The 83,463-nt window shown below is 70.6% G+C and carries 76 protein-coding genes, 4 tRNA genes, 1 other RNA gene and 6 pseudogenes; 40 read left to right on the top strand and 47 right to left on the bottom strand.

The genetic code is table 11. From position 1 onward, the window contains the following. The 4 genes from ACZ562_RS07020 to ffs all read right to left on the bottom strand — a co-directional run. Positions 1 to 1,714 (bottom strand): M48 family metalloprotease (locus ACZ562_RS07020; protein WP_471174669.1); only part of this gene is annotated, 1,714 nt, incomplete at its 3' end. A gap of 291 nt (positions 1,715 to 2,005) precedes the next feature. Next, a complete protein-coding gene (purD, locus tag ACZ562_RS07015; RefSeq protein ID WP_471174666.1) occupies positions 2,006 to 3,259 on the bottom strand; it encodes a phosphoribosylamine--glycine ligase in 1,254 nt (417 codons plus the stop codon). 102 nt (positions 3,260 to 3,361) lie between these two features. Beyond that, positions 3,362 to 5,719, bottom strand: coding sequence for a DNA polymerase III subunit gamma and tau (locus ACZ562_RS07010; protein ID WP_471174664.1), 2,358 nt, complete (start codon positions 5,717 to 5,719; stop codon positions 3,362 to 3,364). A 62-nt stretch (positions 5,720 to 5,781) separates the two neighbouring features. Then, an RNA gene (ffs, locus tag ACZ562_RS07005) (signal recognition particle sRNA small type) lies at positions 5,782 to 5,876 on the bottom strand. Between the two features lie 72 nt (positions 5,877 to 5,948). On the opposite strand from ffs, the gene ACZ562_RS07000 reads away from it, so the two are divergent. The 5 genes and pseudogenes from ACZ562_RS07000 to ACZ562_RS06980 all read left to right on the top strand — a co-directional run. After that, positions 5,949 to 6,036: transfer RNA gene (locus ACZ562_RS07000), tRNA-Ser, on the top strand. 211 nt (positions 6,037 to 6,247) lie between these two features. Next, positions 6,248 to 6,631, top strand: coding sequence for a three-helix bundle dimerization domain-containing protein (locus ACZ562_RS06995; RefSeq protein WP_471174662.1), 384 nt, complete (start codon positions 6,248 to 6,250; stop codon positions 6,629 to 6,631). Between the two features lie 5 nt (positions 6,632 to 6,636). Next, positions 6,637 to 7,281, top strand: a pseudogene (locus tag ACZ562_RS06990) (PPK2 family polyphosphate kinase); the annotation flags it as partial. Between the two features lie 847 nt (positions 7,282 to 8,128). Then, positions 8,129 to 8,350, top strand: a complete 222-nt coding sequence (locus tag ACZ562_RS06985; RefSeq protein ID WP_471174660.1) for a hypothetical protein — start codon at positions 8,129 to 8,131, stop codon at positions 8,348 to 8,350. 544 nt (positions 8,351 to 8,894) lie between these two features. Continuing rightward, positions 8,895 to 9,422 (top strand): annotated as a pseudogene (locus ACZ562_RS06980) (DUF234 domain-containing protein); the annotation flags it as partial. A 168-nt stretch (positions 9,423 to 9,590) separates the two neighbouring features. On the opposite strand, the gene ACZ562_RS06975 reads toward ACZ562_RS06980, so the two are convergent. The 5 genes from ACZ562_RS06975 to ACZ562_RS06955 form a co-directional block, all read right to left on the bottom strand. Beyond that, complete coding sequence (locus ACZ562_RS06975; protein WP_471174658.1) at positions 9,591 to 11,387, bottom strand: copper resistance CopC/CopD family protein; 1,797 nt, start codon at positions 11,385 to 11,387, stop codon at positions 9,591 to 9,593. Between the two features lie 192 nt (positions 11,388 to 11,579). Continuing rightward, complete coding sequence (locus ACZ562_RS06970; RefSeq protein ID WP_471174656.1) at positions 11,580 to 12,356, bottom strand: SDR family NAD(P)-dependent oxidoreductase; 777 nt, start codon at positions 12,354 to 12,356, stop codon at positions 11,580 to 11,582. Then, entirely contained in the window at positions 12,353 to 12,832 is a 480-nt protein-coding gene (locus tag ACZ562_RS06965) for a cupin domain-containing protein (protein WP_471174654.1), read from the bottom strand. Before ACZ562_RS06965 ends, ACZ562_RS06970 begins: the two co-directional genes overlap by 4 nt. Next, positions 12,829 to 13,446 (bottom strand): GNAT family N-acetyltransferase, encoded by a 618-nt coding sequence (locus ACZ562_RS06960; RefSeq protein ID WP_471174652.1) that lies wholly within the window; start codon positions 13,444 to 13,446, stop codon positions 12,829 to 12,831. The genes ACZ562_RS06965 and ACZ562_RS06960 overlap by 4 nt, the downstream gene beginning before the upstream one ends. Further along, positions 13,439 to 15,511, bottom strand: a complete 2,073-nt coding sequence (locus tag ACZ562_RS06955) for a penicillin acylase family protein (protein ID WP_471174650.1) — start codon at positions 15,509 to 15,511, stop codon at positions 13,439 to 13,441. The genes ACZ562_RS06960 and ACZ562_RS06955 overlap by 8 nt, the downstream gene beginning before the upstream one ends. 132 nt (positions 15,512 to 15,643) lie before the next feature. Here ACZ562_RS06955 and ACZ562_RS06950 point away from each other — a divergent pair. From ACZ562_RS06950 to ACZ562_RS06925, 6 genes and pseudogenes are all read left to right on the top strand, one after another. Next, a pseudogene (locus tag ACZ562_RS06950) lies at positions 15,644 to 15,760 on the top strand (SIP domain-containing protein); the annotation flags it as partial. A gap of 203 nt (positions 15,761 to 15,963) precedes the next feature. Further along, positions 15,964 to 16,557, top strand: a complete 594-nt coding sequence (locus ACZ562_RS06945; protein WP_471174648.1) for an HhH-GPD-type base excision DNA repair protein — start codon at positions 15,964 to 15,966, stop codon at positions 16,555 to 16,557. 214 nt (positions 16,558 to 16,771) lie between these two features. Then, the gene (locus ACZ562_RS06940; RefSeq protein ID WP_471174646.1) at positions 16,772 to 17,095 is read left to right on the top strand and encodes a hypothetical protein; all 324 of its coding nucleotides are present in this window, start codon (positions 16,772 to 16,774) and stop codon (positions 17,093 to 17,095) included. A 66-nt stretch (positions 17,096 to 17,161) separates the two neighbouring features. After that, the gene (locus ACZ562_RS06935; protein WP_471174644.1) at positions 17,162 to 17,293 is read left to right on the top strand and encodes a hypothetical protein; all 132 of its coding nucleotides are present in this window, start codon (positions 17,162 to 17,164) and stop codon (positions 17,291 to 17,293) included. Between the two features lie 133 nt (positions 17,294 to 17,426). Next, positions 17,427 to 17,723, top strand: coding sequence for a type II toxin-antitoxin system VapB family antitoxin (locus ACZ562_RS06930; RefSeq protein ID WP_003999914.1), 297 nt, complete (start codon positions 17,427 to 17,429; stop codon positions 17,721 to 17,723). A 100-nt stretch (positions 17,724 to 17,823) separates the two neighbouring features. Beyond that, the gene (locus ACZ562_RS06925; protein ID WP_471174642.1) at positions 17,824 to 18,465 is read left to right on the top strand and encodes a LytR C-terminal domain-containing protein; all 642 of its coding nucleotides are present in this window, start codon (positions 17,824 to 17,826) and stop codon (positions 18,463 to 18,465) included. A 22-nt stretch (positions 18,466 to 18,487) separates the two neighbouring features. Here the strand turns inward: ACZ562_RS06925 and upp are convergent, their stop codons facing one another. Further along, the gene (gene upp / locus ACZ562_RS06920) at positions 18,488 to 19,123 is read right to left on the bottom strand and encodes a uracil phosphoribosyltransferase (RefSeq protein WP_471174640.1); all 636 of its coding nucleotides are present in this window, start codon (positions 19,121 to 19,123) and stop codon (positions 18,488 to 18,490) included. Between the two features lie 138 nt (positions 19,124 to 19,261). Here upp and ACZ562_RS06915 point away from each other — a divergent pair, with 138 nt between their 5' ends. The 4 genes from ACZ562_RS06915 to ACZ562_RS06900 all read left to right on the top strand — a co-directional run bounded on the left by ACZ562_RS06915 (position 19,262) and on the right by ACZ562_RS06900 (position 20,866). Continuing rightward, positions 19,262 to 19,447: a hypothetical protein gene (locus ACZ562_RS06915; protein ID WP_471174638.1), complete on the top strand. Its 186-nt coding sequence runs from the start codon at positions 19,262 to 19,264 to the stop codon at positions 19,445 to 19,447. A 264-nt stretch (positions 19,448 to 19,711) separates the two neighbouring features. After that, entirely contained in the window at positions 19,712 to 20,248 is a 537-nt protein-coding gene (locus ACZ562_RS06910) for a tRNA adenosine deaminase-associated protein (protein ID WP_471174817.1), read from the top strand. Positions 20,249 to 20,304: 56 nt separating this feature from the next. After that, positions 20,305 to 20,736: a tRNA adenosine(34) deaminase TadA gene (gene tadA, locus ACZ562_RS06905; RefSeq protein ID WP_471174636.1), complete on the top strand. Its 432-nt coding sequence runs from the start codon at positions 20,305 to 20,307 to the stop codon at positions 20,734 to 20,736. A 45-nt stretch (positions 20,737 to 20,781) separates the two neighbouring features. Next, a tRNA-Ser gene (locus ACZ562_RS06900) sits at positions 20,782 to 20,866 on the top strand. Between the two features lie 65 nt (positions 20,867 to 20,931). Here ACZ562_RS06900 and ACZ562_RS06895 read toward each other — a convergent pair. The 12 genes from ACZ562_RS06895 to ACZ562_RS06840 form a co-directional block, all read right to left on the bottom strand. Next, positions 20,932 to 22,209, bottom strand: coding sequence for a tyrosine-type recombinase/integrase (locus tag ACZ562_RS06895; RefSeq protein ID WP_471174634.1), 1,278 nt, complete (start codon positions 22,207 to 22,209; stop codon positions 20,932 to 20,934). A gap of 86 nt (positions 22,210 to 22,295) precedes the next feature. Next, the gene (locus ACZ562_RS06890) at positions 22,296 to 22,529 is read right to left on the bottom strand and encodes a helix-turn-helix domain-containing protein (RefSeq protein ID WP_196461662.1); all 234 of its coding nucleotides are present in this window, start codon (positions 22,527 to 22,529) and stop codon (positions 22,296 to 22,298) included. Positions 22,530 to 22,984: 455 nt separating this feature from the next. After that, positions 22,985 to 24,463: an ATP-binding protein gene (locus ACZ562_RS06885; RefSeq protein ID WP_471174815.1), complete on the bottom strand. Its 1,479-nt coding sequence runs from the start codon at positions 24,461 to 24,463 to the stop codon at positions 22,985 to 22,987. Between the two features lie 2 nt (positions 24,464 to 24,465). Continuing rightward, positions 24,466 to 25,314, bottom strand: a complete 849-nt coding sequence (locus tag ACZ562_RS06880) for a bifunctional DNA primase/polymerase (RefSeq protein WP_471174632.1) — start codon at positions 25,312 to 25,314, stop codon at positions 24,466 to 24,468. Between the two features lie 89 nt (positions 25,315 to 25,403). Next, entirely contained in the window at positions 25,404 to 25,868 is a 465-nt protein-coding gene (locus ACZ562_RS06875; RefSeq protein ID WP_471174630.1) for a hypothetical protein, read from the bottom strand. A gap of 204 nt (positions 25,869 to 26,072) precedes the next feature. After that, entirely contained in the window at positions 26,073 to 28,199 is a 2,127-nt protein-coding gene (locus ACZ562_RS06870) for an FtsK/SpoIIIE domain-containing protein (protein WP_471174628.1), read from the bottom strand. A gap of 106 nt (positions 28,200 to 28,305) precedes the next feature. Beyond that, complete coding sequence (locus tag ACZ562_RS06865) at positions 28,306 to 28,623, bottom strand: hypothetical protein (protein WP_471174626.1); 318 nt, start codon at positions 28,621 to 28,623, stop codon at positions 28,306 to 28,308. Between the two features lie 40 nt (positions 28,624 to 28,663). Further along, positions 28,664 to 29,488 (bottom strand): phosphoadenosine phosphosulfate reductase, encoded by an 825-nt coding sequence (locus ACZ562_RS06860; protein WP_471174624.1) that lies wholly within the window; start codon positions 29,486 to 29,488, stop codon positions 28,664 to 28,666. Continuing rightward, positions 29,485 to 30,384, bottom strand: coding sequence for a DUF2637 domain-containing protein (locus ACZ562_RS06855; protein WP_471174622.1), 900 nt, complete (start codon positions 30,382 to 30,384; stop codon positions 29,485 to 29,487). Before ACZ562_RS06855 ends, ACZ562_RS06860 begins: the two co-directional genes overlap by 4 nt. After that, positions 30,381 to 30,572 (bottom strand): hypothetical protein, encoded by a 192-nt coding sequence (locus tag ACZ562_RS06850; RefSeq protein ID WP_471174621.1) that lies wholly within the window; start codon positions 30,570 to 30,572, stop codon positions 30,381 to 30,383. Before ACZ562_RS06850 ends, ACZ562_RS06855 begins: the two co-directional genes overlap by 4 nt. Continuing rightward, positions 30,569 to 30,835 (bottom strand): hypothetical protein, encoded by a 267-nt coding sequence (locus ACZ562_RS06845; RefSeq protein WP_471174619.1) that lies wholly within the window; start codon positions 30,833 to 30,835, stop codon positions 30,569 to 30,571. Before ACZ562_RS06845 ends, ACZ562_RS06850 begins: the two co-directional genes overlap by 4 nt. Then, entirely contained in the window at positions 30,832 to 31,098 is a 267-nt protein-coding gene (locus ACZ562_RS06840; RefSeq protein WP_471174617.1) for a DUF6284 family protein, read from the bottom strand. The genes ACZ562_RS06845 and ACZ562_RS06840 overlap by 4 nt, the downstream gene beginning before the upstream one ends. 491 nt (positions 31,099 to 31,589) lie before the next feature. On the opposite strand from ACZ562_RS06840, the gene ACZ562_RS06835 reads away from it, so the two are divergent. The 7 genes from ACZ562_RS06835 (at position 31,590) to ACZ562_RS06805 (ending at position 37,043) form a co-directional block, all read left to right on the top strand. Continuing rightward, positions 31,590 to 32,348, top strand: a complete 759-nt coding sequence (locus tag ACZ562_RS06835; RefSeq protein ID WP_471174615.1) for a GntR family transcriptional regulator — start codon at positions 31,590 to 31,592, stop codon at positions 32,346 to 32,348. A 134-nt stretch (positions 32,349 to 32,482) separates the two neighbouring features. Further along, on the top strand, positions 32,483 to 33,022 hold the full coding sequence (locus tag ACZ562_RS06830; RefSeq protein ID WP_471174613.1) for a P-loop nucleotide/nucleoside kinase family protein: 540 nt from the start codon (positions 32,483 to 32,485) through the stop codon (positions 33,020 to 33,022). Between the two features lie 374 nt (positions 33,023 to 33,396). After that, complete coding sequence (locus tag ACZ562_RS06825) at positions 33,397 to 33,576, top strand: hypothetical protein (RefSeq protein WP_471174611.1); 180 nt, start codon at positions 33,397 to 33,399, stop codon at positions 33,574 to 33,576. Between the two features lie 49 nt (positions 33,577 to 33,625). Continuing rightward, positions 33,626 to 33,919 (top strand): Dabb family protein, encoded by a 294-nt coding sequence (locus ACZ562_RS06820; RefSeq protein ID WP_471174609.1) that lies wholly within the window; start codon positions 33,626 to 33,628, stop codon positions 33,917 to 33,919. A gap of 189 nt (positions 33,920 to 34,108) precedes the next feature. After that, positions 34,109 to 35,071, top strand: coding sequence for an RNA polymerase sigma factor SigF (locus ACZ562_RS06815; protein ID WP_471174607.1), 963 nt, complete (start codon positions 34,109 to 34,111; stop codon positions 35,069 to 35,071). Positions 35,072 to 35,340: 269 nt separating this feature from the next. Beyond that, complete coding sequence (locus ACZ562_RS06810; RefSeq protein ID WP_471174605.1) at positions 35,341 to 36,288, top strand: RNA polymerase sigma factor SigF; 948 nt, start codon at positions 35,341 to 35,343, stop codon at positions 36,286 to 36,288. Between the two features lie 563 nt (positions 36,289 to 36,851). Beyond that, positions 36,852 to 37,043: a hypothetical protein gene (locus ACZ562_RS06805; protein ID WP_471174603.1), complete on the top strand. Its 192-nt coding sequence runs from the start codon at positions 36,852 to 36,854 to the stop codon at positions 37,041 to 37,043. A 30-nt stretch (positions 37,044 to 37,073) separates the two neighbouring features. Here the strand turns inward: ACZ562_RS06805 and ACZ562_RS06800 are convergent, their stop codons facing one another. Beyond that, a complete protein-coding gene (locus ACZ562_RS06800; RefSeq protein ID WP_471174601.1) occupies positions 37,074 to 37,268 on the bottom strand; it encodes a hypothetical protein in 195 nt (64 codons plus the stop codon). Between the two features lie 199 nt (positions 37,269 to 37,467). Between ACZ562_RS06800 and ACZ562_RS06795 the strand changes: the two genes are divergently transcribed. The 3 genes from ACZ562_RS06795 (at position 37,468) to ACZ562_RS06785 (ending at position 41,444) form a co-directional block, all read left to right on the top strand. Continuing rightward, positions 37,468 to 37,962: a MarR family winged helix-turn-helix transcriptional regulator gene (locus ACZ562_RS06795; RefSeq protein WP_471174599.1), complete on the top strand. Its 495-nt coding sequence runs from the start codon at positions 37,468 to 37,470 to the stop codon at positions 37,960 to 37,962. Positions 37,963 to 38,056: 94 nt separating this feature from the next. Beyond that, entirely contained in the window at positions 38,057 to 40,522 is a 2,466-nt protein-coding gene (locus tag ACZ562_RS06790; RefSeq protein WP_471174813.1) for an MFS transporter, read from the top strand. A 103-nt stretch (positions 40,523 to 40,625) separates the two neighbouring features. After that, positions 40,626 to 41,444 (top strand): YceI family protein, encoded by an 819-nt coding sequence (locus ACZ562_RS06785; protein WP_471174597.1) that lies wholly within the window; start codon positions 40,626 to 40,628, stop codon positions 41,442 to 41,444. Positions 41,445 to 41,456: 12 nt separating this feature from the next. Here the strand turns inward: ACZ562_RS06785 and ACZ562_RS06780 are convergent, their stop codons facing one another. Genes ACZ562_RS06780 through ACZ562_RS06770 form a run of 3 tightly spaced genes read right to left on the bottom strand, consistent with a single transcriptional unit; the run spans position 41,457 to position 43,367 of the window. Then, positions 41,457 to 41,843 (bottom strand): hypothetical protein, encoded by a 387-nt coding sequence (locus ACZ562_RS06780; RefSeq protein WP_471174595.1) that lies wholly within the window; start codon positions 41,841 to 41,843, stop codon positions 41,457 to 41,459. A gap of 51 nt (positions 41,844 to 41,894) precedes the next feature. Further along, on the bottom strand, positions 41,895 to 42,608 hold the full coding sequence (locus tag ACZ562_RS06775) for an ANTAR domain-containing protein (RefSeq protein WP_471174593.1): 714 nt from the start codon (positions 42,606 to 42,608) through the stop codon (positions 41,895 to 41,897). Positions 42,609 to 42,650: 42 nt separating this feature from the next. After that, a complete protein-coding gene (locus ACZ562_RS06770) occupies positions 42,651 to 43,367 on the bottom strand; it encodes an ANTAR domain-containing protein (protein ID WP_471174811.1) in 717 nt (238 codons plus the stop codon). Positions 43,368 to 43,543: 176 nt separating this feature from the next. On the opposite strand from ACZ562_RS06770, the gene ACZ562_RS06765 reads away from it, so the two are divergent. Next, positions 43,544 to 43,888, top strand: coding sequence for an STAS domain-containing protein (locus tag ACZ562_RS06765; protein ID WP_471174591.1), 345 nt, complete (start codon positions 43,544 to 43,546; stop codon positions 43,886 to 43,888). A gap of 296 nt (positions 43,889 to 44,184) precedes the next feature. Here ACZ562_RS06765 and ACZ562_RS06760 read toward each other — a convergent pair whose 3' ends face one another. The 5 genes from ACZ562_RS06760 to ACZ562_RS06740 form a co-directional block, all read right to left on the bottom strand. Beyond that, the gene (locus ACZ562_RS06760; RefSeq protein WP_471174589.1) at positions 44,185 to 48,036 is read right to left on the bottom strand and encodes a mannosyltransferase YkcB-related protein; all 3,852 of its coding nucleotides are present in this window, start codon (positions 48,034 to 48,036) and stop codon (positions 44,185 to 44,187) included. 14 nt (positions 48,037 to 48,050) lie between these two features. Continuing rightward, positions 48,051 to 49,643: a sensor histidine kinase gene (locus tag ACZ562_RS06755; protein ID WP_471174587.1), complete on the bottom strand. Its 1,593-nt coding sequence runs from the start codon at positions 49,641 to 49,643 to the stop codon at positions 48,051 to 48,053. After that, positions 49,640 to 50,380 (bottom strand): response regulator transcription factor, encoded by a 741-nt coding sequence (locus tag ACZ562_RS06750; RefSeq protein WP_471174585.1) that lies wholly within the window; start codon positions 50,378 to 50,380, stop codon positions 49,640 to 49,642. Before ACZ562_RS06750 ends, ACZ562_RS06755 begins: the two co-directional genes overlap by 4 nt. A gap of 366 nt (positions 50,381 to 50,746) precedes the next feature. Continuing rightward, positions 50,747 to 51,622, bottom strand: a complete 876-nt coding sequence (locus tag ACZ562_RS06745; protein WP_471174583.1) for a DUF2797 domain-containing protein — start codon at positions 51,620 to 51,622, stop codon at positions 50,747 to 50,749. A 49-nt stretch (positions 51,623 to 51,671) separates the two neighbouring features. Continuing rightward, positions 51,672 to 52,037 (bottom strand): HGxxPAAW family protein, encoded by a 366-nt coding sequence (locus ACZ562_RS06740; RefSeq protein WP_471174581.1) that lies wholly within the window; start codon positions 52,035 to 52,037, stop codon positions 51,672 to 51,674. Positions 52,038 to 52,156: 119 nt separating this feature from the next. Here ACZ562_RS06740 and ACZ562_RS06735 point away from each other — a divergent pair, with 119 nt between their 5' ends. Further along, a complete protein-coding gene (locus ACZ562_RS06735; protein ID WP_471174579.1) occupies positions 52,157 to 52,648 on the top strand; it encodes a MarR family winged helix-turn-helix transcriptional regulator in 492 nt (163 codons plus the stop codon). 593 nt (positions 52,649 to 53,241) lie between these two features. On the opposite strand, the gene arsM is transcribed toward ACZ562_RS06735, so the two are convergent. After that, positions 53,242 to 54,132, bottom strand: a complete 891-nt coding sequence (gene arsM, locus ACZ562_RS06730) for an arsenite methyltransferase (RefSeq protein ID WP_471174577.1) — start codon at positions 54,130 to 54,132, stop codon at positions 53,242 to 53,244. A gap of 107 nt (positions 54,133 to 54,239) precedes the next feature. On the opposite strand from arsM, the gene ACZ562_RS06725 reads away from it, so the two are divergent. Genes ACZ562_RS06725 through ACZ562_RS06715 form a run of 3 tightly spaced genes read left to right on the top strand, consistent with a single transcriptional unit; the run spans position 54,240 to position 55,800 of the window. Next, the gene (locus tag ACZ562_RS06725) at positions 54,240 to 54,614 is read left to right on the top strand and encodes an ArsR/SmtB family transcription factor (RefSeq protein ID WP_471174575.1); all 375 of its coding nucleotides are present in this window, start codon (positions 54,240 to 54,242) and stop codon (positions 54,612 to 54,614) included. Further along, positions 54,611 to 55,345, top strand: coding sequence for an aquaporin (locus ACZ562_RS06720; RefSeq protein ID WP_471174573.1), 735 nt, complete (start codon positions 54,611 to 54,613; stop codon positions 55,343 to 55,345). The genes ACZ562_RS06725 and ACZ562_RS06720 overlap by 4 nt, the downstream gene beginning before the upstream one ends. A gap of 32 nt (positions 55,346 to 55,377) precedes the next feature. After that, positions 55,378 to 55,800 (top strand): arsenate reductase ArsC, encoded by a 423-nt coding sequence (locus ACZ562_RS06715; protein WP_471174571.1) that lies wholly within the window; start codon positions 55,378 to 55,380, stop codon positions 55,798 to 55,800. 98 nt (positions 55,801 to 55,898) lie between these two features. Here the strand turns inward: ACZ562_RS06715 and ACZ562_RS06710 are convergent, their stop codons facing one another. After that, positions 55,899 to 58,118: a tetratricopeptide repeat protein gene (locus ACZ562_RS06710; RefSeq protein ID WP_471174569.1), complete on the bottom strand. Its 2,220-nt coding sequence runs from the start codon at positions 58,116 to 58,118 to the stop codon at positions 55,899 to 55,901. Between the two features lie 15 nt (positions 58,119 to 58,133). Beyond that, a complete protein-coding gene (locus ACZ562_RS06705; RefSeq protein ID WP_471174567.1) occupies positions 58,134 to 58,499 on the bottom strand; it encodes a hypothetical protein in 366 nt (121 codons plus the stop codon). 718 nt (positions 58,500 to 59,217) lie between these two features. On the opposite strand from ACZ562_RS06705, the gene ACZ562_RS06700 reads away from it, so the two are divergent. Then, positions 59,218 to 59,772: a DUF4760 domain-containing protein gene (locus ACZ562_RS06700; protein WP_471174565.1), complete on the top strand. Its 555-nt coding sequence runs from the start codon at positions 59,218 to 59,220 to the stop codon at positions 59,770 to 59,772. Positions 59,773 to 59,801: 29 nt separating this feature from the next. On the opposite strand, the gene ACZ562_RS06695 is transcribed toward ACZ562_RS06700, so the two are convergent. Both ACZ562_RS06695 and ACZ562_RS06690 read right to left on the bottom strand, forming a co-directional pair. Next, a complete protein-coding gene (locus tag ACZ562_RS06695; RefSeq protein ID WP_471174563.1) occupies positions 59,802 to 60,368 on the bottom strand; it encodes a GNAT family N-acetyltransferase in 567 nt (188 codons plus the stop codon). After that, positions 60,365 to 61,074 (bottom strand): annotated as a pseudogene (locus ACZ562_RS06690) (GntR family transcriptional regulator). Before ACZ562_RS06690 ends, ACZ562_RS06695 begins: the two are co-directional and overlap by 4 nt. Before the next feature lie 135 nt (positions 61,075 to 61,209). Here ACZ562_RS06690 and ACZ562_RS06685 point away from each other — a divergent pair. Next, entirely contained in the window at positions 61,210 to 61,512 is a 303-nt protein-coding gene (locus tag ACZ562_RS06685) for a tyrosine-type recombinase/integrase (protein ID WP_471174561.1), read from the top strand. 131 nt (positions 61,513 to 61,643) lie between these two features. On the opposite strand, the gene ACZ562_RS06680 is transcribed toward ACZ562_RS06685, so the two are convergent. From ACZ562_RS06680 to ACZ562_RS06660, 5 genes and pseudogenes are all read right to left on the bottom strand, one after another. Further along, a complete protein-coding gene (locus ACZ562_RS06680) occupies positions 61,644 to 61,859 on the bottom strand; it encodes a hypothetical protein (RefSeq protein WP_471174559.1) in 216 nt (71 codons plus the stop codon). 544 nt (positions 61,860 to 62,403) lie between these two features. Next, positions 62,404 to 63,644 (bottom strand): annotated as a pseudogene (locus tag ACZ562_RS06675) (ISAs1 family transposase). Between the two features lie 416 nt (positions 63,645 to 64,060). Beyond that, positions 64,061 to 65,146 carry an ice-binding family protein gene (locus tag ACZ562_RS06670; protein WP_471174809.1) on the bottom strand — a complete coding sequence of 362 codons (1,086 nt, stop codon included), beginning with the start codon at positions 65,144 to 65,146 and terminating at the stop codon, positions 64,061 to 64,063. 986 nt (positions 65,147 to 66,132) lie between these two features. After that, the gene (locus tag ACZ562_RS06665) at positions 66,133 to 66,357 is read right to left on the bottom strand and encodes a hypothetical protein (protein ID WP_471174557.1); all 225 of its coding nucleotides are present in this window, start codon (positions 66,355 to 66,357) and stop codon (positions 66,133 to 66,135) included. A 44-nt stretch (positions 66,358 to 66,401) separates the two neighbouring features. Next, the gene (locus ACZ562_RS06660; protein WP_471174555.1) at positions 66,402 to 66,635 is read right to left on the bottom strand and encodes a hypothetical protein; all 234 of its coding nucleotides are present in this window, start codon (positions 66,633 to 66,635) and stop codon (positions 66,402 to 66,404) included. Positions 66,636 to 67,460: 825 nt separating this feature from the next. Between ACZ562_RS06660 and ACZ562_RS06655 the strand changes: the two genes are divergently transcribed. Then, complete coding sequence (locus ACZ562_RS06655) at positions 67,461 to 67,625, top strand: hypothetical protein (RefSeq protein WP_471174553.1); 165 nt, start codon at positions 67,461 to 67,463, stop codon at positions 67,623 to 67,625. A gap of 208 nt (positions 67,626 to 67,833) precedes the next feature. Here the strand turns inward: ACZ562_RS06655 and ACZ562_RS06650 are convergent. Continuing rightward, positions 67,834 to 68,633, bottom strand: a protein-coding gene (locus ACZ562_RS06650) for an IS5 family transposase (protein WP_471174807.1) whose coding sequence is annotated in 2 segments (ribosomal slippage) — positions 67,834 to 68,295 and positions 68,298 to 68,633 — 798 coding nt in all. Because the reading frame shifts where the segments join, the coding sequence is not laid out codon by codon here. A gap of 342 nt (positions 68,634 to 68,975) precedes the next feature. Here ACZ562_RS06650 and ACZ562_RS06645 point away from each other — a divergent pair. Then, positions 68,976 to 69,509, top strand: coding sequence for an NUDIX hydrolase (locus ACZ562_RS06645; protein WP_471174551.1), 534 nt, complete (start codon positions 68,976 to 68,978; stop codon positions 69,507 to 69,509). Here ACZ562_RS06645 and ACZ562_RS06640 read toward each other — a convergent pair. Continuing rightward, positions 69,487 to 70,830 carry a helix-turn-helix domain-containing protein gene (locus tag ACZ562_RS06640; RefSeq protein ID WP_471174549.1) on the bottom strand — a complete coding sequence of 448 codons (1,344 nt, stop codon included), beginning with the start codon at positions 70,828 to 70,830 and terminating at the stop codon, positions 69,487 to 69,489. The two genes, ACZ562_RS06645 and ACZ562_RS06640, sit on opposite strands and share 23 nt — an antisense overlap. Before the next feature lie 184 nt (positions 70,831 to 71,014). Between ACZ562_RS06640 and ACZ562_RS06635 the strand changes: the two genes are divergently transcribed. From ACZ562_RS06635 to ACZ562_RS06620, 4 genes and pseudogenes are all read left to right on the top strand, one after another. Then, positions 71,015 to 71,359, top strand: a complete 345-nt coding sequence (locus ACZ562_RS06635; RefSeq protein WP_471174832.1) for a hypothetical protein — start codon at positions 71,015 to 71,017, stop codon at positions 71,357 to 71,359. A 148-nt stretch (positions 71,360 to 71,507) separates the two neighbouring features. Further along, a pseudogene (locus tag ACZ562_RS06630) lies at positions 71,508 to 72,966 on the top strand (replication initiator). After that, positions 72,963 to 73,145 carry a helix-turn-helix domain-containing protein gene (locus ACZ562_RS06625; RefSeq protein WP_471174547.1) on the top strand — a complete coding sequence of 61 codons (183 nt, stop codon included), beginning with the start codon at positions 72,963 to 72,965 and terminating at the stop codon, positions 73,143 to 73,145. The pseudogene ACZ562_RS06630 and the gene ACZ562_RS06625 overlap by 4 nt, the downstream one beginning before the upstream one ends. Continuing rightward, positions 73,145 to 74,428, top strand: a complete 1,284-nt coding sequence (locus ACZ562_RS06620) for a site-specific integrase (protein WP_471174545.1) — start codon at positions 73,145 to 73,147, stop codon at positions 74,426 to 74,428. The genes ACZ562_RS06625 and ACZ562_RS06620 overlap by 1 nt, the downstream gene beginning before the upstream one ends. Positions 74,429 to 74,519: 91 nt before the next feature. Here the strand turns inward: ACZ562_RS06620 and ACZ562_RS06615 are convergent. Both ACZ562_RS06615 and ACZ562_RS06610 read right to left on the bottom strand, forming a co-directional pair. Further along, a tRNA-Arg gene (locus ACZ562_RS06615) sits at positions 74,520 to 74,592 on the bottom strand. A 189-nt stretch (positions 74,593 to 74,781) separates the two neighbouring features. Next, positions 74,782 to 74,872, bottom strand: a tRNA-Ser gene (locus ACZ562_RS06610). Between the two features lie 206 nt (positions 74,873 to 75,078). On the opposite strand from ACZ562_RS06610, the gene ACZ562_RS06605 reads away from it, so the two are divergent. Continuing rightward, positions 75,079 to 75,609 (top strand): SSI family serine proteinase inhibitor, encoded by a 531-nt coding sequence (locus ACZ562_RS06605; protein ID WP_471174543.1) that lies wholly within the window; start codon positions 75,079 to 75,081, stop codon positions 75,607 to 75,609. 280 nt (positions 75,610 to 75,889) lie between these two features. After that, positions 75,890 to 80,350, top strand: a complete 4,461-nt coding sequence (locus ACZ562_RS06600) for a PAS domain-containing protein (protein ID WP_471174541.1) — start codon at positions 75,890 to 75,892, stop codon at positions 80,348 to 80,350. Positions 80,351 to 80,518: 168 nt separating this feature from the next. Here ACZ562_RS06600 and ACZ562_RS06595 read toward each other — a convergent pair whose 3' ends face one another. Together ACZ562_RS06595 and ACZ562_RS06590 are read right to left on the bottom strand one after the other, a co-directional pair. Next, a complete protein-coding gene (locus ACZ562_RS06595; protein ID WP_471174539.1) occupies positions 80,519 to 82,195 on the bottom strand; it encodes a long-chain fatty acid--CoA ligase in 1,677 nt (558 codons plus the stop codon). Between the two features lie 285 nt (positions 82,196 to 82,480). Next, entirely contained in the window at positions 82,481 to 83,047 is a 567-nt protein-coding gene (locus ACZ562_RS06590; RefSeq protein ID WP_471174537.1) for a SigE family RNA polymerase sigma factor, read from the bottom strand. Between the last annotated feature and the right edge of the window lie 416 nt (positions 83,048 to 83,463).

Below are 83,463 nucleotides of genomic sequence, written 5' to 3'. Positions count from 1 at the left end.
GCCGGTGGCCGGCGGATACGGAGGGCGGGGCCGTGACACCGGAGGTCGTGGTGGCGGGCGGCTCGGGCCGATGGCCGGTCGGTGCCGTGGGTGCCGTGGACGGCTCGGGGGTGTGTGCGTGGCCGGTGGCTGGGACGGGCGGCTCGGGCCGGTGGCCGGCGGATACGGAGGGCGGGGCCGTGACACCGGAGGTCGTGGTGGCGGGCGGCTCGGGCCGATGGCCGGTCGGTGCCGTGGGTGCCGCGGGCGGCTCGGGCCGATGGCCGGTCGGTGCCGTGGGTGCCGCGGACGGCTCGGGCACATGGCCGGTCGGTGCCGTGGGTGCCGCGGACGGCTCGGGCACATGGCCGGTCGGTGCCGCGAGCGGCTGAGGCTGGTGGGCGGCCGGCGCGGTGCCGGAGGCCGTCTCGCCCGAGGCCGCCGGGTCCGGCGGGGCCGACAGGTGGTCGAGGACGCGGGAGAGGGTGGGGCCCTCGGGACTCGGTGCGCCGGGGTCCGGGGAACGGCGGACGCCCAGGGTGTCGAGGACTCGGTGGAGGCGCGCCGCGTCGGTGCGCCATTTCCGGTCGACGACCTCCTCCGGGTATTCCTGCCAGTCCACCGGCGACCAGTCCGGGCGGGGCTCGGCAGGGCCTCCGTGGAAGAGCCGGGCGGCGAGGAGCGAGGCGGCCTCGTCGACCGCGCCGGGCTCTTCGAGCAGGTCGCAGGCGGGGCGCTCGCCCAGACGGGAGGCGAAGCCCTCGGCCAGGCGGTCCCGGCGGGACAGTTCGGTGAGGGCCGCGACCACGCCCGCGTCCAGCCGGGAGGGCCAGCGGCCCATGCGCCAGGCGGGCAGCGCGACCCTGGTCAGCAGCCGGTCCCAGCCCGCGTACGCCAGGCCCACCTGTTCCTGGGCGACGATCCGCAGACCGTAGTCCACGGCCTGTGCACGCTCGGCGGCCGCGGCGGCGACCCCGCGCTCCATCTCCGCGGCATGGCCGCGGCAGCTGCGCAGCAGCAGGCGGGCCGTCCAGCCCACCCCGGCGAGCACCGTGCGGGAGACCGGGTCGCGGCCGGGCGCCGTGCTCACGGCCACCGCCGCGTCCAGCCCTCGTACGAACCGGCGGGCCGCGGCTATGTCCGGGTGCGCAGAGGGTCCCGTGCCGGCGACCACCGGGGCGAGGACCGCGCGCAGTTCACCGACGCGCATCCACCACAGGAACGGCGAGCCGATGACGAGGACGGGAGCGGCCGTCGTACGACGTGGCCGCGGTGTCCCGAGGCTCCGCACACCCGCTATCTCGTCCCGGGCCTCGGGCGGAGGCGGGCCGTGGGCCGGGTGGGTGCGGTCCTCAAGCCAGCTGTCGCAGTCCGGGGTGAGGGCTATGGCCGAGGGGGCGGGGACGTCGAGGCGTTCGGCGAGGTCGCGCACCATCCGGTACAGGTCGGGAGCCGACTCCTCGGCGATCGCGACCGTCGGGCTGACGGCGGGGCGGGCGCGGGCGACGACCAGCGCGATGCCGGCGGCCGCGAGCAGCACGAGAACGGCGGCCGGGACCATGATCCAGCGGGCCGCGTGCCAGCCCGGACCCACCAGGCGGCCGGTGGAACCGCCGGCGAGCAGCACCACGGCGACCGCCGTCGGCAGCAGGCCGACGGCCAGTGCGCGGCTGCGGATGCGCAGCACGGCTAGCGCCCGCGAACGCGCTGCCTGCGCGCCTGCTTCCACACCCATACCGGTCACGACCGGACGTCACCCCCTCGCTGCTGTCCTGGCTGCCTGGCTCTCCTGGCGTTGCTCACTCCCCCACTGTGGCACCCACGACTGACATCGCAATGCCGGTGGGCCAAGTGCCGGAACACCTGCGCCGCACCATAGTTGGGGCCCCGCCCCCCGTCAGCCGTATAGGGCATCGGTCACTCGATGGAATGGCTCAGGGGAAAGGTGGATGACGGAATGCAAAGATCAGGCCCCGAATCCGAAGACGGATCCGGGGCCTGCCGGGTTCATCGGCGCCCGCGGGCTTCACGCGCCGGCGGCCGCCCTCGCCGCGATGTCCGTACGGTGCTGGGAACCGTCGAGACCGATGCGGGAGACGGCCCGGTAGGCGCGGTCGCGGGCCTCCACCAGGTCCTTGCCGCTCGCCGTGACGGACAGTACGCGGCCACCGGCGCTCACGACGGCGTCGCCGTCGAGCCGGGTGCCCGCATGCAGGACGTACGCGTGCGGGGCGTCCTGGGCGGCCACCTCGTCGAGGCCGGTGATCGGGTCGCCGGTGCGCGGGGTGCCGGGGTAGTTGTGCGAGGCGACGACGACGGTGACCGCCGCGTCGTCGCTCCAGCGCAGGGGCTCCAGGTGGGCGAGGTTACCGGTCGCGGCGGCCATCAGGACACCGGCCAGCGGGGTCTTCAGTCGGGCCAGGACGACCTGGGTCTCGGGGTCCCCGAAGCGGGCGTTGAACTCGATCACGCGGACACCGCGCGAGGTGATCGCGAGCCCGGCGTAGAGCAGGCCGGAGAACGGCGTCCCCCGGCGGCGCATCTCGTCGACCGTCGGCTGGAGGACGGTCTCCAGGACCTCGTCCACCAGCTTCGGGTCTGCCCAGGGCAGCGGGGAGTACGCGCCCATGCCTCCGGTGTTGGGGCCCTCGTCGCCGTCGAGCGCGCGCTTGAAGTCCTGGGCGGGCTGAAGCGGGAGGACGGTCTCGCCGTCCGTGATGGCGAAGAGGGAGACCTCCGGGCCGTCGAGGAACTCCTCGATGACGACCCGCTCGCAGGCGTTCGCGTGGGCTGTCGCAGCCTCGATGTCGCCGGTGACCACGACACCCTTGCCGGCGGCGAGCCCGTCGTCCTTGACGACGTACGGCGCTCCGAAGGCGTCGAGGGCCTCGGCGACCTCCTCGGGCGTCGTACAGACGTACGACCTTGCCGTGGGGACACCCGCTCCCGCCATCACGTCCTTGGCGAAGGCCTTGGAGCCTTCCAGCTGCGCGGCCTCCTTGGAGGGGCCGAAGACCGGGATGCCGGCCTCGCGCACGGCGTCGGCGACCCCGGCGACGAGGGGCGCCTCCGGCCCGACGACGACCAGCTCGGCACCGAGCTCCGCGGCCAGCGCGGCCACGGCGGCGCCGTCCAGGGCGTCGACCTGGTGCAGCTCGGCGACCTCGGCGATACCGGCGTTGCCGGGGGCGCAGTGCAGCGCGGTGACGTCGGGGTCGAGGGACATGGAACGGCACAGGGCGTGTTCGCGGGCGCCGCTGCCGATGACGAGGACCTTCACGGGGGTCAGCCTAACGGGAGGGCGGGCGCTGGGTTTGTGCGGGCTTCTGAAGGAGTGAGGCCGGCGGGTTTGTCAGTTCCCCCTGATCGTGCGCATCGGGGCCTACTCGTTCGAGAACTCCTCCACCACGGTGGCCCCGAGCTCCCGGACGATGAGTTCGCGTCCGGACAGGGCCGACTCGTTGAGGTCGGGGTCGTCGTCCTCGGGGATGTCGTCCTCGGGGGCGACCGGGGGTGGCGGCTCCGGTGCGGAGGGCTGGGGGGCGTGCCTGGGGGCGGCGGCGGGCGCCGGTGCCGACGCGTACGGCGCGGGGGCGGTGGGCGTGGGCTGGGGGGACGCCGGGCGCTGCGCGGTCGTACCGCCGGCGCCATACGTGCTTCCGCCGCCGCCGTGGCCACCGCCCGCGGCGCCGCCTGCGCCGTAACCCCCGGCGCCGCCGCCGTAGCCACCGGAGGAGCCGCCGCCGGTCGCCGGGGGTGCCGAGCCGCCCGACGGGTCGACGATCGCCTCGATCTTCCACTGCACGTTGAACTGCTCGGCCAACGCCTGCCGCAGTACGTCCTCGCTGCCGCTGCTCGCGAAGTTGTCGCGCGCGCCCGCGCTGACGAAGCCGAGTTGGAGGGTCGTGCCGTCGAAGCCGGCGACCTGCGCGTTCTGGCTGAGCAGGATCCAGGTGAAGCGGCGGCGGTTCTTCACCGCCTCCAGGATGTTCGGCCAGAGCATGCGGGGGTCGAGGCCGCCGCTGGGGGGCGTGGAGGCCGGGGCCGGAGTGGGCGCGGCGGCGGTGGGCACCTCGGTGGGCGAGGCAGCAGGGGGTTGCGCGGGCGGAGGCTCCGCGGCCGGACGCTGTCCGCCACCGGCGGGCGCCGCGGTGGGCCAGCCGCCGGGGCGTCGGGCACCGCCCGCGGGGGTGGCGGTGGGCCAGGCGCCGGGCGCGGCGGAGGCCGCGGCGGCCGGGGTGGGCGATGGCTGGGGCTGTTGGGATTTCTGGGGCTGTTGGGGCTGTTGGGATTTCTGGGGCTGTTGGGGCCGTTGGGTCTTCTGGGGCTGGTCGTAGCCCGAAGGTTGGGCGGCGGGACCAGCCGGGGGAGCCGCAGGCGCCGTACCCGGATCGGCAGCCGGCGCATGGGGCTCTCCCTGCCCGGCACCACTCGGTGGCCGCACCGCCGCCCGGGCGGCGGCGGGCCCGCCACCCGGCGGAACGGGCGTGGCCGGGGTCCCTGCCCCGTGCGCCGCTCCCCCATGAGCGTCGGGCCCGGGCACGTACCCCACGGCGGGCATGCCACCGCCCGCGGAGAAGTTCACGCCCCGCTCCAGGCGGTCCAGTCGGGCCATGACGGCCCGCTCGTCCCCGTAAGCGGCGGGCAGCATCACTCGTGCGCAGATCAGCTCGAGCTGGAGGCGGGGGGAGGTCGCGCCCCGCATCTCCGTCAGCCCTTCGTTGACGAGGTCGGCGGCGCGGCTCAGTTCCGCGGCGCCGAAGGTGCCGGCCTGGGCCTGCATGCGCTGGACGACATCGGCGGGGGCGTCGATGAGCCCCTTCTCCGCGGCGTCGGGCACGGCGGCGAGGATCACCAGGTCGCGCAGCCGCTCCAGCAGGTCGGCGACGAACCGCCGTGGGTCGTTTCCGCCCTCGATGACCCGGCCGACGACCTCGAAGGCCGCGGCGCCGTCGCCGGTGGCGAACGCCTCGACCACGGAGTCGAGGAGCGAGCCGTCGGTGTACCCGAGCAGGGAGGTCGCCATGCCATACGTCACACCGTCCGCTCCCGCGCCGGCGAGCAGCTGGTCCATGACGGACATGGAGTCACGCACGGACCCCGCGCCCGCACGCACCACCAGCGGCAGGACGCCGTCCTCGACGGGGATGTCCTCCCGCCCGCACACCTCGGCGAGGTATTCGCGGAGCGTCCCCGGAGGCACGAGCCGGAACGGATAGTGATGGGTGCGCGACCGGATGGTCCCGATGACCTTCTCGGGCTCGGTGGTCGCGAAGATGAACTTGAGATGCTCGGGCGGCTCCTCGACGACCTTGAGCAGCGCGTTGAAGCCGGCCGGCGTGACCATGTGGGCCTCGTCGATGATGTAGATCTTGTACCGGCTGCTCGCGGGCCCGAAGAAGGCCTTCTCGCGCAGCTCACGGGCGTCGTCGACGCCACCGTGCGAAGCGGCGTCGATCTCGATGACGTCGATGGAACCGGGGCCGTTCCGCGCCAGGTCACGACACGACTGGCACTCACCGCAGGGGGTCGGTGTGGGCCCCTGTTCGCAGTTCAGACACCGCGCCAGAATCCGCGCGCTCGTCGTCTTCCCGCACCCGCGCGGTCCGCTGAACAGGTACGCGTGATTGACCCGGTTGTTGCGCAGCGCCTGCTGCAGCGGGTCAGTGACATGCTCCTGCCCGATGACCTCGGCGAACGACTCCGGGCGATAGCGGCGGTACAGCGCGAGAGACGACACGCATACGAGGTTATAGGCGCCCACTGACAACGAGCCCCGCTTGAGGAACCGACCCCTCTCACGCAAGCGCCCCCCACGCACCCGCCAGAGCCGACCTACCCTTGCTGCCTTCCGGCCCTGGGGGAGTTCAGTCAGATAGCGCCGCGTGAGGGGCTTCGCACAGGCTACAGGATCTGAGCGGGAGGAACGAGTTCGCGAGCACTCCTCTCGGTCATGTAATGTTTCCGGCGGAGGATTCGCCTAGAGGCCTAGGGCGCACGCTTGGAAAGCGTGTTGGGGGCAACCCCTCACGAGTTCGAATCTCGTATCCTCCGCCAGTGCCTCACCGGGCACGATGTCGAAGGGCCCCACCGCTCGCGGTGGGGCCCTTCGACGTTGTCCCGTCTCACTTTCCGTCTCAGTTCGTCTTCGGGAGCTCAGCCCCAGGAAGCGATCTTGCCCGGGCGCGAGGACAATGAGCGCGAAGGATCCTGTCGCTTGTGGCGGTTCTGCGGTCCGGAGGTCGTGGGACATGGAATCAGTGCGGCCATGACGATCGACGGGCACGTTCCTCACGTCGTATGCCTTCCCGACGAAGACGAGGGCTTGCATCGGCGCCCCGAGCCCGTGGCACGCGCAGATCCGGCAGCCCCGCCGAACCTCTCGTTCCACGGCTCACCGGACGAATTTGCGTCCATCCGGAATGTGGTGGCGCGGCTGAGTGCCGCCTATCCCTCGGTCGATGCGGGCATCGTCGAGGTGACGGTCATGGGCGCGTACGACGCATTCCGCCAGGCCAGAGTCAGGGCCTACGTCCCGATCCTGGTCGAACGCCGGTCCCGCAGGGAGCTCCGCGCCGCCTCTGGTCAGGCCGTCGACGGCAGGGCGGCCTCCGGGACGCGCCGTGCACACCCCGGACCGGCGAAGGACTGATCGTGATGTCGGACGAGAGAGCCGAACGCGTCGCGGAATTCATTGGGCCGCTCCGGGTGAAACCGGGGTCGAAGGTGCGCCTGGACCGCGACTTCGATCCCCGCTACACGGCCGATGTGAGGAAGCGGGACGGGAAGGAGCTGCTGCGGACCGGGGTGTCGCTGCTGGCCGAGTACCAGGAGCGGCTGGCCGCCCAGGACGCGTACGGCGTCCTGCTCTGCCTGCAGGCACTTGACGCCGGTGGCAAGGACGGGACGATCCGCCACGTGATGAGCGGCGTCAATCCCCAGGGCGTACGGGTCAGCAGCTTCAAGGTGCCCTCCGCTGAGGAACTCGACCACGACTACCTGTGGCGCTACGCCCGGCGGCTGCCCTCGCGCGGCGAGATCGCCATCTTCAACCGCTCGCACTACGAGGAGGTTCTCGTCGTGCGGGTCCACCCCGACAACCTCCTCCGGCAGAGGCTGCCGGACGACTCGCGCGGACCGGGCATATGGGAGCGGCGCTACCGGGAGATCAACCACTGGGAGCGCTACCTCACGGACAACGGGTTCAAGGTGGTGAAGATCTTCCTGAACCTGTCCAAGGAGGAGCAGCGCACCCGCTTCCTGAAACGGATCGACCTGCCGGAGAAGAACTGGAAGTTCTCGCATCATCGAGGCCAGTGCCCTGCAGATCGACGAGTCGGCGCTCACCGGCGAGAGCGTTCCCGCCGCCAAGGACGCGCAGGCACGTTGTCGGGCGCCCGGCCGGCGCCCGGCGACCGGACGAACATGGCGTTCATGAACACCCCGGTCACCCACGGCAGCGGAGTGCTCGTCGTCACCGCGAGCGGTGCCGGAACCGAGGTCGGCAAGATCTCCGGGATGCTGTCGGCCACCGAGAAGGAGGTACCGCCGCTCACCAAGGAGCTCGACACCCTGACGTTGTGGATCACGGGGGCGGCCGTCCTGACCATGATCGTGATGTTCGCCCTGGGACGGCAACGGGACCAGGCGTGGGACGCCCTGTTCGTCAGCGCGGTCTCGCTGGCCATCGCCGCCATCCCCGAGGCTCTGCCGACCGTGACCCAGGCGATCCTGTCCGTCGGCAGCCTCAACCTGGCGAAGCGCAACGCGATCGTCAAGGAGCTGGCATCTGGGTCCGTAGTGATCACGGGTGACGTCGGCAGTATCACCATGAATCGCCTCAATCCTGAGGGCCTTACGCCGGAAGCTCAAGGGGCCATGATCACTCGCGCCAAAGCAGCTCCCCGGCCAAAGCCGCTATGCCCGACCGCGTGGTCAACGTCCGGCCTGCGGATTCTCCGGCGCGGTGAGGGCGGAGGGGGCGAGCACCCATAGCAGGGCTCGGCCGGTGAGCGGTGTCGTGCCACAACCGTGTTAGATGCAGTCACCGGGTCTCGAACACCAGGTCAGTGGCGTGTCGCCGCTGTTCCCGTCCGGATCTGTGCCGACGGCCACAGCGAGCGGGACACACGTAGGCTCATACTGAGCCATGACAAAGCCTGCGGCACAGAAGCATCATTTGCCCACCAGCCCCTTCAAGGCCCCGGTCACACCGGCTCCTAAGCACTTCGCCACGGGCGACCAGGTCACGCATGACGTGTACGGCCTCGGCCGGGTGGTCGGCATCGAGGACGGAATCGCGGCGCTCGTGGATTTCGGCTCGGCGCAAATGCGGATCTTGAGCCCGTACGCCAAGATGACCAAGCTGTAGGACCGCTGTGACCGGTCACGGCACGCCAGGCCCCATCAGGGACCTGTAACGAAAGGCACCTCTCATCGACCCGACTTCGCTGTTCTCCGCTCTGGAATGCCAACCCCGCCGTTCCACCGCGGTTTCGCCGCCTCCGACGACAAAACCCTTCCAGACCCCGGACTTCGGAGAAGACGAGATCTTCTGGTCCGAGGATGCACAGGAGCCCGCCCCGGGCGCGCGTGCGGCGCGGCCCAAGGCTGCCTAGCGGCGGAGCCGTCCGGCACCGGAGGTCAGCCGCCCCCGAACGCAGCTGAACACCCCTGTACACAGGCCAACGCCCCAACAACACAGTGAAAGCGTGTTGGGGGCAACCCCTCACGAGTTCGCATCCCCTATCCTCCGCAGCCGCCTGAACAGGCGAAACGAGGAGCCGAGCCGCACATCGCGGCTCGGCTGCTTGGCGTGCGCTGGTTGCATTTCTGGTTGCGTTGAGAAGTGTTCAGTCAGGCGCGCGGCGAAGGCATCCGCCGCCATCGACCCGAACACCTTGGCGGCCCAGCTGCTGGCCGAACTGCCCCTCTCACTGCGGCCCTCGAAGGAACGCCGCTACCGGGTGGCCGACCCTTACCTGCGCTTCTGGCTTGCGTTTCTGGATCCGCACATGGCGGAGATCGAGCGGATGCGGGGAGATCTCACGCTGAGCCGGATCAAGGAGCGGTGGACGAGTTGGCGGGGCCGCGCGATCGAACCCCTCGTCCGGGAATCCCTCGCCCGACTCCTGCCGGACGAGTTCCTGCCCGTCACCCCGGCGATCGGCGGCTACTGGACCCGCGGCAACGACGTCGAAATCGACTTGGTCGGTGCCGACCGGCAGCCTGTGGCCAGGCGGCTGCTCTTCCTCGGCTCGGTCAAGTGGCTGGAGAGCTCCGCGTTCGACAGCCACGACCTGGCCGCGCTGCAGAAGCACCGGGCGGCGATCACCAACGAGCCCGTACCGCTGGTCGCGGTCTCCCGCAACGGGGTCGGCTGTTCCGGTCTCCAGGCGACGTACGGACCCGAGGAACTGCTCGGCGCCTGGCACGGGGTGTGAGTGCGGGGGCTGGGCTTGTGCGTCTTCCGTCTCGGCGTCAGGCGGTGCCCGTGACGCCGACGACGGGGAGATGATCGTGCTCCGCTCCGGCCTCACCCAGGCGGGCAACGACCGCCAAGTCCTGCGCAGAGGCGGCACGCGCCGACCTCCGTTCGCGGTGGTGCGCACTCAGCGCACCGGCGCCCCGGCTCCCCGACCCACGACCCGCACCGTCTTCGTCACGCTCACCTGGTCGAGTTCCGACACCCTGACCGTCGCCTTCATGGTCCAGATGCCGGCGATGGGGAGGGTGAAGGTGTTCGCGCCCCAGTAGCCGCCCTTGTCGGTCAGCTTCGCGTCCAGGGGGCCGATGTTCTGGGCGGGGAGGGTGAAGGAGAGGCGGAGTTCGGGGACACCGGCCAGGCCGCCGTCGGGGCCGAAGACCACGGCCTGCACCGAGTTGTCGCCCACCCGGCCAGGATCGAGGGTGATCTGCACCTTGCCGTGCGCGCCCGCGGTGCCGAGGTCGAAGGGGATGGTGGTGACGGACGCCGGGGGCAGCCCGGCCGCCGGAGCCGCCCGGGCCGCCTCCGCGGCTGCCCGGCCGGGCAGCGTGCCGGTGAGCACCGTGGTGATCACCAGCACCACGACTCCGACGGCGACTTCGGCCAGGACGGACCGGCGCAGGCGCAGGCGGTGGCTGTCCGACGCGGGCAGCGGAGCGGCCGTTCCAGGCTCCGGCGGCAGCGGTGGGCCGCCGGCCGGCTCCGGCACCCGCTCCCGCTCCCGCTCCCGCGCGTCCGACTCCGCCTCCGCGTCCGCCGTCACCAGCCGCGCCGTCCACCGACGCGACACTCCGGCCGCGGCCAGCAGGAGCACCACCACGGCCAGCTTGGCGGTCAGCAGCCTCCCGTACGACGTGCCGGTGAGCGCGTTCCAGGAGCCGAGGCCCCGCCAGGACTGGTAGACGCCGGTGACGACCAGGACGGTCACCGAGACGAAGGCCAGGCGGGAGAAGCGGGTGACCGTGCAGGCCGATGTGGCCGAGGACCGGTGGAGCGTCGTCAGCAGGGCCGTCAGGCCGCCCAGCCACACCGCCATCGCCAGGACGTGCAGCACCGAGGAGGTCATGGCCAGCGGAACCTGGATCCCGGCGGAGGCGTGTTCCCCGGCCGCCCAGGTCAGTGCCAGGCCGACGGCCAGGGCGGCGCCCGCCGCGAGCAGCAGGCCGGGCCGGCGCATCTGCGCACGGCGCCGGGACAGCCGTACGAGGAAGACGGCCGCCACGGGCAGCAGCGCCAGCCGGGCCAGCAGGACCGCGCCCGGGCGGCTGGTCAGGGTGCGGCTCAGGGCGGAGGCGTCGAAGGCCGTCGCCGGGCCGGTGCCCGACTCGAACGGCGCGCGCAGGACGAGCAGGGCCAGCGTGGCGGCGAGCAGGGTCCACCAGCCCGCCACCAGCGGCCTCCGCAGCGGGTCCGGGTCTGCCGGGCGGCAGAGCACCACGAACGACGCCGTGCCGATGAGCAGGGCCGCGGCGAGGTACGCCAGATAGCGGGCGATGTCATAGAGGCGGGCCGTCGCCGGGTCCTCGACCGGGCCGGGGTCGATGGCCGCCGCCGTGGCGGAGGGCTTGCCTATCGAGAAGGTGAAGGCACCGGAGACCGGGTGGCTGTCCGCGGACACCACGCGCCAGGCCACCACGTACGTGCCCTCGGCGAGTTCGGCGGGCAGGGTCACCCGGGCGGTCTCGGAACGGCCGTCCGCATGGTGCGCCTCGCCGGTCCGCAGGCGCCGGTTGCCGGGGTCGAGGACGCGGAAGGAGTCGTCGAGCAGGCCGACGGACTCGGTGAACGTCAGAGTGAGCTGACGGGGGGCCGGCTTGAGGACGGATCCGTCGTCGGGGTCGGTGTCGCGGAGGGCGGCGTGGGCAGACGCGGGCGCGGCGCCGCCGAGGACGAGGAGGACCAGCACGGCTCCCAGCAGCACCAGCCCCTGAAGGCCGCGCCGGCCGCGTCCCCCCGGGCTTCCTCGTCGCGCATCGTCCCGCCCCCCGGTCCGCCGTCGGTCCACGTCACATCTCCGTCTTCGGACTTGCCGCTCCGGGATACGTACGGACCCGAGCGCCCCCGCGCTCACCGCGATGGCGCGCACCACGGCGCCGGCCGGCTTCCGCCGCGCTCACCATCCCGGCCGGACCGAGACCCCGCCGTCGACCACCAGGTCGTGCCCGGTGATCCAGCCGGCCAGCGGTGACGCCAGGAACACACACGCGTCGCCCACGTCCTCGGGGCGGCCGAGCCGTCCCGTCGGCGCCGCCTCCCGCCACCGCCGTACCCCTTCCGGCCATGCGTCGCTCAGGCCCTCGCGGTCGATCAGGCCGGGGGAGACGGTGTTGACGCGGATGCCGTACGGGCCGTACTCCAGGGCAGCCGAGCGGGCGTGCATCACGACGGCGGCCTTGGAAACGGAGTAGTGGGCGTGCAGCGGGGCCGGGCGGCTCGCCTCGATGGAGGCGATGTGGGTGATCGTGCCTCCGCCCTGCTCCCGCATGATCTCCGCCGCCGCCTGTGTACAGGCGAAGACGCTCGCCAGGTTGGGGTCGACGACCGCCCGCCAGTCCGCCGCCGTCATCCCGGCGAGCTCCTGTGCCGGCTGCACACCCGCGTTGTTGACCAGCGCCGTCAGCCGGCCGCCGCCCCAGCCGGCCGCCTCGGCGACCAGCCGCCGGCAGGCGTCCTCGTCGGTCAGGTCCGCGGCCTGGAGTACGACGGCCCGGGCGCCCAGGCCATGCACGCTGGCGGCGACCTCCCGTGCGGCCGCGGTGCCCGTACGGCAGTGGAGCGCGACCGCCGCGCCCTCCTCGGCGAACCGCAGCGCGATCCCGCGGCCGAGGCCGCCGCTCGCGCCCGTGACCAGGGCGACCTGTCCTTCGAGTAGTCGTGCCGGCTGCCTCATGGGCGGCACAGTGGCACGATCCTGGCCGCCTCGGACGGATAGCGCGCCGTCAGTTCCGCCGCGTTGCCGTGCTCGTAGCCCTCGTACGTGAAGCCGGGTGCCATCGTGCAGCCGAAGAACGTCCACGCGCCGCCCGCCGCGACCCGTGCGCCCATCCAGGTCCCGGCGGGAATGGTGAGCTGCGGGTGCTGGCCGCCCAGGACGTCCTGGCCCAGCACGGGCGTGCCCGACGTGCCGTCCGGGGCGAGGAGCAGGAGGTCCAGCGGGTCGCCCAGGTAGAAGTGCCAGATCTCGTCGGTGGGCAGGCGGTGCAGGGCCGAGAAGTCGTCCGGTGCGGAGGTGAGCAGGGCGACCATGGCGGAGCCCTCCGGGCGTCCGTCCGGCCGCGGTGGGCCTGCCCAGGTGCGCCGGAAGCGGCCGCCCTCGCGCGGGATCGGCTTCATGTCGTAGTGCGCCACGAGGTCTTCTGGGGTCACGCGGGGAAGGCTACCTCCCGGCGGAGGAAGGCCAGTTGGGCGTGTTTCTCGGGCAGACGGACGCCCGGGATGTCGATTTCCGGCAGGACCACCCGCTCGCCCGCGTCGAAGCCCTGCTTGAGGAAGCGGGTGACCGCCTTCTCGTTGCGCACGTCGGGGTCGACCACTACCCGGCTCCGGCCCAGGCCCAGCAGCACATACGAGGCGATGGCGGTCAGCAGCGCCGACGACCAGCCGGTCCGCGCGCCGCCCGCCCCGGCGGGGGCGAGCAGCAGGTGGAGGCCGATGTCGCCGGGCCGGACCTCGTAGACCTCGCTGACGCGGTCGGCCTCCGGCTCGTAGGTCTGCAGGAGGGCGACCGGTTCGTCGTCCTTCGTCACCAGGAAGGCGTGGTGGGTGTCCAGCGTGTCCAGGTGGGCGTAGATCTCCGTGACCTGTTCCTCGGTGAGGCCGCTCATGCCCCAGAACGAGGCCCGTTCCGCGCTCACCCACGCGTGGACCACCGCGGCGTCGGCGTGCGGGTCGAGGGGCAGGATGCGGACGGTGCCGAAGCCGTCGACGAGCCTCTCGTGGACGGGCTCCCGGGCGGGTGAGTTCGGGCGGCGGTCAGACATCGGTCTCCTTCTTCAGCCGGTTCCAGTCGGTGACCACCGGGACGAGATCTCCCCCGAGCCACAGGGGGAGCTGGTCACGGTGGTGGGGCGAACCGGGGACGCCCGAGGCGCCGAAGGGGACGACCCAGAGGCTGTCCTCGCGGCGGGCCAGGTCCCAGACGTAGCGGGCGGCGGGGCCGCGCGCGCTCAGGTCGGTCAGGCCGGGCACGGCGGAGGTGCACAGCACGCAGTCGTGGTCGCCGGACAGGCCCGGTTCGTCGTGGGAGTCGTCCGTGAGCGCCCGCCAGGGCGCCAGACGGTGGGTGTCGCCCCAGGTGCCGGCGGGGGGCCGGGCGGCCACTTCCTCCAAGGCCGCGCGGACGGCGGCGGCGCGGTCGACGCCGTACAGCTCCTCGGCCCGCAGCAGGTGTTCGAGGGCGTGGCCGAGCCGCGGGGTGAGGGCGAGCCAGGGGAGGAGGACCTCAGGGTAGGCGGGCGGGGCGGTCAGCGCGGCGAACGCCGGGTGCGCGGCGAGGTGTCGTACGACCGCGCTGCGCACCGCCGCGTACAGCGCCGCGTCCATGCTGGTCGCGTCCATACGGCGGTCCCAGCGCAGGAGGGTCTCCCGGATGCGGGCGGCCTCGGGGGACAGGCCGTCGAGGGCGGCCAGGTGGTCCAGCAGGGGGACGGCGGAGGCGAGATGGGTGTCCGTGTGGATCGCCGGCATGTCGCCGGGCGACCACTGGTCCTTCTCCCTGAGCAGGGCGGTGATGCGGTCGGCGCGGTGGGGCGGGGCGAACTCGACGCCGAGTGGGGCCGCCGGGCCGCGCTGGTTGGCCATCACGGCGATGCCGTCGGTCAGTCCGGCGCGCGGCATCGTGTGCCAGCCGTCCCACTCGTGGCCGGGCTCCCAGGCGGGCACCGGCCGGACGCGGTTGGCCTCGGCGCGCAGCGGCACCCGGCCCGCGACACGGTGCAGCAGGCCGCCCCCGGTGTCGGCGGCCTGGACGACGTTGACGGGCTCGGCCCACACGTCGAAGGCGCGGTCCACATCGGCGACCCGGCGGGCCCGCAGCAGCGGCAGGAGAGCGGAGAACCCGAGGTCGGCGGTGACGCGGGGCGGGTGGCGGAGGCTGAGCGCGACCGGCGTGCCGTCGTCGAGTCCCTCGGGTCCGCCGGCGATCACCGGGCCGCGGTCCGTCTCGATCACCTCGACCTCGACGGGCTCCTCCCCCGCCACGTCCACGGTCTCCGTGTGCCTGGCGGCGCGCCGCCAGGTGCCGTCCGGGCCGAGGGCCTCGACGCCCGCGCCCGTGCGCCGCAGCCGTTCCCGGTAGAGGTCCTGGTAGTCGGCCATCGCGTTGGTGATGGCCCAGGCGACGGTGCCGGTGTGGCCGAAGTGGGCGATGCCGGGGATGCCGGGTACGGCGAGGCCGACGACGTCGAACTCGGGGCAGGACAGCCGGATCTGCTGGTAGACGCCCGGATCCTCGATGAAACGGTGCGGGTCGCCCGCGATGAGGGCGTGGCCGGTCGTGGTCCGTCCGCCGCTCACCAGCCAGCCGTTGCTGCCGGAGGTACCGGGTCCGTCGGCGGCGAACAGGCCGACGGCCTCCTCGCCCAGGTGCCGTACGGCCTGCTCGCGCCAGAGCTTGGCGGGAAAACCGGCGAAGAGGATGTGGGTGGAGAGCCAGACACCGAGCGGGACCCAGGGCGCCCAGCGACCGGGGGCGAGGCCGACGCGCGCAAACTCGGGGGCGGCGGCCGCGCTGTCGGCCAGGCCCTCGTTGACTCCGGCGACGTAGGCCCGCACCCAGTGCGCGGTCTCGGGGTCCCGCTCCTCCAGTGCGGCGAAACAGCGTCTGGCCGTGTCCTCCAGGCGGGCGCGTCTCACGAAGCGGTCCCAGGCCAGGGCCTCGGAGCCGAGGAAGGAGGCGGTGGTGCCCTGGACGCGATGGCGCTCGCCCTCCAGCTGCCAGGCCCGGTCGCGGGCGGTGACGCGGCCCTGCGCGCGGGCGAGTTCACCCGCGCTGTCCGCCCGCAGATGCGGGATCCCCCAGGCATCTCGGTAGATCTCGGTCGTCACCCTGCGCCCCCTCGTGCTTTAGGTTAGGCTCACCTAAGTAGTTTGGGGGAATCGTACGCGAGGGGCGCAGACGCGATGGGGCAGGGGCACGGCTGGGAGGGCGCGGTCCTCAGACTGCTGCGCGCCAGGGACTACGTCTGGATCGCCTGCGACACGGCCACCACCCGGGCCCTGTCGTCGTACGTCCGCAAGGAACTGGGCCTCCCCAAGCCGCGGATGCACGCGCTGGGGTACTGGCGCGCGGCCTGACACCCCGGCAGCCGGGGCCGGTCCGGCGGATCATGCCTTGACGCGGAGCTTGCCACGCCCGCGTGCGGCGTCGACCGCCGGTCGCCGGCTCACCCGCTCGCGGCTTCGCTCGAGCGGGGGGCCCGGCCTCCGGCCTGAATCCGCCGGACAGGCCCGGGCCGTACCGGCGCGCGGCCCCGCCCCGCACGCGGGATCATCGACGCATGGACGTCACTCTTCACCTCGCCCAGGACCCCGAGGCCGACGAGCTCCTCGGGCGCTCACCGCTCGCCGCGCTGGTCGGGATGCTGCTGGACCAGCAGGTTCCGATGGAGTGGGCGTTCAAGGGGCCGTCGACCATCGCCAGGCGGACCGGCACGGACGACCTGGACGCGTACGAGATCGCGGCGCAGGACCCGGAGGCGTTCGCCGCGCTGCTGTCGGAGAAGCCCGCGGTGCACCGCTACCCGGGGTCCATGGCCAAGCGGATCCAGCAGCTGTGCCGGTACCTCGTCGAGCACTACGACGGGAACGCCGAGCTCATCTGGAAGGGCGTGGACGACGGGCAGGAACTGCTGCGGCGGCTCCAGGAGCTGCCCGGGTTCGGCAAGCAGAAGGCGCAGATCTTCCTCGCCCTGCTCGGCAAGCAGCTCGGCGTACGCCCCGAGGGGTGGCGGGAGGCCGCCGGAGCCTACGGCGAGCCGAAGTCCTTCCGCTCCGTCGCGGACATCACCGGGCCCGAGTCACTGGCGAAGGTACGGGCGCACAAGCAGGAGATGAAGGCGGCGGCGAAGGCGGCGAAGGCCGCTGGCAAGTAGGGCTCATCCGCGTGGCCCGCTCCGGACGGCAGGGCCCGGCGCGCGGCCCAAGCGCGGACCATGAGCGCGGTACCGCGCTCCGGATCCGGACCAGGGCCCGGCAGCTCCCGCACCCGCTGTGAGCTCCACCGCGGAGCCCCGCCGGTACTCCGAGCGAGCGGTTCTCACTGCGGCCGCGATGAACGCCGTACGCGGACCGGGGATGTGAACCTCCATGAGGACCGCACGAAGCCTCCCGCGCAGCCGTGCCTGGCTGCGGGCGCTCGTGCTGCTGCTCTCCCTGCTGGTGCCTGCCGCCCACGCCGCAGGGCACGCGTCGGCCGGGACGGCCGTGTCGTCCGGCGAGACGGCCGAGTACGACGTCTTCGACACCGCCCTGCGGCCGGCGGGCCGCGCCGCCCACCGTCCCGTCGTACCCCTGCGTCCCGCGCCCGTGCCGTGCCCGGTTCCGGCCGCCCCGCCGGCCGGGCCGCCGACCGCGCCGGCCTCGGCGCCGTACGCCCCGCACACCCTGCGCTCCGTGGTCCTTCGCTGCTGACGCCTTCGGGCTGCCCGGTCAGTCAGCACGTCCGCCGCAAGGAAACGGAACGCGAGGAACACAGCCATGACCACAGACCCGTACGCGGGACTGCGCGCCCTGTTGCGCGCGGAGGCCGCCCGCAACACGCCCAAACCCGAGTCCAGGCCGGAGCCTGGGCAGCGGCAGCAGCCCCCGAAGGAACCAGGACGCGGATAGCCGCGCGCGGCGGAGGCGGAGCCTGCCGGCCGACCGCCTCCGCCGTGTATGACCTGTTTTCCGACGCCTTTTCCGGCGTCGCACTCCGCCGCCAAGGCTGCGCCCGGAACGTCTGGGCCGGTAGGCTTTCCGTGTGATCTTCAAGCGCATCGGAAACGGCCGGCCGTACCCCGACCACGGCCGGGAGAGCACCCGGCAGTGGGCGGACGTCGCACCGCGCCCGGTCCGCCTCGATCAGCTCGTGACGACCAAGGGCCAGCTCGACCTGGAAACCCTTCTGGCCGAGGACTCCACCTTCTACGGCGACCTGTTCGCCCACGTGGTGAAGTGGCAGGGCGACCTGTACCTGGAGGACGGCCTCCACCGCGCGGTACGGGCGGCGCTCCAGCAGCGCCAGGTGCTCCACGCGCGTGTACTCGAGCTGGACTAGCGCCGCCCCCGGACAGCGGGTTGGCCCTTTCGGGTTGGACTGAGCGGCGTCCAATGATCATCTAGTAGGAATCGCCGCCCGGGCGCACTACGCTGCGCCCATGAGCATGCTGACTCCCCCAGGCATGGGCGGCCAGTACCGGATCACGGGGGACAAGTACCCGCGGATGCGCCGTCCCCGGCGACGCGGCAGGCTCGTGGTCGTCATCGTCGCCTGCGGTGCCGTGCTCGGTGTGATCGGCTGGGGCACCCTGCAGCTCGTCGACGTCTTCACCGGCGGCGGCAAGAAGGCCTCCGCGGCCGGCCCGAAGGCCGACTGCGCCACCAAGGTGACCGCCTCACCCAGCGCCGCAAAGGCGCTGCCCAGGCCCCGCCAGATCACCGTCAACGTGTTCAACGCGACGCCCCGCAGCGGCCTCGCCAAGAAGACCGCGGACGAACTGAAGAAGCGCGGCTTCAAGATCGGCGAAGTGGGCAACGCGACGAAGGAGTTCGACAAGAAGGTCGACGGCACCGGGATACTGCTCGGCCCCGCGTCCGCCCTGAACACCTCGCTGCCCGTGGTCGGCACCCAGCTCGGCACCGCCGAGCGCCGCACCGACGCCGCCCGCAAGAGCAGCGACGTCGACCTCATCATCGGCACCGGCTTCAAGAGCCTGACCGCGAAGGCGGAAGCCGAGAGGGCGCTGGCCGAGCTGTCCGCGCCGCGGCCGGCGTCCACCTCCGCCAAGAAGACCTGCTGAGCGGACCGGCCGAGCCGACCTGCTACTCGGCCGCCCCGTACATCCGGTCCCCCGCGTCGCCCAGGCCCGGCACGATGTAGCCGTGGTCGTTGAGGCGCTCGTCGACCGAAGCCGTCACGACCGTCACCGGGGTGCCCGCCAGCTCGCGCTCCATGACCTCGACGCCCTCCGGGGCGGCGAGCAGCACCACGGCGGTCACGTCGTCGGCACCGCGCTTGATCAGCTCCTGGATCGCCGCGACCAGCGTGCCGCCGGTGGCGAGCATCGGGTCGAGGACGTACACCTGGCGCCCCGAGAGGTCCTCCGGCATGCGCGTGGCGTACGTGGACGCCTGCAGCGTCTCCTCGTCGCGGATCATGCCCAGGAAGCCCACCTCGGCGGTCGGCAGCAGCCGGACCATGCCGTCGAGCATGCCGAGGCCGGCCCGCAGGATCGGCACCACCAGCGGGCGCGGGTGGGAGAGCTTGACACCCGTCGTCGAGGCGACCGGCGTCGTGATGTCGACCTGTTCGGTGCGCACGTCCCGGGTGGCCTCGTAGGCGAGCAGGGTGACCAGCTCGTCGGCGAGCCGCCGGAAGGTCGGGGAGTCGGTGCGCCGGTCGCGCAGCGTGGTGAGCTTGTGGGCGACCAGGGGGTGGTCGACGACGTGGAGACGCATGTCCACAACAGTAACCGGGCGGGATGTGCCCGGCGCCCTCGAAGCACGGCAAGCCGGACTGCTCGGCTTCACCCACACGCTGGCATCAAACCGCCCATCGGAGGGAAAGTGGGAGGGACGTACTGGGGTGGTGTGCCGATGGCTGACCGAGAGTCCCACGAGGACGCGTCACAGCAGGAGACCGACGCCGAGCGCAGACGGCGACGCGCCCAGTTCCTGCGGGAACTGACCGAGGCCCGCGAACTGCGGGACCGTGTACAGCCCCGCCGTGCCAAGGCCGCACGGCTGCGCCACGCCATGCGCATGCGCACCTTCCGCTGGTAGGTCCGGCCCCGTTCCGCCCCCCGTTCCGCGGCACTTCGGGGCCCCGGCACGGGCCACCGCATGCGTGCGCCACCCCGACGGCCGCGTACGATCCGCTGATGGAGGGTCGAAACGGGCGGACACAGGGAGCCGAAGACGTCCCCTGAACGCCTTGTTTCTGCCACGATTCCGAGTGGGTGGGGCTCGGAGCACAGCTCTCCCCGCCCGCAACCTCCGCCGGGGGGACCCCCAACCGGCACGCCTATGACCAGTGGGAGAGTCACGGTGTACTTCGCCGCACTGCTCGCGCGCACCGAAGACGGGTGGGAAGCGAGCGACACAGAGCTCGACGATGTGGAAACCCTGTCGGATCTGGCCGACCTGGCCCGTGAAGCCTCGCCCGAGGACGACACGGTTCTGGTACTCATCGAGCAGGAGGACGCGTGGTTCGGCGTCGTCCGGGTGGACGGCGAGGACGATCCTCGTATCTACGTCTCGGACGCCGCCGCAGCTGCCCGCAGCTCGTACGGCGAGATCCTGCTCACCGACGAACTGCTCGGAAGGGAGCCCGGCGACGACGACACCGACCTGGACTCCCTCGACCTCGACGGCACGGAGGACGGTGAACCCGACGACGACGCGGACGACGACGAGGACGGCGCCTCCGCCGACGCGGTGCCGCACAGCCCCGTCGGCGACAGCGAGATCCTCGACGACCTGGGCGTCAGCGAGAAGGAGCTGCGCACCCTGGACGCCGACGACGCGCTGAGCGCGATCGCCGAGGCCCTGGGCGCCTCGGAGGTTCTGGAGACCGTCCGCTGACCGCACCAGCCCCGGGAACGACTCCGGACCCGGTCCGCGACCGCTGGCGGACCGCGATGCGGCTCGCCCTGGACGAGGCCGAGCAGGCCGGCCGCGGCGGGGACGTCCCCGTCGGCGCCGTCCTGCTGTCCCCGGACGGTACGACCGTGCTCGCGGCCGGACACAACGAACGCGAGGCCACCGGCGACCCGACGGCCCACGCGGAGGTCCTCGCCATCCGGCGCGGCGCGGCCGAGCTGGGCGAGTGGCGTCTGTCCGGCTGCACGCTGGTGGTGACGCTGGAGCCGTGCACCATGTGTGCGGGCGCCCTCGTCCAGTCCCGCGTGGACCGCGTGGTCTACGGCGCCCGCGACGAGAAGGCCGGCGCGGCCGGCTCCCTCTGGGACGTCGTACGCGACCGGCGGCTCAACCACCGCCCGGAGGTGATCGAGGGCGTGCTCGCCGAGGAGTGCGCGCTGCTGCTCACAGAGTTCTTCCGTGACCGCTGAATACCGATTTCAAAGCACGGCCCGAGGTGCTGTAAGGTCTCCCTCGGTAGCGTGTCCGAGCGGCCGAAGGAGCTCGCCTCGAAAGCGAGTGTGGCGCAAGTCACCGAGGGTTCAAATCCCTCCGCTACCGCAGGTAGAAGGGGCGCCCTGTCTTACTCACAGGGCGCCCCTTCGCTTTCCGTCTCAGTTTCCGTCTCAGTTGGCCGGTACGAGGACCCCGGCGGCCCCGTCGTCGCCCTCGTCGCGCCGCTCCTGGTCCGGCCTCCAGATCAGCCCGTCAACCTGTCGCGCAACGTCGCTGCGGACCGAGTCCACCATGTGCTGATACCGAGCAGCCATGGCCGTGGTGGACCACCCCATGAGCCCCATGACGGCACGCTCGGAGACTCCCAGGATCAGCAGGACCGTGGCGGCCGTGTGCCGAGCGTCGTGCAGCCGACCGTCCCTCACCTTGGCGTCGGTCAACAGCTCCTTCCAGTCGTCGTAGTCCGTTCGCGGCGGGGTGCCGCGTCCGTCCGGGGTGGCGAAGAGCCAACCATGATCCGTCCACTTGTCGCCGGCCGCCGCCCGTTCGGCTTCTTGCTTCACCCGATGAGCCCTGAGCAGGTCCACAAGCTGTGCAGGCAGACCAACCGCACGGCGGCCCGCGCGTGACTTGGTGTCGGCCGTCTCCGGGTTGGTGCGCTGCCTCTGCGGGCAGTACCCGGCTTTCCTGCCGCATGTGTCGCCACACCCGTGGGCGTAGCGCGGTCGGCGACGGCTCCGACGAACCATCAGCACGCCGCGTTCCAAATCCACATCGGTCCACTTCAGGCCCAACGCCTCGCCCTGTCGCAGTCCCAGGGCAAGAGCCACGGCCCAGCGGGCAGAGTTTCGGCGGTTGTCAGCGGCTCGCAGCAGTCGCTTGACCTCGTCAACGGTGTACGGCTCGATCTCCTCCTCGCTGAGGCGAGGGGCCTTGGCGAGCTGCACCGGGTTGCGGGTCAGGTGGCCACGCCGGACAGCTTCGTTCAAGGCGGTGCGGAAGGTGCGGTGAATCTGATGGATCGTTCCCGCTCGCCGGCCGTCCGCCTGCATGGCGCCGTAGAAGCGCTCGATGTGCTCCGGGCGGAGCTTGTCCAGGCGGTGCGCCCCGAGGGCGGGGATCAGGTGCTTCCGCACGGCGACGCCGTACCCGACCATCGTGTTCTCGTTAACGGCGAGTGGTGCGATCGTGTCCACCCAGTGGGTCAGCCACGTCTCGACGGTCCAGGCCCGGCCCGCCTTTCGGACCGTGCCGCCATCGCGTTGCTTCTCCAGTTCCCTCACGGCGGCGGTCACTTCGGCCCGGGTCTTGCGTTCGACGTGGCGTCGGTCGGGACGGCCGTCGTCGCGGATGCCGACGGTGACGCGGCCGTGCCACTTGCCGTCACTGCCCTGGTAGATGGAGCTTCGGCCGTTGGGCTGTCGGGTGCGCTTCTTGTCTTCCGCCACGGGCGGGACTCCTTGGGGTTGAGGCGAATACGAACGACCGGAGCGCCGCCCCGTGGCGGGGTGGCGCTCCGGTGGTGAGGGATGGGTCAGGCGGCGCGCTGTTCGGCGCGCCGCCGGGCGAGGTAGGCGGCAGGCTCGTCGGCGGGGACGCGGCGGAGTCCGCCGATCAGCAGGGATTCCAGCTCTCCGCTGCGAATGAGGGCGAAGCAGGTGGTACGGCCGATGCGGAGGCAGCGGGCGGCCTCTTCGACGGTCAGGAGGACGGGGGCCGGACCGTTGGCCTTGGCGAGTCGGGTGGTTTCCAGGTCGGTGACGCTCATGTGGGCACTCCTGTGGGCAGTCCTCGGGGGCCGGTGCTGGGTGCGCGTGTGTCCTAGGTGCGGATTTCTGCGTCACCTGCGTCATCTGCGTCATTCACCGCTCTGACCTGCGGTTTCGCGGTGACGCAGCACGGTGGGGGTGCGTCACCGGTGACACAGACCTGCGTCATCGGGTGACGCAGGTGACGCTGGATGACGCAGGCATCGGCCGTCTGCGTCACCCGCCTTTCGGCAGGTCACCGGCAGTTTTCGGGGCGCGGGTGACGCAGGTGACGCAGCGTCTCTCTACTTCGGACAAAGAGGGGGTGGTGTCTGTTGTGGTGCGCGGCTCAGAGAGTGAAGAAGGAGCCGCTTCGCGGCGCGACCCTCGCAGGGCGGCGGTGCCGCCGAACAGCAAGAGGAGCACGCGGCGCCGGGTGCTCCTCTTGCCTGTGCGGGGTCGTAGTGCCGCGCGGTCAGAAGGCCGCTTCCTGCTCGGACGGAGGCGGCGCGGCGGCCGGCCGCGCGATCTCGATATAGCGGGATGCGTTGGTGCGCCCCCAGTCGATGAGGACGCCCCGGGCCGCGAGGGTGGGCTGAAGCCGCTTGAGACGGTCGGAGAGCACCTTGCCGGTAGTCGGCCACCCTTTAGGCAGCGGACGGAAGTCCTCGCCCGTGTAGAGGCCCGTGAGGCTGTGCAGCCATTCGGCAGACGTCATCCGCTGCTCGGTGCCCGGGTCGACGCCGGCGGCGTGCGTGAGCACCGTCTGCGCCAACAGGTCGCCCTCAATGACGTCGTCGTTGAGGTCGTCCAGGCTGGCCCGGTAGGCGGCGAGCGCCCCCAGACCGGTGGCCGCGTCAAGCTGCGCACACAGGTGCGCGAAGTCCGCCATCCGCAGGTCGGTCGGGATGTCCGCCTGCGCTGCCCGCACCTGCACAGTGAGATCCAGTAGCGAGCCGAGGATGACGGGCAGCACTTCTGCGAAGTCGGACCACAGTTCGGCCTCAGTGCGCCGGACGCGAGGGCGTTCCAGGCGGAGCGGCAGGAGCCGTTCGGCGAGGTCGGGGCGGATCACGCCGACGTCGATGCCGGTCAGGAGTAGGGGGCGGCGGTAGCCGACGCGGAAGACGTCCCCGTCGGTGAACAGGGCGCGCTTGACGTTCTCCGCTCCGGTCACGATGCAGCACATCGCGTCGGACAGCTCAGGGGTCATGTGGGAGAGGTTGTCCAGGGCAGTGACCCAACCGGCCGCCACCGCCGTGATCAGGTTCTCCTCATCCTTCGGGGCCCGGCGCAGGTCACCGGTCATGCCCTCGATGATCCGCACGAGCATCCGCCCGCCGGTGGACTTGCCGGCCCCCTGCGGACCGGTGAGGAACGGGGCAGGGACGGGCACGTCCGGACCCAGGCAGCCGATCAGCCACGCGATGGCCAGGCACTCGGTCTCGGCGGTGGCGAAGTTGCACAGCCGCATCAGCAGATCGATGCCCTTGCCGTCGGTGTCCTTGACCGGCAAGGGCAGCTCTCCCGTGAGCTGGGTACGCCGCCAGCACACCTCGCGCGGGTCCGGTGTGCGGATGTCCCATCCGGTGGGGTGGATGCGCACGGACTGCCCGTCGCTGCGCCCCAAGTCCAGCCACGTGGCCCCATCGAATCCGGGGGCGACGCGGATGTGGACGGGCTGCACGTCCTCGGTCAGCGCCAACGCTTCGATCAGGTCGAGTGCTTCCTTCATCGCGGTGCCGTTGAACACGCCGATGCCGTCCCTGAACAGTCCGACCATGAGTTCCTGCCGGTGACTGCCCGTCGTGCCCTGCGAGCGGATCGGACGGGCCACGGGGTGGCCGTTGCGCTGCGCGTACACGGTGCCGTCGGCGGTGCGGAAGTACCGGAAGTGCGCTTGCGCGTAGTCGGTGATGATCTCGCGTGCCGGGGTCTTCTCGTCCTCGGACATGGTCACAGTCCCAACGTGGTGCGAGCGTTGGTCCACGCGTCCGTGCAGTGCCGGGACGTCTCGCCCTTGGCCTGCGCGGCGGTGAACAACCGCGTGACGTGAGCGTCGGTGAGACAGCCGCACCGGCCGTGCGTGGACAGCACGGCCAGGAACGTCCGGTACACGGTCGCGTGGACCCCGCTGGACGCTGCGGTGATGCGCTGCTCTGCCATGGCGATGCCACGGTCCAAGAAGACGGGCGTGCGGTGCGGGCACTGCCCGCCGCCGGACCGTGTGGACACGTCGGCGTGCGGTACCGGCCGGGCCGGGGAACGCGTCTTGGCGGCCAGGGCACGCACGGTGTCCGGCAGGTCGACCATGCGGCCGGTGCCGGGACCGAGGTAGCGGGCGTAGGACATGGACGACTTGACGTCGACGCCGGGACGCACCTTGTTGCGGGAGGTCATGGCACCCCGGTAGATCCAGTGCTCACCGCGCGTCGTCGGTACGGCCCGCGTGGCCGGCAGGGTCGCGCGTGCCCATGCGATGGCGTCCGCGTCGTCCAGGTCCACGACGGTCAGTCCGGCGCCGCCGGGGTGGTAGCCGACGCACACCGCCCGGCGCCACGCCGCCGCCCATGCGGGCGAGACGATGACGGCCGGGTCGGTGGTGGCGGCGGCCCAGGCGTGGCAGATGCCGGGGCAGCGGCAGGGGCCTGGGGTCTTCATGTTCGGCCGGCCGCCGCACGCGTTGTCCGCGCACGTGGTGCAGTTACCGAACGGGACCTTGCCCCGACGCAGGGGCAACACGGGCACGCCGGACGCCGCGAGACTCAGCGCCGTGTGCTGCGGATAGGGCGTGGGTTGCGTCATGCTGGGTTGTCTCCAGTTCCTTGACGGGTTCTGGCTGGCAAGGGCGGCCCCGGATTCATTGGCGTGAGTGGGGGCCGCCCTTGGCGTAGCTAGCCGTGGAAGTGGTTGCGCTTGAACGTCGCCTTGCGGATGTTCACGGTCGTGCCGCCCTGGTGGCCGCTCGCGCTGAAGAGCTGCACGGCGATCCATCCGCCGAAGATGACGGCCGCGAGGATGATCAGTTGGGTGATGAACGCGGTGAGCGCGGCGATGAACGAGGTGAGCAGGATCAGCCCGCCGCACACCGCGAGGAACCCGACACCCCCCAGCGCGACGTTCACGGCCGTCCGCGAGACGGCTGGCTTGGCCGTGACCGGTTCTGGCTGGACGGGGTTGATGGCGTAGCCGGTTACGACGCGGCCGTCCGGCAGGACGATGCTCGCCACGGCCGGAACGGCGCCCGGCTGCACCGGAACGACCGGCGCCGACACCGGCACGGCGGGCGGCAGCGGGGTCGGGTGGTGGACCTCTACGGCCCGCTGAACGGGCGCGTGCGGGGTGGGGTCGGGGTACATGCGGAATCCCTTCCGGTGCTCGATGGGGGAGGTGCCGGCACCCCCTTCGGGGTGCCGTGTGGAGGGGTGTTTCGGGGGTCTGAGCAGGGCGACTCCCCGCCTCCCCGAAACGATGTTTGTGCTGATCAGAGCGGGGAGGCGGGCCCGGGGAGGGGTTTGGGGAGTTCTCCCCGCCTCCCCGGGCCGGACGGCCGTTCCTCCCCGCTACTCGGCAGCGGAAGCGGAACCTTCGGCGTCGCGGTTGGCGAGCGCGCGGGCTACGTCGTCGCGGCGCACGACCATGACCCCGTGCGACTTCTTCGGCTCCTCGCCGTGCTCCTCCAGCAGCCGCTTCAACCGTCCGTTGTTCCACTCGCGGTAGACGGCCGTGTCCAGAGCGTGCAGCCGCTTCAGCACCTCATCCGTACGCAGCCGGGCCGCGTCACCGATGACGGCCGCGACGTCGGCGAGCGGGTCACGCTCCTCGCCGCGGTCGATGGCGTGCAGGGTGGCCACTCCATCGCGCAGGGCCTTGGCCCGTGCGGCGATCTCGGCGGCCGGTTCGTCGTCGATGAAGTGGGTTCGGACGGTGATGGAGGACTGGCCAGCGGGGATGGCGATGCCGTCGGAGGCGACCACGAGGGTGCCCTTGTCCAGGCCCTGCCGGAGCAGGTGAGGTGCGGCGCCGGCGTTGACGGCCTTGGCTCCGAGCGCCATCTCTGCCTGCGATTCGGTGCCGACCACGAGGGATGCGCGGGTGTGGGCGCCCTCGCGGACCAGCTTGGGAAGGTTCTGGTCGGTGGGGTCCTGCGTGCCCTGCCACATCAGCACGTCGACCGCACGGCCCTGGTTGTGGATCTCACGCACGGCCATGAAGTACCGGGAAGTGGCCTTGGAGCCGCCGTACGGGCGGCCGTCCTCGCCCTTGGCCGGGCACATGAACGCCTTCTGCGCCTCATCCACCAGCACGATCAGCGGCGGGAACACGATGGACGGGTCCCTGCGAACCGCCTCGATCCGCCGGTTCATCTCCTCCACCGCGTCCTCAACCATCTCAGTCGCCTGAATGCAGTGGCTGTCGGAGGGGCCCTCGATCAGGACCTTTGCGATGCCGTCGAACGGTGCCCAGTCACCGACACCCTTCAGGTCGGCAATCCAGAACTGCACCGTCCTATCCAGCGCCAGCCACAGCGCGAGCGCCCGCAGCGCGGCCGTCTTGCCCTGGTTCGACAGACCCGTGACCAGCAGGTGGCGCTGATACACGCTCAGCTCAGCCGCGTCCCCGCGCAGGTCCTGCCCCCACGGGGCCCGGCCGGTCTTGTAGTTCGCGGTCAGCGTGTCATCGGTGACCAGCGGGGACGGGCCGATCGGCTCGTCCAGCGCGCCCGAGTCGGCGATCCACAGCCGCACCGTCCGTGCCGCCTCGGGGATGGTGATGAACACCTCGTGCTCGTGCCGGGTCAGGTTCTCCGCGAGCTTGCGCCGCTTGTTCTGCACCTCGTTCGTGGCCACCCCGGAAGGAAGGGTCACGTCGACTTCCACGCCGCATCCGGCGATCCGGATCGGACCGAGCATGGAGGCGCCGGCGTCGCCCATCTCTTTGATGGCCCGCGCCAGGGCGGGCACTCCGAGGTCGCGCAGGGCCTTGACCACGATGGACGGGGTGATCGGCTCACCCTCGCTGCTGCGGACGTTCGCCGGGAGTGCCCAGTTCGGTGCCGCCTGCTGCTTGCGGCCCACCGACCACAGCGCGAGCAGGGCGAGGAACGGGCCGATCGTGAGCGCCGGACCCCACACGACTTGCACGATGCGGATGAGCAGGGCGATGAAGTCGATGGTGGCCGACAGGGGGGTGATGACGTCTCCGACGTGGCCGGAGTTGATGGCCATGACGACTCCGAGGGCGACCAGGACACCGATGCTCATGCCGGCGCCGACGGCCACGCCCTTGGCGGCCTCGACCGGCGAGTGGAGCAGGTCCATGCGGCGGTGGTGGCGGGCGGCGCGGAAGCGCTGCAAGCGCTCCTCCCACTCTTCGGCCGCTTCGAGGTTTCCCGCGGCTTCCGCCGCCCGGATCATCCGCTCGTACCGGGACCCGGTACGGCCGTCCCACGCACGGCGGGCCACGATTCGGCCGCCGTTGAAGGTGTAGAGGCTGTGCCGAGCCGCCGCCCGGACCGTCGCGCGGGTCTTCTCGTGGGTGACACCGGTCTTGATGGCGCGGCCGGAACGCACCCACAGCGGCACAGGCCGCGCGGGCGGCGCGTCCGGTACAACCGTGAGCACGGTGGGGGCCGTGTCGGGGGTCGGGGGGTCGGTGGGCTTGTGGAGGTGGACGACGTTCTCAGACATGCTGGAAGTGCTCCTGACTGCCCCTTCGGGGGCGGGAGTAAGGGAGAGAGCCGGGGTGGCCGTGTCCGTGGAAAGTCCCGGTCACCCCGGCGCCGAAATGGGCTGGTCAGAACCAGCCGGACGACTTCTTCTTGGCCTTGGCGCGGGCGGCCTCGGTGAGGAGACGCTGCCGCTCGCCGTGCAGGGCGGTCAGTTCCGCGTTCAGCCGCATCTCGGCAGAGTTGCCGGTGGCGTCCATGCGCTGCTCTTCACGGCCTGCGCTACGGCCCCGGGCCACCTTGTAGCCGCCGACAGCCAGTGCACGGGCCATCGCCCGGCGCTCGCTGCCGTTCAGCGGCCACCACTCACCCCGGCGGACCGCTTCGAGCTTCTTCGTCGTTGCCTGGATCTCGCGGTCCAGACGACGGATGTCGGAGTTGCGCATCCTGGGCTTCCCCTCGGTGGGTCGGATGGATTCGCTGAGGTCAGGTCATGCACCAGCCGGAGTCACAGCCGGAGTCCCACTCGTCGAACGGGAGCGTGTCGACACCGTCCGGGATCGCGGCGCGCAACGGCCGGTTGAACCGGGTCAGCCAGACGTGGTCTTTGCCGAGTTCGTCACGGCGCCGGTTCAGCAGTTCTTCGAGCTGGCACGCCTTCTCGAACAGCTCCGGCTCATCGCGACGCATGTCGTGCCACGTCTCCGGCCGGTGGAACGGGCAGAACCAGCACGACGACTTCGGCGGCACCGGCAGGCCCGCAGCGCGGATGATCCGGGCGCAGTCGATACGGCGGATACCGCGTTCCAACAGCGGATACTCGATGCGCTCGTGCGGCTCGCAGCGCCGGTTGTTCGCCCGGCCGATCTCGTCCAGGCTGATCCCGATGCCGACGGTGGCCGGCGCGTCCTTCGTGGCGCCGCGCCGTTTAAGTTCGTCGGCGATGACCTTGATTTTGAACTGGGCCGTGCATGAGCGGGTGCCGGGGGCCCCGTTCGACATCCGCACCGGGATCTTCAGCGACCGCGACCCTTCCCGGGTCAGGTCCTGCAAGAGAGTGCGGACCTCACCCGAGCGCTTCATCACCCGGTCCAACACGACCAGCTCAAGGCCGTGCTCTTGGGCGTAGGGGATGGCGTACTGGCGCAGGTAGGCGAGGGTGCCGGGGTGCTCGGAGTCGTCCCCGACGTTCGCCATCAGGAAGGTGCGGTAGTCCAACTCACCCTGTGCCGCGAGGACCAGGGCAGCCGTGGACTGCACGCCACCGCCGAAGCTGAACGACTTCACCGTGTCCATCGTGGGCGTGGTCATCCCGCCACCTCCACCGTGCGGGCCCGCTCCGCAAGGAGCGTGTCCCGCAGCGTCCGGGCGTTCGCGGGTGAGGTGTGGATGGCGCGGCGGATGCCCTCGCCGGTCACCTTCGCGTCCGGCCAATCGGCCGTCGCCGCTCGTGCTTCGGCGAGCAACTGTTCCGGCGTGCGCTTCGGCCGGGTCGACTTCGCCACCGCCGGGACACGGCCCGTGGCACGGCGCGGCCGGGTCGATTCCGCAGCCACCGCGCGCCGCTCGATCGGCGCGGCGGGGGCCGGTGCGATCGAGGGGAGCGGCTTGGCCGGGAGCGTCGACTTCAGAAAACCGACGGCCACCGGCCGGGGCAGCACGTTCACATTCGGCGTGATCGGCGCCGGAGTCGATACCGGCAGGTCAGCCGTAGACCGTTTCATCTCGGTCTCGGTCGATTCCTCCGTATTCGTGCTCGCGGTCGGGAACGGGTCGGGCCGATGGTGCAGCACCTTTGCCACAAGGTCGGAACCGAAGTAGATCGACCCGACCGGCAGCGACGTGGCGAGCAGGACCAGGGCCCAGTTCGCCGGGTCCCAGTCGGCCAGTCGACCCCAGTCGACTGTTCGCCCGTGCAGCTCCGGAACCAACCCGTGCACGTAGTTCAGGACCAGCGAGGCGATCGTGTACGCACCGAGCACCCGCAGCGCGAAGCGTCGGGCGTCACCGGTGAGGACGAGGGTTGCGATCAGGGCGAGCGCCATCAGACCGTCGACCACGAACGGGTACAGCATCGCGGCCGTGTCGTCCGCGCCCACGGCACCGGCGATGTCCCGCAGCGCGTTCCACGACACCCGAAACGCCATGGCGACCACGGCGACCAGTGCCAGCACCAGGGCGGCACGTCCCTTGCGGTGAAGGCTCATGCCGCACCCCCATTCCGGCGGCCGTGGACGACCCAGCCGAGGAACTGCACGAGGCAGCCGCCCGCGATCAGGTAGCGCCAGATGGGCTCATGAGTGACGAACGCGGCCGTGACGCTGGTGAAGGAGATCAGCAGGCCCACCACGATCAGCAGCAGGGCCAGACCGGTCGGGGGGGTGTTCGCCCTCATGCCGCACCTCCGTCCGTGTCGTGCTGGCGGTAGGTGGTCGGCGGCTTCGTCACGAGCCGCTTACGCAGGTACTCGGTGTGCCAGCCAAGCCCCCAGTCGGAGGCCGGCGGCTCGCCCAGGGCGCCGGTGAGGGCGACGACCGCGTCCAGCACGCGGTCTTCCAGCAGGCGCCCGAATGCTTCGCGGTCGCCGAAGGTGGCCGGTGCGGGGATGTTGATGGCGTCCAGGACCGCAGCGAGGAACTCGCGGGTGTCGGGGTTCATGCCGCACCGCCCGGCATGCTCTCGTTCTTGCGGTTGATCAGGGCGACTCGCGCAGCGAGCGCCCGGCGGCGAGCGCGCCGGATGCGGCGCTCGTCCAGCTCGGTCGGGGTGCGGTCCAGCGTGATGATCTGGGCGTCCAGCAGGTCGACGTCCGCCAGGATGACGGGCATCTCCTGCTCGATCGTGTCCAGCTCCGCGTCCGTCGGCTCCATGAAGTCGGCGAACGCGGTAACAGCGTCCTGAACAGTGACGATGTGGTTCATGGGTCGTGGTCTCCCTAGCAGGTGAAACGGCCCGAACAGCGCCCCCGGAGTAGCCGCTCCGGGGGCGCGCGCCGTTGTAGGTGATCAGCCGCGCCAAACGCGCGGCACGGCCACATAGAGCGGCCGGAGTGCCCCGGGCGAGATTCGATCTCGCGCCCCTCACGGCTGAATGCCGGGGCAACGTGCATGTCTCCTTCGGGGGTGCCGCGCCCGTATCAGGTAGCGCGGCATGACCCCGTTGTAGGCGTATGGAGACGTGACCTTTCGGTCTAAGCCCTCCCGAATGACAAGGGTCGGGTGCGCCCTCGGCCCGCTCTGTCCCGGGCCCCTTAACCCCCGAATGGGCCCTGAATCAGGGCGCATTGAGGTCCGGCACCCGCTTGCCGGAAGAACCGACCGGCGGGCACATCCCTAAGGTTCCCTAGGGTTCCCTGCGGTGTCAAGCGGTAAGCTAGGGAACCTCAGGGAAGTGACGAAAGGGAGCGAGCGACATGGCAGGCCAGGCCGACAATCGGGCCCCGTACGCGAAGATTGCCGCCCACTACATGGAGCTGATTTCGTCCGGTGAGCTACAGCCGGGGACGCTCCTGCCGAGCATCAAGAACCTCTCGGAGGAGTGGAAGGTCAGCACAGCGACCGCCGAGAAAGCCCTGCGCAAGCTGCGCAACGAGGGACTTGTGCGAGGCATCCACGGCATCGGTACCGAAGTCCTGGACCGGCCGGCCCCGATGTCCTCGGGGGCCCAGCGGCAGGACCGGGGACGCCGTACCGGATCTAGCTGGGGGGCAGGCGAACGATCCGACTCGCATCAGGCGGCCGTGGTGCCTGCGCCTACCGAGGTGGCGCAGGCACTGGACATCGAGCCAGGCTCGGACGTTGTACGGCGTAGCCGGGTGTACAGGGACCGGCACGGCATCGTGGCTCACAGCACGTCCTGGATTCCCGCCCGGTACGGAAAGCTGATCCCGCAGCTCGCAGCGAGCGAGCGTCTGACGGGGGGAACCTCGCTTCAGCTCATCGCCCAGGCAACCGGCCACCCGATCAGCCACCGCATCGACACGGCCTCTGCCCGCGCGCTGACGCCGGAGTACGCACGGCTCTTGGAGCTGGACCCTGAGAACCCGCCGGCGGAGCCGGTGGTCGTGATGACCGCGAAGTTCGTCGACAGCGAGGGCAACGTCGTGGAGTACGGCGTTGACCTCGGAGGACCGGGCCGTACTTGGCGCACAGAATCGGAGGTCACCCCGTGACGGTCGTGGATGACACGCTCGTGAGCGTGCTCGAAGACCGACTAGATGCACTGCTTACGGCGCGCCGGACTGGCACAATCACGCCGGAAGCCGAAGCAGAGGTTGCCACCATCTCCCGAGCCATGACGAGACCGATGTCCCCACGCCCCCCGTTCTGCGTCCTGATGGCCGGACTCCCCGGGTCAGGCAAGACCACGCTTTCCCGCGCCCTCACGGATCGCGGATTCGTACGGCTGTGCCCGGATGAGGAGATGTACCGCCGGCACGGCGTCTACGGGGTCGACTTCCCCCGGGGCACCTTCCCCACGCTTGAACGGCCGGTCCTGGAAGGGGTGGCGGTCGACCTGCGGGAAGAGCTCAAGGCCGGACACGATGTCGTCGTTGACCACGGCTTTTGGACTCCCGAGGATCGGGCCAAATGGCAGGCCATCGCCACCGACGCCGGTGCGGTCCCCGTACTCGTCTACCTTGCCGCCAGCCATGACGAACTGTGGGCGAGGATCAGCAAGCGCAACGAGTTCCACGCGGACGATCCGAACTCGATCTACTTCGCGGAGAGCGACCTCCAGCGGTACCGCAGCCGTTTCGTACCCCCCACGGCCGATGAGCCGCACTTGTTGTACGAGGGTGACCCCGCCGCCGTGATCGCGGCCGTGGAAGGGTCCGACCGCTGACACTTCCAGAGGTAAACGCGCAGGTCAGCCGGACCGCACTCCGTCTCAGTTTCCGTCTCATTCAACGCCGTTCGGCATCGTCCAGAGCCGTTCACGCGACGGGCGAGGAACCGGGAACGAACGAGGTTGAACGGCCCTGAACAACCCCCTGACCAGCACGAACAGACCTCGAAAGCGAGTGTGGCGCAAGTCACCGAGGGTTCAAATCCCTCCGCTACCGCTGAAGAAGGGCCCTGTCGAGAGACGGGGCCCTTCGTGCGTCCGGCAAAGGGCCTCGGTCCCCGGACCGTTGAGGCCGGGTGAGGGGCGCGGAGGTTACACTCGCCGCCGGCAACAGGGGGCCCACGGGGCGCAGCAGTCACAGGGAGGCCGCAGTGGCGGTGAATTCGAAGAAGGCCGCCGTCTATGTGCTCGTGGTTTTCGTGCTCTACGTGATCATCACGGACCCGTCCAAGGCGGCCGACTACGTCCAGATAGGGTTCGAGGGCATATCGGGCGCCGCCAGGGCCATAGGCGACTTCATGTCGTGGATCGCCGACGGAGCCCCCAACTGAGGCGGCCGAAGCATCCGAAGCGGCCCCCTCGCACCTCCTGGGAGTGCTCATGATCCGCCACCTGGTCCTCTTCAAGCTCAACGAGGGCGTCGAGCGCGACGACCCGCGGGTCGTGAAGGGCGTCGAGGCCTTCCGCGGCCTTGACGGCACGATCCCCGAGATCCGCTCCTGGGAGCTGGGCTGGAACATCAGCGACCGGCCCATCGCGTACGACTTCGCCATCAACTCGGGGTTCGAGGACGTGGACGCGCTCAGGCGGTACGTGGAGCACCCGGAGCACCAGGCGGGGGTGGCGCTCTGGAAGGAGTTCGCCACCTGGGTGATCGCCGACTACCCGTACTGAGCTCCCCTCGCCGCACCGAGCCCGCTCACTGCCCAGCCCCCCGCCGCACGGCGGGGGGCTTCTCTGCGTCCCGCACATCAACCTGCCCTCAACACGGCGTTATGCGGTGCTTGCACACAGTGCACATGTCTTGTGATGCTATGACCGCTTTTGACGGATGAGTTGATGGATCACGAGGTGGAGTTGACCGTGCCGGCCAGTACTGCGCCTCAAGCACCGCCCCTGGAAGCCGCCACACCCCCGGAAACCACCCCCGCGCCGGAAGCCGCCCCACCCCTGGAAACCGCCGCCCCCGCCCCGGAAGCCGCCCCACCGCTGAAAGCCGCCGCACCCTCCCAGGACGCCGCCCCGCCCCTGGAAACCGCCGCCCCCGCGGCCCCGCAGCGCAGCCGCGGCGCCGACACCCGGGCCCTCACCCAGGTGCTCTTCGCCCAGCTCAAGGAGCTCCAGCCCGGCACACCGGAGCACGACCGGGTGCGCGGGGCGCTCATCGAGGCGAATCTCCCGCTCGTGCGCTACGCGGCCGCCCGCTTCCGCTCCCGCAACGAGCCGATGGAGGACGTGATCCAGGTCGGCACCATCGGGCTCATCAACGCCATCGACCGCTTCGACCCGGACCGGGGCGTGCAGTTCCCGACGTTCGCCATGCCGACCGTCGTCGGTGAGATCAAGCGGTACTTCCGCGACAACGTCCGCACGGTCCACGTACCGCGCCGGCTGCACGAGCTGTGGGTGCAGGTCAACAGCGCTACCGAGGACCTGACGACCTCTTTCGGGCGCACTCCGACGACCGCCGAGATCGCCGAGCGGCTGCGCATCACCGAGGAGGAGGTGCTGTCCTGCATCGAGGCAGGGCGGTCGTACCACGCCACCTCGCTGGAGGCGGCGCAGGAGGGCGACGGGCTGCCGGGACTGCTGGACCGGCTCGGCTACGAGGACCCGGCACTGGACGGGGTGGAGCACCGGGATCTCGTGCGGCACCTGCTGGTCCAACTCCCCGAACGGGAACAGCGAATTCTGCTTCTGCGCTACTACAGCAATCTCACCCAGTCGCAAATCAGTGCCGAACTCGGCGTCTCCCAGATGCACGTCTCGCGGCTACTCGCGCGTAGCTTCCAGCGGCTGCGCTCCGCGAACAGGATCGACGCGTAACCGAATACGGGATCGACTCGTCACCGCCACGAGCGAATCGCTCACCAGGGCGGTTCCCGACAGTTCTGCGCTGATAAACCGTCAGACCCCCTCTTTCCAGGGCGGATCAGCGTCTTACATGTCGACATGTCACTACAGCGTGTTGCCGACATGTGACATTCTTCCGTAAGCGCGTTTGCCGGGGCTCCGGCTCCGGTATTCAGGTGAAGGCTGCGTTCCTCAGATCGGGAGCGTTCGCCGCGACCGTCCCGCGACCCAAAGGGGGTGGCATGTCCGCAGACCAGGGCAGCTCGAAGGTGCTCACGCTCACAAAGAGCGAGTCCGCGCCCGCCGACGCCGCGCTCGGCCCCATCGACGAGGTGAAGGCTCTCGCGGCCACACCGGCCCCGGCCCTTCCGGCCGCCGACGTCCCGGCCTCGCCGGCCGCTGTGGTCCCGGCCTGGTCGGCCTCGGAGGCCATCGACACCCGCACCCTGTCCCGCTCCCTTTTCCTGCGGCTCGCCGCACTCGACGAGAACAGCCCTGAGCGCCCGTACGTCCGGGACACCCTCATCGAGCTCAACCTCCCGCTGGTGCGCTACGCGGCCGCCCGCTTCCGCTCCCGCAACGAGCCGATGGAGGACATCGTCCAGGTCGGCACCATCGGCCTGATCAAGGCGATCGACCGGTTCGACTGCGAACGGGGCGTGGAGTTCCCGACGTTCGCGATGCCGACGGTCGTCGGCGAGATCAAGCGGTTCTTCCGCGACACCTCGTGGTCGGTGCGCGTACCGCGCCGGCTGCAGGAGCTGCGCCTGGCCCTGACCAAGGCCAGCGACGAGCTCTCCCAGAAGCTCGACCGCTCGCCGACCGTCACCGAACTCGCCGCCGTGCTCGGGGTGTCGGAGGAGGACGTCGTCGACGGACTCGCGGTCGGCAACGCGTACACCGCCTCGTCCCTCGACTCTCCGGCACCGGAGGACGACGGCGGTGAGGGCTCCCTCGCGGACCGGCTCGGCTACGAGGACACCGCGCTGGAAGGTGTGGAGTACCGGGAGTCGCTCAAGCCCCTGCTGGCCAAACTCCCGCCCCGCGAGCGGCAGATCATCATGCTCCGCTTCTTCGCCAACATGACCCAGTCCCAGATCGGCGAGGAGGTCGGCATCTCGCAGATGCACGTCTCCCGGCTGCTGACCCGGACGCTGGGGCAGCTGCGTGAGGGACTCATCTCGGACTGAGGAGGCCGAGGGGGCCCGAAGGGCGCCTTCCTGACGGAGCGTCAGCCACGCTGACGCGATGCTCCGAGCGACCTGGACACCGGGCCGCCGACGCGCCGGGACCGGCGCGTCGGCGGCCGTCGTCCGTCTCGGCGGGGGACGGGCCGCGTGCAGGTGCGGCGGGGAGGCGGCGGCCGTGTCGCGGTCGGCGCCGCGGGCGGTCCGTCTCCCCGCGCCTCGGCCACGGCGGTGACGCCGACGGGCGGTGTGACGCCGGTGCCGCTGGACGGGAGGCCGGGCAGGGCGACTCCCCTGCCGGGAGCCGGAGTTCGAGCGGAGTCCGGGTCCCAGGCCCGCTGCACGCGAGCCGGCCGACAACCCCGGCCCCTCGGCCGACGGCGCCAAGTCCGGTCGCGCGGCCTTGAATTCGCCGTACCTCGCGCTCCGCGCCGCACACCGCCGCCCCGCGGCACCGCCGTGCCGAGCTGGGGCGACCCCGCGCGTGAGCCCACCGACGAGCGGTGGCGCCAGAAGGTGACCGCGGAATTCCACAACAGCGGGGACCGGCGGCGCGTTCGGGCGCGGTGACCCTCGGGACGCGCGTCATCGGCGCGCCGGCGAGCGACTGGGGGACGATCGAGTCCATGGAGGCGCTCCCGGCGCCGATCGGTCCCGGCGCGCGGAAGGAGAGGACCTGGACGCCGTGCGTGGACGCCTGGAGGGTGCCGCTCGATATGCGCACCGGGACGCGGGACGTCTCCGTCCCGTGGACGTAGCGGTGCGCTGTGCGCCGAGGGGTGTCCGCCCTACTTGAGCGCCAGCCACGCCACCGCGGCGACGATCGCCACGGCGACGGCCACTCCGACGATCAGGCCGATGCGGGGCCCCGAGGAGGCCGCGGCCGGCTGCCGGCCCTGCGGGGCCTCGTCGACGAACGCGCGGAACATCTGGGTGCTGCCTGCGGGGTCGTAGTTGCCCTGGGGGCCCTGGGTGTTCGCCATGCCCCGAGACACTAGCGAATCCCCGGGTGCGGCCCAAGTGGGGGCTCACCCCCTGCACCACCTCTCCCCACCTGCACATTTACGGTCGCAATATGCGCCTTTGCCAAGTTTTTGTGTCGCACTCCGGCATTTTATTTGCCTGCGGCAACCAATCAATCTATGGTTGCCCTAAGCAACAAAAACGGGGGATCGAGATGCGATGGGCGAGCGGGCGCTGTACGAGGAGCTGATCTCCCAGTTCAGCGCCTTCGGTGCCGTCCGCCGGGAGATGGGGCGGATGCTGCCGGGCGACTGTCCGGGCGGGTCCGCCGCCGTACTGACGCTGCTCGCACGCCACGGCGACATGCGCATGAGCAAGCTCGCGGAGCTGCTCGCCGTGGACATGTCGGTGACCAGCCGCCATGTCGCCCATGTCGCCGAGCGCGGCTGGATCGAGCGCTCCCCCGACCCGGCGGACAAGCGCTCGCGCATCCTGCGCCTCACTCCCGAGGGCCGGGCCCAGGTCGACGAGCTGTCCCTGCGGACCACCCGGATGCTCGCCGAGCGCCTGAGCGACTGGAGCGACGACGAGGTCGACCAGCTCACCCGGCTCATGGCACGGCTGAGGGCGAGCTTCGGCGACTGCCGGTCCGCTCCGTCCCGGCCGGCACCGCCCGCACCCGAACAGACCACCCGTAAACCCGCGAGCACGTAGGAAAAGGAAGCCCATGGCAACGACCACACCAGCCGGTGTGCGGGCCCACGCCAGGCACGGAAGAGGCTCCACAGGCTCCTCCGACGGCGTCCAGATGACACACCGGCAGATCATGGAGGCGCTCTCCGGGCTGCTGCTCGGGATGTTCGTGGCGATCCTGTCGTCCACGATCGTCTCCAACGCCCTCCCGGAGATCATCGGCGACCTCGGCGGCGGCCAGTCCGCCTACACCTGGGTCGTCACCTCCACACTGCTGGCGATGACCGCGGCCACGCCCCTGTGGGGCAAGCTCGCCGACCTGTACAACAAGAAGGCCCTCGTCCAGACAGCCCTCGTCATCTACGTCCTCGGATCGGCCGCAGCCGGTCTGTCGCAGAACCCCGGCATGCTCATCGCCTGCCGCGTGGTGCAGGGAATCGGCGTCGGCGGTCTGTCCGCCCTCGCGCAGATCGTGATGGCGGCCATGATCTCCCCGCGCGAGCGCGGGCGTTACTCCGGCTACCTCGGCGCGACCTTCGCCGTAGCCACGGTCGGCGGCCCCCTGCTCGGCGGTGTCATCACCGACACCTCGTGGCTCGGCTGGCGCTGGTGCTTCTACGTCGGCGTCCCCTTCGCGGTCATCGCGCTGATCGTGCTGCAGAAGACGCTGCACCTGCCGGTCGTGAAGCGGGACGTGAAGGTCGACTGGGCCGGCGCGTTCTTCGTCTCGGCCGCGGTCTCGCTGCTGCTCGTGTGGGTCACCTTCGCCGGTGACAAGTACGACTGGCTGTCGTGGCAGACGTACACCATGGTCGCGGGCTCGGTCCTGCTCGGCCTGGCCTTCGTGTACGTCGAGTCCAGGGCGAGCGAGCCGATCATCCCGCTGCGGCTGTTCCGCAACCGCACCATCACCCTGTCGTCGATCGCCTCGTTGTTCGTGGGCGTCGCGATTTTCTCCGGCACGGTGTTCTTCGCCCAGTACTTCCAGCTGGCCCGGGACGAGTCCCCGACCATGTCCGGTGTGCTGACGATCCCGATGATCGGCGGCCTGTTCGTCTCCTCCACCGTCTCCGGGCAGCTCATCACCCGCACCGGGAAGTGGAAGGCCTGGCTGGTCAGCGGTGGTGTGCTCAGCACGGCCGGCCTCGGGCTGCTGGGCACCGTGCGGTACGACACGGAGTACTGGAAGACCGCGGTCTTCATGGCGCTGCTGGGCCTCGGTATCGGCATGATGATGCAGAACCTGGTGCTGTCCACGCAGAACCAGGTCGACCCCGAGGACCTCGGCTCGGCCAGCTCCACGGTCACCTTCTTCCGGTCCCTCGGCGGTGCGATGGGCGTGTCCGCGCTGGGTGCGGTCATGGCCGACCGGATCACCGGCTACGCCGAGGACGGCATCGCCGGCCTCGGTCCCAAGTACGCCTCCCTGGCATCGGGTTCGAGCTCCACCGGCGAGATCCCGGACATGGACATGCTGCCCGCGCCGCTGCGCACGGTGATGGAGAGCGCGTACGGCCACGGCATCGCTGACGTCTTCCTGATCGCCGCGGGCATGGCGCTGCTCGCCTTCCTCATCACGCTGTTCATCAAGGAGGTCCCGCTGCGGACCAGCGGCGCGACGGCGCAGGCGGCCGCGGGGGAGACGCCGGCGGCCGAGGCTCCGGCCCCCGCCGGGGCCACGGCCGGGACGCAGGCCGCGGCTCCCCCCGAGGAGAGGGTCCCGAGCTGGGCCGTCGCCGCGTCGTCCGCCGAGGACGGTCCCGAGGGGATGGGGCGGCTCGCCGCCGTCGCCACCGTGGCCCCTCCGGAAGGACAGTCCGGCGGCATCCCGGTCCGCGGCTTCGTCCGCGGTGCCGAGAGCGCGCCCGTGCCGCGGGCCGCCGTCACGCTGATCTCCCTCGCCGGCCGGCAGCTGGGCCGGTCGGTCGCGCTGGCCGACGGCTCCTACGCGGTGGACGCGCCCGGCACGGGCACCTACGTCCTGATCGCCGCCGCCGACGGGTTCCAGCCGCAGGCGTCCACCGTCGTCGTCGACGGCGAGCCGGTGTCGTACGACATCCTGCTCAGCGGCACCAGCCGGCTGGACGGTCTCGTGCGGGCCGCGGAGACGGGCCTGCCCGTCAAGGACGCGACGGTCGTCGTGACCGATGTGCGCGGGGACCTGCTCGCCACCGGGACCACCGGTGAGCAGGGCGGGTTCGCCTTCGCCGAGCTGGTGCCGGGTGCCGTCACCGTGGCGGTGAACGCCGCCGGGTACCGGCCGCGCGCCCTGCCGGTCGAGGTGGGCGGCACCGGGGTCACCCGGATCGAGGTCGACCTCGACGCCGGCGCCCGGCTCCAGGGTGTCGTACGGGCACCGCACGGCCCCCTCGCCGACGCCCGCGTCACGCTGGTCGACGCGGCGGGCAACGTGGTCGGCACGGCCGCGACCGGCGTGGACGGGGCGTACGCCTTCGCCGATCTGGACGGCGGCGAGTACACCGTCATCGCGGCGGGCTACCCGCCCGTGGCCGCGGCCCTGACGGTCGGCGGCCCCGGAACCGACGACCACGACATCGAACTGGCTCACCCGGGCCGGTAGGGCCTGGCCCGTGGCGGGGGCGCTCTCCGAGCGAGGCGTGTGTCCGCTGCGGGCCGGTCCGTTTCGTCGACCGATTCGTAAGACTTTGCAGGGAGAGAACGGGATGGGACTGTCCGCGAAGATCCGTACGCGGGACGGGTGGGCCGTGTCGCACGCGGTCGTGACGGTGACCGACGCGGCCGGCTCGCAGGTGGTACGCGCCGAGGCCGACGGGGACGGGGCGGTGCGGGACGCGACCGTGCTGACGCCTGGGGCGTACACGGTCATCGTCACAGCCGTCGGGTACGCGCCCGTCGCCTCCAGCGCGATAGTCACCGCCGGCGGCACAACCGAGGTCGGGACGGTGACCCTGGCCCGGCGGGGCGGGGCCGGGCTGCCGCCGCCCGGACCGTGGACCGTCGACCCGGCGCACTCCAGCGTGGGCGCCGTCGCCCGGCATCTGGGCATCTCCAGCGTGCACGGCCGGTTCACCGACTTCGCCGCCTTCGTCGAGATCGCCCCCGACGTGACCAAGTCCCGCGTGACGGCGGCCATCAGGGCCGCGTCCATCGACACGGGGAACGGCATGCGGGACGGCCATCTGAAGTCCCCGGACTTCCTGGACGTCGAGACCTACCCGGAGATCACCTACCGCTCGACCGGCCTGACGGCGGCCGGCGCCGACCGCTGGACGGTCCACGGCGAGCTGAGCATGCGCGGCGTCGTACGGCCGGTCGACCTGGACCTCACCCACCTCGGCACGGGACCGGACCCGTGGGGCGGGACACGGGCCGCGTTCCGGGCCACGACCGAGCTGCGGCGCGAGGAATTCACCATGAACTACAACCAGGTGCTGCAGGCGGGCATCGCGGCCATCGGTACGACGCTGCGGGTGGAGCTGGACATCCAGGCGGTGCAGGGGGAGTCGCTGCCCCAGGTGTAGCGCCGGGGCCCGCTACATGAGGCCGACTATGCGCGGTGGCGCGAACAGGTGGCGGGCCCGGTGCTCCTCGGCCACCATGGCCGCCCCGCTTCGCGGGTCCGGCGTCTTCTCCGCCTCGGCCACGCCCGACCGGTGGTACGCGCAGGTCTCGCAGCCGGGATCCCAGTCGGGCAGCAACTCCCGGTGCGCGTCGGCCAGATGACGGGCCAGGCTGATCTGTGTGCCCACGATGCTGTCCGTGACGTCCCAGTCGACGCCGGGATCCTCCGCGGTCAGCCCGGCGATGACGGCCTGTACGTGCTTCATCGCCTCGTACCGGCGGACACACTCTGCGCAGTCCCACATCCAGGCGGGCGGGAGCGGCCACTGGTCCTCGGGGTTGATGCCCTCTGCGCTCATACCCGTCAACAGTAGGGGCTACGGGCGCGGCTCGGCCCGGCTCCGGCATATTCACCGGCGCGACGGCGGCCGTCCGTCACGGCTCACCCGGGCCACCAAGTCGGTGCACAGGTCGCGGAGTTTGACGTTCTTGTCCTGGGAGACGCGGCGCAGGCGTTCCAGGGCGATGCGGGCGTCGATCCGCTCCTTCGCCATGAGAATGCCGATCGCCTGGTCGATGACGCTGCGCGAGAGCAGCGCGGTGCGCACGTCGGCGGCCGACTCCCGGCGGCGCTCGATGCGCAGGGCCACGTCGACCGCGTCGGTCGCCCGGGCGGCGAACGTACGGGCCGCCTCCCGCCCCGCGCCCAGCGCCCCGGCCTCGGCGCCGTAGAGATTGATCGCGGCGCCCGCCTCGCCCCCCGGGCTGTCGAGGTCCAGCGGCACGGCCAGCACACTGCGGACGCCGGCGGAGAGCGCGTAGGCCGTGTAGGAGGGCCAGCGGGTCTCCGCGGCCAGATCGGCGGAGTACTGCTCGGTCCTGGTCGCGGCGGCCGCCACGCAGGGGCCCGAGCCGTTCTCGTACTGGCGCTGGTCGAGGCCGCTCGGCAGGCCCCTGCTGCCCGCCAGGGTCAGCAGCCGGTCGGCGCGGCGCACCGTGATGCTGCACGCGGCGGCGCCGGGTACGGCGTGCACCGCGCGGTCGGTCAGATCTCGCAGCAGCGTGTCGAGACCGCTGCTGCGCACCATCGCCTGCTCAAGGGTGTCGGGCGTCTCAGGGCTCATGACCGTACGGGTATCCCGGCCGGGCCCGGACACGCCCCGCCCTCATGTGGTGTTGTTCGCATCGACGATGCGGCGGGCGAGGTCGCGCAGCTTCACGTTCTCCCGCTGCGAGGCGCGCACCAGGCTCTCGAAGGCCTCGGCCGCGTCGATGTTCATGCGTTCCATGAGGATGCCGGTGGCCTGGCCGATCAGGTCCCGGGTGCGCATGGCCTCCGTCAGCTGCTCGCGCACGGTGGCCGAGTCGAGGGCGAGGCTGACGTGCGCGGTGAAGAGCCGACCGATCCGGGTGGCGGTCTCGTCGAAGACGTTCGGCTTGCGCGCGTAGGCCGTGAGCACCGTGAGCCGGCGGCGGTCGGCCCGCAGGCGCAGCGACAGGGCCGAGCGCAGGCCTATGTCGGACAGGGTGGTGCGGGCGGCGTCGGCCGTTTCGGCCTGGAGGTCCTCCGTCCGCAGCACGGGCGCGGTCCACAACGGGTGTTCCCGGCGCGCGACTTTGGCCTCGGCCGAGCGCACGACCTCGTCGGTCCAGGCCACCGTACGGCGATGATGGGGGCGCTCGATCACGGAGATACCGGCGTGTTCGGCGCCGGGCAGGATGTGGACGGCCAGGCGGACCGCGGTGCGCAGGGTGTTGTTCGGGGTGGCCGTCTCGTGCAGTTGCCGGGCCGCCACCGTGAGGGCTTCGGCCAGCTCGAACCCCGCAGGAAAACGGGGCAATTCAGGAAAATCAGACGCGGCCACCACGAACCTCTTCGGCATGCACGGCCACACGGCCATGCGCAGGAGAGCTCCGCAGCACATTCCCGACTGCGAGCACAGGACTGACAGCACTCTAGCTGCTCACTTACGAACTCCCGCGCCGCCGTGATGGAATGGTCCGACAGGTCAGGAAGCGGCCTCCCGGAATCCGGACGGACGTCTGCCAGGTGAGACCCGTGACCTTGATCCCGAACCGGCCCGATCGGCCCGACCGCACCGTGTTCGCGCTGCCCGCGGACATCGACCTCTGCACTGCCGAAGCCCTGTTCATGCACGTCATCTCCGCCGTGGACAGCCACCCCGGGCGACTGCGGGTCCTGGTCATGGACCTCACCGGGACCCGGTTCATGGACTCGCAGGGCGTCCGCCTCATCGACGACGTCCGGCGCCGGGTACGGCCCCGCGTGCAGGTGCGGGTGGTGGCGGCGCCGGACGGCCTGGCGAGCCGCGTCCTCGAACTGACGGGCCTGCGCCGGGACGTGCCCGTGTACGGCAGCCTTGCCGAGGCCCTGGCGTTCTAGGACCTAGTGCCGCGTCAGCCAAGGTTCGCCCCGTCGCGACGGCTGGTGTCCGGGGAATAGTCAGCCGCGCGCCACCATCGCCTCGATCCCCCCATCCGAGCTCCTGGGCGACCGCCACCCGAGCTCCTGGGCGACCGTCACCCGGAGTCTGCCCGCTCCGCCCTGCACGCAGCAACGCCACGGCCACCGGACCACCCGGCAGCACAGCCACCGCCCGCCCCGATACGAGAAAGGGCGGTGCCCGGGGTCACCGCCCTTTCTCTCGCGACCGGCCTCGGCCAGCCTCAACCGACCCGTCAGCTGCTCGCCTTCCGCGTGAGGTCGTAGAAGGTGGCCGAACCGGCCGTGACCTTCTTGAAGGTGTTCTCGACCCACGAGGTGATCTGCGAGGACGTGCCGTCGCCGGTGCCGCCCCTGCCGCCGCCGGTGCCGCCGGAGATGAAGTAGTGGATCTTGCCCTGGGCCACGTACTCCTTGAACTGCGCCAGCGTCGGGGACGGGTCGGTGCCGTTGAAGCCCCCGATCGCCATCACCGGCTCGCCGGTGGAGAGTTGGTAGCTCGCCGCGTTCTGGGCGCCGATGGCGGCGGCGGCCCAGTCGTACTTGTCGGCGTCGGCCTCCAGCAGCTTCTTGGCCTCGGAGCTGACGTCGGCACCGTTGAGCAGGCCGCCCACGCCGCCGCCTCCGCCCATGCCACCTCCGCCCATGCCGCCGCCGGTCTGACCGCCGGGTCCGCCCTGCGGGTTCTGGCCGGGCATGCCGCCGCCGGGAAAGCCGTTGCCGGGGAAGCCGTTGCCCTGCTGGCCCTGGCCCTGGCCCTGCGTGTTGCCGTTGCCGTTGCCGTTCTGCTGGTTCTGACCCTGCTGGTTCTGGCCGCCTGGGAAGCCGCCCCCACCGGGACCGCCGCCCATGCGACCGCCGCCGCCGGGGCCACCGCGACCGCCCGCGACAGCCGGACCGGCGGTGACGATCGAGCCGGCGTGACCCTCGTTCAGCGTGGTGAGCGTGTACGCCGTCGGGCCCGCGAGGGCGGTGACGAAGCTCAGGCCCACCACGGCCATGGCGAGTCGACGGCCCAGCCTGTTCACGAAGATCAGGCCGAGCGCGGCGCCGAGGCCGCCGACCAGCACGAGCCACTTCAGCCAGGGCAGGTAGTCGGAGGAGCGGTTGAGGAGGACGTAACCCCACACCGCGGTGGCCGTCATGGCGCCCGCGAGCGTGAGCGACGCCCGGACCTTGTCCCGCTCCTTCCAGAGCAGGGCCGAGCCCATGCCGATCAGCGGCGCGATGTAGGGGGCGAGGGCCACGGTGTAGTACTCGTGGAAGATGCCCTGCATGTGGCTGAAGACCACCATGGTGATCAACAGTGAGCCACCCCAGAGGAGGAAGTCGGCACGGACGGAGTCGGCACGGACGGAGTCGGCACGGACGGAGTCGGCACGGACGGAGTCGGTGCGCCCGGCCATGGGAGTCCCCCCTCCAGAGCGAGGCCGAGAGTGGGGGAGGGCGGCCCACAGCGCCGCCACGAGCAGGATCAGCGCGGCCGGGATCAGCCAGGAGATCTGGCCGCCGATGCTGGAGCTGAACATCCGGTCCCAGCCGGTCTCGCCCCAGTTGCCGCCGCCGTTGCCGCCACCGCCGCCGACGCTGCCGGTCTCCTCGCCGTTGATGCGGCCGAGGCCGTTGTAGCCGAAGGTCAGCTCCAGGAAGGAGTTGTTCTGCGAGCCGCCGATGTACGGGCGCAAGGACGCCGGCCACAGCTCGACGATCGCGACCCACCAGCCGCCCGCGACGACGATCGCGAGCCCTGCGAGCAGTACCTGGCCGATGCGCTTCTTCAGGCTCGTCGGCGCGAGGACGACGTACACCAGCGCGAGGACCGGCAGGATCAGGAAGGCCTGCAGGGTCTTGACCAGGAAGGCGAGGCCGATGGCGACACCCGCCCACACCAGCCACTTGGTCTGCGCCTTCTCCATGGCGCGCTGGGCGCAGTAGACCGCTGCTGCCATCAGCAGAGCGAGGGCCGCGTCCGGGTTGTTGAAGCGGAACATCAGCGCGGCGACGGGCGTGAGCGCGAAGACCGCCATGGTGATGAAGCCTGCCGTCGCGCTGAACCGACGGCGTACGGCCGCCCACAGCAGCCCGGCGGTGGCGACCGCCATCAGCACCTGCGGGAACAGGATCGCGAAGGAGTTCAGACCGAAGAGCCGGACCGACAGGGCCATCGGCCACAGCGAGGCGGGGGGCTTGTCGACGGTGATGGCGTTGGCCGCGTCGAGCGAGCCGAAGAAGAAGGCCTTCCAGGACTGGCTGCCCGCCTGGACGGCCGCCGAGTAGAAGGAGTTGGCGTAGCCGGAAGCCGTGAGGTTCCAGGTGTAGAGGCCGCCGATCACCAGCAGGGTGAGGAGGAACGCGGGGCGCACCCAGCGGGGGTCCTCGGGCCGGCCCCGCCACAGTCTCTCTACGAAGGGCTGCTTGGGTTCGCCGGACTCGGGGGCGGACGGCGCGGACGGGGCGTCGGCACGCACGGGCTCCTGAACCGCCGTGCTGGTGAGGGCTGTCGGCGGTCCCCACGCGGAGGGACCCGGCCCGGTCGTCTGGTCGTGATGGGTGGTCATCAGAAGTCCCTCGGATCGGTGTCGGTCGGGCGCACCGGCTGAAGCTGCATCGTCGCGTCCCCCCGGGTGCGGTCCGCGGCTTCTCCGTCGCGGAACGGGGTCGTCTGGTGCGGGGTGCTCTGGTACGGGGTCGTCTGGTACGGGGTCGTCTGGTACGGGGTCTGCGGCGCCGTGGCGTACAGAGGTGCCGTCGGACGCTGTGGCAGCGGCGCGTACGGCTGCTGCGTGCTGTAGGCCGGCGAGGCCGGGGCGGGCAGCGCCGGGGGGGTGCGAAGCCACGACCGTCGCTTCGCGCCGGTCCGGGAACACCCAGGCCCGGAAGAGGAGGAAGCGCAGCACCGTCGCCGCGAGGTTGGCGGCGATGAGCACCGCCAGTTCGGTGGAGTGCGCCGGGTCGCTGGTGGCCGCGTTCAGCGCGGCGAGCGAGCCGCTGGTCAGCGCGAGGCCGATGCCGAAGACGACCAGACCCTGCGCCTGGTGCCGGACGGCCCCGCCGGTGCCGCGCACCCCGAAGGTCAGCCGGCGGTTGGCCGCCGTGTTGGCGACCGCGGAGACCAGCAGGGCGAGCGCGTTGGCGACCTGCGAGCCGCCGAACTGCCGGAAGACGCTGTAGAGCATCAGGTAGAAGAAGGTGGACAGTCCGCCGACCACGCAGAACCCGACGAGCTGGCGGGCCAGCCCCTTCGGTACGTCCTTGATCTCGCGGTCGCGCGGATCGTCGCCGAACGGGCGGGTGATCCGGTCCAGCGGCAGCGAACCCGTGGCCAGGGCCCTGCCCACGCGCCACACCCCTTTGAGGTCGTCGGTCGCCGTCTTCACGATGTGGACGGTCGAGTTCGGGTCGTCGACCCAGTCGACGGGCACCTCGTGGATCCGCAGCCCCGCGCGCTCGGCGAGCACCAGCATCTCCGTGTCGAAGAACCAGCCGGTGTCCTCCACCAGCGGCAGCAGGACCTGCGCGACGTCCCGGCGGATCGCCTTGAATCCGCACTGCGCGTCCGAGAAGCGGGCCTGCAGCGAGCCGCGCAGGATGAGGTTGTAAACCCTGCTGATGAACTCCCGCTTGGGCCCCCGTACGACGCGGGAGCTACGGGCGAGCCGCGAGCCGATCGCCAGATCGGAGTGGCCCGAGATCAGCGGCGCCACCAGCGGAAGCAGCGCGTTGAGGTCGGTGGACAGGTCCACGTCCATGTACGCGAGGATCGGGGCGTCCGAGGTGGACCAGACCGTCCGCAGCGCCCGGCCGCGGCCCTTCTGCTCCAGACGGAGGGCCCTGACCTCCGGGAGGGCCGCCTCCAGCCGCTCGCACACCAGCGGGGTGGTGTCCGTCGACGCGTTGTCCGCGATCGTGATGCGGAACGCGTACGGGAACGTGCGCCTGAGGTGATCGTGCAGTCTCAGCACACACGGCTGGAGGTCCTTCTCCTCGTTGTAGACGGGGATCACTACGTCCAGGACAGGGCTGCCGGCTTCTTTGGCCGGGAGGTGCTCCCGCGCCGGAAGGGTGCCGGGAGAAGAGTCGGTTCGCATGCCACCGACTTTCGTCAAACCCCCTGTTGCACCCATATGGCGGCGCTGTGCTGTGCCTGTGAGTGCGTTTGCCAGTTCGTTTCGGGCGCCGGACGGGGCGTCAGCGGGCCGAGCGCGGGCAGGTGCAGGGTGAACGCGGTGCGTCCCGGGACGCTGTCGACGGTCACGGCGCCGCCGTGCGCGGAAGCGACGGCCTGCACGATCGCCAGGCCCAGACCCGTCGAACCGGAGGCGCGGGAACGCGACGAGTCGCCGCGTGCGAACCGTTCGAAGACACGTGGGAGCAGGTCGGGCGGGATGCCCTGGCCGTCGTCCTCCACGTCCACGCACAGCCACGGCCCGCGCCGCTGTACGCGCGCGGTGACGGTCGTACCGGATGGGGTGTGCGTTCTCGCGTTCGCCAGCAGGTTGACCAGCACCTGTTGGAGGCGCGCGGCGTCCGCCGACACGAGCGCGGGCTCGTCGGGCAGGTCGAGCCGCCAGTTGTGGTCCCGGCCGGCCGCGCGCGCGTCACTGATGGTGTCCACGACGAGCGGCACGAGGTCTGTCTGCTCGAACTGGAGCGGCCGCCCGGCGTCCAGGCGCGCGAGCAGCAGCAGGTCCTCGACGAGCAGGGTCATCCGGCCCGCCTCGGACTCGATCCGTCCTAGCGCGTGCCGGGTGTCGGGGCCGACCTCTTCGCGTCCGCGTCTGGTGAGCTCGGCGTAGCCGCGGATGGAGGCGAGGGGGGTTCTGAGTTCGTGGCTCGCGTCGGCCACGAACTGGCGTACCCGCGTCTCGCTCTGCTGGCGTGCGTGCAGCGCGCCGTGCACATGGTCGAGCATGCGGTTCAGCGCGGCGCCGACCTGGCCGACCTCGGTGTGCGGATCGGTCTCGGACTCGGGCACCCGCTCACTGAGGTGCACCTCGCCGGTGTGCAGGGGCAGTTCGGAGACACGGGTGGCGGTGGCGGCGACCTTGCGGAGGGGACGGGTGGCGAGGCCGACGAGCACGTAGCCGGCTATGACGGCGGCGCCGAGACCGGCGGCTGTGACGCTCATCTCGACGAGGATCAGGGTGTTGATGGTGCTGTTGACCGTGTCGGTCGGCAGCGCGACGTAGTAGTCGGCGCCGTCGTTTCCGTGGACGTACATCACGCGGTACTCGCCGAGCCCTGAAACGGTCACGGTGTGCCAGCCGGTCGTGGGCACGCCGACGAACGCGGCCCGCTGGACCGCGCTCAGCTCGGTGGCCTTCATGCGCCAGGCGTCGGTGTCCTCCTGATCGGCGACCACCGCCTTGGTGATCGTGCCTCCGGCACCGACCTGGGCGGCCACGGTCCCCTTCTGCGTCGGCCCGTTGCTGACGAAGCCGTCGATGCGGTCCTGCCCCGAGGTGCTCGGGCCGTTGTCCTTGCCGAAGGGAGGTCCCGCGAGACGCTTCCCGGCATCCCGGACCTGCCCGTTCAACTGCTTGTCGAGATGGGACTTCAGCGCGAGCGTGGTCACGGTTCCGATGACCGCGCAGACGACTGCGATGAGCGCCACCGACGCGACGACGAGCCGTGTCCGCAGCGTGCGCGGCTTGCCCGCTCGCTTCTGCGGACGGGTCCGTCGTCTCCCGCTCATGACGCGGCGGGCTTGATCAGGTAGCCGGCGCCCCGACGCGTGTGGATCATCGGCTCCCGGCCGGCGTCGATCTTGCGGCGCAGGTAAGAGATGTAGAGCTCGACGACGTTGGCCTGGCCGCCGAAGTCGTACGACCACACGCGGTCGAGGATCTGCGCCTTGCTGAGCACGCGGCGCGGATTGCGCATCAGGAAGCGCAGCAGCTCGAACTCGGTGGCGGTGAGGTGGATGCTGTCGCCGTTGCGCGACACCTCGTGGCTGTCCTCGTCCAGGGTGAGGTCACCGACGACCAGGACGGAGTCGGAGCGGCGGTCGGCGGCACCGGAGCGGCGGATGAGCCCGCGCAGCCGGGCGACGACCTCTTCGAGGCTGAACGGCTTGGTGACGTAGTCGTCGCCGCCGGCGGTCAGGCCCGCGATGCGGTCCTCCACGGCGTCCTTCGCCGTCAGGAACAGCACCGGCACGTCGGGCAGCTCGCGCCGCAGCCTGCCGAGGACCGTCAGCCCGTCCATGTCGGGCAGCATCATGTCCAGGACGACGGCGTCCGGACGGAACTCGCGGGCGGTCTGGATCGCGCCGGTCCCGTCACCCGTACTCCGGATCTGCCAGCCTTCATAGCGAAGAGCCATGGACAGCAGTTCGGTGATCGACAGCTCGTCATCCACCACAAGCACTCGGACGGCGCTCCCGTCCGGCCTCAGCAGTTCGGTGCGCCCCTGGGGCGAGGTCGTGGTCATGGTGGAAACCTTGTCGGTGTCCTCTGAGAACACACTTTCACCAGTCTGTGATTTTCCTGAGAAACTCACAGGCGGCTCTCAGGCAACGCCGGGGGATCCCTTGACGGGCCCTTGCGGTGCCCGGTTTCCGGCACCTCGCGCGCTCGGCTTATGGCCCGGGCCGGCTCAGTCCCCGCCCCGCTCGAAGCCGTGGCTGTGCTCGACCCTGGCGATGTGCAGGGACTACCGCTCGTACCAGTGCTCACGCCCGTACGCCTTGGCCGCGCGGTGCCCCGTGTGGTGGCGCCACTCCTCGATTCCGGCCAGATCCCGGAAGTAGGCGACGGTGATGGACAGCCCGCCTGGCGTGCGGGCGGAGTCCTCGCCTCAGAACAGCCCGTCCTGAAGCGAAGCCGCATCAGCCTTGAACTCCCGTACGGGTACGGTGAGTCGGCCGCCCGTCGCCGGGACCAGCTCCCACCCGGTGATCAGCCTGGTGTCGAGCACGACGACCCCGCGACCGGTCGCCAGATGCAGATCCGGCCCGACGGCCGCCACCAGCCCGCCGCTCACCGCACCACCCGCGACGAGCCCGGTCACGCTCCCGACGGCAGCCGGTACGCCGTCCAGCCCGAACACCCCCACGTGGTCGACGGGTTGACAGGGCTCACGCTCCAGCGACTCCGGCCAGCCGCCGAGCGCCAAGGCCCTCGCATGCAGCTCCACGACCTCGGCCGCCCGCTCGGCCGCCGTCCGGGGCAGCGCGGACCGCACCGCGCGCTTGCCGGCGTACGGAATCCGGTCCGGGACCCGGAGTGCTGCGCGCAGCAGCTCCTCGGTGCGCCGCGCCGCCATCAGCGGCCCCACACCCAGCCAGCTGAAGCAGACGGCCCCCTGCTCCAGCAGCCGCGCCGGCCCCCGCTCCAGCGCGGTGATCCCGACCTTGACCATCCCGGGCCCGAACCACGCCAGATATACGTGGTACGGCCGCGGGTCGTCCGCGATCGTGTCGGCGGCCACGGAGTGCGCACGGTCCAGCCGCGCGCACTCCTCGCACCGCGCCCCCGTACTCCGTCCCGGAACGGTCGCCCGCACCGGACAGCCATGCCCCCGCGCCCCGACGCACGACCGCACGCCCCCTTCCGCGACCCCGAAGGCCACCTGTTTCGCCCAGGCCAGCGCACTGCGCCGGCCGCCGTCCCACATCAGAACGGGACCGTCCGCCGACCACCGCAGCCCCGAACATCTCCACGACTGTGCCATCTCTCCCGAGAGTAGGGGGCACCACTGACAACCTCGCCCGCGGCGAGTCTCAGCCGGCGGTGTCGGCGGCGGGTTCGGGTGCCGCGGTCACCGAGCCGGGCACAGCCACCTCGGCGGTACGCCGCCCCCGCCCCGCCAGCCGGCACCCGACGCACCCGGGATGTCCCTCACGCGCCGCCAGATCCCGCCTCCCCCACCGCTCCCTGGGCCGAGGCCCCGGCGGCTTGCCCCAACCGGCGAGGTGCAGGGCCCAGGTGACGAGCACGCTCACCACCTCGATGACGAGTCCGCCCGCCAGGAGCGGGGCCGACACCGTACAGATCCCCAGCCCCAGCACGGAGGCCCCGATGGTCGCGATGCCGAATCCGGTCCAGCCCGCGACCGTGTGCCCCTCGTCGTACAGATGTCCGCTCACGTACCTGCCTCCTCTTGGGCAGCGGAACTTCCCTGTCTCCGTGAGAGAATGAAACCCCTCACCGCCTAAGCAATTTACTACATAAATCTCTCACGACCTAAGGGAATCGGAACACAGTCATGCGCGCCAAGCCCCGCCCCGCCGCCACTCCGGCCCAGGCGCTGTCCGCGATGGACTCGCTCGTCGCGGCCCACCTGCTCGGCCAGCAGGAGATGGCCCAGCGGCTGGGCCTGAACATCACCGACCTGCTGTGCTTCGCCTACGTCCTGAAAGCCGGCGAGAACCTCCTCACCGCGGGCGACCTCGCGCAACACGCCCACGTCACGACGGGCGCCGTCACCGGCATCCTCAACCGCCTCGAACGCGCGGGCTACGTCACCCGCGTCCCCGACCCGAAGGACCGCCGCCGCGTCCGCGTAGCCGCCCAGCCGGCCGCGGTGACCCGCGCCCACGCCCTCTACGGCCCGTACTACGACCGCCTCAACACGCTCTTCGCCGAATACTCCCCCGACGAAATCGCCGTACTCACCGACTGGTTCACCCGCACGACGACCCTGGCCCACGCATACATCGAGGAACTTCGCGACCAGGACGGCGACGCGTCTGCATAGAGAGGAGTCCAGCGGAGTACGGCCTCTGCCGTGGATCCGGGCGCCGCGCGCCGGACGGAAGCGTCCCCCGCCGCCCGGAGCGGAGCATCGTCCCGAGCTCACCGGGCGCACGGCGGTTCCGTGCGGTTCCTCGGCGGATGCTGATGGTGTGGCTGGCCCGACCCCGATACGGGAGGAGACCCCATGGTTCCGGCGGACCGGCGACGGGATCGTTGAACCCAGCAGATCCAGGGGACCACCCTCCTCTGCACCGAGCGGTTGAGGACGGGTACAGCGGGCCCTGATCTCCGTTCCCCTGGTCCTCGCGACGGCTAACGGGTCAGGCAGGCGATTACTCCAGGTGCCCTTGGCGACCCCACACATGGTCTTCGTCGCTTGACAGGACAGATCGCCATGAACCGTCCGACGCCACGGGCGGTACGGGCGGGGACGGATGCCGTGTTTCGCTGCCGTACGCCCCCGAAACGCACGCGGCCCCGAATCTCTCGGGGCCGCGTGCGACCAACCAGGCCGCTTCCTCGGTGATCACCAGGTTCCCGGCAAGCGGATCAGCCTCTGCCTCCACCTCACCGTCCGGTGCCGGCAGCGTGTCGTCAGTCCTGGCAGCCGCAGCCGCTCGCGGCCTTGGCCTCGGCGACGGTGGCCGACGGATCGGCGGCCTGCTCGTCGGGGGTGCAACAAGCACTGACGCCACAGCAAGCGGCGGTCGCGGGGGAGCCGTTCGCCTCGGTCGCCCTGGTGGGCTTGACGGCACGGACGATCGCAGAGTGCATGCCGTCGGCGACCGCATGGGTGGGAGTGATCTCGACCTGCGTGAAGCCGGCCGCCTCCAGTCCCTGGCGGTATTCGGCGAAGGACAGGGCACCGGCGATGCAGCCGACGTAGTCGCCGCGCTCGGCCCGCTGACCGGGTGTGAGGGTGTCGTCCGCGACGACGTCGGAGACGCCGACGCGACCGCCGGGCTTGAGGACGCGGAAGGTCTCGGCGAACACGGCGGGCTTGTCGACGGACAGGTTGATCACGCAGTTCGAGATCACCACGTCGATGGTGTTCGCAGGCAGCGGGATGGCTTCGATGGCGCCCTTGAGGAACTCCACGTTCACCGCGCCCGCCTTCTCGGCGTTGGCCAGGGCGAGGGCGAGCATCTCGTCGGTCATGTCGAGCCCGTACGCCCTGCCGGCGGGGCCGACGCGCCGGGCGGAAAGCAGGACGTCGATACCCCCGCCCGAACCCAGGTCGAGGACCCGTTCGCCCTCACGCAGTTCAGCGACGGCGGTCGGGTTGCCGCAGCCGAGTGACGCGGCGACAGCCTCGGCGGGCAGCGCGTCGCGATCGTCGGCGGCGTACAGGGTGGAGCCGAAGCTCTCGTCGACCTCGACCGGCTGCGGCCCGCAACAGGCGGTGCCCCCCTCGGTCACCTTCACGGCCGCCGCCGCGTACCGCTGGCGGACCGTTTCCCGCAGGTTGATGGACTGCTCGCTCATGACTCACTCCAAGGTGACGGGGACGCGGAGCGGCCCCGGAAACCGGCTGTATTGATGTTCGTTGATGCAAGCTTGCGCCTTGAATCGAAGGATGTCAACATAGAGGCATGTCGAAACAAGAGCTTGAGGTCATCGGGCAGGACACCGCCTGCTGCGCAGGTCTGTCCCACGCGCCGCTGGACGAGGACCAGGCGGCCGAGCTGGCGAAGGTGTTCAAGGCCCTGGGCGATCCGGTCCGACTGCGGCTGATGTCGATGATCGCCTCGCGCGGAGAGGGCGGTGAGGTCTGCGTGTGCGAGCTGACCCCGGCCTTCGAGCTGTCCCAGCCGACGATCTCCCACCACCTCAAGCTGCTCCGGCAGGCCGGACTCATCGACTGTGAGCGGCGCGGGACCTGGGTCTACTACTGGGTGCTGCCCGGCGTCCTGGACCGGCTCGCAGCGTTCCTGACCACGCCGCAGGCCGCCGGGGTCACGGCGTGAGCGCGCCGCTCGGCCGCCGCGCCGCAGCCGAGGCGATCGGGACCGGGCTGCTGGTCGCGGTCGTCGTCGGTTCCGGCATCCAGGCCACCGAGCTCTCGCACGACGTCGGCGTGCAGCTGCTCGCCAACTCACTCGCCACCGTCTTCGGCCTCGGCGTGCTCATCGCGCTCCTCGGGCCGGTCTCCGGCGCGCACTTCAACCCTGCCGTCACCCTCGCCGCCTGGTTCACCGGCCGCCGCAACGCCGACGGCCTGACACTACGGGACCTCGCCGCGTACATCCCTGCCCAGATCGCCGGGGCGATCAGCGGGGCGGTCCTGGCCGACGCGATGTTCGCCAAGCCGCTGGTCGCGTGGTCCACGCACGACCGTTCCGCCTCTCACCTGTGGCTCGGTGAGGTGGTCGCCACAGCCGGGCTGATCCTGTTGATCTTCGGCCTCGACCGCATCGGCCGCACCCCTCTGGCTCCGGCCGCCGTGGCCTCCTACATCGGGGCCGCATACTGGTTCACCTCGTCCACATCGTTCGCGAACCCGGCGGTGACCATCGGCCGGGCCTTCACCGACACCTTCGCCGGGATCGCGCCCCCCTCCGTCGTCCCCTTCATCGCTGCTCAGTCGGCCGGTGCAGTGGTCGGGCTGGTCATCGTGGCCGCGGTGTACGGCCGCCCCGCTCCCACCGGAGACGAGGTCGTCGTCCCGCACGGCGAACCCGAACTCGCCTCCTCCTGACCTGCCCACGCTCCCGAGAAGGACTCCCTGCCATGAGCGCTCCCGCCCCGCTTGCGTCGGTGCTGTTCGTCTGCGTCCACAACGCCGGCCGCTCCCAGATGGGCGCCGCCTTCCTCAGCCATCTCGCCGGTGACCGGGTCGAGGTCCGCTCGGCCGGCTCCGCCCCCGCCGACACCGTCAACCCGGCCGTGGTCGAAGCGATGAATGAGGTCGGCATCGACATCTCCGACCAGAAGCCGAAGGTCCTCACCACCGAGGCCGTGCAGTCCTCGGACGTGGTGATCACCATGGGCTGCGGGGACACCTGCCCGGTCTTCCCCGGCAAGCGGTACCTGGACTGGCAGCTGCACGACCCGGCGGGCCAAGGCATCGACGCGGTCCGGCCCATCCGGGACGAGATCGAGCAGCGCGTGCGTCGCCTGCTCACCGAGCTCGGTATCCGGGCGGTGGCGTGACCACCTGTTCCGCGTGGACGGTTCAGAGACCCCCGAAAGCTGCGCTCACCGAGAGTTGCCCGAGCGGCAGAGCTCCGACAACAAGAGACCGGCATCTCTCAGCCCTGAGGCAATGATCCGGACGATGACGACGGTCCGGCGGCGGCATCGCGGGCGAGGGCGAGGTTGTTGCGGGCGGTGACGGTGTCGGGATGGTCGGGGCCCAGAATGCGCTCGTAGTCGGCCAGCACCCGCTCGCTGAGGTCGAGGGCGTCCTGGACCCGCCCGGCATCGCCGTAGGAGACGGCCAGATTGTTGCGGGCGGTGACGGTGTCAGGATGGTCGGGGCCCAGAATGCGCTCGTAGTCGGCCAGCACCCGCTCGCTGAGGTCGAGGGCGTCCTGGACCCGCCCGGCATCGCTGTAGGAGACGGCCAGGTTGTGGCGGGCGGTGAGGGTGTCGGGGTGGTCGGGGCCCAGGATCCGCCCGCGGTCGGTGTGGACCCGCTCGCTGAGGTCGAGGGCGTCCTGGACCCGCCCGGCATCGCTGTAGGAGACGGCGAGGTTGTGGCGGGCGGTGACGGTGTCGGGGTCGTCGGGGCCCAGGATCCGCTCGTAGTCGGCCAGCACCCGCTCGCGCAGGTCGAGGGCGTCCTGGACCCGCCCGGCATCGCCGTAGGAGACGGCCAGATTGTTGCGGGCGTCGAGGGCGGCGGGGTCGTCGGGGCCCAGAATGCGCTCGTAGTCGGCCAGCACCCGCTCGCGCAGGTCGAGGGCGTCCTGGACCCGCCCGGCAGCGCGGTAGGAGATGGCGAGGTTGTGGCGGGCGTCGAGGGTGTCGGGGTGGTCGGGGCCGTGGATGCTGCTGCTGAGACGGACGGTCGCATCGTCGTGCTCGATCGCCTGGTGGTAGAGGCCCGCTTCGGTCAGGCTGCTGCAGACCGTGTAGATGCACGGGTGGGTCGTGGGCTGCCACAGGGCGGGGCGGGTGAGCTGGTCGAGGTGGACCACGTTGGCGCGCAGCAGGGCGGCCAGTTCCCGTTCTTCGTGGTCGTGGCGGGGCCACACGCTCATGATCGCGTCACCGGCGGTGCGGGTTGTGGCGGGCAAGGTGCCGGGCGGAACGGTCTCCCGCACGGCGCGGGCCGTCAGAGCATGCATGCGCAGCGGAGCGGTGGCGGCATCCTGGGTGATCAGGGCGTAGGTGCGCAGGCATTCCAGCGCGTTGTGCACCTCTGTCTCGGTGACGGGCGGGTGGTACTTGCGCAGCCGGCGGCGCTGCGGCGGGCGTGCGGTGCGCAGGTGGCCGAGGGCTTCGGGAGTGGTCCACAAGGTCGCCGGGTGGCCGAGGGGGTCCATGAGGGAAGCGAGGTGCAACAGGGGCCGGGCCAGCCGGCTGGTGTCGGCTTCCTCGACCGCGTCGAGGGAGAGCAGCAGCGATGCGGTGACGGGTCGTCCGTAGCCTTCGGCGTCCGCGCTCGTCGGCAGCAGATCGCCCAGCCGGCTGCGGGTGTCGCGCAGCAGGGCGAGGTAGTCGGCCATCGTGGGCCGCTTGTTGATGAGATACGCGGCGGCATGGCCGAGCGCGAGGGGGAGGTGACCGAGTTCGGCCGCCATCTCGTCTGCCTGGGCGGGGTCGTGCAGGTGGGCGTGACCGGCATCGGTGAGCCGGCGCTCCAGGTAGGCGCGCGCCTCGGGATCCGTATAGAGGCCGATCCTGATCAGGACGCGGCCCTGGCCGCTGAGCTGGGCGTCCTCACGCCGGCTGGTCGCCAGCACCCAGCCGCGGCCGGACCCGCTGTCGGGCCACCACTCCCGGACGGCAGCAGGGTCGCTGACATCGTCCAGCACCACCAGCCACCGCCGCCCGGTCGCCGCCAGCCACCGCAGGAACAGCCGGGCCGCCCCCTCCACGTCGTCCGAGGAAACTCCGGAAAGCTGCAACCAGCCGGCCGCCTCCGCGTACGCGCTGATGACCTGGTCGGTGCCGGTGGCACGCACCCACACCAGCACATCCAGCCTCGCCCCGCCGGAACGCTCCCGACCCCGCAGCTCCCGCGCCAACGACGCGGCGAGCTGGCTCTTGCCCACCCCGCCAGGACCGGACAGCACCACATCACTGCCGTCGCCACGCGCCGCCCTGGCCTCGTTTCCCGCCTGGGTGCGGGGCTGGAAAGCCGCAGCCGGACGCGGCACATCGCCCACCAACACCGGCCACTCCACCGACGGACCCTGCACCGGCGCGGGATGCACATGCAGGTCCCCCGCCACCTGCGTCACATCCCCGTGCGCCCGCGCCTGCTGATGCGCACGCCGCTGCCCCGAACCCCCCACGACCATCCCCGCCCCCTTGCCTCAGGCCCGGTCCCCGCCGACCTGATCAATGTCCCCCGCGCCGTCGGAACGCGCCTTCTGCCGCACGTCCTCACGCCCCGCAGCACCCGGCGCCCCGGCCCCCGCGCCCTGGCTGCCACCCGTCTGCCGGACGCGGCCCCCTCCGCGCGCCGACTGCCGCACCCGGCGCGTCCCGGCCCCGCCGGCCTGCGACGCCCACCAGCCCAGCGCGGCCAGCACGCCCGCCGCCACCACACCCGCCACCGGAGCGATCACATCCCATGGATCGTCACCCCCCTTCGACACCAGCGCCCACGGCACCGCCACCGCGGCGAACGCCAGAGCCGACCCGGCCACCGCCACCAGCCACCGCGAAGCAGCCTGCACAACCAACCCCCGAGAAGATCCAGGTATCAGCCTCCGGACCGACCATGCTGGCACGCGGACACCCTCGCCCACCGCCCGAACCCGCAATCCCCCACCCGCCGACACGCGGCACCGTCCCACCTCGGACGGCGGAGCCCCAATCCTGAGTGTTCCAGGCCTCCATGCCGACCACCTCGGACAGTCGGCGAATCAAGTGCTCGAACTCGGTGGGCGTCAATTCACCAGCACGGGCCTGCGGTCCAGGTTGGCCACCACGTCCATGCTGGCCACCAGTCGGTACTTCGACGGGCCGAACTCGCTGACGGGCCGTATCGGTTCGCCCCGTTTCTAACGCCGCGGGTTCCCCGGCCCTGTATGCCTCGCGTTCCCCGTCCGACTGCCTGTTGAAGGCCGCCACCTCGTCAAGGCCTTGCTCTTCGGCCCGGCGGTGCCCGGCCCGCTTCTCGCTGTCAACCGCTGATGCCAAAGGCCCCTTGGGATCATCCCAAGGGGCCTTCAACCTGTGTGCACTCGGCAGGATTCGAACCTGCAACCTTCTGATCCGTAGGCGCGTTCACCCCGGACGCGCGGGGTGCCCACCAGCTACTCGGCGCCGTCAACCCACGGTCGTGCGCCGGTGTTGGTCCGTTGTTGTGTGCCGCTGTACGTGACCGTTGATGTCAGGCGTGATGTCAGAAACAGCCCCGCTAGCTGCGCGCCTTCCGTAAAGTATCCGGCCGTGACGTCGTATGAACTGTGGTCCCTGGTTGGTTCGTTCGGCTCCCTAGGCGTCAGTGTCATCGCCTTCGGCGCACTGGCGTGGCAGCTTCTCCTACTGTCTCGCAGTACAGCCCAAGATCACGACAGGCGGCGCAAGCAAGCGACCATGGAGTACCTCACGGCCAACATGGACCGGCGGAAGGAACTGTTCGATGAGGGGATACCGAATGAGCGCGATCACGGGGCCATCGCCGCTCTGATCAGCCTCTCGCTGTCAGGCGACCATCAATCGACCAAGCTGATCAATGCATACCTCACCACGTTCAACTTCCTGGCCGTAGGCGCGCAGACGGACGCCTTCGACCGAAGGGTCATCGACGAGGCATGGGGCGGCCTCATCATCGCCGTGTGGAACAACTACCGGCCCTGGATCGAAGCGAAGCGACAGGAGCACGGCGAGCCACGCGTGTGGGAGAACCTGGAGTGGCTGGCCGGCCAAATGGTCCCACGCCGGTCCGCCACTCCCGCTGGAGGCGGCGGGCACCTGCCCCCGCAGGGACAACCAGTGCCGTAGACGGCCCTTGGGGTCGACCGCTGCTCGTTCTAGGCGCCGCCAATACGTGCAGGCTCCGGGATCTCGTCCGCGAAGACGTGCTCGGTCGGGCGAGTTTGGCGCTGAGCCAGCCAACCTGACACCCGAGGGCCCCCGTTGATCGCTGCCCCCTCCAGGACCGTACGGACGTGCTCAAACCCCTGACGGAGGTAGTACGCCTGTAGGTCTTTGTTGGTCGTCCACGCGTCGAGCCGGAGCCACTTGGCCCCGGCTCGGTACGCACGGTCTCCGGCCCAGTCGAGCAGAAGTCCACCGAAGTTCCGTCCGGCATACGTGCGCGCCACGCTGAGTTTGTTTATGAACAGAGAGGGCTCGGCCAGTTCCTGCTCTGTCCAGAGCCCTTCTCCCACTTCAGGGGTCAGGGTGATCGTCGCCGCCGTTGCGTCGCCGTCCAGGACCATGAACACAGTTCCCGCCTGGATGGTCTCCAACAGCTTGTCAGCGGGGTAGGGGCATTGCCACTGGTCGGTGCCGAGACGGGAGAGCCAGGCTGCGGCTTCCTCACGGAAGGCCAGCAGCTTGGAGACGTCGGCCGGCTGGGCAGGGATGATTCTCACTGAGGCTCGTTCTCGCTGCGGGCCGACAGGTCACCGATCTCGTAGTTCATCCGGTTCAGGTCACCTCGGAATGTCGTGATGGTGCATCGGATGGGCCGCCCAGCCGAGTAGCCCGTACGCGTCCAAAGCATCACGGGAACACCTGCTCCGATGTCCAAAAGCCGTGCCTCCTCAGGTGTCGGCATCCGCGTAGCGATCTGGTCGAAGCAGCCGACCTGTTCGATACCGCGCGCCGCCAGGTACCGCGTGGTCCCCTCCTCTATGTCACCCGGCTCAGCCAGGCGGGGCGATTCGTCGACCAGCCACGACGGATAGTAGGTCGCCTGCGTCGACCAAGGGACGTCGTCCACAAAGCGATGACAGAACCGCAATACTGCCTTCGCACCAGCCTGGATCTTCAGACGCTCCGCGATCCCTCCGGGGCCGACAGCATCTCGACTCGGAAGGTCTGGTGCGGCCATCGACCCGCATTGGTGACGTCGGTGTTGTACGAGTCCCCGTTCTGCGGGAAGTTCAGGTTCTCGAACCGGGACGCGTTGAGTTCGAACACTTCGTGCGACTTGACCTCGTAGCCCAGTCCCTGGCCGGACGTGATCAGTCCTTCGCTGACCAGCAGACCTCGTGAACGGTCAGTTCCGCGTCCAGCACATCCGGCGTGAGCTGATCTTCGGCACTCCCAAGACCACGCGATCCATTCGCACGGTATCCCTGCCAAAGCACTGCATTCGGGCACTCACCCAGCACATGGCTCAACAGGAACAGGAACGCAAGGTCGCCGGGAAGGTGGCAGCCTGCGCCCGGACAGCCAGACAGCCTGATCTTCACCACGTCGACCGGCCGCGTGACCGACCCCCGCAGCCTGAACCGGATGCTCACCATCCTGTGCCGGGACGCTGGCGTGCGACGGGTGCGCGTGCACGACCTCCGACACACCTGTGCCTCACTCCTGCTGGCTCTGGGAGTGGATGCTCGCACGATCATGGAAACGCTCGGGCACAGCACGATCACGATGACGCTCGACACCTACGCGCACGTGATGAGTACGACGCTCAAAGCCGCCGCCGATCGAATGGACGACGCCCTTGGATTGGACGAGTCGAAGGAGGAATCCGACGGCGAGCACGAGCCGCACACCGAGGAGTGATCGGCACCTCAGGCCGCGTTGATGTCAGCGGTTGATGTCAAAGGCCCCCTGGGATGATCCCGGGGGGCCTTTGACCTGTGTGCACTCGGCGGGATTCGAACCTGCAACCTTCTGATCCGTAGGATCGGGCACTACGCCGTGTAGGGCGGCGACAGCCTCCAGTTTCGATCGTTCAGGTTAGCGATCATGTGCTTCTGTGTGACGTCGTTGCCGTCAGAGCTGCCGTCATTTTTGAACGGTGGCATCGCCGTCACCAGGGTCTTCCGACCCCCGCCGCAGCCAGCAAGGCCAACTCTGGTGACCATCACGTCAGCGGTCGCGGACAGCCCCACAAAGAGAATCGACAAGCAACGAGTGTCGTCGGCGCGTCAAGCATTTCCCGGGACCGGACAAGCCCCAGGCATCCGATTGAGTTACAACCTTCTTCACGGGTTCAAGCCCCGGCTGCGCTCCGCTCGGCCAGCGCGCTTCCCGGCTCTGGCTGCGCCCGCGCTCCTGCCTTCGGCCCGCTCGGCGCTGCCGCCGCCGACGCGCGCCCACATGTGGATAGTGCCGGTGGCCATGAGTCGATCACCGCATAGCACGGCCCACGGTCAAGACGATGCCTCCGGCGGGGATCGGCCGGCACCGGGATGGAGGGGGGCGCCGTTCGCGGCCGCGGGTCCGTAGTGGCGTGCGCGGGGAGCTCCCATCCCGTCCGCCATCGGCCCAGGCAGAGCCGAGCAGACGCGGCCCATGGCGTCCAGGTCGTTCGTACAGTGGCGCGCTCCACCTGGACGCCATGAACCACGCCCGCTCCACGGTGTGTGGGTCGACGGCGGACGGGATGGGAGCTGGGGTGGATGGTGGTTGAGGTCAGGGCCCCGGCGTTTGCCTTGGATGTCCGGTTGATTATGTAATGCCGTAGAGGGCGAGGACGCGGTGGCGTTCGGTGTGGGCTCGGCGTCTGGCGGCGGTGTTAACGTACCCGGCGAGCTTGAGTGCGCTGCGGATCAGGTCGCGGACGGCGGCGAGCACGGCGGGGGTCTTGCGGGTCCTGACCTGGGACTTGTCCTCGCCGAAGACAACATCACGTACCCAGTGGACGGTGTTCTCCACGGTCCAGTGCTCGCGGGCCCAGGCGGCGATCTCGGCGGCGGATGCATGTTCGGCGGGCAGGTCGGTGATGGCGTAGACGGTCTCGCTGGACCACTTCTTCGCTCCGTACGGGCGGCGTCTGCGCTGGATGCGCAGGACCTGGCGGGCATGTGGGAAGAGCAGGCCGTCGACGGTGACGACCTGCACATGACGCTGCTCGTGGCGGCCGTGGCCGCGGGCGTCGTCACGGTGGATCACGGGGACCTCTTTCCAGGGCAGCCGGTGGAGTTGGCGGGCCTGACCGCGCTGGTTGTTCTTGATCGTGAGGAGGTAGTGGGCGCCGCGTTCACGCAGGTAGGCGGCGTGGGCGTGCTGGGCGTGGAGAGCGTCGGCGGTGATGACCGCCCCGGCGAGGTCGGCATCGTCGACCTGGTCGAGCAGGGGCTGGAACTCGGGGATCTCGTTCGTCTTCGCGCCGATCTCACGCGAGGCGAGGGTGATGCCATCGCCGTGGCGGACCGCGGACAGCACGAAGACCTGACGGCCGTCGGGGCGCCTGGCGCCGCGCAGGCACTTGCCGTCCACCGCGATCGCCCGGCGCCTGCGGCGCACCGGATCGGCCTGGGCGGCAGCCTGGGGGCCCGGCGCTGTTCGCGCTCCTGGCCGCCGTCGGGCATCAGCGTCGTGGGAATGGCGCGCTCGTCGGGGAGCAGAGACTTCAGGTAGGCGAACCCGGCCGCGCTGAGCTCGGCCGGATCGAGGCGCCCCAGCACGCTGCGCAGGGTCTTCTCGCTCGGCACCCGGTAGGGGCCCAGGAGCGGGTGGTAAGGCAGGCCGAAGGCGGCCAGTTCCTCGGGTACCGCACGCCGGCACCACTCCGCCGCCGCGGTGACCGAGTCGTGGCCTGCGGGTGTCATTGCGCAGACCACCAGGGCCAGCAGGGAGGAGAGCCGGTAGCGCACCCCGCTGGCTCCGCGCGGATCGGCGAGGGCCTCGAACTCAGCGACCAGGCTGCGGACTTGATCCCGCGCGGAACCCTCATGCAGGGCTTCCAGAGGGGGTGCGGGGCAAACGGGAGCAGCGACGGGGGATGATGGTGGGGCGAATACGGCACCTTCGTGACTCTTGAAGCGTAGAGAACTCCATGATCCACAGGCGCCGTGTTCGCCTGCTTCCGGGGCTCGCCGCCGACATCAACCGACCCAAGTTCGGACGAGCCAGGCAAACGCCGGGGCCCTGGGCCACACGGGGCTTGTGGAGGGCCCGGTGCTCCGAGAGGGCACGCCGCCTGCGAGTGCCAGCGCCTCTACCCCGCACCCGAGGAACGGGCTACGACCTCACCGCTTGATCAGGAGCTTCGCTTCAGACGAACCGCACCCAACGCCATTGTCGCGGCCGCCGTCCGAGAGGGACTGCGGCCGCGACAGCGAAGTGGCTGCTGAGGGTTCGGTCCTCAGGCGGCCTCAGCCCCCTACGTGTTCCGGCGGCGGCGCAACCTGTATACGCCGGTACCGAGACCAACGAGCAGCAGTACCGAGCCGGCAGCCAGGCTGCCGCCGGCCATGGACAGGCCGCCGCCACCGGTGTCGACGCCACCGTGCGGCTTCTCAGGCTTGTGATTGTGATCGCCGGGAAGCTCGGGGCGACCGGTGGGTCCGGCAGATCCGGCAGGTCCGGCAGGTCCAGCAGGTCCAGCAGGTCCGGCAGGTCCAGCAGGTCCAGCAGGTCCGGTGGGTCCAGCAGGTCCGGGGGAGCCGGTGGGTCCGGGGGAGCCGGTGGGTCCGGGGGAGCCGGTGGGTCCGGGGGAGCCGGTGGGTCCAGCAGGTCCGGGGGAGCCGGACGGTCCCGGAGGTCCAGAGGGTCCGGGAGAGCCGGACGGTCCCGGAGGTCCAGAGGGTCCAGGGGAGCCGGAGGGTCCGGGAGGTCCGGACGGCCCGGGAGGTCCGGGCGGGCCAACCGTACAGGCCGCCCTCGTGATGGTGTTGTCGTCCAGCGTGACAGAGCCATTACGTGCCAAGGCCCGGCCTTCGATCACCGCGCCGGTCTGGGCCGTGATGGAGGTCAGGGCCAGGATGTTGCCCTTGAAGAAGGACGTGGTTGCAAGGGTGGCGGAGCTGCCCACCTGCCAGAAGACGTTGCAGGCCTGGGCTCCCCTGATGAGTCTGACGTTGCTCGACGAAGCCGTGATAAGGGTCGAAGGGATCTGGAAGATGAAGACGGCATTGGGGTCGTCCTGGCCGTCAAGAGTGACGGTTCCGGTGATTCCCAGTGACGAGCTGGCCGTGTAGACACCGGGCGACAGAGTTTGTCCGCCGATGTCGGCCGAAACGGCGGTACCGGGGCCCCTGCCTGCCGCGTCGTTGTAGGCGATGGTCAGGTCGGACTGCGCCTGAGCTGCCGCGGCGTTGCCGATGTTCTGGTCTCCGTTGACGATTCCCGGCGGAAAGCCCGTCACCGCGCTGCCTGGGCTGAGCCCCAGGTCACCGTTGATAACGGTGGGACCCGTATTCGTGATCGTTTGGCCGCCTAGGACCGCATAGCTGGTTGCGGTCCCCATACCCACGGGCGCTTCGGCGGCCCGCGCGAGGTCTGAACTCAGGGTGATCGATGCCAGGAGCCCCACGGTCAGCAGGAAGAGGACTCCCTCTCTGAGCCGATTGCGTTTACGCCTTGTGCCAGGTGGAGCCAACTGGGTGGCATCCAAAGCCATAGCAGGACCTTCCTTACTGCTGTCGAGCTCAGTCCTCTCAGAAGAGCGTTCCGAGCGCCCACGACGAATACTGGTCAGGCCGCAAGCACCCGTACTTGGCCCGACCTGCAGGCTCACCCTGCGCGGGGCGCAGAGCGACTCCCCTACCGAAGGTGATGTGGCTCCACATGGCAGCACATATGCGCACAAGAGGGCAATAAGCGACATGCCGGTATGGTCAGTATGGATTAGTGATGGAATGTCAGACGGATGCCTGCGTCACCTCTCTATGTCTGGCAGGTCGTCAGGGGTGTGTTCATTCCAGGGGAGTAGAGAAAGGCAGAGCAGGGACGGTCGCTCCGCGGGTACCTCGATGTCTGCCCGATGGCAGGAAGCCGGCCGAGGTGGTGGCTCCGGACACGACGAGGTCCCGCTCACCTTCCGTTCGAGTGCGAGCGGGGCTGTGTTTGTCGGTCAGTCTTCGTCGGCGGCTTCCAATGCACGTTCGATCTGCTCATTCGCCCGCTGCTGGTTGCGGTGAATCGCCTTGGCAATAGAACCGGAAAAGGACCGCGATGCTGTGTCCAGCACGTCGGGCAACCTCTACAGGAGAGACCCCGGACTCGAGCCAGAGCGCAACGTCGATGGGTTAGGCGGCCACTGTCACCGGCCGCCTAACCCATCGACGTTGTGCCTACACCGGAGTACGTCGAACTGTCCGAACGGCTCGATGCCATAAACGCCAGACTGGACGGTCTGTTGCAGGTCTTCCAGCAACTCGGTGATGAGAGCGTGGCGACTACGCATCGAGTGGCCACATCGCCCTTGTTTTCAAGGTGCGTTGCTTCGGCATGTCAGCTACTCGACTCCGGGCCCCAGTGCTCAGGCCCCACTCCGCGCCAGTCGATCCACGGTGACTCCGCCACCTCCGCCGGGTCGATCTCCAGTCCGGCTCGGCGGAGGAACTCCGCGACGTCGGCCACGTTGTGGGCCAGGCCGAGGATCTCGCCGTCCACGCGCACGCGTCGGCCGCCTGTGGGCGACGGCGGATGGACGGTCACGCGAATCGGTCCGGACATGCCTTCAGGATCTTCCGGGACATGCGGCCCAGCATTCCAGCGCGTCATTGATGAGGCCGCTGACGCACGTCACCGTCTGACCGTCCCAGGTCACGCAGCTCCCACCAGGCTGCGGGGCTTGGGCGCCGATGCTGCCAATAGGGATGGAAGAACAGCTGAGCCGACAGCCGGTACAGACGCCGGCGCAGTTCGGTACGGCCGGGCCGCTCGGCGAGCTGCCGGTAGGTGGCACTCCACTCCTGCTGCGCTTGGGCGAGGTCGTCGGGAAGCGGTCGCATGACCAAATTCAAGCGCGTGTTCGATTTTCTAGGCCACCAAAGAGGCCATGTTCGGCAGCATGGCGGACAGACCTGGACGCACCTTGGGCGGCACGCCTCGCCCCCCACCCCGCGCCGAAGCCGAGACCGCGGTGGCGAGCCACCCCTGAGCGCTCACCTGGCCAGGAGCAAGCGCTCGGCCGGTCGCCACCGTCTCAGTTTCCGTCTCATTCACCGCCGTTCGCGGACGTTCAGACGAGACCAGAAGCCCACTCCTGCACACCGACCAGCCGCCCATGAACGCAGGTGAACGCCCCCGTACGCAGTCCAAGAGCCCACCAACACAGTTGGAAAGCGTGCATCTGTCGGCGTGCGGCGATGGTGTGCGGTCGGCGCTGTCAGGTCTCTCGCGGGCGTCAACGAAGCCCGACCGGTTACGTCTTGTGCCGTTTTCGGCCCGGCTAGCTAAAGCGTTAGCAAAGAATCGATGGCCTATTTGGGTATTTATGCTGCACTTCATCTTAGGCTTGTGGGAATAGTTGCAGCCTTGATTAACCACGTTTGGAATCAAGACGGCGCATCGAGCCTGATTAGCGGGTTGGCGTGACTCAAAAATGAGTAGAAGCCGCGCGCCAAGTGGTAGGCCCCGACTTCTAGTTGGACGTGCACGAACGCTTTGCGCCAGCTCCACCAGTGCCTTCAACATGATGCCGAACAAAGCGATGCCCGCCTCGGCTGCGGAGCTTGCCAGCGTGCGGCCGGGGCGGGCACTGAACCCTTGGAGGGTTGCTGATGAGTCTGTCCCCTACACCACGCTGCGTGTCAAACCCCCTAATGCTTCCATGGTTGATCACGGTGATCATCGTCATCCTGATCTCCTGCAAGGCGGCTGCCGAAGTCGCCGATGCCTACGCTGACGCAGTAGCCATTGTCACGGGTCTGCTTGCCTGCGGTACAGCAGCGAAGTACAGCAACCTCAGCAACCGGCCCCGTCCAACAGCGTCCTCGTAGAGCCATAGCGCGACCGGTACGACCCTCACTGACCGATCCACATAGAGCTACGGATCAGAAGTTCCCCGTGCCACACCCGTGCTGCCAGATCCGGCGGGGAACCACGGGGAACTGCGGTAGCCGGCGGGCGACTGATCCCGTGTCCCTCCATCTGGATGTCCCGCAGGCCAGGGCCACGCGCGCCTCACCTCGCTCCTAAGAAGTCATCTCATTTGGTGAGTCTGCGGTAGCAGATGAGGGTGCAGGCGATGCTGGTGAAGGCGAGGAAGTGCTCGGCTTTGCGCTCGTAGCGACGGTGTAGACGTCGGCAGCCGGCGAGCCAGGCCATCGTGCGCTCGATGGTCCAGCGGTGACGGCCCAGTCGCTGCGAGGTCTCGATCCCCTTGCGGGCGATGCGGTGCACGCTGCCGCGCCCGCGTAACCATCGCCGGATGTGGGAGTAGTCGTAGCCCTTGTCGGCGTGGAGCTTTGCCGGCTTGCGTCGTCGACGTCCGCGGCGGGAGCGAATCGGCGGGATTCCCTTCACCAGAGGGATCAGGGCCTGGCTGTCGTGCAGGTTCGCCGCCGAGATTCCGACGGAAAGGGGCAGACCCGTCCGCTCGGTGATCAAGTGGATCTTCGAACCGTACTTGCCCCGGTCCCCAGGATTCGGACCCGTCAGGTCCCCCTTTTCAGGGCCCGCATGTTCACCGAGTCGATCGCGCACCGGGACCAGTCCAGCTCGCCGCGGGAGCCGAGTTCGTCGAGGACCAGGCGGTGGAGTTTGGCCCACACGCGGGCCTTCGTCCACTCGGTGAAGCGGCGGTGAGCCGTCGCGCCGGACGGCCCGAACGACGCGGTCGGCAACTGCTGCCACGTGCAGCCTGAGCTCGCCACGAAGACGATTGCGGCCAGCACCTCGCGGTCGCCGTGCCGACGCCGACCACCGCCCTGAGGCCGCGATGGCGCCTCCGGCACGACCCGCTGGAACAACTCCCACAACTCATCCGGCACCAGCCGCTCAACGATCCCCGCCACGACCGGCAGCTTACCCAACCAAATGAGATGACGTCTAAAGCGGTGGCCGGCGACAGCCCGTGCCCTTCGCGCGCCCGCTCGCCAGGACTTGGGCAGCGGCGCTTGACTGAGTCGCTGAGACCCCACCGACCTCAGTCCCAGCAGCTGCACCCCCGGGCGGCGGTAGTCCGCGACACTGTCCCCTGCTTCAGCGTCGGCCGCCTCGACGCAGCACCGCTCGAAGGAGGGGCTACCCGCAGGGTATCTCGTCAAGTTGACGCGAAAGTAGCCGAACTTGCGTCCCCCTCCAGATCAGTCTGAGATCCTGGAGACCGATCGAGAGGGGCCGCAGGTATGGAGTGGAAGACCCACGGTGAGCGACAGATCTACACCAACAAGTGGGTGAATCTGTGTCTGGTCGACGTCCAGCAGCCTGACGGGCGCAGGTGGGAGTACCACGTTGTTCGTCTCCGGCACCTGGCCGTGGCCGCCGTGGTCAACGATCGCCAAGAGGTCCTGATGATGTGGCGGCACCGCTTCATCACGGATTCGTGGGCCTGGGAGCTGCCCATGGGCTTGGTCGAGGACAGCGAGACGCCAGAAGAGGCGGCAGCTCGCGAAGTCCTAGAAGAGACTGGCTGGCGCCCTGGCCCCGTCAAGCCCCTGATCTACGCCGAGCCGGCCAACGGGATCACCGATTCACAGCACCACGTCTTCCGCGTGGACGGCGCCACATACGCCGGACCGCCAACGGAGAAGAACGAGTCGGACCGCATCGAGTGGATCCCTCTCTCCGAGGTGCGAGGGATGATCGACCGGCGCGAGGTTGTGAGCAGCGGGTCTCTCGTGGGTCTGCTGTACCTGCTCATGGATGAGGCGATCCGCTGACCGGTGGGAGGAGCTCCCGTAGCCGGGCCTCAAAGGCCAGGGCTACGGGCTCTTGCCTGTGCGGAGCCAACTGGTCGTAGAACTCCCTGAGATGGCCCGAAACTCGCTCAGAGGCCACGGCCGACGCGGGCTCCAAGGCTTGCGTGGCGGTGTGGCACGCCTGGTCGAGCTTGCCTTGGTCCAGCTGTGTGCGGGCCAGCCAGAAGGCGTGAAAGGCACGGCCTCGCTGGTTGGTGCGGTCCTCCCGCCGCAAAGCGTCCGCAATCAAAGGCTCAGCCTTTGCAGCTTCCCCCAGTCGGCCATGCGCGATGCCCGTGTCCACGATGAGCTTCGGCTCGTCGAAGTAGGTCACCCATGACGGGTCCGGGTCGCTCACCTGGATCTGCTCGAAATGGCGGTGTGCTTCCCCGATCGCCCGGTGAGTGGAGGTCTGGTTGCTGAGGGTGGCGTGAGCGAAGGCTTCCCGCATGGACAGCATCGACAGGACGCGCGAGGTCGTGCCCTGGGCTGAGCGGGCCTGGTCCTGGGCGGCCGTCACGAGTGCCAGGGAGTCCGCGGGCTTGTCCTGGTAGGTCGCCTGCAAGCTCATGCAGGCAAGGACGTTGGCCATGAACTGGCGGTCGTCGATTTCCTTGGCCAGTTGCAGGGCCTCAGTGAAATACGCGCGGGCCTGGTTGTACTGGCGGGCGTCGAAGTAGGTCCAGCCGGTGAGGCGGGCCAACTCGGCTGCGATGCCGTACAGCCCATTCTGGATGGAGGGGGGTCGGTTCTCCTTCAGGAGCCCGACGACATACCGCAGCTGGCCGACAATGGCCGGCCTCAGCGCCTCTCCGCCATGCTGGTCGTCCCGTCGCCAGTAGTCCTCGATAGACGCCCGGAATGCTTCAAGAGTGGCTGTACTCAGGTTCGTTCGGGTCGCCAGCGCCAGGATGCTGTCCACGTCTGCCCCCGGCAGAGAAATGGGAGTCTCCTTCGCCGGCTCCGGCTGCTCCTCAGGAGCCTCGCGCTCGGTGACGACGAGGGCCTGTGGTGTCTCCCAGGGCCGCCGAGCAAGACCCAGCATGTGTCCTGGGATGCGTAACCCGTCTGCGATGCGCTCGATGACGTCCATGTGCAGCAACTGACGTCGTCCAGCGATCACTTCGCCAACACGGCTGGGGGTCAGATCGCATCGCCTGGCGATCATCGACGGGTAGATGCCCGCTCTGGTCTTCACCAGCCGGAAGACTCTGGCGAAGTCCCGTACCCGACACGCATTGATCATCTCGGGATCGGTGAGCAGCCGGGCAGGCAGTTCCTGCGGACGGTCGGCGTCGGGCATTGGGCCAGCTCCCACACTGCGAGGGCTACGCAACGTCGCGGATTCTCTACTTGCCGCGATGTTACCCAAGTTGGGTAATCAGCATGACCTTTTGGCGGGGGCCTCCGCATCGCGATGCTCGTGGGCATGGCGAGCAACCAGCAGACCAGACCAGGCATCGGTGAACTGGCGAAGGACAGCGCCCATGGACGGATCGGCGTACGTCACCCGCCCCGCCGACCCGGCGCCTGTGCCGGACGAGATCGAGCCGGAGCCCGAGACGGCTTCCGCCCCGGCCATCGCTGCGACACCGCTCACCAATCCGGCCCCGCCTATCACTCCGGAACCGGCCCCGGTCCCGGTCGCCCTGAGCACCTCCCCGGCTTCTGCCTCGCCCGCGGTCAAGGTGCCTGAGCCACTGCTGACAGAAGCGCGCTCCATCGCCGCGTCCCACCATGCCGAACACGGCGAACCCATCACAGCGGCCCAGCTCAAGACGCGACTCGGCATCGGCCTGCCCATGGCCACCGCTCTTCACACCGCCCTGTAGGGCCACGCTCGCCGCCGGCCTCTCCGGCGCCTCCCCCCTGCCCGCCCCTGAGCCCGACCTGTCATGCCTGCGGGCAGCAGCCCGAGCGCACTGAATCGCTGCTGCCCGCAGGTCTCACCCTCGCGCCAGAAGGGACACCCCGCCACCGATGCGCCGCCCCGTCGATCTACGCCACGTCATCAGCCCCGGCCTGCGGGACCTGGTCGAGCTGGCCAACACCCACGACTTCGACCGCGTCATCGACAGGTGCGCAACCTGCGCGGCTGCACCAGCCCTGTCAACCTGCACGGCTGGACGATCACCACCGACCAGGCCACCAAGCAAGTGGTCCGCTCCTACCGCTCCGAGGACGAACCCTCCGGACGTCTCCTCACCACCTGCGGCAACCGCCGAGCCTCCCGCTGCCCCGCCTGCTCACGGGTGTACGCCGCCGACACCTACCACCTGATCAAGGCCGGACTGTCCGGCGGGAAGAACGTCGCCGAAACAGTCCGCGACCACCCCCGCGCCTTCGTCACCCTCACCGCCCCCTCGTTCGGCCCGTCCACAACCGCAAGACCGACGGCAGCAAGATCCGCCCTTGCCGCTGCGGCGCCGAACACGCCTAGAACGAGCCGGTGTTAGGGACCCCGCTGGACCCGGCCACCTACGACTACACCGGCGCCGTGCTCTGGAACGCACACGCTGGAGCGCTGTGGGCACGCTTCACCATCTACCTGCGCCGCGCCCTCGCCGAACACCTCGGCATGACGCAGAAGGCGCTGAACGCCGCCCTCCGTGTCTCCTTCGCCAAGGTCGCCGAGTACCAGAAGCGCGGCCTGGTCCACTTCCACGCCGTGATCCGCTTCGACGGACCCGACGGCCACACCACGCTGCCCCCGCCTTGGGCCACCTTCGACGCCCTCCAGATCGCCGTGGGCCTGGCCGTCAAGCGTGCCCGGCTCATCGTCGAGTCCGACGCCATCGGCGAACGCGTCATCAAGTGGGGCGGCCGGTTCAAGGTGGACCAGATTGCCGCCCTGGGCGATGGCGAACTCACCGACGCCAAGGTCGCCGGGTACGTCGCCAAGTACGCCACCAAGAACGCCGAAGGCGCCGGCACCGTAGACCGAACCCTCATGTGCCGCCCCTGCCAGGGACGCGGCTACGTACGCGGCCCCGACCGCTTCCACGATCGGTGCACCGACTGCGACGGCACCGGACAGGCCGAACCCCTTCCAGACATCCCTGTCCAGCAGCACGCACGCCAGATGATCCGCACCGCCTGGGCCCTCGGCCACCTGACCGAATTCGCCCACCTCAAGCTCTGGAAGTGGGCCCACATGCTCGGCTTCCGCGGCCACTTCTCCAGCAAGTCCCGCGCCTATTCCACCACCCTCGGCGCGCTCCGCGACGTACGACGGGCCTGGCGCATCGCGCGGGCCGACCGAGCCCGCGCCCTGGTCGGCATCCCGGTCAACGACGAGAACACCACCCTCGTCACCAACTCCTTGTGGACCTACCTCAGCAGCGGCTACCGCCCCGGCGAAGAACTCCTCGCCGCCCAAGTCCGCCACGACAGAGCCCTCACCGAACGCCTCAAGCAAGAAGGACTGGTGCCTGCATGACGACGGCCGTACTCACCGTGGACCAGGTCGCCGAGCGTCTCGGTATCAGCCGCTGGAAGGTGCACGACCTGATCCGCTCCCGTGAACTCGCTTCCTTCAAGATCGGCCGCTGCCGCCGCATCAGCGAGGCCGCCGTGGGCGCATACATATCCCTCCGCACCGAACAGGAAGCTGCCTGATGGCCAAGCCGAAGAAGAACGCCAACAACGAGGGCACCATCTACCAGCGCAAGGACTGCCGTTGGGAGGGCAGTGCGTATGTGCTGACGACGGACGGCACGTACAAGCGGCGCAGCGTCTACGGCAAGACTTGGGACGACGCCCACGAGAAGCTGACCAGGCTCAAGGCCGACTCCCTCAATGGCCTTCCAGTCGCCACAAGCAAGATGACGATCGCCGAGTACCTGACGTACTGGCTGGCCAACGTCGCCAAGGGAAAGGTTCGCAGGACGACGTACGTCAACTACGAATCCCTCGTCCGCAACTACGTCACCCCGGAGTTCGGCAAGAAGAAGCTGGTCCGGCTCACCGCTCGCGACATACGTGCCTTCCTCGCGAAGACAGCCGCCACCTGCCAATGCTGCGCGCAGGGCAAGGACAAGAAGCGGCCCGAGCACAAGCGGCGCTGCTGCGCCCTCGGCACATGCTGCAAGAAGCTCCCCTCTGACCGGACCGTGCGCTTCCTGCTGGTGATCCTGCGGGCCGCTCTCCAGCACGCCGTGCGTGAAGACGAGCTGCCCCGCAACGTCGCCCGCAACGTGGAGCTGAGCATGGGAACGAAGCGCGAGATCGAACCGCTCACCGCCAAGGAAGGGCGTCAGCTCCTGGTGGCGGCCCGCGACAACCGGCTCTGGGCTGCGTACGAGATGGCGGTCCGCATCGGCCTGCGGCGTGGCGAGCTGCTCGGGCTGCGCTGGTCGGACGTGGATCTCCACGAAGGCGTCCTCACCGTCCGGCAGGCCCTACAGCGGGTCGGCGGCGAGCTGCTGATCGTCGCGCCGAAGACGCAGCGCTCGGCCCGTCGCGTGGCCCTGTCGGCCGAGTGCGTGACCGCGCTCCGGGCTCAGCGCGCCCAGCAGATCGCCGATCGGAAAGCGGCGGGCAACAACTGGAAGGGGACAGGGCAGGGCCTCGTCTTCACCACCCGGAACGGGACCCCCATCGAGCCGCGCAACCTGAACCGCTCCTTCGCAGCGCTGTGCATCCGCGCCGGTGTCCGCAAGGTCCGCTTCCATGACCTGCGCCACACCTGCGCGTCGCTCCTCCATGAACAGGGCGCCGACGCCCGCATGATCATGGAAGTTCTCGGCCACAGCTCGATCCGCGTGACCATGGACATCTACACATTCGTCCGGCTCGACTCGCAGCGCTCCGCGTTCGATCGCGTCGGGGATGCCCTGAGGGGTGACGGCAACGGCCCGGACGATGACGACGGCGCGGCCGGTGTCCCCGTAGCCGTCTGATCCGCCGCCCAACCCGGTTGCCGTCAAACACTGCCGTCAAGGCAAAAGCCAGAGGCCCTGTGGATCACTCCACAGGGCCTCTGAACTGTTGTGCACTCGGCAGGATTCGAACCTGCAACCTTCTGATCCGTAGTCAGATGCTCTATCCGTTAAGCTACGAGTGCTTGTTTTGTTTTCTCGCCGCTCCCGGACCTTTCGGCCCCGATCGCGGCGACAGGAAGAACATTACATGACTGCCGCCGCCATGTGAAATCCATTAGCCGCACCCCTTGTGACCTGCGAAAACACCTCTTCGGCAGTCCAGGGAACGACGAAGCCCCGGTCGCGTGGACCGGGGCTTCAGTGATCTTGCGCGGAGGCGGAGGGATTTGAACCCTCGATGGGCTTTAAGGCCCAAACCGCATTAGCAGTGCGGCGCCATAGACCGGACTAGGCGACGCCTCCAGCACAGCCGCCCGCGCGAGCGCGAGTGGTGCGTGCAGATGATGACACAGTCGAGCGCGCTGTCACCAATCGCCTCCCACGGTACTAGGCAGGCGGGCCGCGGGGCAAAGCCGTTGCCGGTGTCGGCCGGGGGCATCGGCCGGGCTTCGGCGGGCCGTCGGCTCAGCGCCCCGCAACGTCCGGGGCCGCCACGCGTTAGTCAGGTCATGTCGCAGGTCAGTCGTCCTCCCCGCCCTTCCGGTCCGGCCCGCCTTCCGCGGCTCGGCCGGCTCCTCGTCTCCGCCGCCGGGTCCCTCGCCGTCGCCGGTTCCCTGGCCGCGGCTCCTCCGGCCGCCGCTCTCGCGCCGCCGCCCGTCCGTGACGAGGACCGGGCGACCGGCGATCACCGCCCCTTCACCGGGCGGGATCACCTCGTGGTCACCGTGCGGCACGCGGGCGGCGGGGCTGACGGGACGTATGTGGTGGGCTGCCATCCCGGTCGCGGCAGCCACCCCGACGTCCGCGGCGCGTGTGCCGTGCTCGACCGGAACACACGGTGGGGGCAGGACACCTTCGCGCCCGTGCCGGACGGCAGCTTCTGCACCATGCAGTACGGCGGGCCGGCCACCGCGCATGTCACCGGGACCTGGGCCGGACGCCCCGTGGACGCGAGGTACGACCGCCGCGACGGGTGCCGCATCGCTCGCTGGGACCGGCTCGTGCCGCTGCTGCCCCGGCTCGGCTCTCAGGACTCGTAGCAGGGTCCGGGGCTCTTAGCAGGGTCCGGGCGCTGTGCCCAGTCCGCATGCAGCGGCATTTCATGGCGGAATCCCCGGTCCCGTGAAAGTCCCGCGAGGGTGTCGCGCGGCGAAGACGTGCGGTCACACGTTCTGCTTCACTTCGTCGTGCGACCTCCCTCTCATCCGGCGTCGCGAGCGCAACCACTGCGCATAGACTCCCTCGCGTGACACGTCGCGGGCCGGTTGGCAAGATGGCACCCGCGGTCGGCAAGGTGCGGTAACAGGGAGGAAGCGTCTCGTGAGCAGCAGGCCATCCCGAGGCGCTGCTCGCCTCGCAGCCATACTCGACGCGCTTCCCGACGCGTTGCTGCTGGTCAACGCCAATGGGACCGTCGTCAACGCGAACACGATCGCGCTCGAGGCCTTCGAAGCGCCCGGGACCGCTCTCGTCGGCCGGGGGCTGCTCGATCTGCTGCCGCAGTTCGACTCCAAGCTCATCCCCGGGTCCATGCGGCGGCCCGACCACATGGACCCGCGCGGCCGCACCAAGCCCACCCGGATGGTCGCCCGGCGCACCGACGGGAGCGAGTTCCCGGTCGAGGTCACCAGCGCGAACCTGGAGAACGGGCAGCAGGCCTACGACGGCTACGGCTACACCTCCGACGAGCTGCTGATGCTCGTCGTACGCGACCTGTCCGGGACCGTCGACACCGAGGCCGAGCTGGCGCGTTCGCAGCGGCAGACCGAGATGATCCTGCGGGCCGCGTCCGAGGGTGTCGTGGGGACGGACACGGACGGGCGGATCGTCCTCGTCAACCCGGCCGCCGCGCAGATCCTGGGGTACCGGGCCAGCGACCTCGGCGGGCGCGAACTGCACACGCTCGTACTGCACTCGCGCGGCGACGGTTCTCCCTTCCCGTTCGAGGAGTCCCCGCTCGCCGACACCCTGCGCTCCGGGCGCAAGCACCGGGTGCGCGGGCAGGTGCTGTTCGCCAAGAACGGCGACAAGGTGTCGGTCGACCTGACGACCGCGCCCGTCCGCGACGGCGACCAGCTCGTCGGCGCCGTGATGACCTTCACCGACCGGCGGCCGTACGAGACGCTCACCGAGGAGAAGGCGGCCGAGGAGAAGCGGCACCAGGAAGAGCTGGAGCGGCTCGCGGAGGAGCACGCCTCCGAGCTCACCGCCCTGCGCCAGAGGCATGTGACGGAACTCGGGGAACTGCGGGAGCGCCACGAGGAGGAGCTCGCCGCGGGCGAGGAGCGGTACGCGGCGCTCGGCGAGCGGGAGAAGGACCGGTACGAGGCGCTGGCCGCCCGGCACGACCAGCTGCTGACGCTGCTCGGGGACTCACTGCGCGGCCCCCTCGACGAACTGCGCCGCGAACTGGCCACGCTGGCCGCCGACGACGCCGGGCAGCTGTGGCCCGAGGCCAACCAGGTGCTGCACCACCTGTCGGCCGGCTACTCGCGGATCACCACCCTCATCGACAACGTCCTCGGATACCAGCGCCTCGACGTCGGTGCGGACGACATCGCCCGTACGAAGGTGATGCTCGACTCCGTCGTCGCGGCCGGCGTCGACGGGGCCGTGGAACTCATCGGGCCCGGGCGCGTGCAGTTCGCCGTGCACGCCCCGCCCATCGAGGCCGAGGTCGACGAGAGGCTGCTCGCCACGGCGCTGGCCCATCTCGTCGCCGACGTCGCCGGCGTCGACGCGACCGGCAACACGCCGGTGTCCGCGGGCGGTTACATGGACAACACCGTCGTCGTGGCGGCGGCGCAGCGCGGCGAGGTCGTACGGATCGAGGTACGCGGGCCGTATGCCGGGGGAGACCCGGTGCACGAGCCGATCGTGCGCGGGATCGTGCGCGCCCACGGCGGAGTCCTGCAGACGCACGAGGTGCCGGGCATGAGCGGCAGTGCCTACGTGCTCGAAGTGCCGATCGGCGGCGGGGCGGGGGCCGTTGCGGCCAACGTCCAGGCCGCCCAGGACCAGGCTCCGGCTCTGGCGCCGGGTACCCAGGGGACCGCGGCCGGCCGGGCCGAACTGCCCGAGCAGACCTCGGGCGGTTCCGGGCGGCGGCGGGCCCGCCGCGCCTCCGTGGACGCCTTCCTGGAAAGCGAGGTACCGGGCGACGGGTCCGGCGGCTCCGAGTCGCAGGGCGGCGTGCCCACCGGACGGCGACGGCGGGCTGCCTCCGCTCAGGAGACCGCGCCGATTCCCGCACAGGCGACCCCGGGCGCAGGGACGGCCTCCGGTTCCGGGGGTACCGGTCGGCGCCGTGGTCGTCCTGCCGATGATGCGGCCGCCGCGGCCGTGGCGTCCGGTGACGCCGCGGGGGTGGCCGAGGGTGCCGTCGTCACGGCCGCCGAACATGCCGCGGGAACCGCGGCCGTGGGAACGGGGCTGGGCGGGACCGTGCCGCCGCAGGGCGTGCCCGCGCCCGGCGGACGGCGTGCCCTGGGCGACTCCGGGGAACAGAATGCTCTGCCGCCGGTCCTGCCCGCGGGTTCCGCCGAACCGGCCCAGGTCGCCGCGTCGTCCGTCCCCGACGAGGACGGTCGGCCGACCGGGCGCCGTCGGCGTGCGCTGGCCGCCGCGTCGGAGCGCGCGGCCGCGCAGGAGGCGGGACCCCGTACGGTGTTCGCCCTGCCGCCCGCCGAGGCGGACCGCCCGTCCGACCGCACGGACGCGGAGCGGCAGGGACAGGCGTCCGGGTCGGCGGTGGCGCGGGCTCAGGTGCCCGCCCAGGTGCAGGCGCCGGGACTCGTACAGGTTCCGGGTCAGGGTGCCGCTGGTGACGGCCTCGTCGACGAGGGCCGGCACGACGCCGTGCCACACGACCAGTCCGACGATCACACCCCGCCACAGCCGCACCCCACCAACGCGCCGACGGGGCGCCGCCGACGGGCCGCGGCGCAGTCGGCGGAGACCGCCGGACCAGCCCCCGAGCAGGGAGCGCCGGTTCAGCCGGGCGTGGCCCAGCCGGGTGTGACCCCGGTCGCCATGCCAGGTCAGACGGGTGCGGTGGGTCCGCAGGGGCAGCCGGGGGTGGCCCCGCTCGCGCAGGGCACCGGGGCTCCGGGCGAACCGGTGACCGGACCGGAGGCGCCCGGTGTGCAGGCGGCTCCCGGGCAGCCCGTCCCCGCGCAGGGTGCGCCCGCACAGCAGGGCCTCGCGCCCGCCGTGCCGAACGCCTCCGGCCGGCTCGGCCTGCCCGCCCAGGCCACACCCGCCCGTACGACGCCTCCACACGGCACCCCCGCCCCGTCCATGCCGGCCGACCCCGTCGCGGGCCGGCCGCTCCCGGCCGAGGCGGCGGTGGATCAGCCCGCCACCGGCCGGGGCGTCCCCGGCCAGGGCGTCCCCGGCCAGGGCGTCCCCGCCCCCCAGCCTTGGCCCGCCGCCCACGACACCCCGGGCGCAGGCACGCCCGTACCGGCGGACGGCGCCGCCATCCCCGTACCGCCGCGCCCGGACGACCCGCGGACGGCCCAAGCCCCGCAGGTCGCGCAGCCCACCCCCACCCCGTCCTCGGGCACGCCCCTGCCCCCCGAGACCGCCGCGGCCCCGCAGCCGCCCCGTGCGGCTCAGCCGCTGCCCGCCGAGGCCGCGGAGGCAGCCGCGCCGGTCGATCCGAACTCCACGCAGGGACGGGCGATCAGCGTGCGGACCCTGGGGCAGGGCGTGCCGTTCACCCGGCAGGCCGCCCAGGTACAGCAGCCGCAGTCGTCGGCGACGCCACCCCCGCACCAGACGAACGGCTCGGGCCGCCGCCGCAAGCTCGGTACGCCGCCCGACCCCGCCGCCGGGCGCGCGGAGCCGGCGGCCCGTCCGCACCCGCAGGGAGAACCGGCCCCGGCGCAGCCGTCCCCGTCCGGGCAGTCCCGGCCGGCGGCCGAGGCCGCCGGGCGGTCGTACGCCATAGGAGCGCCGGACAAGAACGCCGCCGAGGGGCCCGAACCACTGGACGGTCCCGGCGGGGCCGTCGAGGTGGCGGACAACCCGCGGCCGCAGCCGATGGACGACGAACTGCCCCCGGAGCCGCTGGACAACCCGCGCCGGCTGCTGGTGTGGCCCGCGCCGGACGTCACCACCCAGCAGGCGCTGAGCGACCGCGGCTACCGGCCCGTCATCGTGCACTCGCGCGAGGAGGTCGACGCGCAGATCGCGGCCTTCCCCGCCGCGCTGTTCGTCGATCCGCTGACCGGGCCGATCACGCGCACCGCGCTGCAGTCGCTGCGGCAGGCCGCGGTGGCGGCCGAGGTGCCGGTCCTTGTCACGGCCGGGCTCGGGCAGGCGACGCGCGAGGCGGCGTACGGCGCCGACCCCGCCGTCCTGCTGAAGGCCCTCGCCCCGCGTGACACCGAGCAGCACCCGCCGCGCGTGCTGCTGATCGAGGAGCACGCGGAGATCGCGCTGGCGCTGACCGCGACGCTGGAGCGGCGCGGGATGCAGGTGGCCCGCGCGGCGAGCGACGCCGACGCGGTGACCCTGGCGGGGCAGCTGCGGCCGAACCTGGTCGTGATGGACCTGATGCAGGTGCACCGGCACCAGACCGGGATCGTCGACTGGCTGCGCGCGAACGGGCAGCTCAACCGCACCCCGCTCGTCGTCTACACGGCAGCCGTGGACCAGGCCGACCTGCCGCGGCTGGCCTCCGGCGAGACGGTGCTGTTCCTCGCGGAGCGGTCCACCAGCACCGAGGTGCAGAGCCGGATCGTCGATCTGCTGGCACGGATCGGCACCAACTAGGCCGCGCTCGCCGCCGGCCAGGATGCGTGTCCGTACGGGGGTGACCTGCGTGTCCGTACGGGGGTGACCTGCGCGTCCGTACAGCGGTGACATGCGCGTCCGTACAGCGGTGACATGCGCGTACGCCGGGCAGGCATCCAGGCCGTCCCGGCGTACGCGATTTCCCCGTCAGAGCTGGGTGACGTCCAGCGCACCCTCCGCGTACTGCTTCCTCAGTACCTTCTTGTCGAACTTTCCGACGCTCGTCTTCGGGACCGCCTCGATGATCGTCCAGCGCTCCGGGAGCTGCCACCTGGCGATGTGGCCCTCGTCGGCGAGGAAGGCCCGCAGGGACTCGAAGTCGGCCGTGGCGCCCTCCTTGAGGACGACCGTGGCCAGCGGGCGCTCGCCCCACTTCTCGTCGGGGACGGCGACCACGGCGGCCTCGGCGACGGCCGGGTGGGACATCAGGGCGTTCTCCAGATCGACGGACGAGATCCACTCGCCGCCGGACTTGATGACGTCCTTGGCGCGGTCGGTGAGGGTGAGGAAGCCGTCCGCACTGATCGTCCCCACGTCGCCGGTCTTCAGCCAGCCGTCCTCGCTGAACTTGTCGGCGGGGCGCAGGGGTTCGGCGTCGGGGCCGTTGTAGTAGGCGCCGGCGATCCAGTTGCCGCGCACCTCCAGCTCACCGGCCGACTCGCCGTCCCAGGGCAGGCGCTCGCCGCCGGGGCCGGTGAGGCGGGCCTCGACGCCGGCCGGGAAGCGGCCCTGGGTCAGGCGGTAGCCGAACTCCGCCTCCGTGCCGACCGCGTGGGCCGGCGGGCGGGCGACCGTGCCGAGCGGGGAGGTCTCCGTCATGCCCCAGGCGTGGCAGACCCGCATGCCCAGGTTGTCGAAAGCCTCCATGAGGGCAGGCGGGCAGGCGGAGCCGCCGATGGTGACCTGGGTGAGGGAGGAGACGTCCCGCGGCTTGGCGGTGAGCTCGGCGAGCAGCCCCTGCCAGATGGTGGGGACGGCTGCCGCGTGCGTCGGCCTCTCGCACTCGATCATCTCGGCGAGCGGGCCGGGCTGCAGGAAGCGGTCCGGCATCAGCATGTTGACGCCGGTCATGAAGGTGGCGTGCGGCAGACCCCACGCGTTGACGTGGAACTGGGGAACCACGATGAGCGAGGTGTCCTGGTCGGTGAGGCCCATGGACTCGGTCATGTTGACCTGCATCGAGTGCAGGTAGATCGAGCGGTGGCTGTAGACCACGCCCTTGGGGTCGCCCGTGGTGCCGGAGGTGTAACACATGGCCGCGGCCTGGCGTTCGTCCAGCTCCGGCCAGTCGTACGTGGTCGGCTTGCCGGCGAGGAGGTCCTCGTACTCGTGCACCTGGGCGTGTGCGCCCTCGAGGGGCGAGCGGTCGCCGGGGCCGGAGACGACGATGTGCTCGACGGACGTCAGCTTGGGCAGCAGTGGCGCGAGCAGGGGGATCAGCGAGCCGTTGACGATGATCACGCGGTCGGCGGCGTGGTTGACGATCCACACCAGCTGCTCGGCCGGCAGCCGGAGGTTGAGGGTGTGCAGCACCGCGCCCATGGACGGGATCGCGAGGTACGCCTCGACGTGCTCGGCGTTGTTCCACATCAGCGTGGCGACCCGCTCGCTGTCCTGGACTCCGAGGTCGTCACGGAGTGCGTTGGCCAGCTGTACGGCCCGCGCGCCCGCCTCGGCGAAGCTGCGCCGTTGCGGCTCGGCCTCTCCGGTCCAGGTGGTGATCTGGGACCGTCCGTGCACCAGCACACCGTGCACAAGGAGGCGGGTGACGGTCAGCGGTACGTCCTGCATGGTGCTCAGCACGGCGTCCTCCCGGGGCGACATTGCCTACGCGGTAGTAAGGGGTTGCGCTGATTCTGCGCACATACCGCGCGGTATGTCACTAGGACCCGGTGATCGATCACGTCACGTTGCGTTCACGATCAAAGAGACGCTACAGCTGCCCGACGGAGGCGGACATCGACGCGATGGGGGTCTCCCGGCTCGGGGGAAGCAGGGAATGCGGGGAGCCGGCAACCGGCGGCAGCGGCGGTGGGGCACCTCCCGCCGGAGGAAGCCGAGAGGGGGAAAGGGCGTGGCGGACCCGGTCTGCCGCATGATCGGCCGGGCCTAGCGGACCAGGCCCAGTTCAGGGTCCTCGCGCAGCTTGCCCAGCGCCCGCGACACCGCCGACTTCACCGTGCCCACGGACACCCCGAGCACCTCGGCCGTCTGGACCTCGCTGAGGTCCTCGTAGTACCTGAGGACGACCATCGCGCGCTGCCGGTCGGGCAGCTTCATGATCGCCCGCCACATCGCGTCGTGCAGCGCCTGGTGCTCCGCCGGGTCGTCCCAGCCGGGCCGTGGTTCCGGCTCGGGCAGCTCGTCGCACGCGAACTCGTCGACCTTGCGCTTGCGCCACTGCGAGGTCCGCGTGTTCAGCAGCGCCCGGCGCACATAGCCGTCGAGCGCGCGGTGGTCCTCGATGCGTTCCCAGGCGACGTACGTCTTGGTGAGCGCGGTCTGCAGCAGGTCCTCCGCGTCGCTCGGGTTCGCGGTGAGTGACCGGGCGGTTCGCAGCAGCACCGGCTGGCGCGCCCGCACATACGAGGCGAACGACGGGTAGGCCGCGTACGTGCGGTGCGGCGTCGCCCGCGTCGCGGCGTTCGAAGCTCTGGTGCAGACGGGTGTGGTCATGGCTCCAAGTTATGAGCGGGGTGCCGCCCGGCGGATCGGCCGCAGGTGCCGAAGCCGGGTCCGCCTCAGGTTGTAGGGGTGGGGTCGGCTGCACCTCCTGAAGGTGGACGGAGACGCCGGGACTACTGCGGGATTACCCCTGGGGGCGGTGCGTGCGGCCCACGCCGGCCTGGGGTTCCGGGCGCCGCGGGGATGGGTTCGTCCGGCCGCCGCCGGGCCGGGGTCGTCCAGTCGTGGTCGGGCCGAGGGTCGTCCAGTCGCCGCCGCCCCGGGGGTCATCAGGCCACCGCCGCCCTGGGGTTCGACCGGCCGCCACCGCCGCCTTGGGGTTCGACCGGCCGCCGCCGGGCCGGGGGTCGCCCGGCCACCGCCGGGCCAGGGGTCGTCCAGTCGCCGCCGCCCCGAGGGCCATCAGG

The organism is Streptomyces sp. NPDC040410 (assembly GCF_055595715.1).
This window is presented reverse-complemented; position numbering and strand designations above follow the sequence as displayed.

What these genes read in the sequence shown, in the direction of transcription:
- ACZ562_RS06995 (WP_471174662.1), top strand. Translation starts at nt 6,248, where the DNA reads ATGACGATCGACGGGCACGTTCCTCACGTCGTATGCCTTCCCGACGAA.
- ACZ562_RS06985 (WP_471174660.1), top strand. Translation starts at nt 8,129, where the DNA reads ATGACAAAGCCTGCGGCACAGAAGCATCATTTGCCCACCAGCCCCTTC.
- ACZ562_RS06970 (WP_471174656.1), bottom strand. Translation starts at nt 12,356, where the DNA reads ATGAGGCAGCCGGCACGACTACTCGAAGGACAGGTCGCCCTGGTCACG.
- ACZ562_RS06960 (WP_471174652.1), bottom strand. Translation starts at nt 13,446, where the DNA reads ATGTCTGACCGCCGCCCGAACTCACCCGCCCGGGAGCCCGTCCACGAG.
- ACZ562_RS06945 (WP_471174648.1), top strand. Translation starts at nt 15,964, where the DNA reads ATGGACGTCACTCTTCACCTCGCCCAGGACCCCGAGGCCGACGAGCTC.
- ACZ562_RS06940 (WP_471174646.1), top strand. Translation starts at nt 16,772, where the DNA reads ATGAGGACCGCACGAAGCCTCCCGCGCAGCCGTGCCTGGCTGCGGGCG.
- ACZ562_RS06935 (WP_471174644.1), top strand. Translation starts at nt 17,162, where the DNA reads ATGACCACAGACCCGTACGCGGGACTGCGCGCCCTGTTGCGCGCGGAG.
- ACZ562_RS06925 (WP_471174642.1), top strand. Translation starts at nt 17,824, where the DNA reads ATGAGCATGCTGACTCCCCCAGGCATGGGCGGCCAGTACCGGATCACG.
- upp (WP_471174640.1), bottom strand. Translation starts at nt 19,123, where the DNA reads ATGCGTCTCCACGTCGTCGACCACCCCCTGGTCGCCCACAAGCTCACC.
- ACZ562_RS06915 (WP_471174638.1), top strand. Translation starts at nt 19,262, where the DNA reads ATGGCTGACCGAGAGTCCCACGAGGACGCGTCACAGCAGGAGACCGAC.
- tadA (WP_471174636.1), top strand. Translation starts at nt 20,305, where the DNA reads ATGCGGCTCGCCCTGGACGAGGCCGAGCAGGCCGGCCGCGGCGGGGAC.
- ACZ562_RS06890 (WP_196461662.1), bottom strand. Translation starts at nt 22,529, where the DNA reads ATGAGCGTCACCGACCTGGAAACCACCCGACTCGCCAAGGCCAACGGT.
- ACZ562_RS06885 (WP_471174815.1), bottom strand. Translation starts at nt 24,463, where the DNA reads ATGTCCGAGGACGAGAAGACCCCGGCACGCGAGATCATCACCGACTAC.
- ACZ562_RS06880 (WP_471174632.1), bottom strand. Translation starts at nt 25,314, where the DNA reads ATGACGCAACCCACGCCCTATCCGCAGCACACGGCGCTGAGTCTCGCG.
- ACZ562_RS06875 (WP_471174630.1), bottom strand. Translation starts at nt 25,868, where the DNA reads ATGTACCCCGACCCCACCCCGCACGCGCCCGTTCAGCGGGCCGTAGAG.
- ACZ562_RS06870 (WP_471174628.1), bottom strand. Translation starts at nt 28,199, where the DNA reads ATGTCTGAGAACGTCGTCCACCTCCACAAGCCCACCGACCCCCCGACC.
- ACZ562_RS06865 (WP_471174626.1), bottom strand. Translation starts at nt 28,623, where the DNA reads ATGCGCAACTCCGACATCCGTCGTCTGGACCGCGAGATCCAGGCAACG.
- ACZ562_RS06860 (WP_471174624.1), bottom strand. Translation starts at nt 29,488, where the DNA reads ATGACCACGCCCACGATGGACACGGTGAAGTCGTTCAGCTTCGGCGGT.
- ACZ562_RS06855 (WP_471174622.1), bottom strand. Translation starts at nt 30,384, where the DNA reads ATGAGCCTTCACCGCAAGGGACGTGCCGCCCTGGTGCTGGCACTGGTC.
- ACZ562_RS06850 (WP_471174621.1), bottom strand. Translation starts at nt 30,572, where the DNA reads ATGAGGGCGAACACCCCCCCGACCGGTCTGGCCCTGCTGCTGATCGTG.
- ACZ562_RS06845 (WP_471174619.1), bottom strand. Translation starts at nt 30,835, where the DNA reads ATGAACCCCGACACCCGCGAGTTCCTCGCTGCGGTCCTGGACGCCATC.
- ACZ562_RS06840 (WP_471174617.1), bottom strand. Translation starts at nt 31,098, where the DNA reads ATGAACCACATCGTCACTGTTCAGGACGCTGTTACCGCGTTCGCCGAC.
- ACZ562_RS06835 (WP_471174615.1), top strand. Translation starts at nt 31,590, where the DNA reads ATGGCAGGCCAGGCCGACAATCGGGCCCCGTACGCGAAGATTGCCGCC.
- ACZ562_RS06830 (WP_471174613.1), top strand. Translation starts at nt 32,483, where the DNA reads ATGTCCCCACGCCCCCCGTTCTGCGTCCTGATGGCCGGACTCCCCGGG.
- ACZ562_RS06820 (WP_471174609.1), top strand. Translation starts at nt 33,626, where the DNA reads ATGATCCGCCACCTGGTCCTCTTCAAGCTCAACGAGGGCGTCGAGCGC.
- ACZ562_RS06810 (WP_471174605.1), top strand. Translation starts at nt 35,341, where the DNA reads ATGTCCGCAGACCAGGGCAGCTCGAAGGTGCTCACGCTCACAAAGAGC.
- ACZ562_RS06800 (WP_471174601.1), bottom strand. Translation starts at nt 37,268, where the DNA reads ATGGCGAACACCCAGGGCCCCCAGGGCAACTACGACCCCGCAGGCAGC.
- ACZ562_RS06795 (WP_471174599.1), top strand. Translation starts at nt 37,468, where the DNA reads ATGGGCGAGCGGGCGCTGTACGAGGAGCTGATCTCCCAGTTCAGCGCC.
- ACZ562_RS06790 (WP_471174813.1), top strand. Translation starts at nt 38,057, where the DNA reads ATGACACACCGGCAGATCATGGAGGCGCTCTCCGGGCTGCTGCTCGGG.
- ACZ562_RS06785 (WP_471174597.1), top strand. Translation starts at nt 40,626, where the DNA reads ATGGGACTGTCCGCGAAGATCCGTACGCGGGACGGGTGGGCCGTGTCG.
- ACZ562_RS06780 (WP_471174595.1), bottom strand. Translation starts at nt 41,843, where the DNA reads ATGAGCGCAGAGGGCATCAACCCCGAGGACCAGTGGCCGCTCCCGCCC.
- ACZ562_RS06775 (WP_471174593.1), bottom strand. Translation starts at nt 42,608, where the DNA reads ATGAGCCCTGAGACGCCCGACACCCTTGAGCAGGCGATGGTGCGCAGC.
- ACZ562_RS06770 (WP_471174811.1), bottom strand. Translation starts at nt 43,367, where the DNA reads ATGCCGAAGAGGTTCGTGGTGGCCGCGTCTGATTTTCCTGAATTGCCC.
- ACZ562_RS06760 (WP_471174589.1), bottom strand. Translation starts at nt 48,036, where the DNA reads ATGCGAACCGACTCTTCTCCCGGCACCCTTCCGGCGCGGGAGCACCTC.
- ACZ562_RS06755 (WP_471174587.1), bottom strand. Translation starts at nt 49,643, where the DNA reads ATGAGCGGGAGACGACGGACCCGTCCGCAGAAGCGAGCGGGCAAGCCG.
- ACZ562_RS06750 (WP_471174585.1), bottom strand. Translation starts at nt 50,380, where the DNA reads ATGACCACGACCTCGCCCCAGGGGCGCACCGAACTGCTGAGGCCGGAC.
- ACZ562_RS06745 (WP_471174583.1), bottom strand. Translation starts at nt 51,622, where the DNA reads ATGGCACAGTCGTGGAGATGTTCGGGGCTGCGGTGGTCGGCGGACGGT.
- ACZ562_RS06735 (WP_471174579.1), top strand. Translation starts at nt 52,157, where the DNA reads ATGCGCGCCAAGCCCCGCCCCGCCGCCACTCCGGCCCAGGCGCTGTCC.
- arsM (WP_471174577.1), bottom strand. Translation starts at nt 54,132, where the DNA reads ATGAGCGAGCAGTCCATCAACCTGCGGGAAACGGTCCGCCAGCGGTAC.
- ACZ562_RS06725 (WP_471174575.1), top strand. Translation starts at nt 54,240, where the DNA reads ATGTCGAAACAAGAGCTTGAGGTCATCGGGCAGGACACCGCCTGCTGC.
- ACZ562_RS06715 (WP_471174571.1), top strand. Translation starts at nt 55,378, where the DNA reads ATGAGCGCTCCCGCCCCGCTTGCGTCGGTGCTGTTCGTCTGCGTCCAC.
- ACZ562_RS06710 (WP_471174569.1), bottom strand. Translation starts at nt 58,118, where the DNA reads ATGGTCGTGGGGGGTTCGGGGCAGCGGCGTGCGCATCAGCAGGCGCGG.
- ACZ562_RS06670 (WP_471174809.1), bottom strand. Translation starts at nt 65,146, where the DNA reads ATGGGGACCGCAACCAGCTATGCGGTCCTAGGCGGCCAAACGATCACG.
- ACZ562_RS06665 (WP_471174557.1), bottom strand. Translation starts at nt 66,357, where the DNA reads ATGTCCGGACCGATTCGCGTGACCGTCCATCCGCCGTCGCCCACAGGC.
- ACZ562_RS06660 (WP_471174555.1), bottom strand. Translation starts at nt 66,635, where the DNA reads ATGCGACCGCTTCCCGACGACCTCGCCCAAGCGCAGCAGGAGTGGAGT.
- ACZ562_RS06645 (WP_471174551.1), top strand. Translation starts at nt 68,976, where the DNA reads ATGGAGTGGAAGACCCACGGTGAGCGACAGATCTACACCAACAAGTGG.
- ACZ562_RS06640 (WP_471174549.1), bottom strand. Translation starts at nt 70,830, where the DNA reads ATGCCCGACGCCGACCGTCCGCAGGAACTGCCTGCCCGGCTGCTCACC.
- ACZ562_RS06635 (WP_471174832.1), top strand. Translation starts at nt 71,015, where the DNA reads ATGGACGGATCGGCGTACGTCACCCGCCCCGCCGACCCGGCGCCTGTG.
- ACZ562_RS06625 (WP_471174547.1), top strand. Translation starts at nt 72,963, where the DNA reads ATGACGACGGCCGTACTCACCGTGGACCAGGTCGCCGAGCGTCTCGGT.
- ACZ562_RS06620 (WP_471174545.1), top strand. Translation starts at nt 73,145, where the DNA reads ATGGCCAAGCCGAAGAAGAACGCCAACAACGAGGGCACCATCTACCAG.
- ACZ562_RS06605 (WP_471174543.1), top strand. Translation starts at nt 75,079, where the DNA reads ATGTCGCAGGTCAGTCGTCCTCCCCGCCCTTCCGGTCCGGCCCGCCTT.
- ACZ562_RS06595 (WP_471174539.1), bottom strand. Translation starts at nt 82,195, where the DNA reads ATGTCGCCCCGGGAGGACGCCGTGCTGAGCACCATGCAGGACGTACCG.
- ACZ562_RS06590 (WP_471174537.1), bottom strand. Translation starts at nt 83,047, where the DNA reads ATGACCACACCCGTCTGCACCAGAGCTTCGAACGCCGCGACGCGGGCG.